At 74.6% G+C, this 82,428-nt stretch carries 83 protein-coding genes and 1 tRNA gene; 35 read left to right on the top strand and 49 right to left on the bottom strand.

The annotated features are described in order from the left end of the window. Positions 1 to 9: 9 nt before the first annotated feature. Positions 10 to 82 (bottom strand) — tRNA-Thr (locus tag H505_RS0129390). A 113-nt stretch (positions 83 to 195) separates the two neighbouring features. Here H505_RS0129390 and H505_RS0129385 point away from each other — a divergent pair. After that, positions 196 to 543, top strand: a complete 348-nt coding sequence (locus H505_RS0129385) for a YciI family protein (RefSeq protein WP_026404831.1) — start codon at positions 196 to 198, stop codon at positions 541 to 543. Here H505_RS0129385 and H505_RS0129380 read toward each other — a convergent pair. From H505_RS0129380 to H505_RS0129345, 8 genes are all read right to left on the bottom strand, one after another. Further along, a complete protein-coding gene (locus H505_RS0129380) occupies positions 540 to 1,163 on the bottom strand; it encodes an NAD(P)-dependent oxidoreductase (protein WP_026404830.1) in 624 nt (207 codons plus the stop codon). The two genes, H505_RS0129385 and H505_RS0129380, sit on opposite strands and share 4 nt — an antisense overlap. Positions 1,164 to 1,168: 5 nt before the next feature. Next, on the bottom strand, positions 1,169 to 2,047 hold the full coding sequence (locus tag H505_RS0129375) for an EamA family transporter (RefSeq protein WP_051301303.1): 879 nt from the start codon (positions 2,045 to 2,047) through the stop codon (positions 1,169 to 1,171). A gap of 80 nt (positions 2,048 to 2,127) precedes the next feature. Next, the gene (gene rlmB, locus H505_RS0129370; protein WP_026404828.1) at positions 2,128 to 3,039 is read right to left on the bottom strand and encodes a 23S rRNA (guanosine(2251)-2'-O)-methyltransferase RlmB; all 912 of its coding nucleotides are present in this window, start codon (positions 3,037 to 3,039) and stop codon (positions 2,128 to 2,130) included. 64 nt (positions 3,040 to 3,103) lie between these two features. After that, entirely contained in the window at positions 3,104 to 4,498 is a 1,395-nt protein-coding gene (gene cysS / locus H505_RS0129365; protein ID WP_026404827.1) for a cysteine--tRNA ligase, read from the bottom strand. 9 nt (positions 4,499 to 4,507) lie between these two features. Beyond that, a complete protein-coding gene (locus tag H505_RS45085; protein ID WP_051301302.1) occupies positions 4,508 to 5,359 on the bottom strand; it encodes an alpha/beta fold hydrolase in 852 nt (283 codons plus the stop codon). Further along, positions 5,359 to 6,636, bottom strand: coding sequence for an RNA polymerase sigma factor (locus tag H505_RS0129355; RefSeq protein ID WP_051301301.1), 1,278 nt, complete (start codon positions 6,634 to 6,636; stop codon positions 5,359 to 5,361). The genes H505_RS45085 and H505_RS0129355 overlap by 1 nt, the downstream gene beginning before the upstream one ends. After that, positions 6,633 to 6,998, bottom strand: a complete 366-nt coding sequence (locus H505_RS0129350) for a YciI family protein (RefSeq protein ID WP_199748182.1) — start codon at positions 6,996 to 6,998, stop codon at positions 6,633 to 6,635. Before H505_RS0129350 ends, H505_RS0129355 begins: the two co-directional genes overlap by 4 nt. Before the next feature lie 105 nt (positions 6,999 to 7,103). Beyond that, positions 7,104 to 7,835, bottom strand: coding sequence for a DUF6585 family protein (locus tag H505_RS0129345; RefSeq protein WP_026404824.1), 732 nt, complete (start codon positions 7,833 to 7,835; stop codon positions 7,104 to 7,106). Positions 7,836 to 8,072: 237 nt separating this feature from the next. Here H505_RS0129345 and H505_RS0129340 point away from each other — a divergent pair, with 237 nt between their 5' ends. From H505_RS0129340 to fahA, 3 genes are all read left to right on the top strand, one after another. Beyond that, on the top strand, positions 8,073 to 9,299 hold the full coding sequence (locus H505_RS0129340) for a DUF2637 domain-containing protein (protein WP_026404823.1): 1,227 nt from the start codon (positions 8,073 to 8,075) through the stop codon (positions 9,297 to 9,299). Between the two features lie 101 nt (positions 9,300 to 9,400). Further along, positions 9,401 to 10,153 carry a hypothetical protein gene (locus H505_RS0129335; protein WP_026404822.1) on the top strand — a complete coding sequence of 251 codons (753 nt, stop codon included), beginning with the start codon at positions 9,401 to 9,403 and terminating at the stop codon, positions 10,151 to 10,153. Beyond that, positions 10,150 to 11,364, top strand: a complete 1,215-nt coding sequence (gene fahA, locus H505_RS0129330; RefSeq protein ID WP_026404821.1) for a fumarylacetoacetase — start codon at positions 10,150 to 10,152, stop codon at positions 11,362 to 11,364. The genes H505_RS0129335 and fahA overlap by 4 nt, the downstream gene beginning before the upstream one ends. Here the strand turns inward: fahA and ispF are convergent. Together ispF and H505_RS0129320 are read right to left on the bottom strand one after the other, a co-directional pair. Beyond that, positions 11,359 to 11,829 (bottom strand): 2-C-methyl-D-erythritol 2,4-cyclodiphosphate synthase, encoded by a 471-nt coding sequence (gene ispF / locus H505_RS0129325; protein WP_026404820.1) that lies wholly within the window; start codon positions 11,827 to 11,829, stop codon positions 11,359 to 11,361. The genes fahA and ispF overlap by 6 nt on opposite strands. A 22-nt stretch (positions 11,830 to 11,851) precedes the next feature. Then, the gene (locus H505_RS0129320) at positions 11,852 to 12,334 is read right to left on the bottom strand and encodes a CarD family transcriptional regulator (protein ID WP_026404819.1); all 483 of its coding nucleotides are present in this window, start codon (positions 12,332 to 12,334) and stop codon (positions 11,852 to 11,854) included. A gap of 388 nt (positions 12,335 to 12,722) precedes the next feature. Between H505_RS0129320 and H505_RS0129315 the strand changes: the two genes are divergently transcribed. Both H505_RS0129315 and H505_RS0129310 read left to right on the top strand, forming a co-directional pair. Next, entirely contained in the window at positions 12,723 to 13,469 is a 747-nt protein-coding gene (locus H505_RS0129315) for a hypothetical protein (protein ID WP_026404818.1), read from the top strand. 200 nt (positions 13,470 to 13,669) lie between these two features. Continuing rightward, positions 13,670 to 14,539 carry a hypothetical protein gene (locus H505_RS0129310; RefSeq protein ID WP_157433170.1) on the top strand — a complete coding sequence of 290 codons (870 nt, stop codon included), beginning with the start codon at positions 13,670 to 13,672 and terminating at the stop codon, positions 14,537 to 14,539. Between the two features lie 185 nt (positions 14,540 to 14,724). Here the strand turns inward: H505_RS0129310 and H505_RS0129305 are convergent, their stop codons facing one another. Both H505_RS0129305 and H505_RS0129300 read right to left on the bottom strand, forming a co-directional pair. Beyond that, positions 14,725 to 15,405, bottom strand: a complete 681-nt coding sequence (locus H505_RS0129305; RefSeq protein WP_026404816.1) for a response regulator transcription factor — start codon at positions 15,403 to 15,405, stop codon at positions 14,725 to 14,727. Next, entirely contained in the window at positions 15,402 to 16,583 is a 1,182-nt protein-coding gene (locus H505_RS0129300; protein ID WP_026404815.1) for a sensor histidine kinase, read from the bottom strand. The genes H505_RS0129305 and H505_RS0129300 overlap by 4 nt, the downstream gene beginning before the upstream one ends. Before the next feature lie 179 nt (positions 16,584 to 16,762). Between H505_RS0129300 and phoU the strand changes: the two genes are divergently transcribed. The 5 genes from phoU (at position 16,763) to H505_RS49360 (ending at position 22,403) form a co-directional block, all read left to right on the top strand. Beyond that, the gene (gene phoU, locus H505_RS0129295; protein WP_026404814.1) at positions 16,763 to 17,425 is read left to right on the top strand and encodes a phosphate signaling complex protein PhoU; all 663 of its coding nucleotides are present in this window, start codon (positions 16,763 to 16,765) and stop codon (positions 17,423 to 17,425) included. Between the two features lie 156 nt (positions 17,426 to 17,581). Then, positions 17,582 to 19,684, top strand: coding sequence for an outer membrane protein assembly factor BamB family protein (locus tag H505_RS0129290; protein WP_026404813.1), 2,103 nt, complete (start codon positions 17,582 to 17,584; stop codon positions 19,682 to 19,684). Continuing rightward, the gene (locus tag H505_RS48180) at positions 19,671 to 21,053 is read left to right on the top strand and encodes a serine/threonine-protein kinase (protein ID WP_051301300.1); all 1,383 of its coding nucleotides are present in this window, start codon (positions 19,671 to 19,673) and stop codon (positions 21,051 to 21,053) included. The genes H505_RS0129290 and H505_RS48180 overlap by 14 nt, the downstream gene beginning before the upstream one ends. Before the next feature lie 19 nt (positions 21,054 to 21,072). Next, complete coding sequence (locus tag H505_RS0129280) at positions 21,073 to 21,861, top strand: FHA domain-containing protein (protein ID WP_051301299.1); 789 nt, start codon at positions 21,073 to 21,075, stop codon at positions 21,859 to 21,861. Between the two features lie 80 nt (positions 21,862 to 21,941). Continuing rightward, on the top strand, positions 21,942 to 22,403 hold the full coding sequence (locus tag H505_RS49360; RefSeq protein ID WP_157433169.1) for a hypothetical protein: 462 nt from the start codon (positions 21,942 to 21,944) through the stop codon (positions 22,401 to 22,403). A gap of 19 nt (positions 22,404 to 22,422) precedes the next feature. Here H505_RS49360 and H505_RS45070 read toward each other — a convergent pair whose 3' ends face one another. Together H505_RS45070 and H505_RS0129265 are read right to left on the bottom strand one after the other, a co-directional pair. After that, positions 22,423 to 23,331 carry a CPBP family intramembrane glutamic endopeptidase gene (locus tag H505_RS45070; protein ID WP_064743729.1) on the bottom strand — a complete coding sequence of 303 codons (909 nt, stop codon included), beginning with the start codon at positions 23,329 to 23,331 and terminating at the stop codon, positions 22,423 to 22,425. A 41-nt stretch (positions 23,332 to 23,372) separates the two neighbouring features. Beyond that, positions 23,373 to 24,335 (bottom strand): alpha/beta hydrolase family protein, encoded by a 963-nt coding sequence (locus tag H505_RS0129265; protein ID WP_211238581.1) that lies wholly within the window; start codon positions 24,333 to 24,335, stop codon positions 23,373 to 23,375. Positions 24,336 to 24,380: 45 nt separating this feature from the next. Between H505_RS0129265 and H505_RS0129260 the strand changes: the two genes are divergently transcribed. Then, the gene (locus tag H505_RS0129260; RefSeq protein WP_026404810.1) at positions 24,381 to 24,938 is read left to right on the top strand and encodes a helix-turn-helix domain-containing protein; all 558 of its coding nucleotides are present in this window, start codon (positions 24,381 to 24,383) and stop codon (positions 24,936 to 24,938) included. Between the two features lie 75 nt (positions 24,939 to 25,013). Here the strand turns inward: H505_RS0129260 and H505_RS45065 are convergent, their stop codons facing one another. Genes H505_RS45065 through mshA form a run of 3 tightly spaced genes read right to left on the bottom strand, consistent with a single transcriptional unit; the run spans position 25,014 to position 27,684 of the window. Next, positions 25,014 to 25,871 carry a phosphoglyceromutase gene (locus tag H505_RS45065; RefSeq protein WP_034520416.1) on the bottom strand — a complete coding sequence of 286 codons (858 nt, stop codon included), beginning with the start codon at positions 25,869 to 25,871 and terminating at the stop codon, positions 25,014 to 25,016. Between the two features lie 26 nt (positions 25,872 to 25,897). Next, on the bottom strand, positions 25,898 to 26,389 hold the full coding sequence (locus H505_RS0129250) for a type III secretion system chaperone family protein (RefSeq protein WP_026404809.1): 492 nt from the start codon (positions 26,387 to 26,389) through the stop codon (positions 25,898 to 25,900). Continuing rightward, entirely contained in the window at positions 26,386 to 27,684 is a 1,299-nt protein-coding gene (gene mshA / locus H505_RS0129245) for a D-inositol-3-phosphate glycosyltransferase (protein ID WP_026404808.1), read from the bottom strand. Before mshA ends, H505_RS0129250 begins: the two co-directional genes overlap by 4 nt. 133 nt (positions 27,685 to 27,817) lie before the next feature. On the opposite strand from mshA, the gene H505_RS0129240 reads away from it, so the two are divergent. Continuing rightward, the gene (locus H505_RS0129240; RefSeq protein WP_026404807.1) at positions 27,818 to 28,579 is read left to right on the top strand and encodes an SDR family NAD(P)-dependent oxidoreductase; all 762 of its coding nucleotides are present in this window, start codon (positions 27,818 to 27,820) and stop codon (positions 28,577 to 28,579) included. 46 nt (positions 28,580 to 28,625) lie between these two features. On the opposite strand, the gene H505_RS0129235 is transcribed toward H505_RS0129240, so the two are convergent. After that, a complete protein-coding gene (locus H505_RS0129235; RefSeq protein ID WP_026404806.1) occupies positions 28,626 to 29,450 on the bottom strand; it encodes a hypothetical protein in 825 nt (274 codons plus the stop codon). 118 nt (positions 29,451 to 29,568) lie between these two features. Here H505_RS0129235 and H505_RS0129230 point away from each other — a divergent pair, with 118 nt between their 5' ends. The 3 genes from H505_RS0129230 to H505_RS0129220 all read left to right on the top strand — a co-directional run bounded on the left by H505_RS0129230 (position 29,569) and on the right by H505_RS0129220 (position 32,598). Then, the gene (locus H505_RS0129230; RefSeq protein ID WP_051301297.1) at positions 29,569 to 31,251 is read left to right on the top strand and encodes an AMP-binding protein; all 1,683 of its coding nucleotides are present in this window, start codon (positions 29,569 to 29,571) and stop codon (positions 31,249 to 31,251) included. Between the two features lie 7 nt (positions 31,252 to 31,258). Then, positions 31,259 to 32,059 (top strand): TIGR03084 family metal-binding protein, encoded by an 801-nt coding sequence (locus H505_RS0129225; protein WP_026404804.1) that lies wholly within the window; start codon positions 31,259 to 31,261, stop codon positions 32,057 to 32,059. 74 nt (positions 32,060 to 32,133) lie between these two features. Beyond that, complete coding sequence (locus tag H505_RS0129220; RefSeq protein ID WP_026404803.1) at positions 32,134 to 32,598, top strand: universal stress protein; 465 nt, start codon at positions 32,134 to 32,136, stop codon at positions 32,596 to 32,598. On the opposite strand, the gene H505_RS0129215 is transcribed toward H505_RS0129220, so the two are convergent. Next, positions 32,595 to 33,107, bottom strand: coding sequence for an O-acetyl-ADP-ribose deacetylase (locus H505_RS0129215; protein ID WP_026404802.1), 513 nt, complete (start codon positions 33,105 to 33,107; stop codon positions 32,595 to 32,597). The genes H505_RS0129220 and H505_RS0129215 overlap by 4 nt on opposite strands. A 269-nt stretch (positions 33,108 to 33,376) precedes the next feature. Here H505_RS0129215 and H505_RS0129210 point away from each other — a divergent pair, with 269 nt between their 5' ends. Further along, positions 33,377 to 34,216, top strand: a complete 840-nt coding sequence (locus tag H505_RS0129210; RefSeq protein ID WP_026404801.1) for an NAD-dependent epimerase/dehydratase family protein — start codon at positions 33,377 to 33,379, stop codon at positions 34,214 to 34,216. Between the two features lie 71 nt (positions 34,217 to 34,287). Here H505_RS0129210 and H505_RS0129205 read toward each other — a convergent pair whose 3' ends face one another. Continuing rightward, on the bottom strand, positions 34,288 to 35,052 hold the full coding sequence (locus tag H505_RS0129205) for a dioxygenase family protein (protein ID WP_026404800.1): 765 nt from the start codon (positions 35,050 to 35,052) through the stop codon (positions 34,288 to 34,290). 91 nt (positions 35,053 to 35,143) lie between these two features. On the opposite strand from H505_RS0129205, the gene H505_RS0129200 reads away from it, so the two are divergent. Then, positions 35,144 to 35,632, top strand: a complete 489-nt coding sequence (locus tag H505_RS0129200) for a MarR family winged helix-turn-helix transcriptional regulator (protein WP_026404799.1) — start codon at positions 35,144 to 35,146, stop codon at positions 35,630 to 35,632. Positions 35,633 to 35,671: 39 nt separating this feature from the next. Here the strand turns inward: H505_RS0129200 and H505_RS45060 are convergent, their stop codons facing one another. From H505_RS45060 to H505_RS48175, 3 genes are read right to left on the bottom strand one after another with little or no spacing between them, the layout of a single operon-like run. Then, positions 35,672 to 36,787 carry a winged helix DNA-binding domain-containing protein gene (locus H505_RS45060; RefSeq protein ID WP_034520412.1) on the bottom strand — a complete coding sequence of 372 codons (1,116 nt, stop codon included), beginning with the start codon at positions 36,785 to 36,787 and terminating at the stop codon, positions 35,672 to 35,674. Further along, on the bottom strand, positions 36,777 to 37,421 hold the full coding sequence (locus H505_RS0129190) for a TetR/AcrR family transcriptional regulator (protein ID WP_026404798.1): 645 nt from the start codon (positions 37,419 to 37,421) through the stop codon (positions 36,777 to 36,779). Before H505_RS0129190 ends, H505_RS45060 begins: the two co-directional genes overlap by 11 nt. 32 nt (positions 37,422 to 37,453) lie before the next feature. Next, a complete protein-coding gene (locus H505_RS48175; protein WP_051301296.1) occupies positions 37,454 to 39,028 on the bottom strand; it encodes an OmpA family protein in 1,575 nt (524 codons plus the stop codon). Positions 39,029 to 39,260: 232 nt separating this feature from the next. Between H505_RS48175 and H505_RS0129180 the strand changes: the two genes are divergently transcribed. From H505_RS0129180 to H505_RS0129170, 3 genes are read left to right on the top strand one after another with little or no spacing between them, the layout of a single operon-like run. Then, a complete protein-coding gene (locus H505_RS0129180; RefSeq protein ID WP_026404797.1) occupies positions 39,261 to 40,073 on the top strand; it encodes a class I SAM-dependent methyltransferase in 813 nt (270 codons plus the stop codon). Then, the gene (locus H505_RS0129175) at positions 40,070 to 41,071 is read left to right on the top strand and encodes a saccharopine dehydrogenase family protein (protein WP_026404796.1); all 1,002 of its coding nucleotides are present in this window, start codon (positions 40,070 to 40,072) and stop codon (positions 41,069 to 41,071) included. The genes H505_RS0129180 and H505_RS0129175 overlap by 4 nt, the downstream gene beginning before the upstream one ends. Next, positions 41,071 to 41,694, top strand: coding sequence for a TetR/AcrR family transcriptional regulator (locus H505_RS0129170; protein ID WP_026404795.1), 624 nt, complete (start codon positions 41,071 to 41,073; stop codon positions 41,692 to 41,694). The genes H505_RS0129175 and H505_RS0129170 overlap by 1 nt, the downstream gene beginning before the upstream one ends. Here H505_RS0129170 and trpS read toward each other — a convergent pair. Further along, entirely contained in the window at positions 41,691 to 42,737 is a 1,047-nt protein-coding gene (gene trpS, locus H505_RS0129165; RefSeq protein ID WP_026404794.1) for a tryptophan--tRNA ligase, read from the bottom strand. The genes H505_RS0129170 and trpS overlap by 4 nt on opposite strands. Before the next feature lie 231 nt (positions 42,738 to 42,968). Between trpS and H505_RS0129160 the strand changes: the two genes are divergently transcribed. The 3 genes from H505_RS0129160 to H505_RS0129150 all read left to right on the top strand — a co-directional run bounded on the left by H505_RS0129160 (position 42,969) and on the right by H505_RS0129150 (position 45,507). Continuing rightward, a complete protein-coding gene (locus tag H505_RS0129160) occupies positions 42,969 to 43,457 on the top strand; it encodes a MarR family winged helix-turn-helix transcriptional regulator (RefSeq protein WP_026404793.1) in 489 nt (162 codons plus the stop codon). A gap of 74 nt (positions 43,458 to 43,531) precedes the next feature. Next, positions 43,532 to 44,995, top strand: a complete 1,464-nt coding sequence (locus H505_RS45050; protein WP_051301295.1) for an MFS transporter — start codon at positions 43,532 to 43,534, stop codon at positions 44,993 to 44,995. Between the two features lie 44 nt (positions 44,996 to 45,039). Beyond that, positions 45,040 to 45,507 carry a TIGR03618 family F420-dependent PPOX class oxidoreductase gene (locus tag H505_RS0129150; RefSeq protein ID WP_026404792.1) on the top strand — a complete coding sequence of 156 codons (468 nt, stop codon included), beginning with the start codon at positions 45,040 to 45,042 and terminating at the stop codon, positions 45,505 to 45,507. Positions 45,508 to 45,519: 12 nt separating this feature from the next. Here the strand turns inward: H505_RS0129150 and H505_RS52530 are convergent, their stop codons facing one another. From H505_RS52530 to H505_RS0129130, 4 genes are all read right to left on the bottom strand, one after another. After that, entirely contained in the window at positions 45,520 to 46,428 is a 909-nt protein-coding gene (locus H505_RS52530) for a M56 family metallopeptidase (protein ID WP_026404791.1), read from the bottom strand. Continuing rightward, on the bottom strand, positions 46,425 to 46,805 hold the full coding sequence (locus H505_RS0129140) for a BlaI/MecI/CopY family transcriptional regulator (RefSeq protein ID WP_026404790.1): 381 nt from the start codon (positions 46,803 to 46,805) through the stop codon (positions 46,425 to 46,427). Before H505_RS0129140 ends, H505_RS52530 begins: the two co-directional genes overlap by 4 nt. A gap of 63 nt (positions 46,806 to 46,868) precedes the next feature. Next, on the bottom strand, positions 46,869 to 47,519 hold the full coding sequence (locus tag H505_RS0129135; protein WP_026404789.1) for a response regulator: 651 nt from the start codon (positions 47,517 to 47,519) through the stop codon (positions 46,869 to 46,871). Further along, on the bottom strand, positions 47,516 to 48,601 hold the full coding sequence (locus tag H505_RS0129130; protein ID WP_034520404.1) for a sensor histidine kinase: 1,086 nt from the start codon (positions 48,599 to 48,601) through the stop codon (positions 47,516 to 47,518). The genes H505_RS0129135 and H505_RS0129130 overlap by 4 nt, the downstream gene beginning before the upstream one ends. A 154-nt stretch (positions 48,602 to 48,755) precedes the next feature. Here H505_RS0129130 and H505_RS48170 point away from each other — a divergent pair, with 154 nt between their 5' ends. After that, positions 48,756 to 50,033 carry a glycosyltransferase 87 family protein gene (locus H505_RS48170; protein WP_051301294.1) on the top strand — a complete coding sequence of 426 codons (1,278 nt, stop codon included), beginning with the start codon at positions 48,756 to 48,758 and terminating at the stop codon, positions 50,031 to 50,033. A 697-nt stretch (positions 50,034 to 50,730) separates the two neighbouring features. Here H505_RS48170 and H505_RS0129115 read toward each other — a convergent pair. From H505_RS0129115 to H505_RS45025, 8 genes are all read right to left on the bottom strand, one after another. Next, positions 50,731 to 51,642, bottom strand: a complete 912-nt coding sequence (locus H505_RS0129115; protein ID WP_026404787.1) for a DNA-processing protein DprA — start codon at positions 51,640 to 51,642, stop codon at positions 50,731 to 50,733. 151 nt (positions 51,643 to 51,793) lie between these two features. Further along, positions 51,794 to 52,522 (bottom strand): alanyl-tRNA editing protein, encoded by a 729-nt coding sequence (locus H505_RS0129110; RefSeq protein ID WP_026404786.1) that lies wholly within the window; start codon positions 52,520 to 52,522, stop codon positions 51,794 to 51,796. 34 nt (positions 52,523 to 52,556) lie between these two features. Continuing rightward, complete coding sequence (locus H505_RS45040) at positions 52,557 to 54,755, bottom strand: MMPL family transporter (RefSeq protein WP_084550950.1); 2,199 nt, start codon at positions 54,753 to 54,755, stop codon at positions 52,557 to 52,559. A gap of 107 nt (positions 54,756 to 54,862) precedes the next feature. Then, entirely contained in the window at positions 54,863 to 55,228 is a 366-nt protein-coding gene (locus tag H505_RS0129100; protein WP_026404785.1) for a DUF2516 family protein, read from the bottom strand. 154 nt (positions 55,229 to 55,382) lie between these two features. Continuing rightward, a complete protein-coding gene (locus H505_RS45035; protein ID WP_034520401.1) occupies positions 55,383 to 55,826 on the bottom strand; it encodes a hypothetical protein in 444 nt (147 codons plus the stop codon). Further along, the gene (locus tag H505_RS45030; protein WP_051301293.1) at positions 55,823 to 56,308 is read right to left on the bottom strand and encodes a helix-turn-helix domain-containing protein; all 486 of its coding nucleotides are present in this window, start codon (positions 56,306 to 56,308) and stop codon (positions 55,823 to 55,825) included. Before H505_RS45030 ends, H505_RS45035 begins: the two co-directional genes overlap by 4 nt. A gap of 114 nt (positions 56,309 to 56,422) precedes the next feature. Then, a complete protein-coding gene (locus H505_RS0129085; protein ID WP_026404784.1) occupies positions 56,423 to 56,722 on the bottom strand; it encodes a YiaA/YiaB family inner membrane protein in 300 nt (99 codons plus the stop codon). 88 nt (positions 56,723 to 56,810) lie between these two features. Then, positions 56,811 to 57,746 (bottom strand): neutral zinc metallopeptidase, encoded by a 936-nt coding sequence (locus H505_RS45025; protein WP_051301292.1) that lies wholly within the window; start codon positions 57,744 to 57,746, stop codon positions 56,811 to 56,813. Between the two features lie 55 nt (positions 57,747 to 57,801). Between H505_RS45025 and H505_RS0129075 the strand changes: the two genes are divergently transcribed. From H505_RS0129075 to H505_RS0129055, 5 genes are all read left to right on the top strand, one after another. Continuing rightward, positions 57,802 to 59,538, top strand: a complete 1,737-nt coding sequence (locus H505_RS0129075) for a DUF2207 domain-containing protein (protein WP_026404783.1) — start codon at positions 57,802 to 57,804, stop codon at positions 59,536 to 59,538. Between the two features lie 69 nt (positions 59,539 to 59,607). Further along, positions 59,608 to 60,051, top strand: coding sequence for a hypothetical protein (locus H505_RS0129070; RefSeq protein ID WP_026404782.1), 444 nt, complete (start codon positions 59,608 to 59,610; stop codon positions 60,049 to 60,051). Positions 60,052 to 60,189: 138 nt separating this feature from the next. Next, a complete protein-coding gene (locus H505_RS45020; RefSeq protein ID WP_034520398.1) occupies positions 60,190 to 60,897 on the top strand; it encodes a FadR/GntR family transcriptional regulator in 708 nt (235 codons plus the stop codon). Continuing rightward, positions 60,894 to 62,129, top strand: coding sequence for a CynX/NimT family MFS transporter (locus H505_RS45015; protein WP_051301291.1), 1,236 nt, complete (start codon positions 60,894 to 60,896; stop codon positions 62,127 to 62,129). The genes H505_RS45020 and H505_RS45015 overlap by 4 nt, the downstream gene beginning before the upstream one ends. An 87-nt stretch (positions 62,130 to 62,216) precedes the next feature. After that, a complete protein-coding gene (locus tag H505_RS0129055) occupies positions 62,217 to 62,579 on the top strand; it encodes a hypothetical protein (RefSeq protein ID WP_026404781.1) in 363 nt (120 codons plus the stop codon). Here H505_RS0129055 and H505_RS0129050 read toward each other — a convergent pair. Further along, entirely contained in the window at positions 62,551 to 63,537 is a 987-nt protein-coding gene (locus H505_RS0129050) for an asparaginase (RefSeq protein ID WP_026404780.1), read from the bottom strand. The two genes, H505_RS0129055 and H505_RS0129050, sit on opposite strands and share 29 nt — an antisense overlap. Positions 63,538 to 63,554: 17 nt before the next feature. Next, a complete protein-coding gene (locus tag H505_RS0129045; protein WP_026404779.1) occupies positions 63,555 to 64,382 on the bottom strand; it encodes a beta-keto acid cleavage family enzyme in 828 nt (275 codons plus the stop codon). A gap of 19 nt (positions 64,383 to 64,401) precedes the next feature. Between H505_RS0129045 and dtd the strand changes: the two genes are divergently transcribed. Beyond that, entirely contained in the window at positions 64,402 to 64,827 is a 426-nt protein-coding gene (dtd, locus tag H505_RS0129040) for a D-aminoacyl-tRNA deacylase (RefSeq protein WP_026404778.1), read from the top strand. Between the two features lie 43 nt (positions 64,828 to 64,870). On the opposite strand, the gene H505_RS0129035 is transcribed toward dtd, so the two are convergent. The 4 genes from H505_RS0129035 to H505_RS0129020 form a co-directional block, all read right to left on the bottom strand. Continuing rightward, positions 64,871 to 65,395, bottom strand: a complete 525-nt coding sequence (locus H505_RS0129035) for a hypothetical protein (protein WP_026404777.1) — start codon at positions 65,393 to 65,395, stop codon at positions 64,871 to 64,873. A 95-nt stretch (positions 65,396 to 65,490) separates the two neighbouring features. After that, positions 65,491 to 66,483 (bottom strand): CAF17-like 4Fe-4S cluster assembly/insertion protein YgfZ, encoded by a 993-nt coding sequence (gene ygfZ, locus H505_RS0129030; protein WP_026404776.1) that lies wholly within the window; start codon positions 66,481 to 66,483, stop codon positions 65,491 to 65,493. A 21-nt stretch (positions 66,484 to 66,504) separates the two neighbouring features. Then, a complete protein-coding gene (locus tag H505_RS0129025) occupies positions 66,505 to 66,921 on the bottom strand; it encodes a Fur family transcriptional regulator (RefSeq protein ID WP_026404775.1) in 417 nt (138 codons plus the stop codon). A 336-nt stretch (positions 66,922 to 67,257) separates the two neighbouring features. After that, the gene (locus tag H505_RS0129020; RefSeq protein WP_026404774.1) at positions 67,258 to 67,743 is read right to left on the bottom strand and encodes a heme-binding beta-barrel domain-containing protein; all 486 of its coding nucleotides are present in this window, start codon (positions 67,741 to 67,743) and stop codon (positions 67,258 to 67,260) included. A 202-nt stretch (positions 67,744 to 67,945) separates the two neighbouring features. Here H505_RS0129020 and H505_RS0129010 point away from each other — a divergent pair, with 202 nt between their 5' ends. Both H505_RS0129010 and H505_RS0129005 read left to right on the top strand, forming a co-directional pair. After that, positions 67,946 to 68,308 (top strand): DsrE family protein, encoded by a 363-nt coding sequence (locus H505_RS0129010; RefSeq protein ID WP_026404773.1) that lies wholly within the window; start codon positions 67,946 to 67,948, stop codon positions 68,306 to 68,308. 79 nt (positions 68,309 to 68,387) lie between these two features. Then, positions 68,388 to 69,446 carry a TerC family protein gene (locus tag H505_RS0129005; protein WP_245592655.1) on the top strand — a complete coding sequence of 353 codons (1,059 nt, stop codon included), beginning with the start codon at positions 68,388 to 68,390 and terminating at the stop codon, positions 69,444 to 69,446. A 42-nt stretch (positions 69,447 to 69,488) separates the two neighbouring features. Here H505_RS0129005 and H505_RS50160 read toward each other — a convergent pair whose 3' ends face one another. From H505_RS50160 to H505_RS0128990, 3 genes are all read right to left on the bottom strand, one after another. Beyond that, complete coding sequence (locus H505_RS50160) at positions 69,489 to 69,626, bottom strand: hypothetical protein (protein ID WP_157433167.1); 138 nt, start codon at positions 69,624 to 69,626, stop codon at positions 69,489 to 69,491. A gap of 128 nt (positions 69,627 to 69,754) precedes the next feature. Further along, on the bottom strand, positions 69,755 to 70,474 hold the full coding sequence (locus tag H505_RS0128995; RefSeq protein ID WP_026404771.1) for a type 1 glutamine amidotransferase: 720 nt from the start codon (positions 70,472 to 70,474) through the stop codon (positions 69,755 to 69,757). Continuing rightward, complete coding sequence (locus H505_RS0128990; RefSeq protein WP_026404770.1) at positions 70,464 to 71,714, bottom strand: Mur ligase family protein; 1,251 nt, start codon at positions 71,712 to 71,714, stop codon at positions 70,464 to 70,466. Before H505_RS0128990 ends, H505_RS0128995 begins: the two co-directional genes overlap by 11 nt. A 365-nt stretch (positions 71,715 to 72,079) precedes the next feature. Between H505_RS0128990 and H505_RS0128985 the strand changes: the two genes are divergently transcribed. Continuing rightward, positions 72,080 to 73,753 carry a hypothetical protein gene (locus tag H505_RS0128985; protein WP_026404769.1) on the top strand — a complete coding sequence of 558 codons (1,674 nt, stop codon included), beginning with the start codon at positions 72,080 to 72,082 and terminating at the stop codon, positions 73,751 to 73,753. 198 nt (positions 73,754 to 73,951) lie between these two features. Next, complete coding sequence (locus H505_RS0128980) at positions 73,952 to 74,770, top strand: hypothetical protein (protein ID WP_157433166.1); 819 nt, start codon at positions 73,952 to 73,954, stop codon at positions 74,768 to 74,770. A gap of 9 nt (positions 74,771 to 74,779) precedes the next feature. Here the strand turns inward: H505_RS0128980 and H505_RS45010 are convergent, their stop codons facing one another. From H505_RS45010 to H505_RS0128965, 3 genes are all read right to left on the bottom strand, one after another. Beyond that, complete coding sequence (locus H505_RS45010; protein ID WP_157433165.1) at positions 74,780 to 77,866, bottom strand: ATP-binding protein; 3,087 nt, start codon at positions 77,864 to 77,866, stop codon at positions 74,780 to 74,782. 18 nt (positions 77,867 to 77,884) lie between these two features. Further along, positions 77,885 to 79,909 carry a hypothetical protein gene (locus tag H505_RS0128970; RefSeq protein ID WP_026404767.1) on the bottom strand — a complete coding sequence of 675 codons (2,025 nt, stop codon included), beginning with the start codon at positions 79,907 to 79,909 and terminating at the stop codon, positions 77,885 to 77,887. Positions 79,910 to 80,209: 300 nt separating this feature from the next. After that, complete coding sequence (locus tag H505_RS0128965; RefSeq protein ID WP_157433164.1) at positions 80,210 to 82,132, bottom strand: hypothetical protein; 1,923 nt, start codon at positions 82,130 to 82,132, stop codon at positions 80,210 to 80,212. Positions 82,133 to 82,428 lie beyond the last annotated feature (296 nt).

Below are 82,428 nucleotides of genomic sequence, written 5' to 3'. Positions count from 1 at the left end.
TGACCTGGGAGCCGGCGAGGGGACTTGAACCCCTAACCTTCTGTTTACAAGACAGATGCTCTGCCAATTGAGCTACGCCGGCGCGGCTCGTCCCGCATGGTAGTCGACGCGGCGGGGGTGTGCGCGCGGGTATCCGGGGTTGGACGGGCGCTTGCCGGGGACTGTGGGGGTGTCGGCCGCTTCGAGGGGGGCACCGTGGAGCGTTACGTGCTGAACATCATCCAGCCCGTGGGTGAGGCACCGCCGCCGGACGAGCTGGAGCGGATCATGGCGGAGCTCAAGGAGCTGCGGCGCGATCTGGAGCTGTCGGAGAACTGGATCTTCGGGGCGGGGCTGGAGGAGCCGCGGGCGAGCACGGTGGTGCGGATCCGGGGGGACGAGTGCGTCGCGCGGGACGGGCCGTACGCGGAGGCGGACGAGTGCGTCGGGGGCTTCGTGGTGATCGAGGCCGACGGGCAGGACGCGGCGTTGCGGTGGGCCGCACGGTATGCGCAGGTCACGGGGTTGCCCATCGAGGTTCGGCCGATCAGGGCCGTGTCCTAGTAGCCCACCGTCCATCGGGTCCTCGTGTGCTCGGGGTGTTCGGCTTCGTCCAGGACGGCGACCGCGAGATCGGCGACGGAGATCGTGGAGTCGCCCGCGGAATCCACGACGAGTTCGTCGGCGCCGAGGCGGTAGCGGCCGGTGCGGGGTCCCGGGGTGAGGACGGCGGGCGGGCTCACGTACGTCCAGTCGGTGCGGGTTTCGGCGAGGCATCGGGAGTGCTGGGCCGCGCAGGCTTCGGCGATGGCGCGGAACGAGTCGTGGACGTGCGGCGACTGCAGGACGGTTCGGGGGGTGCCGGGGATCCGGAGTGTCGCGGCACCCCCGATGATCACGCACCGGACGTTCGTCCCTGCAAGGGTCGACAGGAGGGTGTCGGTGGCGTGCAGGAGCGCGTCCTCTTCGCCGTTCGGGGGGCGGGTGGCGCTGACGACGACGTCGTGGTCGGTGAGGGACGCGACGGTCGCGGGGTCAGTGGCGTCGCCGATGCGGGGTTCGGCGCCCGCGGGGAGGGGGCGGGGGGTGCGGACGACCGCGGTGACGCGGTGGCCGCGGGCGAGGGCTTCGGTGACGGTGGCGGAGCCGACGGAGCCGGCGGCGCCGAGGACGGCGATGCGCATGGGGGTCACTTCCGGTCGAGGGTCTGGCCGGCGACGAGGGCGCCGAGGGCGATGGTGAAGCCGACGAGCTGCCAGGGGGTGAGGGTCTGGCCGAGGACGAGCAGGCCGGCGAGGGTCGCGACCATGGGGTTGGTGAGGCCGAGGAGGGAGACGGAGGTCGGGGGGAGGCGGTCGATGCCGCGGAACCAGAGGGCGTAGGCGAGGGCGGTGCCGAAGGCGCCGAGGTAGAGGAAGCCGATGATGTTCGGGGCGGTGAGCGGCGGTGGCGGGCCTTCGATGAGGAGGGCGAGGGGCGTGATGGCGAGGCCGCCGATGGTGAGCTGCCAGCCGGTCATGACGAGGGGCGATTCGGGGCGGCCCCACTTCTTGGCGAGGACGATCGCGGTCGCCATGAGGCTGGTGGCGGTGAGCATCGCGAGGATGCCGAGGGGGTCGAGGGCGGCGTCGCCGGTGAGGGTGAGCAGGGCGACGCCCGCCGTGCCGGCGAGGGCGGAGACGAGGATCGCGCGGGACGGTCTGGTGCCGAGGACGCCGAGGGAGAGCAGGGCGACGACGAGGGGCTGGACGGAGCCGATGGTGGCGGCGACGCCGCCGGGGAGGCGGTAGGCGGCGAAGAACAGCAGCGGCATGAAGGCGCCGAAGTTGAGCATGCCGAGGACGGTGCTCTTCCACCACCAGGCGCCCTTGGGGAGGCGGCGGGTGGCGAGGAGGAGGACGAGTCCGGCGGGGAGGGCGCGCAGGACGCCGGCGAGCAGGGGGCGGTCGGGGGGCAGCAGGGTCGTGGTGACGACGTAGGTGGTGCCCCAGCTGGCGGGGGCCAGGGCGGCGAGGCCGAGGACGCCCGGGCGGGTGTTCAGCGCGCGGGGCGCGGTGACGGCGGCCATGATGTCTCCTCATTGATAATCTCAATGTTGAGATAACACCACGGCCGGAACTTAACGTCAAGTCTCTTAACGTTGAACTTTTATCGGCGGCGGCTGACCTCGTAGAGCGCGATCCCGGCGGCGACGCCCGCGTTGAGGGACTCGGCGGTGCCCGGCATCGGGATCGTGACGAGCATGTCGCAGGTGTCGGCGACGAGGCGGCCGAGGCCCTTGCCCTCGGAGCCGACGACGAGGACGAACGGGCCCGCCGCGACCTCGAGGTCGGCGACGGTGACGCCGCCGCGCGCGTCCAGTCCGGCGACGAAGCAGCCGGCCTTCTGGTACGCCTTGAGCTGGCGGGTCAGGTTCGTGGCCTGGGCGACGGGGACGTTCGCGAGGGTGCCCGCGGAGGTCTTCCACGCGCCCGCGGTGACGCCCGCCGCGCGCCGCTCCGGGACGACCACGCCGGACGCGCCGAACGCGGACGCGGAGCGGACGATCGCGCCGAGGTTGCGGGGGTCGGTGATGCCGTCGACCGCGACGATGAGCGGCGCCGCGCCCTTGAGGAGGTCGTCGGGGTGCGCGTACCGGTAGGGGCGCACCTGGAGGGCGATGCCCTGGTGGACGGCGCCGTCGGTGAGCCGGTCGAGCTCGTTCTTGCCCGTCTCGAGCAGCGGGATGTTGCGGTCGGCGGCGAGCTGGATCGACTCGCGGACGCGCTCGTCGGTGCCGGAGGTGACGTAGAGGGCGGTGCCGGGCACGCCGGCGCGGAGCGCCTCCACCACGGGGTTGCGCCCGGTGACCAGCTCGGGGACCTCCCCGTTGGCGCGGCGGGCGCCGGCCGGACGGGCGGGACGCGCGCGGTCGGGCGCGGCGGTCTTGCGGCCGGAGGGCCCGACGGTGGGCGTGCCGGTGCGCTTGGCGTTCTTCACGGCCCGGGCCTTCTGGCGCTTGCCGTGCCAGTGCCGGTCCTCGGCCTTCGGTGTGGGTCCCCTGCCCTTGCCCTTGGCCATGGTCCTGCCCCTTGTGGTGGTTGCCGGAAACGAACGTCCCAGTTTATCCGGGGCGGCCGAGGGCTCAGGCCCGCTTGAGCTCCCAGCGGGGGCCGTGCGGGGTGTCCTCGACGACGATCCCGGCGGCGGTGAGGCCGTCGCGGATCGCGTCGGCCGCCGCGTAGTCCTTCCGCGCGCGCGCCGCCTGCCGCTGCCCGAGCGCGACGCCGACGAGCGCGTCGACGACGGGCCGCAGGTCGTCCCCGCCGGTCCGCGCCCACTCGTCCGCGAGGGGGTCGAGGCCGAGGACGCCGGCCATCGCCCGGACGGCCGCGAGGTGCTCGCGGACGGCGTCGTCGTCGGACGACGCGAGCGCGCCGTTGCCCTCGCGGACGGTGTCGTGCAGGACGGCGAGGGCCTGCGGGACGCCGAGGTCGTCGTCCATCGCGGCGGTGAAGGCGGCGGGCAGGGCGCCGGGCGCGCCGCCGCCGACGACCTCGGCGGCGCGGGTGACGAAGCCCTCGATCCGCTGGTAGGCGGAGACGGCCTCGGCGAGCGCGGCGTCGGTGTAGTCCATGAGGGAGCGGTAGTGCGCGGCGGCGAGGTAGTAGCGGACCTCGACGGGGCGCGCCCGGCCGAGCAGGTCGGTCAGCAGGACGACGTTGCCGACGGACTTGCTCATCTTCTCGCCGTCGACGGTGAGGAGCCCGTTGTGCAGCCAGTAGCGGGCGAAGCCGTCGCCGGCGGCCCGGGACTGGGCGATCTCGTTCTCGTGGTGCGGGAAGATCAGGTCGACGCCGCCGCCGTGGATGTCGAACGTGGCGCCGAGGTACTTGGTCGCCATGGCGGAGCATTCGAGGTGCCAGCCGGGACGGCCGGCGCCCCACGGCGTCTCCCAGGACGGTTCGCCCGGTTTCGCGCCCTTCCAGAGCGCGAAGTCGCGGGGGTCGCGCTTGAGGTCCTCGTTGGGCGTGTCGCCCGCGGAGCGCATGTTCTCCAACCGCTGGTTGGAGAGCCGCCCGTACTGCTCGGCCCACGAGTTCACGTCGAAATAGACGTCGCCGTCCGCGGGGTAGGCGTGCCCCGCCTCGATCAGCCGCCGGATCAGCACGATCATCTCCGGGACGTGCCCGGTGGCGCGCGGCTCGATGGTGGGCGGGAGGCAGCCGAGCAGGTCGTAGCCGCGGTTGAACGTGCGCTGGTTGCCCTCGGCGACCGCGAACCACGGGACGTCCCGCTCCGCGGCGACGGCGATGATCTTGTCGTCGACGTCGGTGACGTTCCGCGCGAACGTCACGTCGTAGCCGGACGCGCGCAGCCAGCGGAGCAGGACGTCGTAGATGACGCCGGAGCGGAGGTGGCCGATGTGGGGCGCGGCCTGCGGCGTGGCACCGCACACGTACATCCCCACACGGCCCTCTTCCAGGGGCTCGAACGTGCGGACGCTACGGGTACCGGTGTCGTAAAGGCGCAGACTCACAGGCCCAGGTTATTGGATCAGGGACGAACCGCGCGGGTGCGCCGAGAAGACCGCGTGGAGCCGGTCGGCGAACGCGGCCGCGTGCGGGCCGAAACCGCCGTGGTCGCCGGGCCAGACGGCGGGCTCGACGCCGAGGCGTCCGGCGGCGGCGCGGGCGGCGCGCTCGGGCGGCTGCCCCGCCGACCAGGCCCCGCTGGTGAGGTTGAGCCAGCCTTCCTGCACGGTGCCGCCGGCGCAGTCCCGCACGATCGTGCCCGCGACGGGCATCTCGGCCCCGACGAACACGGCGGTGTTGGCCGCGAAGCGGGCCATGGTCTCGGGGTCGGGCGCCGGTCCCTCGTCCCGCTCCTGCGCCGGAGCCTCGCCGCCGGCCTGCATCGCGGCGCCGAAGCGGCCCATCGCGGGGCCGACGCCGCCCTCGTGGAACGCGGCCGCGACCTCGCGCAGGACGCCGGGCCAGTCCTCGTCGTCCGGGAGGAGCCCCAGGTAGGGCGGCTCGTGGGCGACGACGGACGCCGCCCGGCGGGGGTGCCGGAGGGCGAACTCCAGCGCGATCACGGCGCCGGAGCTGTTGCCGAACACGTGCACCGGCTCGCCGCCGGCGACGGCGGCGGCGATCCGGCCCGCGTCGGCGGCGTGGTCGTCGACGCTCTGCAGGACGGACGGGTCGTCCAGCGGGCTCCGGGAGTTGCCGCGGCGGTCGTAGGTGACGACGGTGTAGCGGTCGGCGAGCGCATCGGCGAGGGCCGCGTAGCCCTCGGCGTCGTAGATGCCGCCGCACACCAGGACGAGGACGGGGCCGGAGCCGCGGACCTCGTAGTACAGGGTCGCTTCGGGGACTCGCAGGGTGTCGGTGCGCATCAGTCGTCCTTCTTGTCTTGCGCGAGCCCGGCGATGCGGGCCCGCAGATAGCGTTGTTCGGGAAGGCTGGTGGTGGCGCGGGCGGCGCGCCGGTACTCCTCGCGGGCGGCGGCGATGTCGCCGGCCCGCTCCAGCAGGTGGGCGCGGACGGCCGCGAGCCGGTGGTGCCCGGCGACGCGGTCGTCGCCGTCCAGCCCGGCGAGCAGGTCGAGGCCCGCGCGGGGGCCGTGCACCATCGCCAGCGCCACGGCCTCGTTGAGGGTGACCATCGGGTTCGGCGCCACGTGGGACAGCACGCGGTACAGCGCGAGGATCTGCCGCCAGTCGGTGTCGTCGGCGTGCTCCGCCTCCGCGTGCACGGCGGCGATCGCGGCCTGCAGCTGGTACGGCCCGGGCGGCGACCAGGTCAGCGCGGCGGTGACCAGCGCGGTCCCCTCGGCGATGGCCGCGCGGTCCCAGCGCGTCCGGTCCTGCTCGGTGAGCGGGACGAGCGTGCCGCCGGGGCCGCCGCGGGCGGCGCGGCGCGCGTCGGTGAGCAGCAGCAGCGCGAGCAGCCCGGCCGCCTCGCCGTCGTCCGGCAGCAGCCGGTGCAGCTCGCGGGCCAGCCGGATCGCCTCGGCGGTGAGGTCCGCGCGCTGCAGGTCCGGGCCGCTCGACGCCGTGTACCCCTCGTTGAAGACCAGGTACAGGACGTGCAGGACGGCGCGCAGCCGCGCGTCCCGCTCGTCCGGCGGCGGCGGGGCGAACCGGGCGCCCGCCGCCTTGATCTTCTGCTTGGCGCGGCTGATCCGCTGCGCCATCGTCGCCTCGGGGACGAGGAACGCCTGCGCGATCTGCCCGGTGGTGAGCCCGCCGACGGCGCGGAGGGTCAGCGCGACCTGCGACGACGGTGTCAGCGCCGGGTGGCAGCACAGGAACAGCAGGGTGAGCGCGTCGTCCCGGTCGGCGGGCCGGTCCGCGTCGGCGGGCGCGTCGTGCGCGGGCGCCTCGTGGGCGACGGCCGCCTCGCGGTCGCGGCGGGCCCGCTCGCTGCGCCACTGGTCGGTGAGCCGCCGCGACGCGACGGTCACCAGCCAGCCGCGCGCCTGCTCGGGGACGCCCTGCTCCGGCCACTGGACGGCGGCGGCGAGCAGCGCCTCCTGCACGGCGTCCTCGCACGCGTCGAACGCGCCCGCGCCGTGCCGCCGGACGAGCGCGCCGAGGACCTGCGGCGCCAGCGCGCGCAGCAGCTCCTCGACGGCCCGCCCGTCCGGCGCGGGCGTCCCCGGGGTCGTCACATCTCCGTCCCGGACTCGCCCATGACCGCCCGGACCTCCATGTACCCGCCGAACCGGACGTCCGGCCAGCGGGACGCGATCTCCACGGCCCGGTCGACCGTGTCGCAGTCGACGGTGATGTACCCGGCGAGGTGCTCCTTCGCCTCCAGGTACGGCCCGTCGGTCACGACGGGCGGGGCCCCGGCGGACGCCCCGCCCCGGACCGTCCGGGTCTCCGACGGGTCGACCAGCGCCTGCCCGCCGACCAGCTCGCCCGACTCCTCCAGCTCCTTCATGAGCGCGTCGACCTCGCCGAACAGCGCGGTGCGCTCCTCCTCGGTCAGCTCCTCGACGAAGCCGGGCCGGTTATGGATCAGCAGCATGTACTTCACGGTCGTTCTCCCTCGTTCGCGCCGCCTCGGCTCGGCGGCCGTCACCGAAGGATCGGAGCCGCGGCGAGGCCCTCGACATTCTCGCCGGGAAAATCTTCAGAAAGATTCCGGCAGGGCTCCGACCCGCTCGCACAGGGCGGCGAAGGCCAGCGCGTCCGGCACCTGCCCGGCCAGCGCGGCCAGCGTCACGCCCGGCGCCGACACCGACACGAGCCCGTTGTCGATCGACACGTCCCGGACGGCCTTCCACGGCAGCCGCTCGCCGTCCTTCTCGACGCCGTCCAGATCGACGGCGAACGGCCCGACGCGGACCCGCTCCCCCGCCCGGACCGACTCCAGGTGCCGCGCGACCGTCCGGTCCGCGACCTCCCCGGCGACCGCCTCCCCGAGTTCCCGCACGTCCGGCAGCGGGTCGCCGAACCGCAGGACGCGCCCGTCCGCCGCGGCCACCGCGAACCGCCAGCGGACGCGCGCGCCGTACTGGACGCCGGACACCGTCACCGACTCCAGCTCGTCCCACGCGTACTCGGCGGTGCCGTCGCGCGCGCCGACGGAGATCCCCTCGGGGTGCAGGGCGACCACGCGGACGCCCGACCACAGGCCGTCCCGTCCGGCGATCCAGCCCGCCGCGGCCGCGTAGGCCATGCCGAGCAGCGCCGCGGCCGACCCGAGCCCCCACCGCTCCGCGACCAGCGCCCACACCGCGAGCGGCGTCACCGCCGCCGTCGCGAGCACGCACGCCGCCAGCCGCAGCAGCGCGTTCCGCCGGACCGGACGCGCGTCGAACGTCCGGACCGGCTCGCCCAGCCGTCCCCCGGAGACCGCCACCGCGCTACCCGGCCGGACGGTGCCGGACCCGCGGGCGCGCGGAGTCGCCGCGCCTGCGATCGGTTGCACGCTGCACGGGACCGCCCCTCCCCAATGAACGTTTCCCCATACGGTACGTCGGGACCCATAACGTACGCAGCGCGAGATGATCACGGTGAAGTGGGCAGTCGGCGGCGCCCCGGCTGGCTAATCTCACAGGGAGATCACCCTCCAGGCGCACTCCCCGGAACGAGAGCCATGTCGACCGACCCCGTCCCGTCCGCCCCCGCCCGGTCCGGCGGCCCCCGCTACAGCCGGGCCCAGCGCCGGCTGCTCACCGCGGCCGCCGGGCTCGTCGTCGCCGCGCTCGCCGCCGGCGCGTTCGCGCTCACCTACGACACGCTGCGCGACCTCGCCGTCGCCGGGCGGGTGGACGACCGCTGGGCGCCGGTCTACCCGGCGATGGCCGACGCGCTGATCGCCGTGACGCTGCTGTCGCTCGTCGTCACCCGCGGCGCCCGCTGGTGGACGCGGCTGCTCCGCTGGGGCCTCCTGCTGCTGCTCGCCGCCGGGCTCGCCGCCCTCGCCGTCCAGGACGCCGTGTGGGGCCTCGACGCCCTCCCCGGCGACCCCGTCCGCGCGGGCGTCGCCGTCGCCCCGCACGTCATCCTCGTCCTCGCCGTGTGGCTGTGGCTGACGATGTTCAAGCAGATCCGCGTGGCCCGCCCGGGCGCCGAGACCGCCGAGGTCGTCGAGACCCAGCGCGGCCACGTCAAGGTGCTGCCCGCGCTGGAGGCGTCCGCCGAACCGGACGACGCGACCGCACCGGACGTCCCGGCCGGCGACGCCGCGCGCCCGTCCGGCCTCGACATCCTGCCGGGGATGGGCGGCCCCCGGGTGCCCGCACCGGACGAACTGCCGCTCGACGAACAGGACCCGGCGTTCGTCGAACCGGAACCCGTGCTCGACCGCGCCCTCGAACCCCCGCGCCCCCGCCCCGCCGAGCCCGCGCCGCCCGTCCGCGCGCTCGAACCCGCGCACACCCCGCACGACCGCACCTGGGCGGACGAGCCGGCGCCGGAGCCGCTCCCGTCCCGCGAGGACGAGCCGGCCGGGGATGAGCCCCTCCCGGCGGACGAACCGCCGCGCGGCCACGAACGGACCCCGGGCTACGAACCGGCGTGGACGGACGAACCGGCCGCCGAGCACGAGCCCGAGCAGTTGCCCCGTCCCGTCCCGGCCCTGCTCCCGACCGACGTCGAGGTCGCGCGCGCCGCCGGCCGCCCGCCCCGCGACCCGCGCACGCCCGCACGCACGACGCGTCCCGACATCGTCGTGCCCGACCTCGACGACCACGACTCCGACACCCCCGCCGCCGACCGCGCCGAAGACCCCGACGCCGGCGAGGACCCCGACGACCGCTGGGAACCGCACCCGCCCCCGTCCACCACCTTCCGCAGCGGCCCCACCCCACCCGCCGACTGACCCCAGGACGGCGCACCTCTCATCACGCGCGGCATGCCGGCGGATCCTTCGAGGCCGGGCCGTCCTCTCATTCGGGGGCGGGATCGGGGTAGGGGTCGGGCATGGTGTTCGAGCGGCTCGTCGACGACGCCGCGCTCGACGCGTGCGGGGTGCCGGCGGGCGAGGCGCTGCGCGCGTACCGGGCGTGGGCGGGGCGGGCGCCGGTGGGGCGGCTGCGGTGCCCGGTGTCGCGGTTCGGGGAGCTGCGGTGCCATCTGGAGCCCGAGGACCTGCTCGACCTCGCGGTGGTCGCCGACGCGGGGACGGACGCGCTGCCGGGCGCCCTGGACGGGGCGCGCGGCGAGCCGCGGGTGCGGCCGGTGTCGGTGCACGTGGTGCTGCCGCCGGGCGCCGACCAGGCGCGGGCGTCCGCCGTGGCGATCGCGCGGCTGCCCGGGGACGTGCCCGCGTTCATCGGCGTCCGGCACCGGCCCGGGCGGCTCGCGGCGCTCGACCGGATCGCCGCCGCGCGGGCCCGGGGCGCGGCGCTCGGCGTCGAGTTCCGGGCGGCGGACGCGGCGGCGTTCGTCCCGGCCTGCCGGGAGCGGGACCTGCCGTTCACCTGCACCGCCGCGGGGGCGTCGCCGGGGCCGCTGCTCCGCGTCGTGCTGCTCGCGGCGGCCGCGGCGGCGCCCGACGCGGCGCTTCCGGGGGTGCTCGCGGACGGGGTCCGGGGGCTGGACCGGGGGACGGCCGGGGCGGTGCGGCGGGTGTTCGCGGGGTTCGCGGTCCCGGACGTGGCGGGGCTGGTGCGCGAGCTCGATGATCTCGGGCTGGTCAGAACGCGCGGCAACGGGGAACACCTGACTCCATGACGACCGAATCATGGGTGGAGAGCGCCGCGGACGGCGGGTTCGGCATCGGGAACCTGCCGTACGGGGTGTTCGCGCGGCCGCGGGAGCTGCCGCGCGTGGGGGTGGCGATCGGCGACCGGGTCTTGGACCTCGCCGGGCTGGCGGCGGACGGGCTGGTCGACGGGCGGCGGTGGTTCGCGTCGGGCTCGCTGAACGCGTTCATGGCCGCGGGACGTCCGGTCTGGCGGGCGAACCGGGACCGGCTCGTCCAGCTGCTGACGGACGCGGGGCTCCGGGAGCGGGTGGAGCCGCATCTGGTGCCGGTGCGGGACGTGGTGCTGCTGCGGCCGTTCGAGGTCGCGGACTACGTCGACTTCTACTCGTCCGAGCACCACGCGTCGAACGTGGGGCGGATGTTCCGCCCGGACCGGGAGGCGCTCGCGCCGAACTGGAAGCGGCTGCCGGTCGCGTACCACGGGCGGGCGGGGACGGTGTTCCCGTCGGGGACGCCGATCGTGCGGCCGTCCGGGCAGCGTCGGGCGGGCGGCGAGGACGAGCCGGGGTTCGGGCCGTCGGCGCGGCTCGACTTCGAGGCGGAGGTCGGGTTCGTGGCGGGGGTGCCGTCGGGCGCGGGCCGGGGCGTGCCGACGTGGGCGTTCCGCGACCACGTGTTCGGGTTCGTCCTGGTGAACGACTGGAGCGCCCGGGACCTGCAGGCGTGGGAGTCGCAGCCGCTGGGGCCGTTCCTGAGCAAGTCGTTCGCGACGTCGGTGTCGCCGTGGGTGGTGCCGGTCGCGGCGCTGGAGGCGGCCCGGGTGGAGCCGCCGCCGCAGGACCCGGAGCCGCTGCACTACCTGCGGTGCGACGAGCCGTGGGGGCTCGACCTGCGCATGGAGGTGCTGATCAACGGGCGGGTGGCGGCGCGGCCGCCGTTCGCGGCGATGTACTGGACGTCGCCGCAGCAGCTCGCGCACGCGACGGTGAACGGGACGCCGCTGCGGACGGGCGACCTGTTCGCGTCGGGGACGGTGTCGGGTCCGGAGCGGGAGCACCGTGGGTGCCTGCTGGAGTTGAGCTGGAACGGCCGGGAGCCGCTGGTGCTCGACGGGATGGAGCGCACGTTCCTGGAGGACGGCGACACGGTGACGGTGCGGGCGTGGGCGCCGGGCGCCGGCGGCGCGACGATCTCGCTGGGCGAGGTGTCGGGGACGGTGCTGCCGGCGCGGCTATGAGCGCGGGACGACGAGGGCGTTGGCGATGGCGGCGAGGCCCTCGCCGCGGCCGGTGAGGCCGAGCCCGTCGGTGGTGGTCGCGGAGATCGACACGTCGGCGCCGCCGAGGGCTTCGGCGAGCGTCTTGGCGGCCTCGTCGCGCCGCTTGCCGATCTTCGGGCGGTTGCCGATGACCTGGATCGCGACGTTGCCGATGTCGTATCCGGCTTCGTCGACGAGCCGGGCGACCTCGCGCAGGAGGGTCGTGCCGGACGCGCCGGACCAGCGGGGGTCGGCGGTGCCGAAGACGGCGCCGAGGTCGCCGAGGGCGCAGGCCGACAGGAGGGCGTCGCAGGCGGCGTGCGCGGCGACGTCGCCGTCGGAGTGCCCGGCCAGGCCGTGGCCTTCGCCGGGCCATTCCAGCCCGGCGACCCGCAGCGGGCGCGGCTCCGACGAGAACGGGTGGACGTCGACACCGACGCCCACCCGGGGAAACCGTGCGCCCAACTCAGCCGGCCAGGACCTCGTCGAGCAGCGCCTCGGCCTTGTCCTCGTTGGTCTTCTCGGCGAGCGCGAGCTCGCTGACCAGGATCTGCCGGGCCTTGGCGAGCATGCGCTTCTCGCCGGCCGACAGGCCGCGCTCCTTGTCGCGCCGCCACAGGTCGCGGACGACCTCCGCGACCTTGTTGACGTCGCCGGACGCGAGCTTCTCAAGGTTCGCCTTGTACCGGCGCGACCAGTTGGTGGGCTCCTCGGTGTAGGGTGCGCGCAGCACCTCGAACACCTTCTCCAGACCCTCCTGGCCGACGACGTCGCGGACACCCACGTCCTCGACGTTCTCAACCGGAACCTGTACTGTCAGGTCGCCCTTGTCGACCTTCAAGACCAGATAGGTCTTTTCCTCACCCTTGATGGTGCGAGTCTCGATGGCCTCGATCCGAGCAGCCCCGTGGTGGGGGTAGACGACGGTGTCGCCGACCTGGAAAGTCATGTGACAAGTACCCCTTCCGCTAGAACCAGGATAGCACGGAAACGGACGAGGCCGCACCGGCCTTGATGGCATATGCCCAGGTCAACCCCCATATTGGACCATTGACAAAGCTCGTTGATGGTGCTTCGGCCCGTTGTTCCGCCCACGCGGCGCGATCGTCCGGTCACGCCGCCGCGGCCCGGCGGCCACTATCGGGAGGGCGGCCCGGACGGCAAGACCCCGGGCCGGAGAAGACTTCGGCGCTTCACCCGCAAGCACCTCATACTGGGAGGTGAGCCTGCCGCGCAGCGCGGGTACGAAGCGCCGGAAGGGCCACAAACGGGACATTCCCCTTTCTCTCTGGGGAACGGACGGCGGTCACCGGCGGATCGAGGATGGTGATGCTGGCGTGAGGTCGCACGGCGACCCGGACCCGGACGACTACGGGCTTCCGCGCGTCGACATCGTGGTGCCCGACGACGCCCGCGAACTCGACCGCGACGTCCTCGCCTACCACCGCGAGGAGCGCCGCCGCCGGCGCCGGGCCCGGATCCGCCGGGTCACCGGCCCGCTCACCCGTTTCGGCGTCGCCGTCCCGATCATCGCGGGCGCGCTGCTGGTCGCGCTGATCAGCGGGGCGCTGATGACGGCGTTCGGCCCGCAGCCCGCGCCGCGTCCGACGACCGCGCGGCTCGCCCCGAACCCGACCGCGAGCCCCGGCACCGTCGGCGGCCTGCTGCCGGCGGGGAGCGTCGCGCTCGCGGACGGGTCCGCCAAGCCGATGCGGGAGATGCGCCCGGGGGTGATCGGCATCGTCCCGCCCGGGTTCCGCTGCGGGCCGCTGATCGCCGAGCTCGCCGGCCTGACCGGGGCGCCGCAGCTCAACTTCTGGCTCGTCCCCGACCCCCGCCCCGCGGGCGGCCGCGAGCCCGTCCCGGTGAAGGACGTCAAGAAGTGCGCGGGCACGGCGCACCGGGGCGCGCCGCTGGTCGTGGAGGACGGGCGGGGCCTGCTGGCCGCCGCGTACGCGCCGAAGCCCGGCACCGCGCTCACCGCGGTGCTCGTCAAGCCGGACGGGATCGTCTCCCACGTCGTGCCGGACCCGCGGGCGGGCAAGGATCTGGACCAGAAGATCAAGGACCTGACGGTGGGCTGACGCCCCGGGCGCCGCCCCGGCGCGGTACGGTCGCCCTCCGGGCGGCGGTCCGGGCCGTCGCCTCCGGCGTTCCGCCGGGACGATGTCCGCGTGTCGGCACCCCGAAGCGGAGTTCGCGGGCGGGCCTCGCTACGCTTCCTCTGGCGTGTCTCACGCCGATCTTCAGATCTCAACGCCTTATCCACGAGGAGACCGACGCCGTGATCCGTAACAGCCGTCGAGTGGTCACGCTCGCCGTCGCGGGCGCCGTCGCCATCGCGCCGGTGATCTCCGGCTGCGGCGCCGGCATGACCCCGCAGAGCGCCATGCCCACGCGCCTCAGCGAGGGGATCAACGCCCAGCTGCCCGCCGACGGAGCCGCGCAGGTCTCCCTCCGCAACATGTTCCTCCTCGCCCCCGAGGCCGGCCCGCCCGTGCCCACCGGCACGCCGCTCGCGCTGTACGGCTCCCTGATCAACCAGGTCGAGGGCAAGGCCGACACGCTCGTCTCGGTCAGCTCGCCGATGTTCTCGGGCGCGCGCATCGAGGGCGGCTCGCTGGCGGTGCCGGGCGCGCTGCCGGACGGCAAGGGCGGCGTGACGCGGCTGCTCGGCCAGGGCGCCCCCACTCCGGGGCCGACGACGCAGCAGCCCGGCGGCGGGACCCCCACCGGGACGCCCGCGCCCGAGACGACCGGCCCCGGCTCGACCGCCTCGGCGACGGCGTCGCCGACGCAGGAGAACACCGCCGAGCCGCCGCAGACGCCGCCTCCGACGGGCACCGGGCACCCGCTCGTGGTGCTGGAGGGCCTGAAGCAGCAGCTCGTCGCCGGCACGCCGGTGCCGGTCCGCCTCCAGTTCAAGAACGCCGGCGCGATCGAGCTGCAGATCCCGGTCGTCGCGCGCCAGCAGGACTACGCGACGTTCCCGCTGGCCAGCCCACCGCAGGGGACGCAGCCGCCCGGCACGACGAGCCCGCGCCCGAACACCGGGCCGTCGCCGACCGGCGAGGCGACCCCGACCGGCGAGGCGAGCCCGACGGGTGAGGCGACGCCCGGCGCCACGGAGTCCCCGGCCGCAGGCGGCCACTGACCGACGCGCACGCGGACGGCCGGGCACCCCGAGGGGTGCCCGGCCGACGTGTTTCCCGGCCGTCGCGTTTCCCGGGCCCGGACGCGCGAAGGCCCGGGCGGCGAACAACCGGTCGCCGTCCGGGCCTCGTCACGCTCGTCCGCGGCCCCTCCCGCCGGTCGCGACCGGCACGAGGGCGCCGCCGATCAGGGCTCGAACTTGTAGCCCAGGCCCCGTACGGTGACGATGTAGCGGGGCGTGGAGGGCGTCTCCTCGATCTTGGCGCGGAGCCGCTTGATGTGGACGTCCAGCGTCTTGGTGTCGCCGACGTAGTCCGCGCCCCACACCCGGTCGATGAGCTGCATGCGGGTGAGCACGCGGCCCGCGTTGCGGAGCAGGACCTCCAGCAGCTCGAACTCCTTCAGCGGGAGCTGGACGGGCTCACCGCCGACGCTGACGACGTGCCGTTCGACGTCCATCCGGACGGGGCCGGCCTCCAGCGTCGCGGGGGCGGGCTCGGGGTCCTCGCCCTGGCGGCGCAGGACGGCGCGCATGCGGGCGATGAGCTCGCGCGGGGAGTACGGCTTGGTGACGTAGTCGTCGGCGCCGAGCTCGAGCCCGACGACCTTGTCGACCTCGCTGTCCTTGGCGGTCAGCATGATCACCGGGACGTTGGACCTCGTGCGCAGCTCCCGGCAGACCTCGGTGCCGGGCAGCCCGGGCAGCATCAGGTCGAGCAGCACGAGGTCGGCACCGTTGCGCTCGAAGATGTCCAGGGCGTCCGGGCCCGTGGCGGCCACGGCCACCTCGAAGCCCTCCTTGCGCAGGTTGTACGCCAATGCGTCGCTGTACGACTCCTCGTCTTCGACGACGAGAACGCGGGTCACGGTGTTGCCTCCCGGGCGGTGTTCAGGGCGGCGGGGACGGGCGGGTCGAGCAGCGGAAGCCGGATCGTGAACGTCGACCCGGACCCCTCCTTGCTCCACACCGTAACGTCCCCGCCGTGCTTGCTGGTGACGTGCTTGACGATGGCCAGACCGAGGCCAGTTCCGCCGGTCTGGCGGGAGCGGGCCGGGTCCACCCGGTAGAACCGCTCGAAGATCCGCTCCACCTCGGCATCGGGGATGCCGATCCCCTGGTCGGTCACGTTGATCTCGACGAACCGGTCGTCGCAGCGGCGGGTCGACACGACGACGCGGGTGCGTTCGGGGCTGTAGGCGACGGCGTTGTCGATGAGGTTCCGCAGCGCGGTGGTCAGCAGCTCGACGTCGCCGCGCACCCGCAGCCCGCCGGTGCCGCCGGTGGCGAGCTCGATGTCCTTGCTGGACGCCTTGATCTGGCAGCGGTCGATGGCCTCCGCGGTGACGTCGTCCAGGGGAACGGGTCCGAGGTCGGGCAGCGGTTCGTCGCCCTGCACCCGGGAGAGGGTCATGAGGTCCTGCACCAGGTTGTTCAGCCGGACGGACTCGATCTGCATCCGCCCGGCGAACCGGCGCACGGCCTCGGGGTCGTCGGCGGCGCCCTCGACGGTCTCGGCGAGCAGCGACAGCGCCCCGACGGGCGTCTTCAGCTCGTGGCTGACGTTGGCGACGAAGTCGCGGCGGATCGCCTCGGTGCGGCGCATGTCGGTGAGGTCCTCGGCGAGGACCAGGACGAGGCCGTGCGACCCGAGGGGCGCGACGCGGACCGCGAACCAGCGGCCCTCGGCGCGGGCGCGGATGCGGGACGGGACGACCTGGATCTCGGTCTCCCGGATCTCGCCGTCGCGGCGGACGAGCCGGGCCATGGCGAGCAGCTCGTCGACGACGAGCCGGTCACCGCTGACCAGGCCGAACGCGCGGGCCGCGGAACTGGCCCGCAGCACCCGGTCCTCGGCGTCGACGACGACGGCCGACGACCGCAGGACGCTCAGGACGGACGCGATGCCCGGGGGCATGCCGCTCACGGGCGTCGCCGGGGCCGCCGTCCGCTGGGCTCGCTCGCTCACGCGCACCGCCAATCCCGTCGCGAGCCCGATGGCGAGCCCGGCAAGCCCGACCAGGCTCGCGACAATCTCGACCTCCACACCTCGGATGGTAAGCGGGCCTCGACCCCAAGGAGTCCCAACGTGCAGGTCAACGCGGTGTCGTTCCCCGAAAGTTCACCTTCTTATACGGAGGTATTCACACCGGCCCGGCATGCTATGACGTGGGCGAGTGCGTCCACTCCCCCAGCCCTCCGACGTTTTCTCCCTGAGGATCCGAATTGCGCGACGCCTACCACGAGGAGCTCGACGCCCTCAGCGACAAGCTGGTCGAGATGACCCGGCTCGTCCGCTCCGCGATGGCCCGCGCGGTGACCGCTCTCCTCGACGCCGATCTGCGGCTGTCAGAGGAGGTCATCAGCGCCGACGACCAGGTCAACAAGATCGACGCCGAGATCGAGCAGACGGTGTTCGACCTGATGGCCCGGCAGCAGCCGGTCGCCGGGGACCTGCGCACGCTCATCACCACGCTGCGGATGAGCGGCGATCTCGAGCGGATGGGCGACCTGGCCGTCCACATCGCCAAGACCGCCCGCCGCCGCCACCCGGAGCCGGCCGTCCCGCCGGAACTGCAGGCGACCGTCCTGGAGATGGGGCAGATCGCCGAACGCATGATCGCCAAGGCGGGCAGCGTGATCGCCTCCCAGGACGTCGAGATGGGCCTCGAACTCGACGCCGACGACGACCAGATGGACCGCCTGCACCGCCGCCTGTTCGACAAGCTGCTCTCCCCCAAGTGGAAGCACGGCGTCGAACCGGCCGTCGACATCACCCTTGCGGGCCGCTACTTCGAGCGCTTCGCCGACCACGCCGTCCACGTCGCCGAGAACGTCGTGTACCTGGTCACGGGCCAGCGCCCCGAGGAGATCAACGAGATCTCCTGACCCCCTCCTCCTCCGGTGCCGTGCCGACGCCCCCGCCCGGCGCGGCCGGCGGCCGGCCGCGCCGGGCGGCGGCCTCCGGAAAAGCCCGCGCGGGCGGAGCCGGGGGCCGTTAGCCTTTCGGGGCCGTAGTCGCCGTCTCACGGAGGGTCAGCCCCGGTGGAGCCGCTGCAGCCGGACGATCCGCGCCGGATCGGCCCGTACCGGGTCGTGGCGCGGCTCGGCGCGGGCGGCATGGGCGTCGTCTACCTGGGGCGGGCGCGCAGCGGGCGGCCGGTGGCGGTGAAGGTCGTGCACCGCCGGTTCGTCGGCGAGGACCGGTACCGGGCCCGGTTCCGGCGCGAGGTCGACGCGGCCCGCGCGGTCGCGGGGTCCTTCACCGCGCCGGTGCTGGACGCCGACCCGGACGCCGCCACGCCCTGGCTCGCGACCGCGTACCTGCCGGGCCCGTCGCTGCGGGAGGCGGTCGCGGGGTTCGGCCCGCTGCCGCCGGACGCGCTGCGGGCGCTGGCCGCCGGGCTCGCCGAGGCCCTCGACGCGATCCACCGCGGCGGCCTCGTCCACCGGGACCTGAAACCGGGCAACGTGCTGCTGACCGCGGGCGGCCCCCGCGTGATCGACTTCGGGATCGCGCGGCCGGACGGCGCCACCGCGATCACCCGCGCCGGCGCGCCGATCGGCACGGCCGGGTACATGGGCCCCGAGCAGGTGCGGGGCGAGCGGGTCGGGCCGCCCGGCGACGTGTTCGCGCTCGGCGCGACGCTCGCGTACGCGGCGACGCGCGTGGAGCCGTTCGGGACGGGGACGGCGCGGGCCCGGCACCTGCGGGTGCTGACCGGCGCGGCGGACCTCGGCGCGGTCGCCGACCCCGGGCTGCGCGACCTGCTCGCCGCGTGCCTGCGGGCCGAGCCGTCGGCGCGTCCGTCCGCGGCCGGCCTGCTGGAGGCGCTCGGACGGCCGGGCCCGGACGCACCGTCGCTGCAGGGCGTCGGGTGGCTGCCCGCGCCGGTGGCGGCGGAGGTGGAGCGCCGCACCGCCGAGGTCGTCCCGGTGGTGGCCCGCGCGGAGCCCGCGCCGCGGCGCCCGGGGCGGCGGACGGTCGTGGCGGGGCTCGGCGCCGGGGTGCTGACGCTCGCGGCGGTGGCGAGCGTGCCGCTGCCGGGCGGGACGGCCGACGGCGGCGAGGCGGACGGCGGCACGGCCGGGCCGGACGCGGAGGAGCCGCCGCCGGAGGGCGTCCGGCTGTGGGAGCGGTCGTACGAGGGCGACGAGGACGTCGAGCTGCACGGCGCCGGCGGCGTGCTCCTGGTGCGGGTCGGGGAGGACGTCCGCGCGCTGGACCCGCGCACCGGCCGCGTGCGGTGGAAGCGCGGGGCCGCCGGGGTCACGGCGGCGGGCGCGGACGTGTTCCTGGCGGAGGACGGCGGCCGGCGGCTCCGGGCGGTCGGGGCCGCGTCCGGCGAGACCCGGTGGACGTACGGCCTGCGGTCCGACGCCGACGTCGGCGAGAGCGCGGGCCCGCTGGCGGTGGCCGCGGACGTCGTCTGCTTCGGCGTCTCGCCGCGGCGGGCGGACCGGCGGGAGCGCGTCGGCGCGCTGGGCAGGAAGGACGGGCGCCGCGGCTGGACGTCCGGCCTGATCGGCGCGCCGACCCCGGAGGGGTTCGCCGCCGGGGCGGGTCTCGTCGTGGCCGCGTCGAAGACCGAACTGGTCGCGCTGGACCCGGCGTCCGGGCGGATCCGGTGGCGGTACCCGATGGACTACGGCGCCTACCTGCGCTTCGACCGGGAGCGGGTCTTCGCCTCCGACCGGCTCGGGACGCTGCACGCGCTGCGGGCCGCCGACGGGAAGGCGCTCTGGAAGCGGCGGGCGATGACCGCCTTCTCGAGCGGGGCCGGTGCGGGGAAGGTGTTCGTGGAGGGCGAGGACGGCGTGGTCGTCGCGCTCGACGCGGCCACCGGGCGGCGCGCCTGGTCGCGGCGGGTCGCGCGGGCGGCGAACGACCCGCGGTCGCAGGCGACGGCGCTGGCGCTCGACGGCGGAATCTTGTACGCGGCGTGCGGCGACGGCACACTGTACGCGTTGGACGCGGCCGACGGCCGCGTCCGCTGGACCCGCGGGGCGGAGGCGGCCGCGGAGCGGGCCGCGCGGCTCGGCGTGCCGGTGGGCGTCGCCGGGGTCGTGTGCGTCGCGACCTCGGACCGGCGGGTCCGGGCGCTCGCCCCGCCGGACTCACGCGGAGGATCACGTGCAGGCTCTTGAGCCCGGCGACCCGCGCTCGGTCGAGACCTCGGGACGCGTCTACCGGCTCGTCGCGCGGCTCGGCTCGGGCGGCATGGGCACCGTCTACCTGGGCCGGTCCGCCGCCGGACGGGCGGTCGCGGTCAAGATCGTGCATCCGGAGTTCGCCGCCGACGCGCGGTTCCGGGAGCGGTTCCGGCGCGAGGCCGAGCTGTCCGGGACGGTCGGCGGCGGGTTCACCGCGCCGGTCGTCGACGCCGCTCCGGACGCCCGTCCGCCCTGGCTGGCGACGGAGTTCCTGCCCTCGGTGCCGCTGCGGGACGCCGTCCGCTCGGGCGGGGCGCTGCCGCCGGACGCGGTCCGGCGGCTGGCGGCGGGCGTCGCGGAGGCGCTGGTCGAGATCCACGGCGCCGGGATCGTGCACCGCGACCTCACGCCCGCGAACGTCCTGCTGGCGGCGGACGGCCCGCGCGTCATCGACTTCGGGATCGCCCGCGCGCTGGACGCCGCGACGATCACGAGCGCGGGGACGCCGCTCGGCGCGCCCGGCTTCATGTCGCCCGAGCAGGCCGCCGGGGAGCCGATCGGCCCGCCGAGCGACGTGTTCACGTTCGGCGCGACGCTGCTGTACGCGGCGACCGGCCGGGAGCCGTTCGGCGCGGGCACGTGGCACGAGCAGCTGCTGCGGCTGCGGTCGGAGCGGCCGCGGCTCGACCGGGTCGCCGACGCGGACCTGCGGGCGCTGATCGCCGACTGCATGGAGCGCGAGCCGTCCCGCCGCCCGACCGCCGCGCGGCTCGCCGAGCGGCTCGCGGCCGGGACGTCCCCGGGCGCGGCGCCCGGGCCGGCGCCCGGCGCGGCGGTCTGGCCGCCGGGGATCGCGGCGGAGATCGAGCGGCGGCGGGCGGCGGCGGAGCGCCCGACGGTGCCGGGCGGCGGGCGCGGCCGTCCCGCGCGGGCCGGCGTCGCGGTCGCCGCGGTCGCCGCCGCGCTGGCCGTGGTCGCGGCGGTCTCCGCCGCCGTGTGGTTCCAGGGCCGCGGCGGCGGGCCGGAGCCGGCCGCCGCGCCCGCCCCGCCGTCCGCGGCCGTCCCGGCGACGAGCGCGCCCCCGGCGCCGGTCGGGGAGATCCGGTTCCTGGTCAGCGGCGACGGCGAGGTCGAGTCGCTGACGTACTCGGTGAACGGCGACTCGCGGACCGTGGAGAACGTCGAACTGCCGTGGGAGGTGTCGGTGCCGATCCCGGCGTCGGTCCCGAGGACGGTGTGGGAGCTGGACGTGACGAACGGCGGGAGCGGAGTGATCCGCTACAAGGTCGACGCGAACGGACGGCTGGTCACGCAGGGGGCCACGGCCGGGCAGGGCACGGGCCACGCCGAAGGCAGCATCTGATGAACGGGAGGACGGCACCATGACGCTGGCGGCGTTCACGCCGAAGGTCGACTTCTTGCCCGCCGGCGGCCCGGGTCTCGCGTACGAGCTTCCCCCGGCCGCCCCGGGCACCCTGTTCGTCCGCGGGCCGAACGGCGGGATGCGGGTCGCGCCGGACACCGGGTTCACGGTGGTCTTCGGGCGGTGCGAGCCCGAGGTCCACGTCTGCGTCGGGGCGGACGACCGGCACGTCAGCCGGCGGCAGGGGCTGATCCGCCACGACGGGTCGCGCTGGATGCTCTACAACACGGGCAAGCGCGCCATCCGCTTCCCCGACCGGCTGGTGCTCGGCGGGCACGAGGCCGAACTGCCGGCGGCGTACGCGCCGCTGTTCGTCATCGGCCCGGAGCGGGAGCACCTGCTGGAGACGCGCATCGCCGGACGCCTCCGCGCCGGGTCCCCGGACCTGCACGAGCTCGGCACCGCCGAACCGGACGGCGCGCTGCTGCGGGACGACACCGAACGGCTCGTCCTCGCGTGCCTGGCGCGCCGCTACCTCGCGCAGGAGCCGAACCCGGTGCCGCTCACGTGGGCGCAGGTCGCGGCGGAGCTGAACCTCGCCCGTCCGGACGGGAAGTGGAACGCCAGGCGGGCGCAGCATGTCGTGGAGAAGGTGCGCCTGCGGCTCAGCAAGGACTTCGCGGGGCTCCGCGAGGAGGAGCTTCCGCCGCCGATCGGCAACGCGCTCAACCACAACCTGATCGTCGTGCTGCTCGTCCACGCGGCCCTCGTCCCGTCGCACCTGCTCGAACTGGAGCCGCCCAGGTGAACCGCCGAGGCGCCGGGACCGGTCCCGGGGCCTCCGCGGCACGATCGCCCCGGTCCCCGGAAAAGGAGAACGGGAGAACGATGGCGATCACTCGATTGGTGCCGGCGGTCGCGGCCGCGTGCGTCCTGCTCGCCGGCTGCGGCTCCGAGGAACCGGCGGCCGCGGGCGGAACGGAACCCTCGACGGCGGCTCCGGCCCCGTCCCCGACCCGGTCGGCCCCGCCCACGTCCGCACCGCCCACGTCCGCACCGCCGAAGCCCCTGCCGAAGGCCGACGACGGGACGGACCTGGACGCCTGCGCCGACGGGAAGTGCGAGGTCCGGGTGTCCGACGGCGACCGGATCCCCATGGACGTCAACGGCGTCGAGCACGTCACCGTCAAGGTCGGAGCCGACCGGGTGGTCTTCGACGCGGTGCTCGGCGGCGGGAGCATCTCCACGTTCGCGACGACGGAGGTCCCCAGCAACGCCGTCAACGGCATCACGTTCGCGGTGAGCGGGATCGGCGGCGGCGAGGCCGTCATCTCGATGAAGCACACCTGACCGGACGGCCGCGGGCGGGTCAGCCGACGCGGGCGCTCTCCGGGCGGGCGGCCGGGGCGGCCCCGGCCGGGGCGGCCCCGGCGGCCCCGCCGGGCGCGCCGGGCGCGCGCCCCTCGCGGACGGCCGCGAGCAGGGCCACCGCGACGACCGCCTGGATGCCGGTGATCATCGCCAGCACGATGGGCTCCTCGACGCCGAGCATCACCATCGTCAGGTTGGCGGCGAAGTGCGTGGCGACCGCGGCGAGGACGCCTGCGCGCTCGTAGGCGTGGCAGACGAGCATCGCCATCGGGACGGAGCTGAAGGCGAAGAGCGCACCGGCCGGGGTGGCCGCGCCGAGTTCGTTCTGGACGGTGCCGTGGACGAAGAACAGCGGCATGTGCCAGACGGCCCAGATGGCGCCCAGCACCACCGCGACCTGGTAGCGGTTCATCGTCGCGCGCATCCGCGGGTAGGCGGTGCCGCGCCAGCCGGGCTCCTCCGACAGCGGGCCGAGGAGCAGCATGGTGGCGAGGAAGGAGACGGGCCCGCCGGGGGTGGCCTCGATCATGTCCCTGCCGGCGTCCAGGCTGAGGGCCGGGCCGCCCGCCACGTGCGCCAGGAACGCGCCCGCCACGACGGTCGCGGAGGCCAGCAGGAGCAGCGCCGGGGACCAGAGCAGGGCGGACGCGCGGAACCGGACGGCCCGCGCCGGGACGGGTCCGCCGCGCCGCCGCCGGCGGACCCGGATCACCAGGGCGCCGACGAGCGGCCCGAACGCGCCGAGCCCGTGGAACGCGGTCGCCGCGGCCGCGTCGCCGAGGGCGATGGCGACGGCCCAGGCGGCCCAGCTCATCGCGAAGGCGATCGTCATGAACAGGGTGAGGTCGCTCCGGAACGTGCCGGTGGCGGCGGGCTTGGCGTGCGTTGGAGCGTGCGACGAGGTCATGCGGGAACTCCCTCTGGGGTGGGGCGGGCGGGGGGGCGGGGTCAGGAAGAGGCGGCCTTCTCGGCGGGCAGCGCCCCGGGGGCCGCGCCGAGCCGGCGGGCGAGCCAGCCGGTGACGAGCGCGAGCAGGTCGGGGTCGACCGGATCGCGCAGGAGGCGGCGGTAGGAGCGCAGGGACGGGCGCCCGCCGTCGCGGCGGAGGACGTGGGTGAGGCAGGAGACGCGGTGGACCTCGGTCTCGCCGGGCACGAGCCGCCGGATGACGTCCAGGTCGGCCGGGTCGACCTGGAGGTCCTTGTCGCCGGTGACGGCCAGCACCGGGGCCCGCACGGCCGCGAGGTCGTCGCGGGTGTCGTGGGCGAGGTTCTCGCGCATCCAGCGGGCGTTGAGCGGGAGCCCGGCGACGCGCGCCGCGTCCGTCCGGGTGGCCTTGACGCGCGCGAGGAGCCGCTCGCCGGCGGCGCCCAGCGGCCGCCGCAGCGCCCGGACGGGCGCGGGCAGGCTCTCCAGGACGGAGCGGGCCTGCCAGCGGAGCGCGTCCTCGCCCGTCCGGGCGTATCCGGCGAGCAGGACCGCGGCGGCCACGTCGTCGCGGGCGGCGAGGGCCATGGCGTGCAGGGCCCCCTCGCTGTGGCCGACGACGCCGACGGCGCCGGGCCGGACGTCGGGGTGCGCGGCCAGCGCGCGCAGCGCGGCCGCGGCGTCCCGGCGGTTGCCGGTGAAGCCGGTGGTCCGCCAGTCGCCGGGGGTGGCGCCGGCGCCGCGGCGGTCGGTGCGCAGCGTGGCGATGCCGTGCGCCGCGAGGGCGGCGGCCAGCGGGCGGCCGAGGTTCACGGGCAGCTTGGGGGTGTCGCCGTTCCGGTCGAGCGGGCCGGAACCGTGCAGGAGCAGGACGGCCGGGTGCGGGCCGGGGCCGTCCGGGAGCGTCAGCGTGCCGGCCAGCCGAATCCCGTCGTCGGCGGTGACCGTCATGTCGGTGTCGGGCACGGGGGGTTCGCCTCTCATTGTTATCAACGCTGAGAACGTTATCAGGTATGAGACCATAGAGGCATGGCGAACGCGAACCTGCTCCTCCACCCCGTCCGGCTGCGGATCCTGCAGACCGTGGTGGGCGCGGAGGAGATGACCACCGCTCAACTGCGAGAACGGCTGCCGGACGTGTCCCCCGCGTCCATGTACCGGCATGTGGCGACGCTCACACAGGCCGGGATACTGGAGGTGGTCCGGGAGCGCCCCGTGCGGGGCACGGTCGAGCGCAGCTACCGCGTGCGGCAGGACGCGGCGCTCGTCGACGCCGCCGCCCGCGAGTCGATGACCAAGGAGGACCACCGGCAGGCGTTCGCCGTCTTCACCAGCGCCGTCCTGGCCGACTTCGAGCGGTACCTGGCGCGCGACGACGCCGACCCGCCCCGCGAGAACGTCCTGTACCGGCAGGGCGCGGTGTGGGTGACCGACGAGGAGTTCACCGCGCTGGTCGAGGAGATCGAGGCGGCCGTCGCCCGCCGCACGCACACCGCGCCCGGCGACGGCCGGACCCGCCACCTGCTCAGCCTCGTCTTCGTCCCCGACAAGACCGGAGCCCCGGACGGCGCGGAGGACGCGGGCTGAGCCGCGGCCTCGGGAAACGGAAACGCCCGCGCCGTACGGCGCGGGCGGACCGCTGGGTCGTGCTGCTGCCGGGCCTTACTTGCGGCGGCCGCGGCGGGGCTTGTCCTTGGCGTCCTTGCCGGACGGCTTCGCGTCCTTCGCCTTCGCGGGGGCCGGGGCCTTCGGGGCGCCCTTGCCGGCGGCGGACTTCCCGGCGCCCTGGTTCTTGACGGCCTCGATGGCGGCCTTCGCGGCGGCCGGGTCGAGGTACTCGCCGCCGCGCTTGAGCGGGGCGAAGTCGTCGTCGAGCTCGTAGACGAGCGGGATCCCGGTCGGGATGTTGAGGCCGACGATGTCGTCGTCGGAGATGTCGTCGAGGTGCTTGACGAGGGCCCGCAGGGAGTTGCCGTGCGCGGCGACCATGACGGTCTTCCCGGCGGCGAGGTCGGGGACGATCGCGTCGTACCAGTACGGCAGCATGCGGTCGATGACGTCGGCGAGGCACTCGCTGCGCGGGATCAGCTCGGACGGCAGCTCGGCGTAGCGGAGGTCGTTGACCTGCGACAGCGGGTCGTCGTCCTTGATCGGCGGCGGCGGGGTGTCGTAGGAGCGGCGCCAGGTCATGAACTTCTCTTCGCCGTACTGCTCCCGCGTCTGGGCCTTGTTCTTGCCCTGCAGGGCGCCGTAGTGGCGCTCGTTGAGGCGCCAGGAGCGGCGGACGGGGATCCACAGCAGGTCGGCCACGTCGAGCGCGATGTTGGCGGTGCGGATGGCGCGCTTGAGCAGCGACGTGTGCACGACGTCGGGGGTGATGTCCGCGTCGAGGAGGAGGTCCCCGCCGCGGGTGGCCTCGCTCTCGCCCTTCGCCGACAGGTCCACGTCCACCCAGCCGGTGAACAGGCCCTCGGCGTTCCAGACGCTTTCACCGTGCCGGAGCAATACCAGGGTCGCCATGGTGCAGAGCTTATCCAGCCGCTGGTTCAGTCACGATTCGCCGGGTCCGCGAACGACGCGAACGCCCGGAGGTTGGCGAGGCTCTCGCCGCGCTTGACGCGCCAGTCCCACTCGCGCTGGATGGACGTCTTGAACCCGCGTTCGAGGGCCTTGTCGAAGTTCTCGTCCGAGTAGGTGAGGACGCAGCCGAGGAGCCGGTCGATCTCGTCCGGGCTGATCGACGCGAGCGAGAGCCGCCCGACGAGGTGGACGTCGCCGACGTCGTCGAGCGCGAAGGAGACCCCGTACATGCGGCCGTTCTTCTCGAGGAGGAACCGGTAGAACTCGGCGTGGTTCTCGTCGGGGCGGCGGCAGAAGAACGCCTCGACGTGCAGGCTGTGGTCCCCGACGATGAGCCAGGTCATGGTGGCGAGCTTGCGCTTGCCGGGCAGCTTGACGAAGAAGGCGTCCGCGCGCGGCTCGTCGAACTCGAGCTCGGCGTCGCGCAGGGTCTGCCGGATGGTCTCGACGGGGTTCATGCGGTCACCTGCGGGACGAGTGCGGACGGACGGGCCATGGCACCGGTATACACGTCCAGGAGGGCGTCGACGGTGGCGTCCCACCCGAAGGCGCGGGCGTGCCGGACGGCGCCGCGGGCGAGGCGGGCGTGCGCGGCGGGGTCCTCGAGGCGGCGCAGGACGGCCGCGTAGTCGGCGGGGTCGTGCCCGGGGACCAGCACGCCGGACTCGCCGTCGGCGACGGCGGTGCAGAGCCCGCCGACGCGGGACGCGACGACGGGCGTGCCGCACGCCTGGGACTCGACGGCGACGAGGCCGAACGACTCGGAGTGCGAGGGGACGACGGTGACGTCGGCGGCCCGGTACCAGTCGGCGAGCTCCGCCTGGGGGGCGGGCGGCTCGAAGCGGACGACGTCGGCGATGCCGAGTTCGGCGGCGAGCGACTGGAGGCCCTCGGGGCGGCAGCGGGCGGATCCGGAGGGGCCGCCGACGACGGCGACGACGAGCCGGGACCGCAGCGACGGGTCGTCGGCGAGCATCCGGGCGGCGGCGCGCAGCAGGACGTCGGGCGCCTTGAGCGGCTGGATGCGGCCGACGAACAGCAGGACGTAGGCGTCGCGGGGCAGGCCGAGGCGGCGGCGGGCCGGTCCGCCGCGCCGGGCGCGCGACCCGGGCGGGAGCGGCTCGGGGCGGAACAGGTCGAGGTCGGCGCCGGGGCGGACGGTCGCGACGCGCGCGGGGTCGGCGCCGTAGAGGTCGATGAGCTCGCGCGCCTCCTTGCCGGTGTTGGCGACGAGCTGGTCGGCGGACGCGACGACCTGCTCCTCGCCGAGGACGCGCGCGTCCGGTTCGGGCTTGTCGCCGTCGGCGAGGGCCGCGTTCTTGACCTTGGCCATCGTGTGCATGGAGTGGACGAGCGGGACGCCCCAGCGGTGCTTGGCGGCGTCCCCGGCCTGCCCGGACAGCCAGTAGTGGGTGTGCAGGAGGTCGTAGTGGCCGGGGTCGTGGGCGGCCTCGACGCGCAGGACACCGGAGGTGAAGCCGCACAGGTGCCGGGCGAGGTCGGTCTTGTCGAGCTCCTCGAAGGGGCCGGCGACGATGTGCCGGACGAGGACGCCGGGCGCGAGTTCGGCGACGGGCGGCAGGGCCCGCGACGTGGCGCGGGTGAAGATGTCGACCTCGACGCCGCGTTCGGCGAGCCGTTTGGCGGTCTCGACGATGTAGACGTTCATGCCGCCGGCGTCGCCGGTCCCCGGCTGATCCAGAGGGGACGTATGAAGACTTATCGTCGCAACCCGGTTGATACGACGCGGCACCGGACACCACCTCCGGTAGTGCAACCTATCCACCGCGCCCGGTGTTCCCCGAAGATGGTCTTCAATTGCGACAATCCCCGACAGTGATCGACCTCACCGGCATCCGCCGCCGATCGCCTGGGAGGCTGGACGCATGCGGAGAACGGCGGTAGTGACCGGAGCGAGCAGCGGCATCGGGGCCGCCACGGCCAGGCGGCTGGCGGCGGAGGGGTTCAACGTCGTCCTGGCGGCGCGGCGCCGCGACCGGCTCGACGAGCTGGCGAAGGACATCGCCGCGACCGTGCCCGGGGCGGCGAAGATCGTGCCGATCACCCTCGACGTGACGTCGCAGGAGTCGGTGGACGCGCTCGCCGCGGCGGTCGGCGGCTGCCACGTGCTCGTGAACAACGCGGGCGGCGCGGTCGGGCTCGACAGCGTGGCGGACGCGGACGTCGACGACTGGCGCACGATGTACGAGACGAACGTGCTGGGGCTCGTCCGGGTCACCAAGGCGCTGCTCCCGAAGCTGATCGAGAGCGGCGCGGGGCACGTCGTGAACGTCACGTCGCTGGCCGGGCACGTGGCGTACGAGGGCGGCGCGGGGTACAACGCGGCGAAGTTCGGCGCCTACGCGGTGAACGAGGTCATGCGGCTGGAGCTGGTCGCGGAGCCCGTGCGGGTCACGGAGGTCGCGCCGGGACTGGTGAAGACCGAGGAGTTCTCGCTGGTCCGGTTCAAGGGCGACGCGGAGAAGGCCGAGAAGCCGTACGAGGGCGTGCCGGAGCCGCTCGTGGCCGAGGACGTCGCCGACTGCGTCGCCTGGGCGGTCACGCGTCCCCCGCACGTGAACATCGACCGGATCGACGTGCAGCCGCGCGTCCAGGCCGCGCCGTACAAGCTGCACCGCGAGGGCTGAACCCGCTGCGGGCGGCGCGCCGGGCGCCGGGCGCCGTCCCGTCCGGTCAGGGCGCGACGGCCGTCCAGGGGAGGGTGACCTCGCCGAGGCGCCAGCGGCGGCGGCCCCCGTAGGGCGGTGCGGTCAGCACGGGGTACGCCTCCGCGAGCAGCCGCACCGCCTCGACCCAGCGGGCGCGGGGCCCGAACGCCGAGTGCGGCGCGGCGGTCGCCCAGGCCCGGTCGAACGCGGTGAGCAGCGCGTGGACGGGCTCGCCGGGGACGTTCCGGTGGATGAGCGTCTTCGGGAGCCGTTCGGCGAGGGACGACGGGCGGTCCAGGGTCGGCAGGTGCGCGGCGAACGTGACGGTGCGGGGCCCGTCCCGGTCGAGGGCGACCCAGACGGCGCGGCGCCCGGTCTCCGAGCAGGTGCCCTCGACGAGGACGCCGCGGGGCGCGAGCCGGTCGCGCAGGTCGTCCCAGGCGCGCCACGCGGCGGGCTCGTCGTACTGGCGCAGGACGTTGAGGGCGCGGACGAGGACGGGCGGGCGGGGCACCGGCAGCTCGAAGCCGCCGCGCCGGAACGTCAGGCCCTCGTGCGGGCCGGTGGCGGCGAGGAAGGCGAGCCCGGCGGCGACCCGGTCGGGTTCGATCTCGATGCCGACGACGTCCAGGCGGGGCGCGACGGCGCGGAGCCGCGTGTAGAGCTCGAACGCGGTCACGGGCGACGCGCCGTAGCCGAGGTCGACGGCGAGCGGCCGGACGGCCGTGCCGTCGTACTGGCGGAGGGCGGGCCGCTGGGTGGCGGCGATCCACCGGTCGACGCGGCGGAGCCGGTTGGGCGCGGTGGTGCCGCGGGTCACCTCCCCCTGCGGCTTCTGCGGTCGGGCCATCGGGACATCGTCTCGCGGCCGCGGCGCACCCTCCCCCGGCCACCCTGCCGAATGAGATTCGGTAAGCATTGGGTTACGGTGATCCCGGGTGCCCCACGACCATCCCGGAGGACCGCCGATGCCCCAGCCCGACGCGCCGCGCGCCGACGCGCCCCAGCTCGACGCGCCCCAGCTCGACCTGGCGACCCTGCACGAGGCCGTCGCCGCCGCGGTCCCCGACCGCGAGTGCCTGGTCTGGCGCGACCGCCGGATGACCTGGCGCGAGGTCACCGACCGGACGCGGCGGCTCGCGAACGTCCTGCGCGCGCACGGGCTCGGCCGCCGGGAGGGGACGCACGAGCCGTGGGAGTCGCCGCACGACCACCTCGCGCTGTACCTGCACAACGGCCCCGAGTACCTGGAGGGCCTGGTCGGCGCGCACAAGGCCCGAGTCGCGCCGTTCAACGTCAACTACCGGTACGTGGACGACGAGCTGGCGCAGCTGTTCGGCGACGCGCGTCCCCGTGCGATCCTGTACCACGCGCGGTTCGCGCGGGAGGTCGAGCGGGTCGTGAAGCGGCTGGACACCGACCCGCTGCTGCTCCAGGTCGCGGACGACTCGGGCACCCCGCTCGCGCCGGGCGCGCTCGACTACGAGGAGGCGCTCGCCGCCGCGTCCGCCGAGCCGCCCGCCGGCGTCCGGCCGTCGCCGGACGACCTGCAGATCCTCTACACGGGCGGCACGACGGGCCTGCCGAAGGGCGTGCTGTGGCGGGTCGGCGACCTGGTGCACGGCCCGTTCCAGGTGCGCCGCCGGGACGGGTCGCCGATCACCGACGTCGACGAGGTGGTGGCGCGGGCCGTCCGGGGCGAGCACCGGGTCCTCGTGGCGCCGCCGATGATGCACGGCGGCGGGACCTGGTCGGCGCTCGGCGGCTGGTGCGGCGGCGCGTGCGTGATCTTCCCGCACCGGGTGGACGGGCTGGACGCCGACGACCTGATGGACACCGCCGAGCGGGAGCGCGCCACCCGGATGCCGATCGTCGGGGACGCGTTCGCGCGCCCGATCGTCGAGGCGCTGGAGCGCCGCCCGCGCGACCTGTCGTCCCTGCGGACGCTGCTGAACTCGGCGGCGGGGATCAGCCCGGGCGTCAAGCGGCGGCTGCTGGACCTGGTCCCGGGGGCGCGGCTGCTGGACATCCTCGGGTCCTCCGAGAGCGGCTTCTCGGTGACCCGGCTGGGCACCGACGCCCGGTTCCTGCTCCAGTCGGGCGCGGCCGTCCTCAGCGCGGACCGGACGCGCCGCCTCGCGCCCGGCGAGGACGAGATGGGCTGGCTCGCCAAGGGCGGCGGCTCGATCCCGCTCGGCTACCTCAACGCCCCGGAGAAGACCGCCGCGACGTTCCTGACCGTGGACGGCGACCGGCTCGTCGTGCCGGGCGACCGGGCGCGGCTGCTCGCGGACGGGACGGTCGAGGTGCACGGCCGGGACGCCACCACGATCAACACCGGCGGCGAGAAGGTGTTCGCGGAGGAGGTCGAGACGGTGCTGCGCGGCCTGCCGGGCGTCGCGGACGCGCTGGTGCTGGGCCGGCCGAGCGAGCGATGGGGCAGCGAGATCGTCGCGGTGCTCGGCCCGGCGGACGCCCCGGACGACGCGGCGCTGCGGGACGGCTGCGCCGCGCACCTCGCCCGCTACAAGATCCCGAAGGCGTTCGTGCGCACCGGGCGGACGCTGCGGCTGCCGAACGGCAAGGCCGACTACGCGCTGGCGCGGGAGCTGGTGGAGGCCCTCGACGGGACGGCCGGGACCGGGGAATAGTGGCGGAATGCCCGACCTGAACGCGCTGCTCGCCGACCTGACCGCCGAGAACGACTCGCTGGACGCGCTCGTCGCGCCGCTGCCCGCCGCGCGGTGGGCCGACCCGACGCCCGCCGCGGGCTGGACGGTCGCCCACCAGATCGCGCACCTGGCGTGGACGGACGACCAGGCGGTCGTCGCGGCGGCGGACCCCGGCGCGTTCCCCGCGCTGCTGGAGCGCGCGGCGGCCGACGGGCCCGCATTCGTCGAGGCGGGCGCCGTCGCGGGCGCCGCCGAGGACCCGGCGGCGCTGCTCGCCCGCTGGCGGGACGGCCGCCGCCGGATGCGCGCGGCGCTCGCCGCCGTCCCGCCGGGCACGAAGCTGCCGTGGTTCGGGCCGCCGATGAGCGCGGCGTCCATGGCGACGGCCCGGCTGATGGAGACGTGGGCGCACGGCGAGGACGTCGCCGCGGCGCTCGGCGTCCGCCGCGCGCCCACGCACCGGCTCCGGCACGTCGCGCACATCGGCGTCCGGGCGCGCGACTTCGCGTTCGGCAACCGCGGCCTGACCCCGCCCGCCGAGCAGTTCCGGGTGGAGCTGACCGGGCCGTCCGGCGAGGTGTGGACCTGGGGGCCGGAGGGCGCGCGGCAGACCGTCACGGGCCCGGCGCTGGACTTCTGCCTGCTGGTGACCCGGCGGCGGCACCGCGACGACCTCGCCGTGGCGGCGGCCGGGCCGGACGCGGACCGCTGGCTCGGCATCGCACAGGCGTTCGCGGGCGCGCCCGGCGCGGACCCGGAGCCGGCGGGGGCGGCCGGGGCCGGCTGAGGCCGACCGAGAGAGCCCGCCCACTTCCGCCGCCGGAGGCGTTCGGAACCGCTTCCTGCGGATACGTGGAGGGCATGACCGTTCTCATCGCCTTCGACGGCTCGGACGACTCGCGCGCCGCCGTCGAGTACGCCGCGCGGCACCTCCGGCCCGCCCCGACCGTGGTCCTCTCCGTCTGGGAGCCGCTGGTCTCGCAGATCTCCTGGGCGCCGATCGCCGCCGCCGCGCCGGTCATCATGCAGACCGGCGGCGGCCGCAACGAGTTCGAGGAGCAGCAGGAGGCCGAACTGCTCGCCCTGAAGGGCGCCGAGTTCGCCGCCGCAGCGGGCCTCACCGACGTGGCGCCGCGCGCCGAGCGCAGCGGCGGCCCGATCTGGGCGGCGATCGTGGACGTCGCCGACGAGCTCGACGCGTCCCTCGTCGTCACCGGGTCGCGGGGGCTGTCGAAGGCCCGGTCGGTCCTGCTCGGCAGCACCTCGACGCAGGTCCTGCACCACGTGCGGCGGCCCGTCCTCATCGTGCCGCCCGCGAAGACCTAGGACGCGGCGAGCGCGCGGGCGAACACCGCGTACGCGTCCGGGGTGAACAGGACGAACCGGACGTCGGTGACCTGCGTGGGCGTGTTCCGCACGGTGCCGACCGCGATGCGCGCGGCGTCGTCCATCGGCCAGCCGTAGACGCCCGCCGACACCGCGGGGAACGCGACGGACGCGGCGCCCAGCTCGTCGGCGACCCGCAGCGACTCGCGGTAGCAGGAGGCGAGCCGGCCGCTGCGGTCCTCGGCGGCGGAGTACACGGGCCCGACCGTGTGGATCACCCAGCGGGCGGGCAGCCGCCCCGCGGTGGTCGCAACGGCCTGGCCTGTGGGGAGCCCGCCGCCGTAGTGGGAGGCGCGCAGCCGGCGGCACTCGTCCAGGATCTCCGGGCCGCCCCGGCGGTGGATCGCCCCGTCGACGCCGCCCCCGCCGAGCAGCGACGAGTTCGCCGCGTTCACCACCGCGTCGACGCGCTCCTCGGTGATGTCCCCCAGCACCAGAGTGATCTCCATGCCCGCCGCGCCCTCCGCTCTGCGAATCCCGCCGGAACAGAAGAATTCTCCCCCGCCCGGTGCGCGAAACGCGCCGGAGCGCCCCGCGGCGGTACCCTCGGTGGCGGACGGGCAACGGGGGCGGAACCGCCCGTCCGTCCCCGCATCCGGCCCCGCGCTCGGGCGAGGCCGGCGCGTCCGCCGCCGAGGTGGGCGTGACCTGGGAAGAGAGTCTGCCTATCCTGCCGTGATACGACCCGCAATGGCGTGAAGCCGTGGAGGTTACCCCCTTGAAGATTCTCCTCGCCGGAGCGACCGGAGTCATCGGCCGCCGGCTGATCCCGCTGCTCGTCCAGGCGGGCCACGAGGTCGCAGGGACGACGCGCCACTCCGAGCGCACCGGGTCGATCGCCGACCTGGGCGCGACGCCGGTCGTGATGGACGCGCTGGACGCCGGCTCGGTGCGCGACGCGGTGGCGTCCGCGCGTCCGGACGTGGTGATGCACCAGCTCACGGACCTGTCCGCCGAGAACTTCGAGGCGAACTCGCACCTGCGGATCGAGGGCACCCGCAACCTGGTGGACGCCGCGCTCGACGCGGACGTGGAGACCATGATCGCGCAGAGCATCGCCTGGCTGTACGTGCCGGGCGACGAGCCCGCCGTCGAGAGCGACGAGCTGAACGCGAAGCTGCCGCCCTACTCGGGGATCGCCGCGCTGGAGAAGGCCGTCGGCGAGATGCCGCACGGCGTCGTGCTGCGGTACGGCGCGCTGTACGGGCCCGGCACCTGGTACGCCCCGGACGGCGCCATCGCCGCGCGGGTGAAGGCCGGGAACATGCGGCCGAACCCGGCGTGGACGTCGTTCGTGCACGCCGACGACGCCGCCGCGGCCGCGCTCGCCGCGCTCGACTGGCCCGCCGGGGCGGTCAACATCGTCGACGACGAGCCCGCGACGACGAACGAGTGGCTGCCGGTCTTCACCGCCGCCCTCGGCGCCCCGACCCCGCGCGGTGCGCGGCACGCCGCCGCGACGGGCCGCCCGGTGTCCAACGCGAAGGCGCGGAAGCTCGGCTGGAAGCCGCGGGTGGCGTCGTGGCGGACCGGGTTCGCGGAGATGGGCGGCAGCTGACCCGCCCGTTCCCGTCGTTTCCGGACGGAACGTGACAACTCACGGCGCGGGGGCGGTGCGCCGGCACGCCCTCAGCCGAACTGGAACGAGCGCTTCGCGAGGCCGAACCAGTAGCCGTCGATGACGGACCGGCGCGCCGCGCCGTCGCCGTCCGCGTCCGCGCCGAGCGCCACGAACAGCGGCGCGAAGTGCTCGGTGCGCGGGTGCGCGACGCGCGCCGCCGGGGCCTTGGCGCGGAAGTCCAGCAGCGCGTCCACGTCGCCGCCGGCGACGGCCGCGTCCGTCCAGGCGTCGAACTCGGCCGACCAGGCGGGCGGCGCGGCGTCCGCGGCCGGGCGCAGCTCCCGCAGGTTGTGGGTGGTGAAGCCGCTGCCGACGATCAGGACGCCCTGGTCGCGCAGCGGCGCGAGCGTGCGGCCGACCTCGAACAGCCGCGCGGGGTCGAGCGTCGGCATGGACATCTGCACCACGGGGACGTCCGCGTCGGGGTACATCTCCACGAGCGGGACGTACGCGCCGTGGTCGAGGCCGCGCTCGTCGTCCTGGCGCGTTCCGGGCAGCAGGGCGCGGACGGCGCCGGCCAGTTCGGTGGCCGGGGGCGCGTCGTAGCGGACGCGGTAGTACCGCTCGGGGAACCCCCAGAAGTCGTACACGAGCGGGACGGGGCGGGTCGCGCTCAGCGTCGCCGGCGCCTCCTCCCAGTGCGCCGACACCATCAGGACGGCCTTCGGCTTCGGCAGTCCGGCGGACCAGCGGGCGAGTTCGTCCGTCCAGACGGGGTCGTCGGCCAGCGGCGGGGCGCCGTGGCTGAGGTACAAAACGGGCATCCGGGTCATAGCGTCCTCCTTGAGCTAGTAGTTCAAATCTAAACGAAAAAGATTGAACGCTCAAGTCTTGAGTCTTCAACAACTCGCTTAGACTGGAGGCATGGCAGAACCCCGGTGGCTCGACGACGACGAGCAGGAGACCTGGCGCGCGTTCGTGTGGACGTCGCGGCTGCTCAACGAGGCCCTGGACCGCCAGCTCCAGCGCGACTCGGGGATGCCGCACGCCTACTACATGATCCTCGCGATGCTTTCGGAGTCCCCCGGGCGCGCCCGCACGATGTCCGAACTGGCCGAGATCGTCCGCTCGTCCCCGAGCCGCCTCTCGCACGCCGTCAACCGGCTGGAGGCGGCCGGCTGGGTGCGCCGCACCAAGCACCCCACCGACCGCCGCACCACGATCGCCGAACTCACCGACGCGGGCCACGACGTGCTCGTCGAGGCCGCGCCCGGCCACGTGGCCGAGGTCCGGCGGCACCTGTTCGACCCGCTGACCCGCGACCAGATGCTCCGGTTCCGCGAGTCGCTGCACACGCTGCTGGAGTCGCTCGACCCGCACCGCGAGGCGCCCTGCGCCCGCGGCGACGGCTGACGGGCGGCCCCGGCGGCGCCTCCGGTCCGCCCCCGGGTCTCAGCCCGCGAACACGACCGTGTGCGCCTTCGCGTCCGGGTGGACCGCCGCGAGCAGCCGCAGGCCCTCCTCCTCCAGGGCCGCCCGCTCCGGTCCCGGAACCGGGGCGAACGGGGCGATCCGCAGCGTCGCCTCGCCCCGCCGCTTCTCCGCCTTCCACATGCCGTGCACGAACCCGTCCACGAGGAACGTCGCCCGGATGATCCCGTTCACCGTGAAGATCCGCTTGCGGTCCTCCGCGGAGACGATCCGGTCCCGGTCGGCGTGCGCGAGGGTCAGGTTGTCGAACTCCGGGACGAACCGGACGGGCGCGGGCTCGTCCGGTCCCGGCCGCGGGGCCTCCGGCAGGTCGTAGAGGACGCGCCCCCGCTCGTCCCGGAACCGCACGAGCTTCGGCTCCAGCCGCTCCACGGCCTCGCGGAGCCCCGACAGGCCCGACCACTGCTGGACGTCCTGCACGCTCGCCGGCCCGAACGCCCCGAGGTACCGCAGGACCAGCTCGTCGAGCGACGGCTCCGCGTCCGGGCCCGCGCCGAGCCACGCGTCGAGCGTGGTGTGCCGGGCCGTCCCCGCCTTCCCCCACAGGCCGCGCGGCGGCACCTGCACCAGCGGCAGGACGCACCGGACGCCCCAGACGAGCAGCGCCGGGTCGTGCTCCGGCCACCGCTCGGCCAGCAGGGTCCGCAGCTCCGCGTCCGAGCGCGGCTCCTCCTCGATCAGCGCCCGCGCGGCGGCCACGACCGCCGGCAGGTCGACGCCGTCCAGTCCCCGGCCCGCCGGACCGGCCAGCATCCGGTCCTGGACCGCCTGGGTCAGCGGGCGCAGGACGCGCGCGTCCCGGGCGCTGACCAGGTGCAGGGTGCCGCGCATGAGGACGATCCGCAGCGCCCGCCGCTCGGTCAGCAGCCGGGACGCCGCGGCGAAGTCGAACCCCTCCAGCCTGCTCCACAGCCCGATGTACGGCGGGTTCGGCGCCTGCGCCTGCATCCCGACGAGCCGCTCGATCGCCTCCAGCGCCCCTACCGGCTCCCGCCGCAGCAGCATCTGGCGGGCGAGCAGCGCCCGGTTCAGCTCCCGCTTCCCGAGCACCCGCTCCGGACCCCGTTCAGTCGTCATAGCGCCCCCGCAGCTCCTGCCATCCGGGGGGCGGGCCCGGCAGTTCCGCCGCGCCCGCGAGGTGCAGGCCGTCCAGCATGAGGGCGAGGTACCGGTGCTGGAGCCGGTTCGTGCGGGCGTCGTCGCCGAGCCGGATGGCGTGCAGGTGCTCCAGGATGACCGACACGTCGCCGACCGCGATCCCGGGCCGCAGCGCCCCGGCCCGCTTCGTCCGCTCCAGGAGCCGCTCGGTGGCCTCGTGCAGCGCCCGCCCCTTGCTCGACATCTCCTCGGTGACCTCGAAGTCCCCGGCGAGCCGCAGCGTCAGCGAGCCGGCGCCGATGTCCAGGCACCGGCGCATGAACCCGGCGAACGCCTCCCACGGGTCGCCGTCGTCGGCGAGGGCCCGCTCGACCTCGGCGAGGTAGCGGTCCATGCCCTCGTCGGCGAGGTGCCGGAGCAGCGCCTCCTTGCTCCGGTACCGGCGGTAGAGGGCGCTGATCCCCACCCCGGCGTGCTCCGCCACCGCGGAGATCGGCGCGCCCGGGTCCGCCGTGAACACCGCGCGCGCCGCCTCCCGGATCAGTTCGTCGTTGCGGGCCGCCTGCGCCTTGCGCCCGCTCAGGGGCGCCGCTGCCGTGCTCTCCCTCTCCATCCCTCCATCGTACTGGAACGAACCATTCCGTTCTACTTTCCGACCGGGACGTCCGCGACGGGCGCGAACCCCGGAACGCGGACGGTCGCCTTCCCGATGCCGTCCGGGACCCGGAACGTCGTCCAGAACGTCAGCCGCTTCCCGGGCGCGACGTGGTAGCGGGAGTCCGGGCCGAACCCCGCGAAGTCGGGGCTGCCGACGACGCTCCGGTCCGCGGCGCGCAGCGACCGCACCGTCCGGTCCCCCGCCCGGAGCGTCACGCCGCTGGTCCCGGAGCCGACGTACAGGCCGTCCAGGTCGGCCGTGCGCGCCGGGTCGAACGCGGCGGCGCGGTCCTCGTTGACGATCGTGAACACCAGCGTCGCGAAGCCGGACGGCGCCCGGGTCAGCGCGTTCACCTCGACGCGGGCGTCCTTGACGTTCGCCCCGGGCGCGTCGTCCACGGTCGCCGGGTCGGCATCGGCGCGCCCCAGCACCGGGTGCGGCCAGTGCGGCGCCGCACCGCCCGCCGGGCCCGCCGCCGGGCCGCCCCCCGGGGACGCCGGCGCGGACGCCCGGGCCGACGGGGCGGGCGCGGGCGGCGCGGGACGCGCGAACGTCACCGTGACGCGCCGGTTCTTGCTCCGGCCGCCCTCCGTCTCGTTCGACGCGACCGGGTCGCCCGACCCGTGCCCGCGCGCCCGGAACGCCACCCCGGTGCGGGTGACCAGGTCGCCGAGGGCCGCCTCGACCGCCTCGGCGCGGCGGCGGGAGAGCGGTTCGTTGATCGCGTCGTTCCCGGTGTCGTCGGTGTGCCCGTCGACCTCGATCTCGGTGTCGGCCGACCGGTCGATGTCGGCGGCGACCGACCGCAGCCGCTCGCGCGCGTCCGCGCCCAGGTCGGCGCTGTCGGTGGCGAACAGCACGTCGGCGGCGAGCCGGACCCGCAGGTTCTCGCCGTCGTCGTCCCGCGCCGCCGCCTCCTGCTCGACCGTCGCCAGGACGGGCAGGACGAGCGGCGGCCCGGTCTCCTCCGCGCTCGGGTCGACCGGCCCCTGCGGTTCGTCGAACGTGTAGGCGCGGGCGTCCACGTCGGTGATCGGGACGTTCAGGAACGGCGGCGCGTGCGGGAACAGGACGCCCATGCTGCGGACGTCCTCGGGCGGCGCGGGGAACGCCGCGGCCAGCTCCCGGCTCTCGCCCGCCCGCACCGGCTCGGGGAAGGGGTGGTACCGGGTGCACAGGCACTGGCCGTCGGCGCGGTTGAGCGGGAAATACTGCTTGGAGTTCCGCTCGTCCAGCAGGGAGACGGCCGATATCGCATTCGTGTCGACCGACCCCGGGCGTTCGCGATTGCGTTCGCCGTCCCCGGACAGCGACGTCATGATCGGGTAGTCCTCGCCGCTCTCGTTCGTCAGGCGGAACCGCGCCACGACGGCCTTGCCCGCGACCCGCTCCAGCGCGAGCAGTTCGACCCGCCCCTGCCGTCCCCAGGCGGAGTATCGGGCGGCCAGAACCCCGTCCGCCAGGGACGCCGCCGGGGCCGGCGACTCCGTTCCCCCGCTTTCCGGTTCGCTGTTTCCGCTGCTGCATCCGGCGATTGCGAGGGCCGGGGCGAGTGCGAACACAACGGCGGGGGAGCGACCCTGGAAGGGACGACCGAAAAGCATGGGGGGTCTCCTTGGAGTCGGGCGAGCAGCGGAAGCAGTGGAAGCAGTGGCCCGAAATTAGCGCATTCATGGTTTTCCGGGCCGCCCCCGTCCGGCCGTCCGGAGGAGGAGGACGGGGTTGACGGCGGACAGGGCCCCGCCTCATGATGAACACGTGTTCATGAACGTATGTTCATAACGAGGGAGCGGTATGGAGATCGTCAACACGCACCAGGCCGAGGCGTGGAACGGGTACGAGGGCACGCACTGGGCCGACCACCACGCCCGGTACGACGCGGTGAACAGCGGCTTCAACGCGCACCTGCTGGACGCCGCCGCGATCGGCCCGCGCGACCGCGTGCTCGACATCGGCTGCGGCAACGGGCAGGCCACCCGGCTCGCGGCGGAGCGGGCGCCCCTCGGCGCGGCGACCGGCGTCGACCTGTCGGCGCCGATGCTCGCCCGCGCGCGGAGCCTCGCCGCGCAGGAGGGCGTCGGGAACGTCCGGTTCGAGCGGGGCGACGCGCAGCTGTACCCGTTCCCGGACGGCGGGTTCGACGTCGCGATCAGCCGGTTCGGGGTCATGTTCTTCGCCGACCCCGTCGCCGCGTTCGGCAACGTGCGGCGCGCGCTGGCGGCGGAGAGCGGGCGGGTCGCGTTCCTGGTCATGGCGCCGCCCGAGGAGAACGACCTCGGCACGGTGCTCGCCGCGCTTCCCGCGCTCCCGCGGCCCGCGATCGGGCACGACGGGCCGCTGTCCCTGGCCGACCCCGGCCGCGCCGCCGCCATCCTCGGCGCCGCCGGGTTCCGCGCAGCGGCGTCCCGGACCGTCGAGGCCGAGCAGGTGTGGGGGCGGGACGCCGCCGACGCCGCCGCGTTCCTCGCCGCCTGGGGGCCGATCCGCCACAACTACGGCGCGGGCGACGAGGTGGTCGCGACGATCGCCGGCGCGCTGCGCCCGTTCGAGCGGGACGGCGCCGTCCGGCTGCGCAGCACGGCCCGGCTGATCACGGCGCGCGCGTGAGGCGGGTCGCGGTCCTCGGCGGCTACGGGGCGGTCGGCCGGGAGGTCGTCGCGGGCCTGCGCGGCCGCGTGCCCGAGATCGTCGTCGCGGGCCGGGACCTCGCGAAGGCCCGGTCGGTCCCCGGGACGATCCCGCTGCGCGTCGACCTCCGGGACCCGCCCGACGCACCGCCCGACGCACCGCCCGACGCACCGCCCGAAGCACCGCCCGACGCGCCGCCCGCCGCGCCGTTCGCCGCGGTCCTGGACGCCGACGCCGTCGTCATGTGCGCCGAACGGGCGAACGCGCGGGTCGCGCGGGCGTGCGCGGAACGCGGCGTCCACTACGTCGACGTGTCGGCGTCCCGCGAGATCCTGCGGGAGATCGAGGGGCTCGACGGGGTCGCGGCAGCGAACGGCGCGTCGGTGGTCGTCGGCGTGGGGGTCGCGCCCGGCGTCACGAACCTGCTCGCGCACCGGTTCGCCGGGACCGGACGGCCCGTCGACATCGGCGTCCTGCTCGGCGCGGGCGAGCGGCACGGGCCGGGCGCCGTCGCGTGGACGCTCGACGCGCTCGGCGCCCTCCGCGAGCTGGACGAGTCGTGGACGATGCGGTTCCCGCCGCCGTTCGGGACGCGCCGCGTGCACCGCTTCCCGTTCCCCGACCCGGCCGCGGCGTCCGGGCGGGTCCGCACCGGCCTGGCCCTCGACTCCCGCGCCGCGACCGCGCTCCTCCCCCGCGCCGCCCGCTTCCGGGACGCGCGGTGGCTGCGGGCCGCCGCGCACCGGGTCCACGTCGGCGGGGACGGCTTCGCGGTGGCCGCCGCGTCCGGAGGGCGGGTCGCCGCGCTGTCCGGGCGGCGGCAGAGCCGGGCGTCCGGGCTGGTGGCGGCGCTGGCCGTGCGGCGGCTGGACGGGGCGCCGCGCGGCGTGCGGCACCTGGAGGCCGCGGTCGGGGCGGACTTCCTGGACGACCTGGCGGCCCACGGGTTCGCGCTGCACGCATACGATGCCGCCTGATGTCACCACGTAAAGCGGCGGCGCTGCGGGACGGCGACCGGACCCTGCGCGAGCACCTGATCGCCACCGCCGACCGCATGATGTCCGAGCGCGGCGCGGCGGGCCTGACCGTCCGGGCGATCGCGCGTGCGGCGGGGGTGGCCGACGGCGTCCTCTACAACCACTTCGACGGCAAGGAGGAGCTGCTGGCCCTCGCCCTGCACGCGCGGGTGCGGCGGGTCGAGCGGGAGCTGGGGCCGCCGCCCGAGCCGGGCGCCGGGACGCTCGCCGCGAACCTGCGCGCGCACGTCGAGCACGGGCTCGCGCTGCACCGCGCGCTGCTGCCCGCGCTCGCCGGGCTGACCGCGCAGCCCGACGTGCTCGCCCGGTTCGCGGCGGCGCACGAACCGGGCGACACGTGGCGCGACCGCCTGCACGACTACCTGCGGGCCGAGCGCGACCTCGGCCGGATCGCCGCGGACGCGTCCCCGGCCGCCGCCGCGTCGATGATCGTCGGGGTGTGCCACGAGGCCGTCCTGTCGGCGCTGCTGGGCGCGCGCGAGCCGTCCCCGGTGCCGGTGGACGAGGTCGTCGCGTCCGTCCTGCACGGCATCGCCCCGCGCGCGCCGCGCGGCGGGCGCTAGGCCGCCATCGCCATCGCCTCCCTGACCTCGGTGAGGGTCCGGGCGGCGACGGCGCGGGCGCGCTCGTTCCCCTCGGCGAGGACGCGGCGCAGGTACGCCGGGTCGGCGGCGAGGTCGGCGCGGCGGGCGCGGATCGGCCGCAGGAACTCGTTCACCGACTCGATGGCGGTCTTCTTCAGCGCCGCGGCGCCGCCGTCGCCGACGTCCGCGGCCACGGCGTGCGGGTCGCGGCCCTGGCAGAGCGCGGCGAGGAGGACGAGGTTGGACACCCCGGGGCGGGCGTCCGGCTCGTAGGTGATGCGCCGGTCGGCGTCGGTCACCGCCCGCCGGAGCAGCCGGGCGGTGTCGTCCGGCGTCGCGGACAGGGCGATCGCGTTGCCGCGGCTCTTGCTCATCTTCCGCCCGTCCGTGCCGAGCAGGTTCGGGGCGTCCGACAGCAGCGCGTCCGGGACGGGGAAGACGGGCCCGTAGCGCTCGTTGAAGCGGCGCGCGACCGTCCGGGCGATCTCCTGGTGCGGGAGCTGGTCCTTGCCGACGGGCACGAGGTCGGCCTTGCAGAACAGGATGTCGGCGGCCTGGTGCACCGGGTAGGTGAACATGAGCCCGCTCACCGCCGCCTGCGACGACGCCGCGATCTCGTCCTTCACGGTCGGGTTGCGGCGCAGCTCCGCGACCGACACCAGGGACAGGAACGGCAGCATGAGCTGGTTCAGCTCGGGGACGGCGCTGTGCCGGAAGACCGTCGCGCGGGCGGGGTCGATCCCGGCGGCGAGGTAGTCGGCGGCGAGGCCGAGGGCGTGCTCGGGGAGCCGCTCGGCGACGTCCCGGTCGGTGAGCACCTGGTAGTCGGCGATGAGGACGAACACGTCGACGCCGAGGCGCTGCAGGCGCACCCGGTTGGCGAGGGTGCCGAAGTAGTGGCCGAGGTGCAGGGGTCCGGTGGGGCGGTCTCCGGTGAGGACGCGGAACGCCGCGGGGTCGGCGGCGACGCGCTCCTCGAGGTCGCGGGTGCGCCGCTCGGCGGCTTCGACGACGGGGTCCATGGGCGTGTCTCCTTCTCCGGCCGCCTCCGCGTCGCGGCCCCGCGCCGGGGAAAGGAGAAGGGCCGTCCGGCGGGACGGCCCTGTGCGTTCGTGATCGCGTGATCGTGCGGCCGTCCTAGGACGGCCACCAGCCGAGGCACGCGGTGCGCTGCATGTCCGCCACAGTACCCCGCCGGAGAAGCAGACGCCGCCAGATAATCCGCTACGGGACGAAATGGGTACGCTGGCGGCATGACCGCACTCGCACCGTCCAGCACCGAGACCGACCTGTCCTACCTCCTCGACCACACCGGCCTCGCGCTCAAGAGCCGGATGTCGGCGGCGCTCGCCGAGATCGGGCTGACGCCGCGCATGCACTGCGTCCTCGTGCACGCCCTGGAGGAGGAGCGGACGCAGATCCAGCTCGCCGAGATCGGCGACATGGACAAGACGACGATGGTCGTCACCGTGGACGCCTTGGAGAAGGCGGGGCTCGCCGAGCGGCGGCCGTCCACGCGGGACCGGCGCGCGCGGATCATCGCGGTCACCGAGAAGGGCGCGCGGGTGGCGGCGGAGAGCCAGCGGGTCGTCGACCGGGTGCACGGCGACGCGCTCGGTACGCTCCCGCCGGACGAGCGGGACGTGCTCGTCCGCGCGCTGGAACGCCTGGTCACCGGGCATCTCGCGCGCCCCGTGGAGAGCCCGCAGCCGGTCCGGCGGGCCCGGGAGCGGAACAAGTAGTCCGCCAATAGATCGTCTCTAACAGAACTATCTGCTAGCGTCTCACCCATCGACCCCACCGATGGGAGAGACCCGTGACCTCTGTCCTCCGAGCGCGCGGCACCGCGCTCGGCGTGCTGTCCGCCACGATGCTGATGACCGTCCTCGACGGCTCCATCGTCACCGTGGCACTGCCCGCCATCCAGCACGACCTCGGCTTCTCCGCCACCGGCCTCAGCTGGACCGTCAACGCCTACCTCATCGCGTTCGGCGGCCTCCTGCTGCTCGCCGGACGGCTCGGCGACCTCGTCGGCCGCAAGACGATGTTCCTCGCCGGGAACGCCGTCTTCACCGCCGCGTCGCTGCTCGCGGGCGCCGCCACCGGCCCCGCCGTCCTCATCGCCGCCCGCTTCCTCCAGGGCGTCGGCAGCGCGATGGCCGCCGCGGTCGTCCTCGGCATCCTCGTCACCCTCTACACCGAACCCGCCGAACGCGCCCGCGCCATCGGCGTCTTCGCCTTCACCGGCGCCGCCGGGGCGTCCGTCGGGCAGGTGCTCGGCGGCGTCCTCACCGACGCCCTGAACTGGCACTGGATCTTCCTCATCAACCTGCCGATCGGCGTCGCCACGATCCTGCTCGCGCTGCCCGCCCTCCCCCGCGACCGCGGCACCGGCCTCGCCGCGGGCGCCGACGCCGCCGGCGCGGTGCTCGTCACGTCCGGGCTGATGCTCGGCATCTACACCGTCGTGAAGATCGAGCAGTACGGCGTCGGCTCCGCCCGTACGCTCGGCCTCGGCGCCCTGTCGGCCGCGCTGCTCGCGGGCTTCTTCGTCCGGCAGGCGAAGGCCGCGACCCCGCTCATGCCGCTGCGGATGCTGCGCTCCCGCACCGCCGCCGGCGCCTACGTCACCCAGATCCTCGTGTTCTCCGGGATGTTCTCGTTCCAGGTCATGGTCGCCCTCTACATGCAGAAGGTCCTCGGCTACGGCGCCCTGGAGACCGGCCTGGCGATGCTCCCCGCCGCCGTCGCCATCGGGACGATCTCGCTGTTCGGCTACGCCCGGCTCGCCCGCCGGTTCGGGGAGCGCGCCGTCCTGCTCACCGGCCTCGTCATGCTCGCCGCCGCGCTCGCCCTGCTCGTCCGCGTCCCGGTGCACGCCGCGTACGCCGCCGACCTGCTCCCGCCCATGCTGCTGATCGCCGGCGGCGGGCTCGTCATGCCCGCGCTGACCGGGCTCGCGATGTCCGGCGCCCGCCCCGAGGACGCGGGCCTGGCGTCCGGCCTGTTCAACACCACCCAGCAGATCGGGATGGCGGTCGGCGTCGCCGTGCTGTCCACCCTCGCCGCCGCCCGCACCGACGCCCTGCTCGCCGCCGGGGACACCGCCGCGACCGCGCTGACCGGCGGCTACCGGCTCGCCTTCGGCGTCGCCGCCGCCCTGCTCGCCGCCGCGTTCGCCGTCGCCGTCACCGTCCTGCGCGCCCCGAAGGCCGGCCCGGACGCCCCCGCGGCCGCGGGCACGGACGCCGAGCCGTCCGCCCCGACCCTCGCCCTCTGATGACCTCCGGCCACCGGCCGGCACCGATCGACAAGGAGCACACCATGACGCGGTACGGCCCCGGCCAGGGACCCGGCCCGAAGCCCGCCTCCGAGGACGAACTCGCCCGCCTGCTCGCCGCACGGCCGTTCGGCGTCCTCGCCACGAACAAGCGCAGCGGCCACCCGCACCTGTCGACCGTCGTCCACACCTGGGACCCGGAGGTGCGCGTCATCCGGATCTCGACGATCGCCGGACGCGCGAAGGTGCGGCAGCTCGCGAACGACCCGCACGCGGCCCTGCACGTGTCCAGCGACGACCACATGGCGTTCGCCGTCGCGGAAGGGACCGCCGAAGTGTCCGACGTGAGCGGGACGCCCGGCGACGCCGTCGGCCGGGAACTCCTCGCGCTGACCCCCGGCTTCGCCGACCCGGACGACGAGCGCGCGTTCCTCGAACAGATGGTCAAGGACCGCCGGATGGTGATCCGCCTGCACGTCGACCGGCTCTACGGAACCGTCCTCGCGGACTGACGCGGAACCCGGTCAGTGCGGCAGGACGATGAGCAGCAGGGGCAGGCCCGCGACGAGCGGCACCGCCGCCGTCGCGGCCAGCCGCGTCGCGCGCGGCAGCGGGCGCGGCTCCAGCAGCCGGTTCACCCGGGCCATCACCGGGATGTCGTCGCGGGACGCCACCCCCAGCGTCCCCGACGGCGCCGCCGCCGGGCGCGCCGCGGCGAACCGCAGCAGCGCCGTCGCCAGCTCCCGCGGCGACCGCCCCGACCGGGCCCGGTCGTCCGCCGCCATCTCGATCAGCAGCTCCACCGCGTCCAGGCACCGGCCCACCAGCCGCAGCTGCGGGAACACCTGCCGCAGCGACGCGAACGGCAGCAGCACCAGGTCGTGCCGCTCGCGCGCGTGCGCCCGCTCGTGCGCGAGCACCGCCGCCAGCTCCGCCGTGTCGAGCAGCTCCAGCGTCCCGGCGCTCACCACCACCTTGGACGACCGGACGCCCGGCACGCAGTACGCCGCGGCACCCGGATGGTCCAGGACGAGGGTGCCCGGGACGGCCGAGTCGCGGCGCGACACCAGCGCCAGCAGCGCCCGGTGCCGCCGCCGGGCCCGCACCACCCGGACCACCGCGAACACCAGCATCACCAGCAGCACCCCGGTGAGGCTCATCGCCCCGAGCAGCGCCGCCATGTGCAGCGTGTCGAGCTTCGCCGCCCCGTCGTTGTACAGGCCGGGCAGCCCGCCCGCGACGCCGCTGCGGTACGGCAGCAGCGCCAGCCCGAGCAGGGCGCCGATCGTGGCGACGCCCCAGCACAGGCCCAGGGCCTGCCACAGGGCGATGCCGATGCGCGGGGTCCGCCACGTCCACCGGGCGCGGGACAGCGCGTGCGCCCCGCCGACGGTCCCCAGGGAGATCAATGCGAGCAGGGCGGTTCCGGTCATGCCGGTGGTTCCTTCGTGAGGGCTGCCAGCGCCTGGCGGAGCACGTCGACCTCGTTGCTCGAAACCGACTGGACGAAGTGGACGAGCGCCTTGTCGCGGTCGCCCGTCTCCTCCAGCGCACCCAGCATCAGCTCGGTCACGTACCCCTCCCGGCTCTCCACCGGACGGTACCGCCAAGCGCGGCCGTCGCGCTCGCGCTCCAGGAAGCCTTTCTTCGCGAGCCTGTCGAGAACCGTCATGACGGTCGTGTGGGCGAGGTCCCGGTCGTCCGCCAGCGCACGGCTGACGTCACGCGCGGTGGCGGCACCGGAGCCGGCGTCCTCCCGCGCCCAGAGGACCTCCATGACCGTGCGTTCAAGCTCTCCCAGACCCTTCACGGCATCCAGATTATCCGACGCCCCCGCGTAGTACTACAGCCGGTAGGAGTCCGGCTCCGGACGTCACCCGCCCGGCCCCGCCAGCCCGTGCTCGTACGCGATGATCACCAGCTGGACGCGGTCGCGGGCGTCCAGCTTCGCCAGCAGCCGCGCCACGTGCGCCTTCGCGGTCGCGACGCTGATCACCAGCTCGTCCGCGATCTCGTGGTTCGTCAACCCGCGCCCCACCAGCGCCAGCACCTCCCGCTCCCGCCCGGTGACCCCCTCCAGCGGACGCGCCGGACGCGCGGGCTCCCGCTCCGGGCGCGCCGCGAACTCCGCGATCAGCCGCCGCGTCACGCTCGGCGCGATCAGCCCGTCGCCCCGCGCCACCACCCGGATCGCGCCGAGGATCTCCTCCAGCGCCATGTCCTTCACCAGGAACCCGCTCGCGCCCGCCCGCAGCGCCCCGTACACGTACTCGTCGTCGTCGAACGTGGTGAGCATCACCACCCGCGCGCCCGAGATCCGCCGCGTCGCCTCGATGCCGTCCATGTCCGGCATCCGGATGTCCATGACCACCACGTCCGGCGCGACCTCCCCCACCAGCCGCACCGCCTCCGCGCCCGTCCCGGCCTCCCCCACGATCTCCAGGTCGGACGTGTCGGCCATCAGCACCCGCAGCCCCGCCCGGACGAGCGGCTGGTCGTCCACGAGCAGCACCCGGACCGTCACGCCGGGATCCTCGCCGCCACCCGGAACCCGCCGCCCGGCCGCGGCCCCGCCGCGAACTCGCCCCGCAGCAGCGCGACCCGCTCCCGCATCCCCACGATCCCGAACCCGGCGCCCACCGTCCCGCCGCTCCCCTCGTCCTCGACCTCGATCTCCAGGCCGTCCTCCCGGTACCCGATCGTCACCCTGCAGTCCGCCACGCCCGCGTGCCGCACCACGTTCGTCAGCGCCTCCTGCACCACCCGGTAGGCGCACAGGTCGACGTCCGACGGCAGCTCCCGCCGCTCCCCCGTGCGCCGCACGTCCACCCGCACCCCGGCGTCGCACGTCGCCGCCGCGAGCCGCTCCAGGTCGTCCAGTCCCGGCGCCGGCCCGAGCGCCCCCTCCCGGCGCAGGCCGGTCAGCATCCGGCGCAGGCTCGCGAGCGTGTCCCGGCTCGTCGCCTCGATCACGTCGAGCGCCTTGCGCGCCTCCGCGGGCTGCGTGTCGATCACCCGTCCCCCGACGCCCGCCTGGATCGCGATGATCCCCACGCTGTGCGCCACCATGTCGTGCAGCTCCCGCGCGATCCGCAGCCGCTCCTCCGCGAGGGCCCGCTCCGTCTCCCGCGCCCGCAGCGCCTCCGCGTGCGCCCGCCGCACCCGCACCGAGTTCCCGGCCGTCCACGCGACCACCAGCGCGAGCAGCACCGACAGGTACAGCGTCTCGTTGACGTACATGAACAGCGAGACGCACAGGAGCTGAACCAGCAGCGTCACCCCGGCCGCGGTCAACGACGTCCACCGGGGCCGCACCGACGCGACGTACGCCACCCCGGCGTCCGCGAGGAGCACGTGCAGCAGCAGCGCCACACCCTGCTGCTCCGCCAGCATCCCGCCCGTCCAGGCCAGCAGCAGCACCGCGAACGCCGGCAGCGGCCACCGCGCCAGCATCCCGAGCACCGCGACCGTCAGCGCCACCGTCAGCAGCACCTCCAGCCCCTGGAAACCCGACGGCGCGCTCTCGAACGTCAGGTACACGACGACCGGGTACAGCGCTGCCGCGCACCACATCGACGCCGCGGAAAGAACCCGGCGATTCACCATGCGCCGATCGTAACGAGCGCGCCTCCCCCGCACATTGGCCCGCGGGCTTAATCCCCCGGGCCACAACCCCGTCCGCGAATGCAATCCCCGGCCCGACGCGACGCCCCCGCGCCATTCGCGATCGTGGGCCGTCCACACCGGACGGAGGACATACGTGAAACGGCTGGCGTACACGGCCCTCGCCATCGAACTGGTCGCCGTCGCGATATTCGCCGCGACCTACGACTCCCTCGACTTCCGCATCTACATGCTCGGCGGCGAGGCCCTCACCGACGGCGCGTCCCTCTACCTGGAGCAGCACGCCGACCACTGGTTCACCAACACCCCGTTCGCCGCCCTGGTGTTCGCGCCCCTCTCCGCCCTGCCCCTCGCCGTCGCCCGCGTGGCCTGGCAACTCGCGTCCGTCGCGGCCTTCGCCTACGCGTGCGCGGTGACGCTCGAACTCGCCGGCCGCCGCCCGTCCCGTCCGGCCGTCGCCGCGGCCGTCGCCGCCGGCCTCGCCCTCGCGCCGATGTGGCACTCGCTCTACCAGGGGCAGGTCAACCTGTTCCTGCTGGCGCTCGTGATGTACGACATGAAACGCATCGCGAACAACAAGAAGGCGGGCATCGGAATCGGCATCGCCACGGCGATGAAACTGACCCCCGGAATCTTCATCCTCTTTCTCCTCGTCACCCGCAGAACGAAATCCGCCGCGCTCGCCGCCGCCGCATTCTGCGCCTGCGCCCTCGCCGCGTGGGCCGTCGCCCCCGACGCGTCCCGCGTCTACTGGCTGCACACCTTCTTCGACACGTCCCGCGTCGGCGCCCCCTACATCAGCAACCAGTCCCCGTACGGCGCGGCCGTCCGGATCTTCGGCGGCGCCGAGCACGTGGACGGCTGGTACACGTTCGTCCCGCCCCTGCTCGCCGTCGCCGGCCTCGCCCTCGCCGCCGCCCTCGCCCGCCGCGGCGACTGGCTCGCCGCGATCGCCGTCACCGGCACCACGGGCCTGCTCGTCTCCCCGATCTCGTGGGCGCACCACTGGGTGTGGGTCGTCCCGGCCCTCGCGGTCCTCCTCCGCGACGGCCACCGCAAGACCCCCGCCTTCGCCTTCGCGGTGTTCGCGATAGCCCCCATGTGGTTCACCCCCCACGACGGAGGCCCCGACGAGTACGGCTTCCACGGCCCCGTCACCCTGGTGGCGAACGCCTACCTGGCCGCCGCCCTGGCCTTCCTCGCCTACATCTGCACCCGCCCCCGCCCCACCCTTCCCACCCCGTCCGACATCCCCCTCACCGAAGCAGCGCCGGAGCACCCTCTTCAGGCGCTCCCAGAGCCTGGCGAAAACCGCGTCTCTCAAGCAAAGGGTGACCGGGCTGAGCCGACTGACGCCGACGGTGACGCGTTCGGGCATCCTGCACCCGTCCATGGGCAGAGCCAAGGGTCATAATCCGGAAGCGTCTTCAAGAAAGCCGCATTCTCTGCGAAGCGCTCCTTGATCCAGCGCGCGACCACCAGGACGGACACCTTTCGGGCCCCTGCCGCGCGAAGGGCGAGCACAGCCGATTGGGCATGCCCGCCCTTCACCCAGGTGTCGTCCATGAGCAGCACGTGCGAGCCCACGGGCAGCGGCACGTCCACCACGAAATGCGTACCGTTCACACCTCGGGGATTGGCCACTGCCGCCTGTGCTCGCAGGGGCGCCTCCTTGCCCGGAGCGATCCCGCCGACGATGCGATGGAACGGGTGCTCCCCCGGTTTCATGGGCAGGGAAGGCACCGTCGCCCAATGCGTCAGGGACGCCCGTGCGAGGACGCCTGGGCACGAAGCATGGCCGCGAAGGGCGAGCAGGAGGAGCATCGCCACGATCCGGCGATGCTCCTCGATGGGCGGTACACGCTTGTAGCCCCGCATGACATAGCCTGACTGGGAGCCCTCAACCGCGTAGGTCAAGGCAGCGACCCGATCGGCCAACCCGCTGTGGACGCGAGCCTGATTGCAAGCGAAGCACATGCGATACCCGGACACGGGCGTGGCGCAGACGGTGCAGGTTGTCCACTCCCGGCGAACAGGGTTGCGCAGGTAACCGCCGGCCGTGGCGACGAGGGTCGCGCCCAGCCTCCGAATGAGATCACCGTCGTGCATGGTCAGGCGGACACCAGGCGGCGCAACTCGGCGTCGATTCGGTCTTCCTCGGCGATCAGCCCGTCGATGACCGCCACCACCGCGCGCATACCGCCGGCGACATGCACCCCCGGGCGGTCGACCAGCGCCTTCGCCCAGTCATTGCGCTCAACGACCATGTCCGTCAGGATCACCGGGCGGCCGTGTTCCACGGCCAATCGGGCTTGGGCGCGGGCACCACTGTGCTCGCCCGCCTCCACCACGACCGTGGCGAGGCCGTAACCCGACATTGTCGCGTTGCGCATGAGGAAGTTGTGCTTCTGAGGTGGTGCGTCCGGCCAGAACTGGGACAGGAGCAGCCCTCTGTCCGCGATTTCGCGGTGCAGTGCACGATTGGCCGCTGGGTACGTCTTGTTGATGCCCGTTCCGATGACCGCGACCGTGCGGCCGCCATGATCGAGGGCGGCTCGGTGGGCCGCCGTGTCGATGCCCAGGGCGAGGCCGGCGCTCACCGTGACGTCACGCGCGACGAGTTCACGAGCAATGTTGGCGGCGATCTGCAGGCCGCGCTCGGACGCCTGCCGCGATCCCACCACCGATACCGCCAGGTCATCGGTGCGGAGGGTCCCGCGCGCGAAGAGCACGGGAGGGGCTTGGTGGACACCTCGTAGACGCGATGGATACACGCCGTCCAGAATGGTGAGAAGGGTGTTGCCCTCCTCCGCCCATCGACGGATGTCGGCGGCGGCCGCCTCGCGGGGGTCAGGTTCCCCCGGAAGACCGGTGAGCATGGGCGGGACCAGACGATCCCACACCTCGACGGCGCTGCCCGCCTCGAGAACCTCCGCGGTGATATCGCTCCAGCGCATCTTCTCAGGTCGTACCTGGAGCAGCGCCACTAGAGCCGCTTGCTCCTCAGGCGTGACCGTGTCCATCGCTCCAATGTACGGGGTGGGCTTCACGGACTCCACTCCCGGGCGGCCGTTTCTCGAACTAGCGTTCGACATATCCGTGCGCCGACATGTGCGCCGCAGGAGCAGGACGAGGTTCGGCGTCGTGGTCGGTTCGCGCAGGCGGGCTTGGGGGTCAATCGGTGATCTTGATGCGGAGGCGGCGGAAGCCGCGGCCCTTGTTCTCGACCTTGGCCACGGTGATGCGGCCGATCTGCTTGGTGGAGCCGACGTGGGTGCCGCCGTCGGCCTGGGTGTCGAGGCCGACGATGTCGACGATGCGGACGTCCTGGACCTCGGGCGGGACCAGGTTGGTGGCGGTGCGGACGATGTCGGGGATCGCGAACGCCTCGGCGCGCGGGAGGGTGCGGACGTCGATGCGGCGGTTCGCCTCGACCTCGGCGTTGCAGGCGTCCTCGACGGTCTGCTTGAAGTTCGGCGGGACTTCGCGCAGGTCGAAGTCCATCCTGGCGGTCAGCGGCTCCATGTTGCCGCCGGTGACGAGGCAGCCGAAGTCGCGGAACACGACGCCGCACAGCAGGTGCAGGCCGGAGTGGGTGCGCATGAGGGCGGTGCGGCGGTCGTCCTCGACGGCGCCGCGCACCACGGTCCCGGCGGGCGGGAGCGGGTCGTCTTCGGCGGGCAGGAGGACCGGGTCGTCGCCCTTGCGGACGCCGGCGATGCGGGTCTGGACGCCCTGCCAGAGGAGGACGCCGTGGTCCGGCGGCTGCCCGCCGCCGCCCGGGTAGAACGCCGAGCGGTCGAGGACGATCCCGTCGGGTCCGGATTCGAGGACGACCGCCTCCCACTCGCGGAGGTTCTGGTCGTCGAGTTCCAGCCGGGTCGTGCGTCCGTGCGCGGTCATGGCGGCCTCCTTGTCGTCGCGGCGGCGGGTCCGATCATGCCGCACCGCCGGTCAGCGGCGGGCGGGAAGCGGGAGGTCGGGGACGGTCGCGTCGGCGGGGGCGGGCGGGGCCGCGGCCGGGGACGCGGCCGGGCCACCAGTTCGCGGCGCCGAGCAGGGCCATCAGGGCGGGCAGCACGAAGATCCGGATGACGACGGCGTCGATGAGGATCGCGGCGGCGAGACCGACGCCGAGCTGCTTGAACTCGACGATGCTGAGCGTCCCGAAGATCGCGAAGACGGCGACCATCACGACGGCGGCGCTGGTGACGACGCCGGCGGAGCGGGTGATGCCGGCGCCGACGGCGGCGCGGGTCGGCATGTCGCGGGCGGCCTCGCGGATCCGGGAGACGACGAACACGTGGTAGTCCATCGACAGGCCGAACAGGACGACGAACAGGAAGAGCGGCAGCCAGGAGACGACGGCGCCGGACGAGTGGAAGTCGAGGATCCCTTCGGCCCACGTGTGCTGGAAGACGAGCACGAGGACGCCGAACGCGGCGGCCGCCGACAGGAGGTTCAGCGCGACGGCCGAGAGGGCGATCACGGCGGACCGGAAGATGAGGCCGGTCATCACGAGGGTGAGCAGCAGGACGAACCCGACCACGATGGGCAGCCGCTCCTCGAGGTGGGCGGTGAAGTCGACGCCTTCGGCGAGTTTGCCGCCGACGCCGTGCTCGGCGGGGAGGCCGTCGAGGGCGGCGGGCAGCCAGGCGCGGAGCGTCTCGAGGGAGCGGGCGGCCTCGTCGCTGCTGCGGGCGTGCGGGGTGGCGACGTCCATCAGGTGGACGCGCCCGTCGGGGGACGTGCGGATCTCGGGGGCGCGGTCGTGCGCGAAGAGGGGGTCGGCGGCGGCGCGGGCGGCGAGGCCGGCGAGGGCGGCGCGGACGTCGCCGGACCGTTCGGCGGGCGCCCGGACGGCGACCCGGTGGACGGTGCCCTCGCTGGGGAAGGCGGCGGTGAGCCGGTCCATGGCGCGGATGACGGGGACGTCGCGGGGCAGGTCGTCCGAGCCGGGCTGCTTGAGCCGCATGTCGAGGGCCGGGGCGGCGAGCAGGAGCAGCGCGGCGGCGGAGAGGGCGAGGGTGATCGCGGGGTGGCGGAGCGCGGGGCGCAGCAGGACGGGCCACAGGCGCGACTCGCCGGAGCGCAGGGTCATCCGCCACAGGACGGGGATGCGGGGGCGGTCGACGCGTGGGCCGAGCTTGGCGAGCAGCGCGGGCAGGACGGTGAGGGACGCGAGGACGGCGACGGCGACGACGATGATCGAGCCGGTGGCGAGCGAGGTGAAGGTCGCCTCGCCGGCCAGGTAGAGGCCGGCCATCGCGACGACGACCGTGCCGCCGGACACGACGACGGTGTGCCCGGACGTCTCGGCGGCGATCTCCAGCGCGTCCGGGCGTCCGCGCCGCCGCTCCTCGCGTTCGCGCTTGAGGTAGAAGAGCGAGTAGTCGACGCCGACGGCCATGCCCATCAGCAGGATGACGTTGCTGAGGACGCCGGTGGCGGGCAGCACGTGGGAGATCAGGGCGGAGAGCCCGATCGCGGCGGCGACCGAGGAGAGGGCGAGGACGACCGGGACGGCGGCGGCGATCAGCGCGCCGAACACCGCCAGCATGATCAGCAGGGTGAGCGGCAGGCTGATGTACTCGGCGCGCTCGAAGTCCTCCCCCAGGGTCTCGGTGAGGCCCTTGGCGGTGGAGCCGGTGCCGACCTGCTCGACGCGGAGGCCGGGGTGGGCGTCCTGGACGGCGGCGCTCTGCGCGAGGAGCGGGTCGACGCGCCGGTCGGCGTTCTCGGTGTCGCCCTTCATCGTGACCGGGACGAGCACGGCCGTCCGGTCCGGGGAGGCGACGGGGGCGGCGACCGACTCCACTTCGGGGAGGGCCGTCATCCGGCGGACGACGTCGTCCGCCGCGGCGCGCGCGGCGCGGGGGTCGAGCCGCCCGTCGAGGGCGGTGATGAGGACGTTCTCCTCGGCCTTCTCGGGGAAGTCGCCGGCGGCCGCGATGCGCCCGGCGCGGCCGGAGTCGCCCACGCCGGACTCGGCGTCGGAGATGGTGGCGGTGCCGGCCGCCGTGCCGAGGGCGAGGCACGCGGCGACGAACAGCACCCACAGGCCGACGGCGGACCAGGGGTGCGCGGCGCTCCACCGGGCGACCCGGACCGGCATGGACCTTCGCTTGTCGTTCATGCAAGCGAAGCTATTTTCGGCGGGCCCCGCGGCGTCATGGGGCGGACCGCACGGTTTCCGCGGCGCGCCGCAGCGCCGATCCTGCGGAAAACCTCAGGTCCGGCGGTCTACCAGGGGCCGTACGGGCCCTGCCGCTGGCCGCCCCGGCCGCCGTTGCGCTTCTTGAACGGCGCGACCGCCGGCCGGACGTCGGCGAGGTAGATCGCGGCGCCGAGGAACGCGGCGACCGGAAGGATGCCGAGGAGCAGGCTGATCGGGCTGGCGCCGAGCGCCGCGGGCGCGACGGCGTAGGCCATCCCGACCACCGCGCAGACGATCGTGATGATCGTCCACAGCTTCTTGCTCTGCTTGCTCGCCGCCGCGTAGGCGTTCTGCGGCACGGTGAGGGAGTCGATCAGCGCCCACGCCTCCATCGCGAACGCGATGATCAGCAGCAGCCAGAAGAAGTACTCCAGGACGTTGAAGCCCGCCATCGGTGATCAGCGCTCCTGCTCGTCTCGGACGGCGGCTTCACGCCGCGCACACGCGTTCATCGCCACCCACACTATTCGGCCCTGACAGGAGGACGACAGAGCCCGGCCGGGTGTTCCCGGCCGGGCTCTGTGCGCGCGCCCCCGATCCGTCGGGTCAGGAGCCGGTCTTCTTCGCGGTGCTCTTGCGCTGCGCCGTCGTGCGCTTCGGCGCGGTGCGGGCGGTGCGCGGCTTCGCCTCGGTGATCTCGGCGACCTCGGCGGCCTCGCGGTGGACGACCTTGCGGCCGCGCTCGGCGAGCTCGTCGATGAACTCGGCGGCCCGGTTGCCGAACGTGGTCGCGTAGGTGACGGCGGCGCCCGGCAGGTCCGTGCCGTCGACGCGGCCGCGGACCTCGCCGCGGTAGCGCTCCACGGTCTCGCGGAACTGCCCGCCGTACCGGTACACGGTCTCGCGGACCTCGCCCTGGTACTTCTCCGCGACCTCGCGCGCCCGGGTCATCTGCTCGGGCATCTCGCGGAGCTTCTCCACCGCGAAGTCGCCGGCGCCGGCCACGGTGTAGACGGCCTTGTTGTCTCGAAGATTGCCGGCCAGCGTCATCCGACTTCTTCCTTTCCGTTCTGGTCGTGGACTCCGTGCTCGCCGCCGACGTCCGCTCCGGTCCCGTCGCCGGTCCCGTCGTCAATCTCGTCGCCGGTCTCGTCGTCGGTCTCGTCCCGGACGTCGTCGAGCACTCCGGTGGCTTCGTTCTCCTTCAGGAACGACGCGTAGATGTCCAGAAGGACCTGCTTCTGCCGTTCGGTGAGGAGGAGGTCGGCCCGGACGGCGGCCTGCACATCGGTGTCGGCCTCCCGGTCCTCGAGGATTCCGGCCTGCACGTACAGCGCTTCGGCGGAGATCCGCAGCCCTTTGGCGATCTGCTGCAGGATCTCGGCGCTCGGCTTGCGCAGGCCGCGCTCGATCTGGCTCAGATACGGGTTGGAGATCCCCGAGACGTCCGCGAGCTGGCGCAGCGAGATCTTCGCCCGCGTGCGCTGCTCCCGGATGTACTCCCCGATCGAGCCGACCTTCGAACTCGCCATGTCTCCACCCTGCGTCATGGTGCTTGCAATTGCAAGCAGGCTAGCTAGCACTCATCGCGTGAGTCCGCTCACACGGTCCGTGACGGCATAGTAGACAGAACGGGACGATCCGGCTCAGAGGTTCTGGGGCGAGTACGGGTCGTGCTCCGCGAGCAGCTTGTCGAGCCGGGCCTGGTCGACGCGGCCGGCGAGCGTCTGCGTCTCCTGCCGGTCCCGGACGCACTTGGCCAGCGTGAACGTCGACGTGATCACGTAGAGCACGCCGAGCGCGAGGAACGCGCGCACCCACTCGTCGACCGGCAGGTACAGGACGCCGAGGACGACGGCGACGCTGGAGACCGCGAACGAGATCACGGCCTGGACGAAGAACGCGGCGGAGCCGGGCGGCGCGGGCGGCGGTGTACGTGTCGTCATGCCGCGAGTCTGCGGCCCGGACGCGCCCCGCACATGAGTACGTGTGCTCATGTTCCGCGGGTAGAGCACCCGGCCGGGTGCGTCCGGTTCAGCTCACCTCGGCGGGCGGGACCGTCCACGTGTTGCAGACGGCGAGCTCGCCGTCCTCGAACCCGGTGACGACCCAGCCCGCGTACGTGCGGCCGGACCCGTGGTCGCGCCGCGCGGGCGGCAGGTTCTCGTCGCCCCGCCCCCGGACGTCCTCGATCATGGCGACGACCTGGTCGCGCGTCATCGGCAGCGTGCCGCGCTCCGCGCCGAGGAACGCCCCCGCGAAGCACTGCGCCTGCAGCTCGATGCGCCGGCTCGCCTCCGCGCGGCCGAGCGGGTCGGCGTCCTCCATCAGCCGGTTCCCGTACAGCAGGATCCCTGCGAGGTTCTGGACGTGGTGGCCGTACTCGTGCGCGACGACCCGGGCGAAGACGGCGAAGTTCGCCAGCGGCTCGCCGCCCGACGTCTCGACGATGTGGTCGACGCCGACGTACATCGTGTTGTTCGCCGGGCAGTAGAACGCGGACGAGCCGGGGCTCGGGTACGTGCCGCACGGGCTCCGCCCGGCCTCCCGCCAGAACACGCGGTCGGGCACGTCGAACGCCATGCCGGCCTTCGTGAACTGGCGGCCCCACGAGGCGTCGAGGCAGTCGCTCAGGACGTCCATGAACCGGCGCATGGACGCGCCGCCGGGCTCCAGGCGCGGCAGCGCGCAGTTCACGGGGGTCAGCTCGCCCGTCGCGTACAGCCGGTTGTCGGTGGCGGTCTCCCGGTCGACCGCGGCCTGCCGGTACGTGCCGGTGAAGGCGCCGATCGGGTCGCCGCCGCCGAAGAACGAGAACCCGAGGACCGCGAGGACCACGACGGCCGCGGCGCCGCCGACGACGCCCGCGACCGTCCCGTCCGGGGTGCGGCGCGGCGGGCGGCGGGACGGGACGTGGCGGTAGGCAGGCCGACGGTACGCCGGTGCTGGTGAGGGGGTGCGACCTGCCATAAGGGAGCATCATCGCACGTTCTTGGTACACCCTTTACCGCTACGATGTGCGGCCATGTCAGCTCTTGCGGCGCTGCGCCGGGTGCGACCCGTCATGGCGGCGGTGACGGCCGCCGCCCTCCTCCCCCTGACGACGGCGGCCCCCGCGGCCGCGGCGGAGCGCGCCGCCGGCGAGCGGGTGCTCGAGGACCGGGTCGCGATGACCGTGGGCAACGGTGTGACCCGGGTGAAGGAGACGATCGTCTACGAGTTCGCGGGCCGGGACGGCTTCGCCCGCGAGTTCGTGACGGGCGAGCACGAGAGCGCGACCCGCGACCGCGTGTACCGGATGACGAACGTGCGGGCGTCCAGCCCGGACGGCGGCCCGACGCGGGTCACCGCGACGCGCGAGGGCACCCGGACGACCGTCGAGGTGCGGGCCGCGCGGGATCTGACGGGCCGCCGCACGGTCGTCCTCGAGTACGAGCTGCGGGGCGCGATCACCCGGATGGGCGCGGCGGACGAGCTGTGGTGGCCGGTGGCCGGGGGGTTCGACGTCCCGGTGGAGACGGCGAGCGCGACCGTCGACGGCGGCACGATGATCCGCAACGTGAACTGCTTCGCGGGCCCGATCGGCAGCACGGTCGGCTGCACGCAGTTCTACATGAACCACGCGCACACGCAGGGGATCTACAGCCAGGAGAAGATGCTCCCCGGCGAGTACCTGACGGTCGTCGCGGGCTTCCCGGCCGGGACGACCGGCGGGCACGCGCTCTACGAGCGGCGGCAGACGGTGGCGACGGCGTTCTCCGTCAACGCGGTGACGGCGTCGGCGCTGCTCGGGCTGCTGGTGCTGCTCGGCGGCGGCGTCGCGGTCCTGTACATGCTGCGGGGACGGGACGCGCGGGTCGTCGGGAAGCGGGCCGCCGAGGGCGACCACGCGCCGGTGGCGGGCGCCGAGTTCGAGCCGCCGGACGGCGTCCGGCCGGGCCAGATCGGCACGCTGATCGACGAGCAGGCCGACGTGATCGACGTGACCGCGACGATCGTGGACCTCGCCGTCCGCGGCTACCTGCTGATCGAGGAGGAGGACCGGGCGGTCACCGGCCGGCTCGACTGGACGCTGCGCCGCCTCGACCGTCCGGTGGTCGACCTGCTGCCGTACGAGCGGATCCTGCTGGACGCCCTGCTCACCGCCCCGGACGGGACGGCGCGCGACGCGGTGAAGCTGTCGGAGCTCGGCGGGACGTTCGCGACGAAGCTCGCGCAGGTGCGGGCGGCGATGTACGACGACGTCGTCCGGCAGGGCTGGTTCGCGCGGCGCCCCGACACGGTGCGGTCGCGGTGGACCATCGCGGGGCTGGCGCTGACCGTGCTCGGGATCGCCGGGACGGTCGCGCTGGCGCTGACCACGGAGTGGGCGCTCGCCGGGCTCGCGGTGATCATCGCAGGGGCGGCGCTGGCGTACGGCGGCCAGTACATGCCGGCGAAGACGGCGCGCGGGTCGACCGTCCTCGCGCACACCATCGGGTTCCGGGAGTACCTGGAGCGCGGGGAGCTGCCGGACGGCGCCGACCTCGCCTCGCGGCAGCGGATCGCGCTGTTCTCCCGGTTCCTCCCGTACGCGGTCGTGTTCGACGTCGTCGAGCGGTGGGCCGGGACGGTCGAGGACGCGGGCGAGCGGGCCGAGGGCGCCGACAACCTGTACTGGTACGAGGGCCCGGCCGAGTGGGACCTGTCGAAGTTCGCCGAGTCGATGCGGACGTTCACCCTCACCACCTCGGGTTCCATCTCGCAGTCGCGCGGTTTGTGACGCGCGTCGCGGTTGGATTCCCGTCGTCGGGTATGGCCGGAGCGAGCCGCCGACACGGGAGGTGACGCCGTGCTGCCGCCGCCGACGGGAGCGACGTACAGCCCGCTGCTGTTCGTCGTGCCGGTCATCGTGCTGCTGTCGGTCCTGTTCTGGATCGGCCTGACGATCGCGGCGTCGCGGATGCGGATCCGCTCGCGCGGCCGGGAGGACGGCCTGTCGCACCGCGGCGGGCCGGTGATGGGCGGCGTCCTGCAGGGCAGTCCGTCGCAGCGCACCCGGCGCGACCGGGCGGTGACCGAGGACGAGCGGCGCGCCGCGGCGCACCGGGCGGAGCTCGAACGGCGGCGCGAGGCGGAGTTGGCCGCCGAGCGGGCCCGCACGGCCGCGAAGGGCCCGGCCGCGCCGGCGTCCGGCGGGCTCGCCGTGCTCGGCCGCGCGGCCCGCGCCCTGTCCGCCCGGGCGCGCACCCTCCCCCGTTCCGACCGGACGAGCCGGACGCGCTCGTCCCGCTGACCAACGTCCGCCGGGCTGCGAACACCCCGTCATCATTCCCCGGCCCGGCGGGCGTTGCCGCCTCCGTGGATCGGCCGCCGGGGCCGTCGGTAAGATGTCTGACGTCTGTCCGATAGGTGATGTTCGTCAGGAGATCTGGTGGCGCTGAGTCCGGTTCCCGGCGGGTCTACCGTCGACGCCGTCCTGAACCAGTTGCAGGCGGAGGTGAGCGGCGGGGCGTGGCCGATCGGCGGCCGGATCCCGGCCGAGACCGACCTCGCGGCGCAGCTCGGGGTGAGCCGCCCGGCGGTGCGGGAGGCGATCCGGGCGCTGTCGCACGTGGGGGTGCTGGAGGTGCGGCGCGGCGACGGCACGTACGTCCGCAGCAGCGCCGACCCGCGCCCGCTGCTGCGGCGGGTGTCGCGGGCGACGGCCCGGGACGTCTTCGAGGTGCAGCTCGCCTACGACGTGCAGGCCGCGCGGCTGGCGGCGCGGCGCCGGACGGACGCGGACCTGGCGCGGCTCGCGGAGCTGCTCGCGGCGCGCGACGCCGCGACGGAGGCGGCCGAGTTCGGCGCGGCCGACGCGCGGTTCCATCTGGGCGTCGCGGAGGCGAGCCGGAACCCGGTGCTGATCGAGGCGATGCGGTTCTTCATCCAGCACCTCGGCGAGGCGATGCGGACGGTGCGGCTGGACCACGAGGTCCCCGAGGCGAGCCAGGAGGCGCACCGGGCGGTGCTGGACGCGGTCGCGGCGCGGGACGCCGACGCCGCGGCCCGCGCGGCCGCCGCGGTCGTCGAGCCGACGCTGGCCGTCCTGGACGGACTCATCGCCGACTCCCGCGCCGACGCCGTGGACGAGCGGTGACGGCGGCGCGCGCGTCCCGCATCGGGGCGGTCGCGCTGATCGTCCTGGTCGCGCTGAACCTGCGGCCGGCGATCGCGGCGGTCGGGCCGGTGCTCACCGAGATCCAGGACGCGTTCGGCCTGTCGGGGACGGCGGCGGGCGCGCTGACCACGCTGCCGCTGGCGTTCTTCGGCTCCTACGGGCTGGTCGCGCCGTTCCTGCGGCGCGCGCCGCGCAGCGAGACGCTGCTGGTGGCGTCGATGGCGCTGCTGGTCGTGGGGCTGGTGCTGCGCCTGGTGGACGCCCCGTTCCCGCTGTTCGCGGGGTCGCTGGTGGCGGGGATGGCGATCAGCATCGGCAACATCGCGATGCCGGCGATCATCAAGCGGGACCATCCGGAGTCGCTGACGACGGTGACGGCGGTCTACACGGTGGCGATGTCGGGCGGCGCGGCGGTGGCGGCGGGCCTGGCGGTCCCGGTGGAGAACGCGTTCGACGCGTCGTGGCGGCTGCCGCTGGGGCTGCTGGCGATCCCGACGGCGGTGGCGGGGCTGATCTGGCTGCCCCGCGCGCTGCGGGCGGCCCGCGCGGCGCGGTCGGCGCCGCCCGTCCCGGCGGCGCGGGGCGTCGCGGGGCTGGTGTGGCGGTCGCCGCTGTCGTGGAGCGTCACGGCGTTCATGGGCCTGCAGTCGCTGCTGGCGTACGTGACGCTGGGGTGGCTGGCGACGATCTGGCAGGACCGCGGGATGAGCGAGGCGGGCGCCGGGTACGCGCTGGCGGTGACGTCCGGCGTGCAGGCGGTGTCGTCGCTGCTGGTGCCGGTGCTGGCGCGGCGGACGCGCGACCAGCGGCCGCTGGTGCTGCTGATCGTGGTGCTGACCGCGGCGGGCTTCGCGGGCGCGACGTGGGCCCCGATCGGGACGGTCTGGGTGTGGACGGTCGTGCTGGGCGTCGGCCAGGGCATCGGGTTCCCGACGGCGCTGTCGTTCATCGGGCTCCGCTCGCACGACGCGTCCGTCGCGGCGCAGCTGTCGGGGATGGCGCAGGGCCTCGGGTACGTGCTGGCGGCGCTGGGCCCGCTCGGGGTGGGCGCGCTGCACGACGCCACCGGCGGTTGGACCGTTCCGATGCTGGGTGTGCTGGCGGCGACGGCGGCGCTGCTGGTCCCGGGCCTGATCGCGGGACGGAACCGGACGATCGGCGCCCCGGCCCCCGCGGACGAGGCGGCGGGCACCGCGGCGGCCCTCAAGTAGCCGCACCCCAAAAACTCCCAAAATCACCACCAATCACCACATAGGCACCTCCCTGCCGGGCACCACTCCCGGCAGGGAGGTGGAACGATGTTCGCGACCATCGCGGCCTACGCGACGCCCGGCCACATCCTGATGTGGTTCATCCCGGTCTTCGGCGTGCTGGGCCTGGTGACCTGGCTGTACCTGACGATCGCGTCCTCGTCCCGGAAGATCCATCCGGAGCGGCGCAACGACCAGATGAACCACCGCGGCATGGAGCAGGGCGGCACCTACACCTACCGGCCCGGCATGTTCTCGCACAGCTACCCGCCGGAGAAGTCGGTGCAGTTCGAGGAGTTCCGCCAGGACAACCCGCAACCGGGGCGGGAGCCGAGGGTCCCGCCGGAGGAGCGCGACTACGACCGGCCGCCGGCGACCGGGTCTAGAACGCCCCAGGGGCCGGGCGTATGACGCCGGCGTCGCCGTCTCCGCCCCGCAGCCGCTCCACCGCCAGCGCGTCGAGCGCGCCCGCGTCGGCCTCCGGCAGGCCGCCCGCGGGCGCGCCCGCGCCGCTCGCCGCGCTCGCCGCGAGGGCGCGCAGCAGGGCGACGGTCACCGGCGTCCGGGCCCGCATCGCCCCGTCGTCGATCTTGACGGCGCCGGCCCGGCCGTCGGCGAGCGCGAACGCGTCCACGCCCTCCGCGCCGCACTTGACCAGCAGCCCCGGGACGGCGTCCATCAGCCGGCGCTCCTCCCGCTCCGTCCCCGACGTCCACTGCGGGTGCGTCCGCATCGCGTCCGCGACGAGGCCCTCGGCGGCGTCCGGCGCGGCCAGCACGAGCGCCCGGTAGGAGCGCGCGACGCCCAGCGTGGACACCGCGAACAGCGGCGCCCCGCACCCGTCGACCCCGACCGCCGCGACCGGCTCGCCCGCCAGCTCCTCCACCACGTCCCGCACGGCGAGCTGCAGCGGATGCCCCGGGTCCAGGTAGGTCGCCGTGGGCCAGTCCGCGGCGACGCACGTCGCGAGCATCGCCGCGTGCTTGCCGGAGCAGTTCATCCGGATCCGGGACGGCTCCGCGCACGTCCGCGCGGAGCCGGGGTCGATCGGCCACGACTCGGGGCAGCGCAGGTCGTCCGCCGTGAGGCCCGCGCCCGCGAGGATCTTCTCCACGCCCTCGACGTGGAAGTCCTCCCCCGAGTGGCTCCCGGCGGCGAGCGCCAGCAGCTCCCCCTCCAGTTCGAGCCCGGACCGCAGCATCGCGACGGCCTGCAGCGGCTTGTTCGCGGAGCGCGGGAAGATCGGCTCCTCGACCGACCCGGCGCGCACGGCCTGCGTCCCGTCCACCGCGAGCCCGACCGCGGCGCCGCGATGCCGCGACTCCACGAACCCGGAACGCTCCACCTCGACCAGCACCGGATTGATCATGACCCCATCATGCCCGGTCAACGCGGTTTGATCCCCAGCAGCGCGCGGGCGTCCGGCGCGGCCAGCGGGGGCCGCTGCGCGAGCGTCGCGGCGGCCGCCGCCCGCTCGACGAGCTGGACGTTCGCCGTCACCGGCGTCCCCTTCGCGAGGGTGAGCGTGTCCTCCATGCCGACGCGCAGGTGCCCGCCCGCCGCCAGCGCCGCGAACATCACCGGCAGCGACGTCCGTCCGACGCCGGTCGCCGACCAGGTGGCGCCGTCCGGGAGCGCCTCGACGGCGGCGACGAGCGTCCGCGCGTCCCCCGGCATCCCGCCCGGCACGCCCATGACGAGGTCGCAGTGGACGTGCCCGCCGTACGGGAGGCCGTGCTTGTCCAGGAGGCGGTGCAGCGCGGCGATCTGCCCGAGGTCGAACAGCTCGAACTCGGGCACGACCTCCAACTCCTGGGTCCGCCGGTAAAGCTCCACCATGAACGGCCAAGGGTTCATGAACACGTCGCCGCCGAAGTTGACCGTCCCGCAGGTGAGCGAGCACATGTCGGGTCCGGCGTCCAGCACGGCCAGCCGGTCCTCGTACGGGTCGGTCACCGCCCCGCCCGTCGACAGCTGCACGATCAGTCCCGTGCTCTCCCGCAGCGCCCGCACCGTGTCCCGCAACCGGGACGGGTCGAGCGTCGGCCGCGCGTCGTCGTCGCGGATGTGCACGTGGACGATCGCCGCCCCCGCCGCCTCGCACTCCTTGGCCGTCTGGACCAGTTCCTCCAGGGTGACGGGCAGGGCCGGGACGTCCGCCTTCGCGGACTCCGCGCCCGTGGGCGCCACCGTGATGAGCGTCGTTGCTCCCATAGCGGCAGAATGCATGCACATGAGGGCAGTAGTCCAGCGGGTGAGCAGCGCGAGCGTGACCGTCGCCGACCGGACCGTCGGCGCGATCGAGAGTCCGGGCCTGATGGTCCTGGTCGGCGTCACGCACGACGACGACGAGGCGAAGGCCCGCAAGATGGCCGCGAAGCTGTGGGGGCTGCGCATCCTGGACGGCGAGAAGTCGTGCTCGGACGTCGGCGCGCCGCTGCTCGTCGTCAGCCAGTTCACCCTCTACGGCGACGCCCGCAAGGGCCGCCGCCCGAGCTGGACGGCCGCCGCGCCGGGGCCGGTCGCCGAACCGCTGGTCGACGCGGTCGTCGCCGAGCTGCGCGCGCTCGGCGCGAAGGTCGAGACGGGCGAGTTCGGCGCGGACATGAAGGTCGCGCTCGTCAACGACGGCCCCATCACGCTCGTCCTCGACCTGTGAGCCCCTGCCGCGCGGCTGAGCCTCTGCCGCGCGGCGCCGGGGCTCAGCGGAAGCCCTGGACGATCGCCGCGACGGCCACGACCGTCCCGGCGGCCGCGAGGAGCAGCAGGGCCCGGTCGGCGATGCCGAGCCGTCCGCGCACGTCGCCCGACACCACGACCACGCCGGTGCCGTCGTGCACGCCGTGGCGCTCCCCGCCGTTCCCCGGCCGGCGGCGCCTGCCCGCGAGGCGCCGCAGCGCGGCGTTCTTGATCCGCTGGTGCTCGGGCCCGCACGCGAACAGGCGCCCCCGGGTGCGCTCGGCGCACGCGTAGCCCTGCGGCGTCAGCACCCGGCACAGCGTCGGGACGAGCGCGAACTGGTACAGGCACCAGGCGAGCAGGGCCAGCAGCGCCACCCGCCACGACCCCAGCCAGAAGGCGGCGCCGAGGAGCGCGGCGAACCCCGCCCACCACACCGGCGCGGGCTCCCGGCGCGGGCGCCGCCGGGCACCGCCCTTGCGGGCCCGCGGCCGCGGCCCGGAGGGGCGCTCGCCGCCGGAGTTGTCGCCGCCGGAGTTCGCGACCATCGGCAGGAACCGCCTTTCACCGGGGCCGACCGGTCAGAATCATGCAAGTCCGACGATATGGCGAACGGCCCCGGCGCGTCAGTCCCCGGTGGGCGTCAGCGGGCGGCGGGGCGGCGGCGGAGATCGATCTGCGCGTTGGCCCCCGTGTCCGGCGACACGACGACCTCCTGCGCGGCGGCGACCCCGCCCGCGAGCAGCTCCGCGTCCACCGGCACGTTCCGCTTCACGGTCGCGAGCGCGACCGGCCCCAGCTCGTGGTGCCGCGCCGCCGACCCCACGAAGCCGATCTGCCGTCCCCCGGGGATCTCGACGGGGTCGCCGTGCGCCGGGAGCCGGTCGACGCTGCCGTCCAGGTGCAGGAACACCAGGCGGCGCGGCGGACGTCCCAGGTTGTGCACGCGCGCGACCGTCTCCTGCCCCCGGTAGCAGCCCTTCTCCAGGTGGACGGCCGTCTCGACGAGCCCCGCCTCGTGCGGGATCGTCCGGTGGTCGGTGTCGAGCCCGAACCGGGGCCGGTGCTCGGCGATCCGCAGCGCCTCGTACGCCCACACGCCCGCGGGCCGCAGGTCGGTGGGGAACCCGTCCGCGCGGGGGACGATGCGCGTCGTCGTCCCGGCGACGTCGGGCCAGGACGGGACGTCTCCGGACGGCGCGGGCCCGGACGGGCCGGTCACGACCATGTACGCGTCGGACACGTCGGCGACCTCGACGCGCAGCATGAACCGCATCCGGTCGAGGAACTCCGCGAGCGGCGCCGCCGCGCCCGGCTCGACGTGCGCCCAGACGGCCTCGCCGTCGTCCACGAGGAACAGGTGGTGCTCGACGTGCCCGTTCGGGCTGAGCAGCAGCGCCTCGGTCGGCTCGTGCGGCTTCAGCGCCTCGAGATGCTGGCTGAGCAGGCTGTGCAGCCAGCTCAGCCGGTCGGGCCCGGAGACCCGCACGACGCCCCGGTTGCTCCGGTCGACGAACGCGGTGCCCGCCGCGAGGGCGCGTTGCTCCTGCGCGGGCTCCCCGTAGTGCGCGGCCACGCCCTCGTCGGGCGATTCGGCGGCGACGGCTCCGGACGACTGCAGCAGCGGGCTCTCCATGGCCCCCACACTATGCGGCGGTCAGCCGCTCCGGCACTCCTTGCACCGCCCGTAGACGGTGAGGTGGTGCACGTCCGTCTCGAACCCCTGGTCGCGCTCCAGCAGCGCCGCGAGCTCCTCCGCCACCGCCGGGTCGACGTCCTCGACGGTGTGGCAGCCGCGGCAGACCAGGTGGATGTGCTCGGCCTCCGCCGCCAGGTGGTAGTTCGGCGGGCCGTGGCCGAGGTGCGCGTGCTTGACGAGCCCGAGCTCCTCCAGCAGCTCCAGCGTCCGGTACACCGTCGAGATGTTCACGCCGCGCGCGGTGCGCTGCACCTCCGTGCAGATCTCCTCGGGGGTCCCGTGCTCCAGGTTGGTGACCGCCTCCAGCACGAGCTGGCGCTGCGGGGTGACCCGGTACCCCTTCGCCCGCAGCTCCTGCTGCCACGACTCAGCCATACCGCGCTCCATCGTGCGCTCCGTGCCGCGCTCCGCCATGACCCGAGTGTATGCCGCTCGAAGGCGCCGGGAATTCGTTTGCCCGACGCCGGATCCTTCGCATACGTTCGAGGCACGCGTGAAAGGAGGTGGTCCAAGCAATGGTTTGCAGTGGGACTCGCGAGGTGACTGTCCGCTAGTCGCCGTTCCGCCTCGGCGCCGCCGCCCCGGCGGCGGCAACCGGTCGCGACGGTGACCGGCGAATACCAGGCAGTTACCCGGTCCCCGGACCGATGGACCCGTCCCGTCCATCACCCGCCCGAGCGGGAAGGTCCGGGGATCGTTCCGTCTCCGGGGTCAGCCGACCTTCTTGAGCTGCGCCGACACGTGCGCCTGGAGCTTTTGCCCCACGGCCGCCATGTCGTACGCCCAGCCCAGGTCCTCGCCGATCAGCCCGTACAGCCGGTGCCCGGCCGCGACCTCCTTGGCCGACTCGGTGCGGGCGACGACGTCGGTCTTCAGCTCCACCCGGCTGAACGCGACGTCGCCGACGTAGATCTCGACGATGCCCGTCGGGTGCGCCAGCGTCACCTCGACCTGGTGGTCGGGCCGCGGCCTCCAGTAGCCCGTCTCCGTCGCCAGGGGGCGCCCGAGCGTCCCGTCCTTCTCGATCATCCACGTGCGGCTCGTGTAGATGAGGAAGGGCTTGCCGTTGTGGGTGAAGGACATCTCCTGACCGAAGTTGAACTCCTCGATCGTCGGGTAGCCTCCGACGCCGGCGCCCTCCCAGGTGCCGAGGAGGAACTTCAGCGGCTCAAGGTCGGGGTGCAGCTCAGGCTCCATGGCAACCGAGCGTAGCGCGCTACCGGAGCCGCCCGAGCCGTACCACGAGCAGGACCGCGACCACCGCCACCAGCCCCAGCACGCCCACCAGAACACTCGCGTTCACCACGCCGCCCACGGCACCTCCCACGCCCGCCGGTCGGACGACTATACGGGCCCGGCGGCCACCGCCCGCGGACGCCGCGCTTTGTAGGCTGCGTGCATGGCACGTCCTCTGGTGATCAAGGCGACGGCGGGGGCGGACGCCCCGGAGCGCTGCAACCAGGCGTTCACGGTCGCGGCGGCCGCCGCCGCGAGCGGCGTCCCGGTGTCGCTCTGGCTGGCCGGCGAGTCCGCGTGGTTCGCGCTGCCCGGCCGGGCCGCCGGGTTCGAGCTGCCGCACGCCACCCCCCTCGACGACCTGCTGGCGGTCGTCCTGGCGGCGGGGCGCGTGACGCTCTGCACGCAGTGCGCCGCCCGCCGCGGCATCGGCCCGGACGACGTCCTCCCCGGCGTCCGCATCGCCGGGGCGCCCACGTTCGTCGAGGAGATCACCAGGGACGGCGTCCAGGCCGTCGTGTACTGACCCCGCGCGGACGCGGCCGTGAACTGAGATGTAGCGCACCGCGCCCCGGCCGTTCCGGTTGATCGGCGCGGAATCGGTTATGAGTCAGCCGACGCGCCCCGAGCACAGGAGACCCGTCGGCATGGTGGACATCCCCACATGGGCCTGGATCGCGACGATCGCGCTGATCCTCGCACTGTTCGTCCTCGACTTCGTGGTGGCGGTCCGCAAACCGCACGCCGTCCACATCCGCGAAGCGACGTTCTGGTCGGTCTTCTACATCGCGGTCGCGCTGCTGTTCGGCCTCGCCCTGTGGACGCTCGTCGGGCACCAGGCGGGGACCGAGTACTTCGCGGGCTACATCGTCGAGAAGAGCCTGTCGGTCGACAACCTCTTCGTCTTCGTGATCATCATGACGAAGTTCGCCGTCCCCGACGAGTACCAGCAGCGGGTGCTGCTGTTCGGCATCGGCGCGGCGCTGGTGCTGCGCGCGATCCTCATCATGATCGGCGCCGCGTTCATCAACCTGTTCTCGTTCACGTTCCTGGTTTTCGGGCTGATCCTGATCTGGACGGCCGTGCAGCTGATCCGGAACCGCAACGAGGAGCCCGACGTCGAGGACTCCTTCGTCGTCCGCCGCGCCCGCAAGATCATGCCGATGACGTCCGACTTCCACGGCGGCCGGATGCTCGCGCACGAGAACGGGCAGCGCGTGATGACCCCCCTGCTGCTGGTGTTCGTCGCCGTCGGCAGCACCGACCTGCTGTTCGCCCTCGACTCGATCCCGGCGGTGTACGGCGTCACGAAGTCCGCGTTCATCGTCTTCTCCGCGAACGCGTTCGCGCTCCTCGGCCTCCGCGCCCTGTACTTCCTGATCGAGGGCCTGCTGGAACGCCTGGTCTACCTGTCCATCGGCCTGTCGGCGATCCTCGCGTTCATCGGCGTGAAGCTGATCCTGCAGTTCCTGCACGAGGACGTGTCGCACTCCATCCCGCACATCGCGACCCCGGTCTCCCTCGGCGTGATCCTCGCCATCCTCATCGTCACGACCGTCGCCAGCCTGATCCGGGTGAAGGGGCACCCGGAGGAGAAGGCCAAGCCCGGCTCGCTCCGCAAGACCCGCAAGCGCGAGGAGGAGCCCGCCGAGTCGCACTCCTGACGCCCGGCCGCCCGGCGGCCCCCTCCGGGCGGCCGGACGCCGTCAGGCGAACGCGGCGGACAAGGTCCGGTCGGTGACGCGGTCGCCGAAGGACAGCTGCGGCCACAGGCCCGCGAAGTCCCGCCGGGAACGCTCCGACCAGGCCCGCGCCTCGTCCGTCCGCGTCTTGTAGGAGTTCACGGCGCGACCGGCCCGAGGACGAGCGAGCGGCGCGCGAGATCGACCATGGCGGCAACGGTCACAGGGCCCGGCGCGGAGCGCCGGGCCCTGTGACCGTTCGCCGTCGCGCGGGGCGGGTCGGGCGCCGGTCAGGCGCCGGCGTTCAGGACGGCGTTCAGCCGCTCCTCGCGGAGGCGGCCCGCCCACGAGTCGTCCAGCGGCTGGAGCTGCCGGCCGACCGCCCAGGTGAGCAGCAGGTCGGCGAGGCCCGGGTTGCGGACGAGCGCCGGGCCGTGCATGTACGTTCCGAGGACCCGCCCGGTGTAGGCGCCCTCGTAGCCGTCGCCATTGCCGACGCCGTGCACGACCTGCGCGAACGGGCGGGCGTTCGGGCCGAGGCGGGTGACGCCCTGGTGGTTCTCGAAGCCGGTGATCCGCGGCACGTTCAGCTCCCCCGCGACGTCCCCGACGATCTCCCCGACGGCGCGCTGCTCGCCGCGTCCCGACGTGATGTCGAGCAGGCCGAGGCCGGGCAGCTGCTGCCCCTCGTCGCCGCCGAACTCGCGGCCGAGGATCTGGTACCCGGCGCAGACGCCGAACACCACGGCGCCCGACTGGACCGCGCGGGCCAGGCCGCCGTCGTTGCCGAGGCGCTGCGCGGCGAGGATCTGCGGCCGGTCCTCGCCGCCGCCGAGCAGGTAGATGTCGCCGTCGGCGGGGACGGGCTCGTCCGAGCGCAGGCTGACGGTCTCGGTCGGGATCCCGCGCAGCGCCGCGCGGCGCTCCAGGACGATCGTGTTGCCCTGGTCGCCGTAGGTGCTGAGCAGGTCCGGGTAGATCCAGACGATCTTGATGCGGTCAGACGACACGGCCGTACCTCGTTCGGATGCTCTGGAAGGCGGTGTAGTTGGCGATCACGTCGAGGTGCCCGGGCGGCACCGCCATGACGGCCTGGTCGATGTCGTCGATGACGGTGAACGACACGTCGGCGGCCTCGAGCCGCGCGGCGAGGTCGATGCGCCGCTCGCCCGTCACCCACACGGGGCGCCCGCGCAGGATGCGGTAGTCGACGTCCCACAGCCAGGACGTGTCGCGCCCGTCCGGGCCCTGCGCGTTGATCGACAGCGCGACCGGGCCGGGCGGCGGCTGCAGGACGTCGAACGCCTCCAGCCAGCCCGCGGGGTTCTTCGACAGCAGCAGCCGGATGCTGCGGCCCTCGTGCTCGACCGTCGTGTACCGGCCCGCGACCGACGTGACCTGCGACAGCAGCGGCAGCGCCTGCTCGGGCGGGACGCCGAACTGCGCGACGACCGCGAGCGCGATGAGCGCGTTCGACCGGTTCGCCCGGCCCGGCAGCGACAGGCCCGTCAGGGAGTACGCGCGCCCGTCCGGTGCCGTGATCGTGTCGCCCCGGAGCGTCCAGTCGGGGCGCGGCCGGCGGAAGTGGCACTGGCGGCAGGCCCAGTCGCTGTCCTCGTCGGTGTCCTGCCGGTCGAGGGGGCCGCCGCACTCGGGGCAGCACCACGAGTCCTCGCGCCAGTGCTGCCCGGCCGCGACCCACGTCACGGACTTCGCGCTCGACGCGCCCCAGGTGACCAGCGGGTCGTCGCAGTTCGCGATGACGTGGCTCTGCGGGGCCGCCTCCAGCGCCTTGCGCCACTTGCCGGCCAGCAGCCAGATCTCGGCGGCGCGGTCCATCTGGTCGCGGCTCAGGTTCATCAGCGCGACGATGTTCGCCCCGGTCTCCCGCAGGACCATCGGGACGTACTTCTCGTCGCACTCCAGCACGCCGTACCGGGCGGTCGGCGAGGAGGCGAGCGCGGACACGTGCCCGGTGGGCATGTTCGCGCCGAACGCGTTGGTGGCGACCTCCCCCAGCGGCGTCATCGCCGAGGTGATCAGCCGGGTCGTCGTCGTCTTGCCGTTGGTCGCGCTGACGAGGACGAGTTTGCGGTCCCGGGCGAGCCTGGTCAGCAGCTCGGGGTCGAGCCGGAGGCCGATCCGCCCTCCGATCACCGAGCCGTCCCCTCGGCCCGCGAGCCGGGACATCTTCGCGGCCGTGCGGCCGAGCGCGACGGCCAGCTGCGAACGCAGCGGAAGATCGCTCATTGACTCCGTCTTCTCTGGATGCGCCGGGGAAAACCGCTTCCGAGCCTAGCCGCTGCACGTACCGCTCGCGGCGCGCCCGTCCCGCTTCACCGGGGAACGCCGATCGGGCCGGGAGGGGTGATGTGAGCAGCATCATAACGTTCGGCGTAAACCGGCTCGGGCAATCTTGACCCGTAGCAAGATCTCGTGATTCTGTGCGAGCCCCGACGTGCGGTGAGCCAGATTCCCAACCAGACGCCCCGATGGGACCTCACCCACTACTTTTGTCGGGAGCCCTGCGCTTTGCGGGGGAAGCGGCACCCGCCCGGCCCGGCGGGCCGGGATCGCAGACGTGGGCGAAGCGGCGATAAGGCGAGGTCTGAGCGATGCAGTGTCCGACGTGCGGCTCCAACACGCCCGGGACGCTCGGCAAGTGTGCGAACTGTGGCGGGCCGGTCGACGCGTACGCCCCCGGTGCCCCGCCGCTCGCGGCGCCGGTCGCCGACGCCGCCGCCGACGCTTTCGGCGAGAGCACGATGATGGTCCCGCCGCCGAACCCGTCCTGGACGCAGTCCGCCCCGGCGAACCCGGTGCAGCCCGGCCCGGGCGCGCCCGCCGCGCCGCCGATGCCGTCCGGCCCGCAGGCGATGCCGTCCGGGCCTTCCGTGCCTTCCGTGCCGTCCGCGCCAGCCGCGCAGCCCGCACCGCCGATGCCGTTCGCGGCGGACCCGATGCAGTCCGGCCCGTCCGTGCCGGCGATGCCGTCGAACCCCGGGGCGCCCGCGGCGCCCGTACCGTCCGGGGCGGGGTTTCCGGGGCTGCCGGACACCGGGATCGACCTCGCGGGGCCGGGCGCCACGGTCCGCGACATGCCGAGCACCGGCGACCGGCTCGTGGACACGTCCGGCACCCCGAAGGTCCCGGGCGCGGACGGGCCCGCGGAGGCCACCGGGGAGTCGACGGCGCCCTGGGCGTTCGACCCCGACGACGACGATGACGAGCCCGAGGTCGACATCCCGGAGCTCGGCGGGCCCGCGCGCCCCGCGCTCCCGGCCGCGGCCGCGGCCGCGGCCGCGCCGCCGCCGTCGAACCCGTTCGGGCTCGCGGACGCGCCGCGGCCCACCGAGTCGATCGTCCCGGACTCGTGGTTCGCGCAGCCGCGCAAGCCGCAGGAGCCGGAGGCCGCGACGCAGGTGTGGACGCCGCAGCCCGCGCCGGGCGCGGGCGCGCACGACCGCACGATGATGGACCCGGGCACCCCCGCCCCCGCCCCCGCCGGCCCCGCAGCCCCCATGGGCGGGCCGATGGGCGGGCCGATGGGTCACGGCGGGCCGCCTCCGCACGGGCCGGGGGCGCACGGGCCGGGTGCGCCGATGGGGCCGATGGGGCACGGCGGGCCGCCCGCCGGGTACGGCGCGCCCGAGCGCGGCGGCACGGCGCCGAACAAGGTGCTCATCGCGGTGGCGTCGGCGCTGGTGACGGTCGCGGTGGCGGCCGTGGCGCTGGTGGCGTGGCCGTCGGGCGACGACGAGAAGTCCCCCGGGGGCACCGCGCAGCCCGGGACGACGCCGTCGAGCACGCCGGTCGCGCAGAAGGACCCGGTGTCCGAGGCGACGAAGCAGCAGGCGGCGGTCATGAACGAGGTGCTGGACGCCAGCACGAACACGCGGTCGGTGCTGGGCGCGGCGCTCACCCGCGCCGGGAAGTGCAAGACGCTGCCGCAGGCGATCCAGGGGTTCGAGACGGTCGCGCAGCGGCGGCAGAACCAGCTGAAGCGCACCCGGGAGATGAAGCTCGACCAGGTCCCGAACGGCGAGCGGCTCCGGACGTCCCTGTCGCAGGCCCTCCAGGCGTCGCTGGACGTCGACCAGAAGTACCTGCACTGGGCGCGGCAGAACCGGCCGGGCTGCCGGGGCAAGCCGAAGCCCAGCGCCGCGCAGGTGCCGGGGACGGCGGAGGACAACCGGCGCGCGACGACCGCGAAGCAGCAGTTCGTCCAGCTGTGGAACCCGGTCGCGCAGAAGACGGGCCTGCCGGAGCGCGACTGGCGGCGCGTGTAGCCGTCCGGTAACGGACCACGGGCAACGGCGCGCTGGGCAGGACGATCCGGCGCGCCGCGCAGTATCTTGTCACCGTCGGGGGGCCTCCTGCGGATAGGGGTTTCTATGCGGTGCCCGGCTTGTGGAAGCGACACCTCGGCGGCCTCGCCCCGGTGCCTGTGGTGCAACGCGCCGGTGGCGGGCGCGGGGGACGCGACGGTGCGCGACCAGGGCCCGGGGGCCGATCCGCCGACGATCCCGGTGCCCGACCCGCCGGACCCGGCGCAGGTGCCGTGGCCGGCGCCGCCGCAGGACCGCACGACGGCGATGCCGCCGGGCGCGACGGGCGAGACGTCGATCCCGCTGTCGCCGGAGCCGTGGGCGGAGCCCGCGATCTGGCAGCCGCCCGCGCCGCCGAAGCGGAACCGCACCCCGCTCGTGCTCGTCGCGGCGGGCGCGGTGGCGCTGGCGCTCATCGCGTTCGGGATCGTGTTCTGGCCGAGCGGGTCCGAGTCCGCGTCCGGGAAGGGGCTGTCGTCGGGGTCGAGCACGACGGGCGACGGGACGGCCGGCGGCGCCGCCGGCGACTCGCCCTCGCCCGGCGCTGAGGAGCCCGGGGAGCAGGAGCCGCAGTCGGACGCCGCGTTCCGCGAGCAGGCCCAGGCGGTGGACGGCGTCCTCGCGGACATGGGCGGCACCCGCTCCGACCTCGCCTCGGTCGTCGCCGACGAGGACTGCAGCGTCTCGGGGATCGAGCGGGTGCTGGAGAGCCGCCGCTCGCAGCTCGAACGGGCCCGCGCGCTGGACGTCGCCTCGCTCGACAGCGGGGCGGAGCTGAAGGACGCGCTGGTGCGCGCGCTCGAGGCGTCGGTGGAGTCGAACGAGCGGTACGCCGCGATCGCGCCGGGCTGCCCGTCGCCCTCCGAGGTGTCGGACGTGAACCAGCGTGCGACGGACGCGAAGAACGAGTTCGTCGGCTACTGGGGGCCGATCGCGCGGGAGGCGGGCCTGCCCGCCCGGTCGGGCGACGACATCTGACCCGGGCCGTCAGCCGTCCGGCCGGTCGTCCCCGGGGGCGGTGAAGGGCGGCGCGGCGGACGGGTCGCCGAACGGCAGGACGAACCGGTCGGGCCAGCTCAGCACCGGTTCGAGCCAGTCGGACACGTCCATCGTGCCCGCGACGTGCTCGATCTGCTCGTCCTCCTCGAAGCCGATCGTGACGTCGGCGAGGTCCCCGTAGAAGGCCGCGTGGTCGTCCTCGCCGTAGAGCGCGGTGAGCGCCAGGGGGCGGTTGCGTTCGAGCTCCATCGACAGCGGGTGGCGGCGAAGCGCGCGCAGCCGGTGCCCCAGTTTCGCGTCCGGCTGCTGCTTGAGCCCGGGGAGCTGGTAGTCGAGGGGCGGGGCGGGCGCGTGCTTGTCGGGCGTTTCCGCCCCGTACGGGAACAGCCGGTCCAGCTCGTGCAGCCACCGCACCTGCGGGATCACCCAGTTCGGGCCCGGCACGCGCCCCGGCGCGTCCTGGCCGTCCAGCAGGCGGCGGGCGGTCCCGGCGACCGCGCCGGTCAGCTCGGCGGGCGGGAACGCGGTCCGCAGCGCCCACGAGCGGCGGGTGACGGCGCGTTCGAGGACGGTCGCGAGCGCGCAGTCGCGGAGCCGCGGCGTCAGCCGGGCCCACGCGCGGCGCAGGTCCGGCGGGACGGCCGGGACGCGGCGCCCGGCGACGTGCGCGAGGACGAGCACGTCCGCCCACAGCCGCAGCCACGCCCAGTCGGGGTGCCCGGCGACGAGGTCGGCCTCGCGCAGCTCGTAGAGGGTGCAGGCGCGCCCCGACCGGCACTCGCAGCCGCACGCGGCCGAGCGGCGGCCGTCCACCGGCGGGGGCGGCCCGGCGAGTTCGGCCTCGCGGCCCTCCCCGAGCGGGACGCGGACGCGCAGCGGCCGGTCCATCCCGTCGGCGAACACGGCCGCGACGCCCGGCCGCAGCGACACCACCTCCCGGGACTGGTCGGCGTCGAGGTTCATCGCGGCGCCGACCTGGTGCCGGTCGTCGTGCGCGGGCAGCCGGTGCACGACCTTCAGCGCCGTGTTCTTGATGACGTCCGGGACGAGCTTGGTGGGGATCTGCTCGGCGACGATGATGCCCTCGCCGTACGCGCGGATCTCCGCGAGCATCCCGGCGAACAGCTCGACGGCGTGCGACGACCCGCGCTCGGGGCCGCGGTTGCGCAGCAGCCGGTGCGCCTCCTCGATGACGATGACGTGCCGCAGCGCCCGCCCCCGGTCCGCGCCGCGGCGCCGCTCCCGCATCCGCAGGTGCTCCACGATCCGGATGATGAGGGTGCCCATGAGGAACGCCTTGTCCTCGTCGTTCGCGACGTCCTCGATGGCGAGCACGATGTTGTCGCGGAGCATCCCGCCGATGTCGGCCGGGTGCCCGCCCTCGAAGAACCGTCCGGCCGAACCGATCCGCAGCGACCGCAGCCGGACGTCCACGAACCCCTGGACGTCCGCCATCAGCTCGCGCCCGTACCCGACGTCCTGGATGACCTGCAGCGCGGCGGTCTGGAGCTGCTCCAGGGTCGGGACGGCCGGTTCGATCAGCGAGCCGGGGACGCCGGCGCCCGTCACGACGTCCCACCCGTTCGCCTCGTACACCCGCTGCAGCGCCTGCGCCATGATCTGCGGGAACGGCTCCTCGGCGTCGAACGCGGCCTGGAACAGCGCCCGCACCATGTCGATGTGGGCCTGCACCGGGTAGCCGGGTTCGGGCGCGAGCGGGTTCACCGACAGCGGCACCGAGGCCGGGTCGGACGGGTTGACGACGGTGACGGGGCCGCCGAGGTCGGCGATCCGCCCGGCCATCGCCGCGTACTCCGACTTCGCCGGTTCGATCGCGAGCCACGGGACGCCCGCGCGGGTGAGCTGCTCCAGCAGGTGCCGCACGGTCTGCGACTTGCCCGCGCCGGTCGCGCCGGTGACGAACACGTGCCGGTTGACGGTCGAGCGCGGGACCGTGAACCGGCCGACCTCCCGGTCCTGGCCGTCGAGGATGGCGCCGAGCTCGATCGTCCCGGGGCCGTCCGGGCCGGTCTCGGCGGCCGTCTCGGACGTGACGTCGAAGTATCCGGCGTCCAGCACCCGCAGTCCCGGGACCTCCCGGTTCGGCAGCCCGGCGAGCGCGGCGAGCGCCCCGGCGGTCGCGACGAACGGGAACCGCTGGTCCGGCTCCGCCGCCGCCCGGACGGGCGCGGGCGCGGCGCCCGGCCGCAGCATCTCGGCGAACGTCCCGGCGCCGTGCCCCGACCGCAGCCGGTACGGGTGGTGCGCCAGGTCCATCGACCCCACGAGCACCGGTGCGATCTGCCCCAGTTCGTCCTGGTCGCCGGCGCCCGCGAGGACCCGCACCCGCCACAGCCCCGCCTCCCGGAACGCGTCCAGCTCCGCGAGCCGCCGGTCCGTCCGGCCGACGGCGAGCCGCGCGTGCTCGTCCTCGCCGCGCCGCAGCATCCGCAGCTCGTGGTGCAGCTCGCGCATCTCCGCGTCGACCAGCCGCTCGTCGCACGGCTCGGCCACCACGAACCAGCCGAACGGCCGCTCCATCAGCGTGACCAGCGTCGACTCGAACAGCCCCGCGCCCGGACGGTCGGCGGCCGGCGGCGCGGCGGCCGCCTGCGGCGCGAGCCGCCCGGGGCAGCGCGTCCACGCCATTCGCTCCGCGCGGCGCAGCCAGCCGTCCCCGATCCGGACGCCGCGCGCGCCGCTCGGGAACAGCGGGCCGGTGCCGCCGGGCGCCCCGATCGGGCCCGCGTTCGTGATCAGTTCCAGCGGCGCGCCGCCGCCCGGCGACAGCCAGCCCACGACGAACGGCCGCTCCGCCCGCGCCGCCGACAGCGCCGCCGGCAGCACGCTCACGAAGTCCCGCTCGGCGGACGCCGCCCCCTCCGGCGCCGGGATCGCCTCGATCCGGTACCACGGGCCCGGCAGGTCGAGCGGCCCGGCACCGGACGCGGCGCGCGTGCCGTGCGCGGCGGCGTCGTCCGTCCCGGGCGGTACCTGCGGATACGGCCGGTAGGGCGGCGTCGGGCCCGGCTGCGGCACCCGGTGCTGCGGGGGTATCGGACCTTGCGGCGGCATCACGGCGGCATCCCGGGGTCAGGGGGCGGCCGGCGGATCGGCGGCATGCTTGCCGTTCGGCCGGAGGATCGGGACGAGCCGGTTCGACCGGCGCGGCAGCGCGTGCCGGGGCCGCGGCACCGGCGGCTCGTCCGCCGCGGCGGGCGCGGGCAGCGGCCGCTCCGGCTCGGCCGGTTCGGCGCGCGCGAGACTCTCCTGCTCGCGCAGGTACTCCTCGAACTCGATCGAGTGCGCGGTCGGCAGCGTGATGATGCCCGGGTTCGCGTCGACGAGCATGACGCGGCGCCCCGTCGCGCCCGCGTGCGTGAACACCATCGCGGTCGGCGGCAGCTCCTGCAGCTGCGGCGGCCCCACCAGCAGCTCCCGGAACCGCTGCTTCGCGTCCTCCCGCACCGCCGCGACCGTCCGGCCCCACGCCGTCGCCGAGCTGATCCCCTCGACGAGCACCGAGTCGTCCGCCGCCGGGGCCGGCAGCGGCGACCACACCGGGTCCGTCAGCCCGTCCCCGGACGGACGCGCGTAGGCCACCGTGCTCGCGTACGTCTCGCCCGCGACGTCGAACAGCGTCTCCCCCGCCGACTCGGTGATCTCCGCGACGATCAGCGGCTTGTCGGCCCCGATGTGCTCCGCCGCGACCCGCGCGTCCTCCGGGTTGCCGAGCCGCATGAACCCGACCGCCGCGTGCCCCCGCCGCCCCAGCCGCTCCCGCACGTGCCGCGGGATCGACCGGTACATCAGCACCAGGCCCGTCCCGGTGGCCTCGCACGCGTCGATGAGCCGGTCCAGCACGTCCCCCCGGAGCTTCTCCGCGCCGCACAGGAACAGCGTGTGGTCCCACCGCCCGCCCGGCGGCGACTCCCGCACCCGGTGCGTCAGCGCCGTCGTCACGTACGTCCCGAGCACCCGGTTCGTCAGGACGCCGGCGCGCCGGTCCATCGACACCACGTGCAGCCGCGACGGCGGCAGCGCCACCGGCTCGGCCGCGAGCCGCTCCAGCTTCCGCAGCTGCGCCTCCAGCGCCCACGCCCGCCGGACGACGATCCGGTCCGTCGCGTCCCGCCCGAACAGCGTCGCGATCCGGTCGAGCTGCCCCTCGGTCAGCAGCCCCTTCGCCAGGTCGTCCCGCGGGTCCCCCACCTGCGCCAGCACCCGCAGCGCGGCCGTGATGCACGGGATCGTCGTGTCCGCGCCGAGCACCTCGATGAGCCGCTCCAGGATCGAGTTGTCGAACGACAGGTCCCGCGTCCCGTCCTGCTCCTCCCCGGCGCCGACCACCAGCGACAGGACGTCCGCCAGCGCCTCGGGGCTCAGCCCCCGCGTCACGTCCAGCCTCGGCAGGTCGTTCGGCAGCACCCACACCAGCGGGTCGTCGCCGCGGTCCGCGGCCAGCCGCAGCAGGTCGTGCGCGACCGCCCCCTCCGACAGGTCGATCACCGTGAGCCGCGCACCGACCGCGAGCCGCGCCGCGCCCATCGTCGTCACGGCCGCCGACCACCCCGCGAGCGTCCCGCCGACCACGTCGACCCGGTCGACGCCCGGCGGCACCGCCACCGGATACCACTCGCGCTGGGCCTCGTACTCCGCGCGGCGCCGCTCCCACTCCCGCAGCGCCTCCGCGTGCGCCTCGCGCTCCGCCGCGCGCCGCTTCTCCCGCGCGGCCCGCTCCCGCTCGTCCAGGTCCCGCCACCGCTCGAGCCGGTCCCGCACCGCCCGCTCGTCCCGCCACAGCGCCCCGCCGGTGATCCCCAGGACGACCGCGCACGCCACGAGCCCCACGCCCGCGAACGGCCACGGCAGCACCCCGGCGACCCCGCACAGGAGGAACAGCCCCACGCCGACGAGCGTCCCCGTCACGGCGATGCGGAGCGGCCGGGCGGCCATGTGCTCGCCCGGCTGCCGGACCGGCGGCCGCGCCGCCGGCCGCGCCGGCTCGGCCGGGGCCTCGGGAGCCGGGCCCGGATCGGGATGCACCTGCGCGTAGCGCCAGCCCACGTAGACGCGGTCCGCCTGCGTGAGCCGCGCCGCGGCGGACCCGCTCGCCATGTCCGTCACGTCGAGTAGACCCCTGGAGTCGCGGTACGGGGGGAACGCTGAAGAGGTCGGTCCTTCCTGCCTTTCTACACATGCACAGGGTAAAGAGCCTGGCGAGATCGCGTGTCCCGTTCGCCGTAACCGGCCCGCCGTCCTCCCCGACATCACCCGAAACCGGTCACCGTGCCCACCTGCGGGAAAGATCGGACACCCACCCCGTCCCCCATGGCCACATCCGGCCAATCTCACCGACTCCGGCCGGGGCCCGGGCGGAGGGGTGGGTCTCCGCCCGGACGCCCCGGCCGGGGCGCGTCACTGCACGTCGACGTACTTGCTTCCGGAGTTGACGCTCAGGTGGCCCTCGTCGCCGAAGAACCACGCCGTCCAGTAGCCGTCCTGCCCGGCCGTGAACGTCTCCTCGAACCGTCCGTCGGCGCCCGTCCGGGACACCACCATCTCCTGCCACTCCTGCGCGCCCGCGGGCAGGAAGTAGACGGTGACGGGCAGGTCCGGCGCGGGCTCGGCGGCGCCGCCGCCGGCGGACCGGGTGAGCAGGCCCTGCACGGTGATCGCCTCACCGGCCGCCACGGTCGCCGGGGTCGCGTCGAACTCGGCGAACGCCGTCGTGAACTGGCCCGGGACGTCCACGAAGCCGATCGGCGCGTCCGACCTGCTGTAGTCGTCGTCGCCCCAGAACGCGGCCGTCCAGTAGCCGTCCCGGTAGGACGTGAACTCCGCCTCGAACGACCCGTCCGCCTCGCTGGTCTGGGTCGTCCCCTGGAACTCCCAGTCCGTCCCGCCGTCGGGCATGAAGTAGACGTGGATCGGGAGTTGCTCGCCGAGCTGCGTCCCGTCGCCGCGCAGCAGCGTGCCCTGGACGTTCACCGTGCCGCCGGAACCGGCCGTCGCGGCGAAGTCCTCCAGGAGCGTCCCGTAGCGGACGTTGACCTGGCGGATCTCGCTCGACACCGTCGCCGTGCCGTCCGCGCTCTCGTACCAGACGCGCCAGTACCCGTCCTGGGTCGTCGCGGTGCTCTCGATGTCGAAGTCGCCGGTCGCCGCCGTCTGGCCGCTCTGCACGTCCTGCCAGGTCTCGCCCGTCGCCGAGAACTGCAGCGCCACCGACGCGCCGGCGATCGGGGCGCCCGCGTCCGTCAGCTTCCCGGTGGCCCTGATCGGCTGCTGGTAGTCGACGGGCGAGGGCGTGACGGCGAAGTCGGAGAACTGGGGGCCGTCCTCGAACGCCACCTCGCCCGGAGAGGCGAAACCGGCCCAGACGATGTCGGTCTGCGCGCTCTGCACCGTGACGGGCCCGGCCTCCCTGGCCGGGAACGCGAGCCGGAACGTTCCGTCCCCGCCCGTGAGCGCCGCCGCCACCTCCTTCTTCTCGGCGGCGGTGACGTGCGCGGCGACCCACACCTTGGCGACCGGGGCGAGGCCCGCGGTGCCGTTGCGCTCCAGCCGTCCCTCCACGACGACCTCGTCGCCGACCCCGACCGGCTGCGGGGTGACGACCTCGGCCGTCAGCTCCACGGACTGCCGGGTGATCTCGGGGGACGGGGCGAACCGGCTCACCGAGCACCACCGGTCCCCGTCCTGCCAGCCCGGGGTCGCCTGCAGCGAGAGCGCCCCCGCGTACGGGTGGGTGAAGGAGAACGAGCCGTCCGCGCCCGTCACGACCGGCGACGTGGCGTTCCAGACGGACACGCCCGCCGCGGGCTCGGGCGCCGCGTCCGGGCTCGTCTGCGCGAGCACGCGGCCCGCGACCGTCATCGGGGTGTCTGCATCGACGGTCCCCGGCGAGCTGGTCAGCCCGGTGATCGTCAGCGGGTGGCAGTTGTCGATGTACTGGTGCCCGGCCGTCAGCGTCGCCCCGTCGGCCGACGTGATCTCCGCGACGAACCTGGTGCTGCCCGGATGGGTCGCGATGTCCAGTGCGTGCTGGCCCGTCCAGGTTCCGTCGTTCGCCGTCCCGCCGGTGCGGGCCAGCGGCAGCGTCGCGATGGACGTCCACGCGTCGCCGTCCGGCTGCTCGACGGTCACCTCGACGCCGGTGACACCGCTCGCGGACTCGGCCGTGACGGTGACCGCGGCGACGCGGTCGGCGGACAGGCGGTCGAACGCCACGGACACGTTCACGTCCGTGACGTCGGCTCGGGCTGTCGCGGGGACGAGGAACGTCGCCACCGCGATGATCAGGGCCGTCAGGACGGCCAGTGGTCGTGTTCGGCGCAAGGGGGGGGTGCCTCTCCACGAAATTTGTGCTGTCGCGGTGAGGACGCCCAGTTGACGATCTTGGTTGCCTGCTCAGATGTTCACTTTGAGCCTATTTTGTCCGTTTGGCCAGCAGTGGACAGCCGGCCGGGCCCGTCCGAACGCTCCGTCCGTCCGGACCCGGCCGGTACCGCCTACTTCACGTCCACGTGCTTGCTTCCGGAGTTGACGCTCAGGTGGCCCTCGTCACCGAAGAACCACGCCGTCCAGTAGCCGTCCTCCTCGGCCGCGAACGCCTTCTCGAACCGCCCGTCCGC

Source organism: Actinomadura rifamycini DSM 43936 (assembly GCF_000425065.1).
GTDB lineage: Bacteria > Actinomycetota > Actinomycetes > Streptosporangiales > Streptosporangiaceae > Spirillospora > Spirillospora rifamycini.
The sequence above is the reverse complement of the archived record's forward strand: the minus strand, read 5'-3'. Positions and strand labels throughout refer to the sequence as shown.

Bases quoted from the DNA above. Each gene is read 5' to 3' on its own strand.
- H505_RS0129380 (WP_026404830.1), bottom strand. From the start codon at position 1,163: ATGCGCATCGCCGTCCTCGGCGCCGCCGGCTCCGTCGGCTCCGCCACC.
- H505_RS0129375 (WP_051301303.1), bottom strand. From the start codon at position 2,047: ATGGCCGCCGTCACCGCGCCCCGCGCGCTGAACACCCGCCCGGGCGTC.
- rlmB (WP_026404828.1), bottom strand. From the start codon at position 3,039: ATGGCCAAGGGCAAGGGCAGGGGACCCACACCGAAGGCCGAGGACCGG.
- H505_RS45085 (WP_051301302.1), bottom strand. From the start codon at position 5,359: ATGCGCACCGACACCCTGCGAGTCCCCGAAGCGACCCTGTACTACGAG.
- H505_RS0129350 (WP_199748182.1), bottom strand. From the start codon at position 6,998: ATGCTGCTGATCCATAACCGGCCCGGCTTCGTCGAGGAGCTGACCGAG.
- H505_RS0129340 (WP_026404823.1), top strand. From the start codon at position 8,073: ATGTCGACCGACCCCGTCCCGTCCGCCCCCGCCCGGTCCGGCGGCCCC.
- H505_RS0129335 (WP_026404822.1), top strand. From the start codon at position 9,401: ATGGTGTTCGAGCGGCTCGTCGACGACGCCGCGCTCGACGCGTGCGGG.
- fahA (WP_026404821.1), top strand. From the start codon at position 10,150: ATGACGACCGAATCATGGGTGGAGAGCGCCGCGGACGGCGGGTTCGGC.
- H505_RS0129320 (WP_026404819.1), bottom strand. From the start codon at position 12,334: ATGACTTTCCAGGTCGGCGACACCGTCGTCTACCCCCACCACGGGGCT.
- H505_RS0129280 (WP_051301299.1), top strand. From the start codon at position 21,073: ATGACGCTGGCGGCGTTCACGCCGAAGGTCGACTTCTTGCCCGCCGGC.
- H505_RS49360 (WP_157433169.1), top strand. From the start codon at position 21,942: ATGGCGATCACTCGATTGGTGCCGGCGGTCGCGGCCGCGTGCGTCCTG.
- H505_RS45070 (WP_064743729.1), bottom strand. From the start codon at position 23,331: ATGACCTCGTCGCACGCTCCAACGCACGCCAAGCCCGCCGCCACCGGC.
- H505_RS0129265 (WP_211238581.1), bottom strand. From the start codon at position 24,335: ATGAGAGGCGAACCCCCCGTGCCCGACACCGACATGACGGTCACCGCC.
- H505_RS0129260 (WP_026404810.1), top strand. From the start codon at position 24,381: ATGGCGAACGCGAACCTGCTCCTCCACCCCGTCCGGCTGCGGATCCTG.
- H505_RS45065 (WP_034520416.1), bottom strand. From the start codon at position 25,871: ATGGCGACCCTGGTATTGCTCCGGCACGGTGAAAGCGTCTGGAACGCC.
- H505_RS0129250 (WP_026404809.1), bottom strand. From the start codon at position 26,389: ATGAACCCCGTCGAGACCATCCGGCAGACCCTGCGCGACGCCGAGCTC.
- H505_RS0129240 (WP_026404807.1), top strand. From the start codon at position 27,818: ATGCGGAGAACGGCGGTAGTGACCGGAGCGAGCAGCGGCATCGGGGCC.
- H505_RS0129235 (WP_026404806.1), bottom strand. From the start codon at position 29,450: ATGGCCCGACCGCAGAAGCCGCAGGGGGAGGTGACCCGCGGCACCACC.
- H505_RS0129230 (WP_051301297.1), top strand. From the start codon at position 29,569: ATGCCCCAGCCCGACGCGCCGCGCGCCGACGCGCCCCAGCTCGACGCG.
- H505_RS0129225 (WP_026404804.1), top strand. From the start codon at position 31,259: ATGCCCGACCTGAACGCGCTGCTCGCCGACCTGACCGCCGAGAACGAC.
- H505_RS0129220 (WP_026404803.1), top strand. From the start codon at position 32,134: ATGACCGTTCTCATCGCCTTCGACGGCTCGGACGACTCGCGCGCCGCC.
- H505_RS0129215 (WP_026404802.1), bottom strand. From the start codon at position 33,107: ATGGAGATCACTCTGGTGCTGGGGGACATCACCGAGGAGCGCGTCGAC.
- H505_RS0129205 (WP_026404800.1), bottom strand. From the start codon at position 35,052: ATGACCCGGATGCCCGTTTTGTACCTCAGCCACGGCGCCCCGCCGCTG.
- H505_RS0129200 (WP_026404799.1), top strand. From the start codon at position 35,144: ATGGCAGAACCCCGGTGGCTCGACGACGACGAGCAGGAGACCTGGCGC.
- H505_RS45060 (WP_034520412.1), bottom strand. From the start codon at position 36,787: ATGACGACTGAACGGGGTCCGGAGCGGGTGCTCGGGAAGCGGGAGCTG.
- H505_RS0129190 (WP_026404798.1), bottom strand. From the start codon at position 37,421: ATGGAGAGGGAGAGCACGGCAGCGGCGCCCCTGAGCGGGCGCAAGGCG.
- H505_RS0129180 (WP_026404797.1), top strand. From the start codon at position 39,261: ATGGAGATCGTCAACACGCACCAGGCCGAGGCGTGGAACGGGTACGAG.
- H505_RS0129170 (WP_026404795.1), top strand. From the start codon at position 41,071: ATGTCACCACGTAAAGCGGCGGCGCTGCGGGACGGCGACCGGACCCTG.
- trpS (WP_026404794.1), bottom strand. From the start codon at position 42,737: ATGGACCCCGTCGTCGAAGCCGCCGAGCGGCGCACCCGCGACCTCGAG.
- H505_RS0129160 (WP_026404793.1), top strand. From the start codon at position 42,969: ATGACCGCACTCGCACCGTCCAGCACCGAGACCGACCTGTCCTACCTC.
- H505_RS0129150 (WP_026404792.1), top strand. From the start codon at position 45,040: ATGACGCGGTACGGCCCCGGCCAGGGACCCGGCCCGAAGCCCGCCTCC.
- H505_RS52530 (WP_026404791.1), bottom strand. From the start codon at position 46,428: ATGACCGGAACCGCCCTGCTCGCATTGATCTCCCTGGGGACCGTCGGC.
- H505_RS0129130 (WP_034520404.1), bottom strand. From the start codon at position 48,601: ATGGTGAATCGCCGGGTTCTTTCCGCGGCGTCGATGTGGTGCGCGGCA.
- H505_RS0129115 (WP_026404787.1), bottom strand. From the start codon at position 51,642: ATGGACACGGTCACGCCTGAGGAGCAAGCGGCTCTAGTGGCGCTGCTC.
- H505_RS0129110 (WP_026404786.1), bottom strand. From the start codon at position 52,522: ATGACCGCGCACGGACGCACGACCCGGCTGGAACTCGACGACCAGAAC.
- H505_RS45040 (WP_084550950.1), bottom strand. From the start codon at position 54,755: ATGAACGACAAGCGAAGGTCCATGCCGGTCCGGGTCGCCCGGTGGAGC.
- H505_RS0129100 (WP_026404785.1), bottom strand. From the start codon at position 55,228: ATGGCGGGCTTCAACGTCCTGGAGTACTTCTTCTGGCTGCTGCTGATC.
- H505_RS45035 (WP_034520401.1), bottom strand. From the start codon at position 55,826: ATGACGCTGGCCGGCAATCTTCGAGACAACAAGGCCGTCTACACCGTG.
- H505_RS45030 (WP_051301293.1), bottom strand. From the start codon at position 56,308: ATGGCGAGTTCGAAGGTCGGCTCGATCGGGGAGTACATCCGGGAGCAG.
- H505_RS0129085 (WP_026404784.1), bottom strand. From the start codon at position 56,722: ATGACGACACGTACACCGCCGCCCGCGCCGCCCGGCTCCGCCGCGTTC.
- H505_RS45025 (WP_051301292.1), bottom strand. From the start codon at position 57,746: ATGGCAGGTCGCACCCCCTCACCAGCACCGGCGTACCGTCGGCCTGCC.
- H505_RS0129075 (WP_026404783.1), top strand. From the start codon at position 57,802: ATGTCAGCTCTTGCGGCGCTGCGCCGGGTGCGACCCGTCATGGCGGCG.
- H505_RS0129055 (WP_026404781.1), top strand. From the start codon at position 62,217: ATGTTCGCGACCATCGCGGCCTACGCGACGCCCGGCCACATCCTGATG.
- H505_RS0129050 (WP_026404780.1), bottom strand. From the start codon at position 63,537: ATGATCAATCCGGTGCTGGTCGAGGTGGAGCGTTCCGGGTTCGTGGAG.
- H505_RS0129045 (WP_026404779.1), bottom strand. From the start codon at position 64,382: ATGGGAGCAACGACGCTCATCACGGTGGCGCCCACGGGCGCGGAGTCC.
- dtd (WP_026404778.1), top strand. From the start codon at position 64,402: ATGAGGGCAGTAGTCCAGCGGGTGAGCAGCGCGAGCGTGACCGTCGCC.
- H505_RS0129035 (WP_026404777.1), bottom strand. From the start codon at position 65,395: ATGGTCGCGAACTCCGGCGGCGACAACTCCGGCGGCGAGCGCCCCTCC.
- ygfZ (WP_026404776.1), bottom strand. From the start codon at position 66,483: ATGGAGAGCCCGCTGCTGCAGTCGTCCGGAGCCGTCGCCGCCGAATCG.
- H505_RS0129025 (WP_026404775.1), bottom strand. From the start codon at position 66,921: ATGGCTGAGTCGTGGCAGCAGGAGCTGCGGGCGAAGGGGTACCGGGTC.
- H505_RS0129020 (WP_026404774.1), bottom strand. From the start codon at position 67,743: ATGGAGCCTGAGCTGCACCCCGACCTTGAGCCGCTGAAGTTCCTCCTC.
- H505_RS0129010 (WP_026404773.1), top strand. From the start codon at position 67,946: ATGGCACGTCCTCTGGTGATCAAGGCGACGGCGGGGGCGGACGCCCCG.
- H505_RS0129005 (WP_245592655.1), top strand. From the start codon at position 68,388: ATGAGTCAGCCGACGCGCCCCGAGCACAGGAGACCCGTCGGCATGGTG.
- H505_RS0128990 (WP_026404770.1), bottom strand. From the start codon at position 71,714: ATGAGCGATCTTCCGCTGCGTTCGCAGCTGGCCGTCGCGCTCGGCCGC.
- H505_RS0128985 (WP_026404769.1), top strand. From the start codon at position 72,080: ATGCAGTGTCCGACGTGCGGCTCCAACACGCCCGGGACGCTCGGCAAG.
- H505_RS45010 (WP_157433165.1), bottom strand. From the start codon at position 77,866: ATGCCGCCGCAAGGTCCGATACCCCCGCAGCACCGGGTGCCGCAGCCG.
- H505_RS0128970 (WP_026404767.1), bottom strand. From the start codon at position 79,909: ATGGCGAGCGGGTCCGCCGCGGCGCGGCTCACGCAGGCGGACCGCGTC.